Annotated in this window: 100 protein-coding genes, 1 tRNA gene, 1 pseudogene and 2 riboswitches (1 of these 104 cut by a window edge); of the genes and pseudogenes, 51 read left to right on the top strand and 51 right to left on the bottom strand. The window is 66.2% G+C overall.

Annotated features, from left to right (window positions below; genetic code table 11):
* Positions 1-184: the 3' portion of a succinyl-CoA:acetate CoA-transferase ScpC gene (gene scpC, locus AC5RTS_RS04610; RefSeq protein ID WP_493990891.1), read on the top strand. 1343 nt of this gene lie to the left of the window's left edge; 184 of the gene's 1527 nt are visible here — the last part of the coding sequence; the start codon falls outside the window, past its left edge; it ends in the stop codon at positions 182-184.
* A gap of 20 nt (positions 185-204) precedes the next feature.
* Here the strand turns inward: scpC and AC5RTS_RS04605 are convergent, their stop codons facing one another.
* From AC5RTS_RS04605 to AC5RTS_RS04595, 3 genes are read right to left on the bottom strand one after another with little or no spacing between them, the layout of a single operon-like run.
* Positions 205-588, bottom strand: a complete 384-nt coding sequence (locus AC5RTS_RS04605; RefSeq protein ID WP_493990890.1) for an RNA-binding S4 domain-containing protein — start codon at positions 586-588, stop codon at positions 205-207.
* Between the two features lie 13 nt (positions 589-601).
* Positions 602-1513, bottom strand: coding sequence for an HNH endonuclease (locus tag AC5RTS_RS04600; protein ID WP_493990889.1), 912 nt, complete (start codon positions 1511-1513; stop codon positions 602-604).
* Positions 1514-1515: 2 nt separating this feature from the next.
* Entirely contained in the window at positions 1516-1806 is a 291-nt protein-coding gene (locus tag AC5RTS_RS04595) for a DUF1540 domain-containing protein (RefSeq protein ID WP_493990888.1), read from the bottom strand.
* A 189-nt stretch (positions 1807-1995) separates the two neighbouring features.
* Between AC5RTS_RS04595 and zapE the strand changes: the two genes are divergently transcribed.
* Positions 1996-3066: a cell division protein ZapE gene (gene zapE / locus AC5RTS_RS04590; protein ID WP_493990887.1), complete on the top strand. Its 1071-nt coding sequence runs from the start codon at positions 1996-1998 to the stop codon at positions 3064-3066.
* Here the strand turns inward: zapE and AC5RTS_RS04585 are convergent.
* The 4 genes from AC5RTS_RS04585 to AC5RTS_RS04570 form a co-directional block, all read right to left on the bottom strand.
* On the bottom strand, positions 3063-4055 hold the full coding sequence (locus tag AC5RTS_RS04585) for a hypothetical protein (protein ID WP_493990886.1): 993 nt from the start codon (positions 4053-4055) through the stop codon (positions 3063-3065). The two genes, zapE and AC5RTS_RS04585, sit on opposite strands and share 4 nt — an antisense overlap.
* Positions 4052-4423: a DoxX family protein gene (locus AC5RTS_RS04580; RefSeq protein ID WP_493990885.1), complete on the bottom strand. Its 372-nt coding sequence runs from the start codon at positions 4421-4423 to the stop codon at positions 4052-4054. The genes AC5RTS_RS04585 and AC5RTS_RS04580 overlap by 4 nt, the downstream gene beginning before the upstream one ends.
* A 146-nt stretch (positions 4424-4569) precedes the next feature.
* Positions 4570-5595, bottom strand: coding sequence for a LacI family DNA-binding transcriptional regulator (locus AC5RTS_RS04575; RefSeq protein WP_493990884.1), 1026 nt, complete (start codon positions 5593-5595; stop codon positions 4570-4572).
* A 32-nt stretch (positions 5596-5627) separates the two neighbouring features.
* Positions 5628-7328 (bottom strand): glycoside hydrolase family 13 protein, encoded by a 1701-nt coding sequence (locus AC5RTS_RS04570; RefSeq protein WP_493990883.1) that lies wholly within the window; start codon positions 7326-7328, stop codon positions 5628-5630.
* 290 nt (positions 7329-7618) lie between these two features.
* Between AC5RTS_RS04570 and AC5RTS_RS04565 the strand changes: the two genes are divergently transcribed.
* The 3 genes from AC5RTS_RS04565 to AC5RTS_RS04555 all read left to right on the top strand — a co-directional run bounded on the left by AC5RTS_RS04565 (position 7619) and on the right by AC5RTS_RS04555 (position 11561).
* Positions 7619-8911: a sugar ABC transporter substrate-binding protein gene (locus AC5RTS_RS04565; RefSeq protein WP_493990882.1), complete on the top strand. Its 1293-nt coding sequence runs from the start codon at positions 7619-7621 to the stop codon at positions 8909-8911.
* 113 nt (positions 8912-9024) lie between these two features.
* Positions 9025-10641, top strand: coding sequence for an ABC transporter permease subunit (locus AC5RTS_RS04560; RefSeq protein ID WP_493990881.1), 1617 nt, complete (start codon positions 9025-9027; stop codon positions 10639-10641).
* Complete coding sequence (locus tag AC5RTS_RS04555) at positions 10638-11561, top strand: sugar ABC transporter permease (RefSeq protein WP_493990880.1); 924 nt, start codon at positions 10638-10640, stop codon at positions 11559-11561. The genes AC5RTS_RS04560 and AC5RTS_RS04555 overlap by 4 nt, the downstream gene beginning before the upstream one ends.
* Before the next feature lie 4 nt (positions 11562-11565).
* Here AC5RTS_RS04555 and AC5RTS_RS04550 read toward each other — a convergent pair whose 3' ends face one another.
* Positions 11566-12543, bottom strand: coding sequence for an aldo/keto reductase (locus tag AC5RTS_RS04550; RefSeq protein ID WP_493990967.1), 978 nt, complete (start codon positions 12541-12543; stop codon positions 11566-11568).
* 169 nt (positions 12544-12712) lie between these two features.
* On the opposite strand from AC5RTS_RS04550, the gene AC5RTS_RS04545 reads away from it, so the two are divergent.
* The 4 genes from AC5RTS_RS04545 to AC5RTS_RS04530 all read left to right on the top strand — a co-directional run bounded on the left by AC5RTS_RS04545 (position 12713) and on the right by AC5RTS_RS04530 (position 18939).
* A complete protein-coding gene (locus tag AC5RTS_RS04545) occupies positions 12713-14215 on the top strand; it encodes a CYTH and CHAD domain-containing protein (protein WP_493990879.1) in 1503 nt (500 codons plus the stop codon).
* A gap of 26 nt (positions 14216-14241) precedes the next feature.
* The gene (locus tag AC5RTS_RS04540) at positions 14242-15810 is read left to right on the top strand and encodes an MFS transporter (protein ID WP_493990878.1); all 1569 of its coding nucleotides are present in this window, start codon (positions 14242-14244) and stop codon (positions 15808-15810) included.
* A 140-nt stretch (positions 15811-15950) separates the two neighbouring features.
* Positions 15951-17024 carry a lipid II:glycine glycyltransferase FemX gene (locus tag AC5RTS_RS04535; protein ID WP_493990877.1) on the top strand — a complete coding sequence of 358 codons (1074 nt, stop codon included), beginning with the start codon at positions 15951-15953 and terminating at the stop codon, positions 17022-17024.
* Positions 17025-17091: 67 nt separating this feature from the next.
* Positions 17092-18939 (top strand): threonine/serine exporter family protein, encoded by a 1848-nt coding sequence (locus AC5RTS_RS04530; RefSeq protein ID WP_493990876.1) that lies wholly within the window; start codon positions 17092-17094, stop codon positions 18937-18939.
* Positions 18940-19026: 87 nt separating this feature from the next.
* Here the strand turns inward: AC5RTS_RS04530 and AC5RTS_RS04525 are convergent, their stop codons facing one another.
* Both AC5RTS_RS04525 and AC5RTS_RS04520 read right to left on the bottom strand, forming a co-directional pair.
* Positions 19027-19893 (bottom strand): siderophore-interacting protein, encoded by an 867-nt coding sequence (locus AC5RTS_RS04525; protein WP_493990875.1) that lies wholly within the window; start codon positions 19891-19893, stop codon positions 19027-19029.
* A 32-nt stretch (positions 19894-19925) separates the two neighbouring features.
* Positions 19926-20699 (bottom strand): uracil-DNA glycosylase, encoded by a 774-nt coding sequence (locus AC5RTS_RS04520; protein WP_493990874.1) that lies wholly within the window; start codon positions 20697-20699, stop codon positions 19926-19928.
* A 209-nt stretch (positions 20700-20908) separates the two neighbouring features.
* On the opposite strand from AC5RTS_RS04520, the gene AC5RTS_RS04515 reads away from it, so the two are divergent.
* The 4 genes from AC5RTS_RS04515 (at position 20909) to groL (ending at position 24193) form a co-directional block, all read left to right on the top strand.
* Positions 20909-21172, top strand: coding sequence for a DUF3263 domain-containing protein (locus tag AC5RTS_RS04515; protein ID WP_493990966.1), 264 nt, complete (start codon positions 20909-20911; stop codon positions 21170-21172).
* A gap of 70 nt (positions 21173-21242) precedes the next feature.
* Complete coding sequence (locus AC5RTS_RS04510) at positions 21243-21875, top strand: LytR C-terminal domain-containing protein (protein WP_493990873.1); 633 nt, start codon at positions 21243-21245, stop codon at positions 21873-21875.
* A gap of 119 nt (positions 21876-21994) precedes the next feature.
* The gene (locus AC5RTS_RS04505; protein ID WP_227905745.1) at positions 21995-22198 is read left to right on the top strand and encodes a cold-shock protein; all 204 of its coding nucleotides are present in this window, start codon (positions 21995-21997) and stop codon (positions 22196-22198) included.
* A gap of 354 nt (positions 22199-22552) precedes the next feature.
* Positions 22553-24193 (top strand): chaperonin GroEL, encoded by a 1641-nt coding sequence (gene groL / locus AC5RTS_RS04500; protein WP_493990872.1) that lies wholly within the window; start codon positions 22553-22555, stop codon positions 24191-24193.
* Between the two features lie 119 nt (positions 24194-24312).
* Here the strand turns inward: groL and AC5RTS_RS04495 are convergent, their stop codons facing one another.
* From AC5RTS_RS04495 to AC5RTS_RS04470, 6 genes are all read right to left on the bottom strand, one after another.
* Positions 24313-24603: a WXG100 family type VII secretion target gene (locus tag AC5RTS_RS04495; protein ID WP_493990871.1), complete on the bottom strand. Its 291-nt coding sequence runs from the start codon at positions 24601-24603 to the stop codon at positions 24313-24315.
* A 164-nt stretch (positions 24604-24767) separates the two neighbouring features.
* Positions 24768-26240, bottom strand: a complete 1473-nt coding sequence (locus tag AC5RTS_RS04490; RefSeq protein WP_493990870.1) for a sensor histidine kinase — start codon at positions 26238-26240, stop codon at positions 24768-24770.
* A gap of 4 nt (positions 26241-26244) precedes the next feature.
* The gene (locus AC5RTS_RS04485) at positions 26245-26958 is read right to left on the bottom strand and encodes a response regulator transcription factor (protein WP_493990869.1); all 714 of its coding nucleotides are present in this window, start codon (positions 26956-26958) and stop codon (positions 26245-26247) included.
* Positions 26959-27045: 87 nt separating this feature from the next.
* Complete coding sequence (locus AC5RTS_RS04480; RefSeq protein ID WP_493990868.1) at positions 27046-28692, bottom strand: DNA repair helicase XPB; 1647 nt, start codon at positions 28690-28692, stop codon at positions 27046-27048.
* Positions 28685-31114 carry a helicase-associated domain-containing protein gene (locus AC5RTS_RS04475; RefSeq protein ID WP_493990867.1) on the bottom strand — a complete coding sequence of 810 codons (2430 nt, stop codon included), beginning with the start codon at positions 31112-31114 and terminating at the stop codon, positions 28685-28687. Before AC5RTS_RS04475 ends, AC5RTS_RS04480 begins: the two co-directional genes overlap by 8 nt.
* 39 nt (positions 31115-31153) lie before the next feature.
* Positions 31154-31480 (bottom strand): hypothetical protein, encoded by a 327-nt coding sequence (locus AC5RTS_RS04470; RefSeq protein ID WP_493990866.1) that lies wholly within the window; start codon positions 31478-31480, stop codon positions 31154-31156.
* A 200-nt stretch (positions 31481-31680) separates the two neighbouring features.
* Between AC5RTS_RS04470 and AC5RTS_RS04465 the strand changes: the two genes are divergently transcribed.
* From AC5RTS_RS04465 to AC5RTS_RS04455, 3 genes are read left to right on the top strand one after another with little or no spacing between them, the layout of a single operon-like run.
* Entirely contained in the window at positions 31681-32064 is a 384-nt protein-coding gene (locus AC5RTS_RS04465) for a cold-shock protein (RefSeq protein ID WP_493990965.1), read from the top strand.
* A 21-nt stretch (positions 32065-32085) separates the two neighbouring features.
* A complete protein-coding gene (locus AC5RTS_RS04460) occupies positions 32086-32613 on the top strand; it encodes a DUF3027 domain-containing protein (RefSeq protein WP_493990865.1) in 528 nt (175 codons plus the stop codon).
* Positions 32614-32666: 53 nt separating this feature from the next.
* Positions 32667-33947 carry an MFS transporter gene (locus tag AC5RTS_RS04455; RefSeq protein WP_493990864.1) on the top strand — a complete coding sequence of 427 codons (1281 nt, stop codon included), beginning with the start codon at positions 32667-32669 and terminating at the stop codon, positions 33945-33947.
* A 40-nt stretch (positions 33948-33987) separates the two neighbouring features.
* Here the strand turns inward: AC5RTS_RS04455 and serC are convergent, their stop codons facing one another.
* Positions 33988-35115 (bottom strand): phosphoserine transaminase, encoded by a 1128-nt coding sequence (serC, locus tag AC5RTS_RS04450; protein ID WP_493990863.1) that lies wholly within the window; start codon positions 35113-35115, stop codon positions 33988-33990.
* A gap of 213 nt (positions 35116-35328) precedes the next feature.
* Between serC and AC5RTS_RS04445 the strand changes: the two genes are divergently transcribed.
* From AC5RTS_RS04445 to fdhD, 8 genes are all read left to right on the top strand, one after another.
* Positions 35329-36027 (top strand): metal-dependent transcriptional regulator, encoded by a 699-nt coding sequence (locus AC5RTS_RS04445; RefSeq protein WP_493990862.1) that lies wholly within the window; start codon positions 35329-35331, stop codon positions 36025-36027.
* A 91-nt stretch (positions 36028-36118) separates the two neighbouring features.
* Positions 36119-36308: riboswitch (cyclic di-AMP (ydaO/yuaA leader) on the top strand.
* 138 nt (positions 36309-36446) lie between these two features.
* Positions 36447-37082: a M23 family metallopeptidase gene (locus AC5RTS_RS04440; protein ID WP_493990861.1), complete on the top strand. Its 636-nt coding sequence runs from the start codon at positions 36447-36449 to the stop codon at positions 37080-37082.
* 125 nt (positions 37083-37207) lie between these two features.
* A riboswitch (cyclic di-AMP (ydaO/yuaA leader) is annotated at positions 37208-37365 on the top strand.
* 3 nt (positions 37366-37368) lie between these two features.
* A complete protein-coding gene (locus tag AC5RTS_RS04435; RefSeq protein WP_493990860.1) occupies positions 37369-38163 on the top strand; it encodes an NlpC/P60 family protein in 795 nt (264 codons plus the stop codon).
* A gap of 26 nt (positions 38164-38189) precedes the next feature.
* On the top strand, positions 38190-38981 hold the full coding sequence (locus AC5RTS_RS04430) for an NlpC/P60 family protein (RefSeq protein WP_493990859.1): 792 nt from the start codon (positions 38190-38192) through the stop codon (positions 38979-38981).
* Positions 38982-39228: 247 nt separating this feature from the next.
* Positions 39229-39729, top strand: coding sequence for an HNH endonuclease (locus tag AC5RTS_RS04425; RefSeq protein WP_227905782.1), 501 nt, complete (start codon positions 39229-39231; stop codon positions 39727-39729).
* Entirely contained in the window at positions 39729-40664 is a 936-nt protein-coding gene (gene mobA / locus AC5RTS_RS04420; protein WP_493990858.1) for a molybdenum cofactor guanylyltransferase, read from the top strand. The genes AC5RTS_RS04425 and mobA overlap by 1 nt, the downstream gene beginning before the upstream one ends.
* A complete protein-coding gene (locus AC5RTS_RS04415) occupies positions 40661-41956 on the top strand; it encodes a molybdopterin molybdotransferase MoeA (protein ID WP_493990857.1) in 1296 nt (431 codons plus the stop codon). Before mobA ends, AC5RTS_RS04415 begins: the two co-directional genes overlap by 4 nt.
* An 84-nt stretch (positions 41957-42040) precedes the next feature.
* Positions 42041-42886, top strand: coding sequence for a formate dehydrogenase accessory sulfurtransferase FdhD (gene fdhD, locus AC5RTS_RS04410; protein WP_493990856.1), 846 nt, complete (start codon positions 42041-42043; stop codon positions 42884-42886).
* Between the two features lie 46 nt (positions 42887-42932).
* Here the strand turns inward: fdhD and AC5RTS_RS04405 are convergent, their stop codons facing one another.
* The gene (locus AC5RTS_RS04405; RefSeq protein ID WP_493990855.1) at positions 42933-44636 is read right to left on the bottom strand and encodes a sensor histidine kinase; all 1704 of its coding nucleotides are present in this window, start codon (positions 44634-44636) and stop codon (positions 42933-42935) included.
* A 195-nt stretch (positions 44637-44831) separates the two neighbouring features.
* Here AC5RTS_RS04405 and AC5RTS_RS04400 point away from each other — a divergent pair, with 195 nt between their 5' ends.
* Positions 44832-46739, top strand: coding sequence for an ABC transporter ATP-binding protein (locus AC5RTS_RS04400; RefSeq protein ID WP_493990854.1), 1908 nt, complete (start codon positions 44832-44834; stop codon positions 46737-46739).
* A 35-nt stretch (positions 46740-46774) separates the two neighbouring features.
* Here the strand turns inward: AC5RTS_RS04400 and nagB are convergent, their stop codons facing one another.
* Genes nagB through AC5RTS_RS04370 form a run of 6 tightly spaced genes read right to left on the bottom strand, consistent with a single transcriptional unit; the run spans position 46775 to position 52099 of the window.
* Positions 46775-47536, bottom strand: coding sequence for a glucosamine-6-phosphate deaminase (gene nagB, locus AC5RTS_RS04395; protein WP_493990853.1), 762 nt, complete (start codon positions 47534-47536; stop codon positions 46775-46777).
* Between the two features lie 3 nt (positions 47537-47539).
* Positions 47540-48364: a DeoR/GlpR family DNA-binding transcription regulator gene (locus AC5RTS_RS04390; protein WP_493990852.1), complete on the bottom strand. Its 825-nt coding sequence runs from the start codon at positions 48362-48364 to the stop codon at positions 47540-47542.
* Between the two features lie 6 nt (positions 48365-48370).
* On the bottom strand, positions 48371-49231 hold the full coding sequence (locus AC5RTS_RS04385) for a class II fructose-bisphosphate aldolase (RefSeq protein ID WP_493990851.1): 861 nt from the start codon (positions 49229-49231) through the stop codon (positions 48371-48373).
* Positions 49231-50220: a 1-phosphofructokinase family hexose kinase gene (locus AC5RTS_RS04380; RefSeq protein WP_493990850.1), complete on the bottom strand. Its 990-nt coding sequence runs from the start codon at positions 50218-50220 to the stop codon at positions 49231-49233. The genes AC5RTS_RS04385 and AC5RTS_RS04380 overlap by 1 nt, the downstream gene beginning before the upstream one ends.
* Positions 50217-51161 carry an ROK family protein gene (locus tag AC5RTS_RS04375; RefSeq protein WP_493990849.1) on the bottom strand — a complete coding sequence of 315 codons (945 nt, stop codon included), beginning with the start codon at positions 51159-51161 and terminating at the stop codon, positions 50217-50219. Before AC5RTS_RS04375 ends, AC5RTS_RS04380 begins: the two co-directional genes overlap by 4 nt.
* Positions 51158-52099 (bottom strand): SIS domain-containing protein, encoded by a 942-nt coding sequence (locus AC5RTS_RS04370; protein WP_493990848.1) that lies wholly within the window; start codon positions 52097-52099, stop codon positions 51158-51160. The genes AC5RTS_RS04375 and AC5RTS_RS04370 overlap by 4 nt, the downstream gene beginning before the upstream one ends.
* A 366-nt stretch (positions 52100-52465) precedes the next feature.
* Between AC5RTS_RS04370 and AC5RTS_RS04365 the strand changes: the two genes are divergently transcribed.
* From AC5RTS_RS04365 to AC5RTS_RS04355, 3 genes are all read left to right on the top strand, one after another.
* Complete coding sequence (locus tag AC5RTS_RS04365; RefSeq protein ID WP_493990847.1) at positions 52466-53698, top strand: extracellular solute-binding protein; 1233 nt, start codon at positions 52466-52468, stop codon at positions 53696-53698.
* A 71-nt stretch (positions 53699-53769) separates the two neighbouring features.
* Positions 53770-54690 carry a carbohydrate ABC transporter permease gene (locus AC5RTS_RS04360; protein ID WP_493990846.1) on the top strand — a complete coding sequence of 307 codons (921 nt, stop codon included), beginning with the start codon at positions 53770-53772 and terminating at the stop codon, positions 54688-54690.
* A gap of 1 nt (position 54691) precedes the next feature.
* Entirely contained in the window at positions 54692-55600 is a 909-nt protein-coding gene (locus tag AC5RTS_RS04355) for a carbohydrate ABC transporter permease (protein ID WP_493990845.1), read from the top strand.
* A gap of 101 nt (positions 55601-55701) precedes the next feature.
* On the opposite strand, the gene AC5RTS_RS04350 is transcribed toward AC5RTS_RS04355, so the two are convergent.
* Together AC5RTS_RS04350 and AC5RTS_RS04345 are read right to left on the bottom strand one after the other, a co-directional pair.
* A tRNA-Arg gene (locus AC5RTS_RS04350) sits at positions 55702-55775 on the bottom strand.
* Between the two features lie 32 nt (positions 55776-55807).
* Positions 55808-56350: a MarR family winged helix-turn-helix transcriptional regulator gene (locus tag AC5RTS_RS04345; RefSeq protein WP_493990844.1), complete on the bottom strand. Its 543-nt coding sequence runs from the start codon at positions 56348-56350 to the stop codon at positions 55808-55810.
* An 82-nt stretch (positions 56351-56432) separates the two neighbouring features.
* On the opposite strand from AC5RTS_RS04345, the pseudogene AC5RTS_RS04340 reads away from it, so the two are divergent.
* Positions 56433-58394: pseudogene (locus AC5RTS_RS04340) on the top strand (MMPL family transporter); the annotation flags it as partial.
* A gap of 21 nt (positions 58395-58415) precedes the next feature.
* Here the strand turns inward: AC5RTS_RS04340 and AC5RTS_RS04335 are convergent.
* Positions 58416-59045 (bottom strand): hypothetical protein, encoded by a 630-nt coding sequence (locus tag AC5RTS_RS04335; RefSeq protein ID WP_493990843.1) that lies wholly within the window; start codon positions 59043-59045, stop codon positions 58416-58418.
* A gap of 135 nt (positions 59046-59180) precedes the next feature.
* Here AC5RTS_RS04335 and AC5RTS_RS04330 point away from each other — a divergent pair, with 135 nt between their 5' ends.
* The 5 genes from AC5RTS_RS04330 to AC5RTS_RS04310 all read left to right on the top strand — a co-directional run bounded on the left by AC5RTS_RS04330 (position 59181) and on the right by AC5RTS_RS04310 (position 66320).
* The gene (locus AC5RTS_RS04330) at positions 59181-59984 is read left to right on the top strand and encodes an inositol monophosphatase family protein (RefSeq protein WP_493990842.1); all 804 of its coding nucleotides are present in this window, start codon (positions 59181-59183) and stop codon (positions 59982-59984) included.
* A gap of 94 nt (positions 59985-60078) precedes the next feature.
* Complete coding sequence (gene pcrA, locus AC5RTS_RS04325) at positions 60079-62523, top strand: DNA helicase PcrA (protein ID WP_493990841.1); 2445 nt, start codon at positions 60079-60081, stop codon at positions 62521-62523.
* 201 nt (positions 62524-62724) lie between these two features.
* Positions 62725-63894: an ADP-forming succinate--CoA ligase subunit beta gene (sucC, locus tag AC5RTS_RS04320; RefSeq protein WP_493990840.1), complete on the top strand. Its 1170-nt coding sequence runs from the start codon at positions 62725-62727 to the stop codon at positions 63892-63894.
* Between the two features lie 36 nt (positions 63895-63930).
* Positions 63931-64833 carry a succinate--CoA ligase subunit alpha gene (sucD, locus tag AC5RTS_RS04315; protein WP_227905829.1) on the top strand — a complete coding sequence of 301 codons (903 nt, stop codon included), beginning with the start codon at positions 63931-63933 and terminating at the stop codon, positions 64831-64833.
* A gap of 77 nt (positions 64834-64910) precedes the next feature.
* The gene (locus AC5RTS_RS04310; RefSeq protein ID WP_493990839.1) at positions 64911-66320 is read left to right on the top strand and encodes a sugar porter family MFS transporter; all 1410 of its coding nucleotides are present in this window, start codon (positions 64911-64913) and stop codon (positions 66318-66320) included.
* A gap of 67 nt (positions 66321-66387) precedes the next feature.
* Here the strand turns inward: AC5RTS_RS04310 and AC5RTS_RS04305 are convergent, their stop codons facing one another.
* The 3 genes from AC5RTS_RS04305 to AC5RTS_RS04295 form a co-directional block, all read right to left on the bottom strand.
* Positions 66388-67944, bottom strand: coding sequence for an alpha/beta hydrolase (locus AC5RTS_RS04305; RefSeq protein WP_493990838.1), 1557 nt, complete (start codon positions 67942-67944; stop codon positions 66388-66390).
* A gap of 261 nt (positions 67945-68205) precedes the next feature.
* On the bottom strand, positions 68206-70143 hold the full coding sequence (locus AC5RTS_RS04300; RefSeq protein ID WP_493990837.1) for a BCCT family transporter: 1938 nt from the start codon (positions 70141-70143) through the stop codon (positions 68206-68208).
* A 319-nt stretch (positions 70144-70462) separates the two neighbouring features.
* A complete protein-coding gene (locus AC5RTS_RS04295; RefSeq protein WP_493990836.1) occupies positions 70463-71596 on the bottom strand; it encodes a VIT1/CCC1 transporter family protein in 1134 nt (377 codons plus the stop codon).
* Positions 71597-71922: 326 nt separating this feature from the next.
* On the opposite strand from AC5RTS_RS04295, the gene AC5RTS_RS04290 reads away from it, so the two are divergent.
* From AC5RTS_RS04290 to AC5RTS_RS04280, 3 genes are read left to right on the top strand one after another with little or no spacing between them, the layout of a single operon-like run.
* Positions 71923-73725, top strand: a complete 1803-nt coding sequence (locus tag AC5RTS_RS04290) for a long-chain-fatty-acid--CoA ligase (protein WP_493990835.1) — start codon at positions 71923-71925, stop codon at positions 73723-73725.
* Between the two features lie 15 nt (positions 73726-73740).
* Positions 73741-74907: an AI-2E family transporter gene (locus tag AC5RTS_RS04285; RefSeq protein WP_493990834.1), complete on the top strand. Its 1167-nt coding sequence runs from the start codon at positions 73741-73743 to the stop codon at positions 74905-74907.
* 10 nt (positions 74908-74917) lie between these two features.
* Complete coding sequence (locus AC5RTS_RS04280) at positions 74918-75493, top strand: helix-turn-helix domain-containing protein (protein ID WP_493990833.1); 576 nt, start codon at positions 74918-74920, stop codon at positions 75491-75493.
* 38 nt (positions 75494-75531) lie between these two features.
* Here the strand turns inward: AC5RTS_RS04280 and AC5RTS_RS04275 are convergent, their stop codons facing one another.
* The gene (locus AC5RTS_RS04275) at positions 75532-77226 is read right to left on the bottom strand and encodes an FAD-dependent monooxygenase (protein ID WP_493990832.1); all 1695 of its coding nucleotides are present in this window, start codon (positions 77224-77226) and stop codon (positions 75532-75534) included.
* A 119-nt stretch (positions 77227-77345) separates the two neighbouring features.
* Between AC5RTS_RS04275 and speB the strand changes: the two genes are divergently transcribed.
* The 4 genes from speB (at position 77346) to AC5RTS_RS04255 (ending at position 82265) form a co-directional block, all read left to right on the top strand.
* Positions 77346-78314 carry an agmatinase gene (gene speB / locus AC5RTS_RS04270; protein ID WP_493990831.1) on the top strand — a complete coding sequence of 323 codons (969 nt, stop codon included), beginning with the start codon at positions 77346-77348 and terminating at the stop codon, positions 78312-78314.
* Positions 78311-79963 carry a thiamine pyrophosphate-binding protein gene (locus AC5RTS_RS04265; RefSeq protein ID WP_493990830.1) on the top strand — a complete coding sequence of 551 codons (1653 nt, stop codon included), beginning with the start codon at positions 78311-78313 and terminating at the stop codon, positions 79961-79963. Before speB ends, AC5RTS_RS04265 begins: the two co-directional genes overlap by 4 nt.
* Positions 79964-80049: 86 nt before the next feature.
* The gene (locus AC5RTS_RS04260) at positions 80050-80565 is read left to right on the top strand and encodes a MarR family winged helix-turn-helix transcriptional regulator (protein WP_493990829.1); all 516 of its coding nucleotides are present in this window, start codon (positions 80050-80052) and stop codon (positions 80563-80565) included.
* Positions 80562-82265, top strand: a complete 1704-nt coding sequence (locus AC5RTS_RS04255; RefSeq protein WP_493990828.1) for an MDR family MFS transporter — start codon at positions 80562-80564, stop codon at positions 82263-82265. The genes AC5RTS_RS04260 and AC5RTS_RS04255 overlap by 4 nt, the downstream gene beginning before the upstream one ends.
* Positions 82266-82346: 81 nt before the next feature.
* Here AC5RTS_RS04255 and AC5RTS_RS04250 read toward each other — a convergent pair whose 3' ends face one another.
* The 6 genes from AC5RTS_RS04250 to AC5RTS_RS04225 form a co-directional block, all read right to left on the bottom strand.
* Positions 82347-83555 carry an FAD-dependent oxidoreductase gene (locus tag AC5RTS_RS04250; protein WP_493990827.1) on the bottom strand — a complete coding sequence of 403 codons (1209 nt, stop codon included), beginning with the start codon at positions 83553-83555 and terminating at the stop codon, positions 82347-82349.
* Between the two features lie 5 nt (positions 83556-83560).
* Positions 83561-84298: a class I SAM-dependent methyltransferase gene (locus AC5RTS_RS04245; protein ID WP_493990826.1), complete on the bottom strand. Its 738-nt coding sequence runs from the start codon at positions 84296-84298 to the stop codon at positions 83561-83563.
* Positions 84295-85494, bottom strand: a complete 1200-nt coding sequence (locus AC5RTS_RS04240) for a type III polyketide synthase (protein WP_493990825.1) — start codon at positions 85492-85494, stop codon at positions 84295-84297. Before AC5RTS_RS04240 ends, AC5RTS_RS04245 begins: the two co-directional genes overlap by 4 nt.
* Positions 85495-85559: 65 nt before the next feature.
* Positions 85560-87221 carry a RecQ family ATP-dependent DNA helicase gene (locus tag AC5RTS_RS04235; RefSeq protein WP_493990824.1) on the bottom strand — a complete coding sequence of 554 codons (1662 nt, stop codon included), beginning with the start codon at positions 87219-87221 and terminating at the stop codon, positions 85560-85562.
* 53 nt (positions 87222-87274) lie between these two features.
* Positions 87275-88057 carry a cytochrome c oxidase assembly protein gene (locus AC5RTS_RS04230; RefSeq protein ID WP_493990823.1) on the bottom strand — a complete coding sequence of 261 codons (783 nt, stop codon included), beginning with the start codon at positions 88055-88057 and terminating at the stop codon, positions 87275-87277.
* Positions 88050-88538 (bottom strand): DUF2243 domain-containing protein, encoded by a 489-nt coding sequence (locus AC5RTS_RS04225; protein WP_493990822.1) that lies wholly within the window; start codon positions 88536-88538, stop codon positions 88050-88052. The genes AC5RTS_RS04230 and AC5RTS_RS04225 overlap by 8 nt, the downstream gene beginning before the upstream one ends.
* A gap of 80 nt (positions 88539-88618) precedes the next feature.
* On the opposite strand from AC5RTS_RS04225, the gene AC5RTS_RS04220 reads away from it, so the two are divergent.
* Entirely contained in the window at positions 88619-88912 is a 294-nt protein-coding gene (locus tag AC5RTS_RS04220) for a DUF503 domain-containing protein (RefSeq protein WP_493990821.1), read from the top strand.
* Positions 88913-88965: 53 nt separating this feature from the next.
* Positions 88966-91476 carry a Tex family protein gene (locus tag AC5RTS_RS04215; RefSeq protein WP_493990820.1) on the top strand — a complete coding sequence of 837 codons (2511 nt, stop codon included), beginning with the start codon at positions 88966-88968 and terminating at the stop codon, positions 91474-91476.
* 50 nt (positions 91477-91526) lie between these two features.
* Here the strand turns inward: AC5RTS_RS04215 and AC5RTS_RS04210 are convergent, their stop codons facing one another.
* The 3 genes from AC5RTS_RS04210 to AC5RTS_RS04200 are packed head-to-tail and all read right to left on the bottom strand — an operon-like array spanning position 91527 to position 92976.
* On the bottom strand, positions 91527-91751 hold the full coding sequence (locus tag AC5RTS_RS04210) for a hypothetical protein (RefSeq protein WP_493990819.1): 225 nt from the start codon (positions 91749-91751) through the stop codon (positions 91527-91529).
* Positions 91752-91783: 32 nt separating this feature from the next.
* Positions 91784-92476 (bottom strand): HAD family hydrolase, encoded by a 693-nt coding sequence (locus tag AC5RTS_RS04205; RefSeq protein ID WP_493990818.1) that lies wholly within the window; start codon positions 92474-92476, stop codon positions 91784-91786.
* On the bottom strand, positions 92473-92976 hold the full coding sequence (locus AC5RTS_RS04200) for a very short patch repair endonuclease (RefSeq protein WP_493990817.1): 504 nt from the start codon (positions 92974-92976) through the stop codon (positions 92473-92475). The genes AC5RTS_RS04205 and AC5RTS_RS04200 overlap by 4 nt, the downstream gene beginning before the upstream one ends.
* Before the next feature lie 126 nt (positions 92977-93102).
* On the opposite strand from AC5RTS_RS04200, the gene AC5RTS_RS04195 reads away from it, so the two are divergent.
* Positions 93103-93339: a YegP family protein gene (locus AC5RTS_RS04195; RefSeq protein ID WP_493990816.1), complete on the top strand. Its 237-nt coding sequence runs from the start codon at positions 93103-93105 to the stop codon at positions 93337-93339.
* 201 nt (positions 93340-93540) lie between these two features.
* Here the strand turns inward: AC5RTS_RS04195 and AC5RTS_RS04190 are convergent, their stop codons facing one another.
* Positions 93541-93675, bottom strand: a complete 135-nt coding sequence (locus AC5RTS_RS04190) for a hypothetical protein (protein WP_493990815.1) — start codon at positions 93673-93675, stop codon at positions 93541-93543.
* A gap of 219 nt (positions 93676-93894) precedes the next feature.
* Between AC5RTS_RS04190 and AC5RTS_RS04185 the strand changes: the two genes are divergently transcribed.
* Entirely contained in the window at positions 93895-95577 is a 1683-nt protein-coding gene (locus AC5RTS_RS04185) for an FAD-binding dehydrogenase (protein WP_493990814.1), read from the top strand.
* 114 nt (positions 95578-95691) lie between these two features.
* Here AC5RTS_RS04185 and AC5RTS_RS04180 read toward each other — a convergent pair whose 3' ends face one another.
* Positions 95692-96222 (bottom strand): hypothetical protein, encoded by a 531-nt coding sequence (locus tag AC5RTS_RS04180; protein WP_493990813.1) that lies wholly within the window; start codon positions 96220-96222, stop codon positions 95692-95694.
* A gap of 283 nt (positions 96223-96505) precedes the next feature.
* On the opposite strand from AC5RTS_RS04180, the gene AC5RTS_RS04175 reads away from it, so the two are divergent.
* Positions 96506-97150, top strand: coding sequence for a CE1759 family FMN reductase (locus tag AC5RTS_RS04175; RefSeq protein WP_493990812.1), 645 nt, complete (start codon positions 96506-96508; stop codon positions 97148-97150).
* Between the two features lie 28 nt (positions 97151-97178).
* Here AC5RTS_RS04175 and mdlC read toward each other — a convergent pair whose 3' ends face one another.
* The 4 genes from mdlC to AC5RTS_RS04155 form a co-directional block, all read right to left on the bottom strand.
* Entirely contained in the window at positions 97179-98768 is a 1590-nt protein-coding gene (gene mdlC, locus AC5RTS_RS04170; protein ID WP_493990811.1) for a benzoylformate decarboxylase, read from the bottom strand.
* A gap of 36 nt (positions 98769-98804) precedes the next feature.
* Positions 98805-99257 (bottom strand): MarR family winged helix-turn-helix transcriptional regulator, encoded by a 453-nt coding sequence (locus AC5RTS_RS04165; protein ID WP_493990810.1) that lies wholly within the window; start codon positions 99255-99257, stop codon positions 98805-98807.
* 57 nt (positions 99258-99314) lie between these two features.
* Positions 99315-99575, bottom strand: a complete 261-nt coding sequence (locus AC5RTS_RS04160) for a hypothetical protein (protein WP_493990809.1) — start codon at positions 99573-99575, stop codon at positions 99315-99317.
* A gap of 203 nt (positions 99576-99778) precedes the next feature.
* Entirely contained in the window at positions 99779-103111 is a 3333-nt protein-coding gene (locus tag AC5RTS_RS04155) for a DEAD/DEAH box helicase (protein ID WP_493990808.1), read from the bottom strand.
* Positions 103112-103525: 414 nt separating this feature from the next.
* On the opposite strand from AC5RTS_RS04155, the gene AC5RTS_RS04150 reads away from it, so the two are divergent.
* The 3 genes from AC5RTS_RS04150 to AC5RTS_RS04140 all read left to right on the top strand — a co-directional run bounded on the left by AC5RTS_RS04150 (position 103526) and on the right by AC5RTS_RS04140 (position 106199).
* Positions 103526-104047, top strand: coding sequence for a gluconokinase (locus tag AC5RTS_RS04150; protein WP_493990807.1), 522 nt, complete (start codon positions 103526-103528; stop codon positions 104045-104047).
* A 50-nt stretch (positions 104048-104097) separates the two neighbouring features.
* Entirely contained in the window at positions 104098-105501 is a 1404-nt protein-coding gene (locus AC5RTS_RS04145) for a GntP family permease (protein ID WP_493990806.1), read from the top strand.
* 113 nt (positions 105502-105614) lie between these two features.
* A complete protein-coding gene (locus AC5RTS_RS04140) occupies positions 105615-106199 on the top strand; it encodes a GNAT family N-acetyltransferase (RefSeq protein WP_493990805.1) in 585 nt (194 codons plus the stop codon).
* On the opposite strand, the gene AC5RTS_RS04135 is transcribed toward AC5RTS_RS04140, so the two are convergent.
* A complete protein-coding gene (locus AC5RTS_RS04135; protein WP_493990804.1) occupies positions 106196-106981 on the bottom strand; it encodes an alpha/beta fold hydrolase in 786 nt (261 codons plus the stop codon). The genes AC5RTS_RS04140 and AC5RTS_RS04135 overlap by 4 nt on opposite strands.
* 9 nt (positions 106982-106990) lie before the next feature.
* Complete coding sequence (locus AC5RTS_RS04130) at positions 106991-107713, bottom strand: FadR/GntR family transcriptional regulator (protein WP_493990803.1); 723 nt, start codon at positions 107711-107713, stop codon at positions 106991-106993.
* 218 nt (positions 107714-107931) lie between these two features.
* Between AC5RTS_RS04130 and AC5RTS_RS04125 the strand changes: the two genes are divergently transcribed.
* Positions 107932-108783 carry an NmrA/HSCARG family protein gene (locus AC5RTS_RS04125; RefSeq protein ID WP_493990802.1) on the top strand — a complete coding sequence of 284 codons (852 nt, stop codon included), beginning with the start codon at positions 107932-107934 and terminating at the stop codon, positions 108781-108783.
* A 65-nt stretch (positions 108784-108848) separates the two neighbouring features.
* Here AC5RTS_RS04125 and ppk2 read toward each other — a convergent pair whose 3' ends face one another.
* Entirely contained in the window at positions 108849-109889 is a 1041-nt protein-coding gene (ppk2, locus tag AC5RTS_RS04120; RefSeq protein WP_493990801.1) for a polyphosphate kinase 2, read from the bottom strand.
* Between the two features lie 143 nt (positions 109890-110032).
* Between ppk2 and AC5RTS_RS04115 the strand changes: the two genes are divergently transcribed.
* Entirely contained in the window at positions 110033-111019 is a 987-nt protein-coding gene (locus tag AC5RTS_RS04115) for a GmrSD restriction endonuclease domain-containing protein (RefSeq protein WP_493990800.1), read from the top strand.
* Positions 111020-111035: 16 nt separating this feature from the next.
* Here the strand turns inward: AC5RTS_RS04115 and AC5RTS_RS04110 are convergent, their stop codons facing one another.
* Together AC5RTS_RS04110 and gluQRS are read right to left on the bottom strand one after the other, a co-directional pair.
* Positions 111036-112820, bottom strand: coding sequence for a glycoside hydrolase family 15 protein (locus AC5RTS_RS04110; protein WP_493990799.1), 1785 nt, complete (start codon positions 112818-112820; stop codon positions 111036-111038).
* A gap of 28 nt (positions 112821-112848) precedes the next feature.
* On the bottom strand, positions 112849-113757 hold the full coding sequence (gene gluQRS / locus AC5RTS_RS04105; RefSeq protein WP_493990798.1) for a tRNA glutamyl-Q(34) synthetase GluQRS: 909 nt from the start codon (positions 113755-113757) through the stop codon (positions 112849-112851).
* Between the last annotated feature and the right edge of the window lie 181 nt (positions 113758-113938).

The raw sequence follows: 113938 nt of genomic DNA, 5'->3' as shown, positions 1-113938 counted from the left end.
TGCCCGCACGATCATCGAAAAGTGTGCCCATCCGGACTTCCAGCCCCTGCTGCAGGACTACTTCGAGCGTGCCAGCCGGGAGAGCTTCGGCAAGCACACCCCGCACCTGCTCGATGAATCCCTGTCCTTCCACCACCGTTTCGTGGAAACCGGCACCAGCCTGCCGGCAACGGCAGGCCTCTAGGCGATAGGCTGCGCGGCGGGTCAGCTCCCGCCGCGCAGCCGGTCCAGTTCGCGGCGGTCCCGCTTGGTGGGACGGCCGGCACCGCGGTCCCGGACCGGAATCCCGAGTGCGGGGACGGCCGGGCGCGGCGGGGTATGGTCCACGAAACAGTGCGATGCCGCCTCGGCCCCCACCCGCTTGCTGATCAGCTGGCGGACCTCCAGGATCCGTTCAAAGCCCGGCTGGCGCACCCTGATGCTGTCACCGGGTTGCACGGCGTGCGCCGCCTTGGCAGGGCTGCCGTTCAGCCGGACATGGCCGGCACGGCAGGCCGCCGTCGCGGCGGACCGGGTTTTATAGGCGCGTATCGCCCACAACCAGGCGTCGAGCCGGACAGTTTTGGAAGTGCTTGCTGGAATGCTCATGGAGCCTCCGAGTCTAACCAAGTCCGCGCAGCTTGGCAGCGTCCTCCAGCGACTGCTGCTGCTGCGGCGTGACCACGCTTCCCTCCACCGCCCCCGCCGCGGGCGGGGCAAAGCTGCCCGCATCCTGCCCGCCGGCAAGCATCCTGCGCACCTCAGCGGGTGTGTAGGGAACGGGAACCCGGGTATGCGCCACCGCGTGGCAGGTGGGGCAGAGCGGCACCAGATCGGACACCGGGTCCAGTTCGTACCGCGCGGACAGGTCTGTTCCGGGGACCAGATGATGGATCTGCAGCACATGGTCCGTCCCCGGACCGTAGCGCTGCCGGGGCACCAGCCCGCAGGCGGCGCAGGAGCCGCCGTGAAAGGCCAGGCATACCCGGCGCGCGTCCGGGTCATGTTCATAGCGGTTTACCGGCCGCGCGGAGCGGGCCCCCGGGTCCACTGTGCCGGGCAGGGGCGCCAGCGGGTCCGCCTGGCCTCCCGGTTCCAGCGAATCCAGATGATTTGACCACGCGCGCCGCAGTGCCGGAAGGCTTGCCGCCGGAACCGTTCCTCCGGTCCGGCCAGCGGACCAGTCAACGCGGGGCACGGAGCTCCGGAGATCGCTCACCGGCAGGTGTTCCCCCAAAGGGAGCAGCAGGTCATAGCGGATCTCCCCGGCCGCGGGTTTTTCCGATGCCGTCCCTTGCGGGGCATTCACTTCATCAGGGATGAACCCATGCCCCAGCAGCCCGTCGCCAAGGCTGCCTCCGGCGGTCAGCAGCCACACCTCGGTGCCCGGAGCAGCGGGCGCCGGCAGGTTCTGCGAGGGGAGGTAACGGCTGGAATACCCTCCAGTGGCGGCCACGGCGGCGACGGCCGGCCCATAGCCTCCCGCCCAGAAGTCCGGCCTGCCGGCATCCCAGACCAGCAGGACGGAGTGCACCGCTAGCGTGGCTGGTAAGTCAGGCAGTCGGCCAGTTCCGCTCCCGGCCCCACCCGTACATCGTGCGCATCACACATCAGGTGGTTGTTGAATGCACACTCGTTCCGCTGGCACGCGCCCACCTGGGCCAGGACCTTCGGCAGGCCGCCGGTTGCGGAGGTATCGATGAAGGTCGAGCAACTCGCGTGGTCACGTGTTCCGCCCACGGTAATCGCGTAGGCGGTGCAACCGTCGTGGTTGAAGTCGCAGTTCGAAACGGTGCAGTTCTGCACATGGGCAACATGATCGGTCATGATTCCTCCAACGGGTTTTTCCGGTGTGGCGGGTTCTCGTTCCGTGCCTGGCTTTCGAACGTACCACCGCGGCAGCCGAATAATTAGAGCGAATTTGCTGCACCTATTTCCCGCCCGGGCACGGTCAGGAGTCGAAGGGGGTGCGACGTCGTTTTGTTGTCCGGCGGCAGGGTTGGGTACAACGGGAGTATGACCGCAACGCAGGCCGGGCCGGTGGCCAACCACATCCGCAGCAGAGCAGAAGCGGAGGGCCTGGTTCTGGATGCCGCCCAGCTGGCGGCACTGCCGGTGCTGGCCGCTGCCGCCGCCGCAGCCCAGTCCCCGGACCCGGCACCCGGTTCCGCTTCGGTGTATCTGTGGGGTCCGCCCGGTCGGGGTAAAACCTGGCTGCTGGATGCGCTGTATGACGGCGTTGATATTCCGGACAAACGCCGGCTGCATTTCCATGACTTCTTCCGCGAACTTCACGAGCGGGTTTTCGAAGGCTACGGAACCTCCGGCTACCGGAAGGACTCCGCGTTTGCCGCGGCACTGGAGCAGATGCTGGGGTCGGTGCGGCTGCTTTGTTTCGATGAATTCCACGTCAATGACCCGGCGGACGCCGCATTTATCACCCGGATGCTGCGCACGGTGCTGGACCGCGGGATTGTCCTGGCAGCCACCTCCAACTACGCACCCCGGGAGCTGCTGCCGGACCCGATGTTCCACCATCTGTTCGAACCGGGCATCGCCATGATCACCGAGCAACTGCAGGTCCTGGCCTTGGACGGTGAGATGGATTACCGCCAAAGGCCGCGGGAAGGGACCGGTGACGGGTTCGCCGCCGGGCACCACCTGCGCACTGGTGACACGGACCTTCTGGCGTCGGCGGGCCTGGTGCCGCCCGGGCCGGAAGAAGCGGTGACGCTCACCCCCGGCAGCCGGGCGCTCAGGGCCCTGCGCGCTGCGTCAGGCCAGCTGTGGTTCGACTTCGAGGATCTCTGCCATGCCCAGTCGGCCACCTCGGACTACCTGCAGCTCTCCCGTACCTACCCTCACTGGGTGATCTCCGGAGTTCCGTCCACCGCGGGTTCCCACCCCTACGGCTGGCAGCGGTTCGGAAACGCAGTGGACGTTCTTTACGACGCCGGCTGCCGGCTGGACGTTATCGGGCTGCCGGACTATTCCGGCGTGTTCCCCGGAACGGCGCACCCCACGGATCTGGCCAGGATCAGGAGCAGGTTCGGGATGTTGCGGCGCTTGCCGCAGGAAGCGGACTAGGCGTCCGTCTCCGCCGTCTCCAAAGCCTCACTGAGCTTCTGCCGGGCCTTTTCCGCAGCCCGCCGCGCGGCCCGGACCGTGCGCCGGGCGTTGTCCCGAACACGCTCCAGCTTGCCGGACTGCCGGTCCACGGCGGCGACATCCCGCTCCAGTGCCCGGATCCGTTCGCGTAACTCATCAATTTCGTCGGTGAGGTCATCCCGCCGGCCCGCCGTTTCTTCGACCTCCCGCTGGGCGGCGTCGAGGGCGTCCTGTGCCTTCTGCTCACCGGCCTCCGCCTCGTCGAGATCCTGCCGGGCTTTTTCCACGGCACGTTCGGCCGCAGCCGCCCGTCGGCGCCGCGCGGCGGCACTGCCCGCTCCGGAGCCTTTCCCGGTGGTGCCGCTGTCCGCCGTCCCGGCTGCCGTTCTGTGTCCCCGTCCGGGACGGAACCGGTCCCCGCGGTCCACCGAGCCTGCATCCGCCACGGCATCATGAAGGTCCACGTCTTCCCAGCCGCTGGCCTGGAGGGAACGGACCAACTGGCCGCTGGCCACGGCGTCAGAGGCAGCAGCATCCGCCATCGCCGCCCACAGCGTCTGTTCGGCTTCGGCGGCGATACCCTCGCTCACCGGGTGGTCCAGCTCGGCGGCCAGGTCCCGCGCATCCCGGATGATCGCCCGCAGCAACCGCTGGCGTTCAACACTGAGCCTGCGGAGCTGCTTCTGGTCCAGGTCCTCCTGCGCCTCGCGCAACGCCGCGCCGAGCTCAAGGACTCCGTCCAGTTCCTCCCGGCGCCGGTGGGCCAGCAGGTTTACCAGCCACGCGGCCATCGAGGGTTTGGGCAGCCGTTTGATGTGCTGGGCGAGATCCTTCCGGCCTTCCCGTCCCGCCGCAGCGGACCGGGCATTCCGGGCGGCCGTGAACTCCGAGGGCAGCAGCGCGTAGAGCTCTGCGATGACCTCGCGCAGCTCCGGAGTTCCCTGCGGATCCTTCGCAGGCGAACTCACCCCAGAACTCCGAACCGTCCCAGCGCCACCAGCAGGGACAGGACCATGAGGATAGCCGCCAGAGCGATGCGGTTCCGTTCGCCGCGGCGCACGTGGACAAAGATGGCCAGGGCCATCAGCACGGTCAGCCCGGAAGCGGCCAGAGGAGTCAGTACGGGGAGGGTCCCGGTCGCTTCGGGAACAACCAGTCCCACGGCAGCCAGAACTTCCACTATGCCGATGAGTTTTACTGTGGCCGGCGGGAAATCCTCCGGCCAGCGCAGGTTTTCGGCCAGCCGTTTATGGCGCTGGGTAATCTTCATAAAACCGACGCCGGCAAAAAGTAACGCCAGAACCAGCTGGACGAGCCATAGGACCAGAGACAGCATGGATGGGCGACTTTCTTGGTAAAAGGTCAGGGGCGGCGCAGAAAGGGCGGTGAAACCATAACAACCCAAGCATGGTCCGCACCCCGGGAACTTCGCAATAACGGGCGTGGCGCGGCCGCCGAGGCCGAATCCGCAATGAGCCGCATTCAGGCTCGCAGGGTGCCGGGAACGGCAGTGCTGGAGCGCACCATGAACTCCGTGGGATAAAACCCCGACTCCCAGACCGGATCCGTCGGTTCGTTCTGCATCAGTGCGAGGACGGCCGCCACCGCGGCGGCACCCTGCCCCGCCGGGTTCTGGCCGATGGTGGTGAGGCCGAACACCTCGCCCATGTCATGCCCGTCGATGCCGATCACCGAAAGATCCTCCGGCACCCGCAGGCCAAGTTCACGGGCTGCCTGGATGGCTCCCACCGCAATTTCATCCGCGGCGCAGAAGATCGCCGTCGGCCGCACATCCGGGCGGGCAAGGAGGGCCTTGGCCGCCCGGAATCCGCCCGCAACGGAGAACTCGGCGCTGGAGATCCAGCTTGCCTCCGGAGTCAGCCCGGCTTCCCGCATGGCGGATTCGTAACCGTTGCGCCGGGTGCCGCCCAGCTGGAAATCCCGCTCCAGCTCCTCGCCGCCGCCAATGTGTGCAATGCGGGTGTGTCCGAGGGAGATCAGGTGCCTGGTGGCCAGGGAGGAGATGCCGGCGTCGTCCACGCGGATGGTGGGGGTGCCCGGCAGCGGCCCGCCGATGGCCACGATGGGCTTGTCAACGGCCCGCAACTGCGCCAGTTCCTCCTCGGTCAACCGCAGGGCGACGGTAATCACTGCGTCCACCCGCTTGCGTCGGAGCATCTCGGTGAGCACGCTTTCCCGATGGCCGGGCCCGTCGCTGGTGTTGTACAGCGTCAGGTCATAGCCTGCCTCGATCAGCGCCGAGGCCGCTCCTTCCAGGACCTGGGCAAAGTACCAACGGCCGACGCTGGGCATCACCACACCCACATTGCGGGTCCGGCCCGAGGCGAGGGAGGAGGCGTTGTAGGAAATGACAAAACCGAGTTCCTCGGCAGCCCGGAGTACCCGGCGGCGGGTCGCCTCCGACACTGCGCCGTTGCCGCTGAGGGCGCGGGAAACGGTCGCGGAGGAGACGCCGGCATGAGCGGCTACCTCTTTGATTCCTGGCAAGGTTTCCCTCTTCTACTCGTTGCGGGCAGCGGCTAGCTTAGCCGAACCCAGGCACTGTTGTCGGGGAGCAGGAAACCGTCATGGACCGCACCGTTCCGGCTGCAGGCAATGAGTTCGCCCTGGGGCAGGGGGACTGCGTCGCCGCCCATGTTCATCAGGGCCGCGACGTCTCCATTAACGAAGGCAAGCACGCATTCGGGGTATCCGGTGAGCCAGGCGAGGGACCCGTTGCCCAGATCCAGCTTCCGCCGCAGATCAAGGGCCGTCCGGTAGAGGTTGAGGGTTGAGTCGCGGTCCTGCCGCTGGACGTCCCGCGCCAGGTGCTGCCACTGATCCGGCTGCGGGAGCCAGGAGGCGCCGGCATCGCTGAAGCCGAGTGCGGGCGCCTCCGACGTCCACGGGAGCGGAACGCGGCAGCCGTCGCGGCCCAGGCGTTCTCCGCCGGTGCGGTGGAAGGTGGGGTCCTGGCGGAATTCGTCCGGCAGCTGGGTGTGGTCCGGCAGTCCCAGTTCCTCGCCCTGGTAGAGGTAGACGCCGCCGGGCAGGCCCAGCATCAGCAGCGTGGCTGCCCGGGCACGGCTGATGCCCAGCCCATGGTCCGGCTGCGGGTCAGCGGCACCGATCCCGTCGCCGGGACGGTCCTGATGGTGGGTGATACCGAAGCGGCTGACATGGCGGACTACGTCGTGGTTGGAGAGCACCCACGTGGTGGGCGCGCCGACCTGGTCAAAGGCCCGCAGGGAGGACTCGATGACGTGGCGCAGTGCCGGGGCGTGCCAGGGGTGGTGGAGGTAGGCGAAGTTGAAGGTCTGGTGCATCTCATCGGCGCGGACCCAGTCGGTCAGGCGTTCGATCGGGTCGATGGTCGCCTCGGCGCAGAGCACCCGGTCCCCGTCGTAGGAGTCCAGGATTTTCCGCCAGGACCGGTAAATGTCGTGGATGCCGGGCTGGCCGAACATCGGGGCCTCGGAGCCGGGGAAGCCCTCGGAGGAGGACCCGTCGGCGCGTCCGCCCCAGTCCGGCAGTCCGGACTTCTTGATCAGGGCGTGGGCGACGTCCACCCGGAAGCCGCCCACGCCGCGGTCCAGCCAGAACCGCAGGATGGCTTCGAACTCGGCGTGCACGGCCGGGGAGTCCCAGTTGAAGTCCGGCTGGGAGGAGTCAAAGAGGTGCAGGTACCACTGTCCGGGGGTGCCGTCGGGTTCGGTGATGCGGGTCCAGGCCGGTCCGCCGAAGTGGGACTGCCAGTTGTTGGGCGGGTTTTCTCCGTGCTCGCCGGTGCCGTCGCGGAAGATGAACATGTCCCGTTCGGGTGAGCCGGGGCCGGCGGCGAGGGCGGCCTGGAAGAGGGCGTGGGCGTCGGAGCAGTGGTTGGGGACCAGGTCCACGATGACGCGGATGTGGTGGCGGCCGGCTTCGGCGATGAGGGCGTCGAAGTCTTCCAGGGTGCCGAAGATCGGGTCCACGGAGCAGTAGTCGGCGACGTCGTAGCCGGCGTCCTTCTGCGGGGAGCGGTAGAAGGGGGAGAGCCAGACGGCGTCGATGTCCAGTTCGGCCAGGGCGGGCAGTTCTGCGGTAATGCCCTGCAGATCGCCGATGCCGTCCCCGTTCAGGTCCCGGAAGGAGCGCGGGTAGATCTGGTAGATCACCGATGAGCGCCACCATTCACGGTCTTCGGACGACGGATGAACGAGGGAGAGGGCCGAAGAATCGTCAAGTACAGAACTGAGCATGCCCACATCCTAGGGCGTATGCGCCGCAAAAATGCAAACGCTTCCATTTCGTTTCCGCGGGTGTCGTTTTTGGCGATCAGAACCCTTGTTCGCAGGCGTGCGTCGTGCCAAGATGCTCAGCATACTGACCAGCCCTTCGCACCTGAGAGACGCATGTTGGACGGATTGTATGCACGCGCTTACACTGACCTGTGTCGTAGCTCGCATCCGTAGTGCCCGGGCAGGGTCCCGTGCTTCTCCGGCGGCGTTCATTTCCCCCTAACCGGGGTCCAAACAGAAGAGGTTCACCAATGAAGGTGCACACAACAGGTACGCCGGCCATGCGCCGTCGTACTTTTGCTCTCGGTGCCGTATCGGTCACCGCTGCTCTTGTTCTCTCGGCCTGCGGAGGCGGCGACGCTGCCGACTCCGACTCCGATGCCAAGGATCTTGCCTCAGGCGGCGCCACCACGCTGACGATGTGGGTGGATGCGGAACGCTCCCCGGCGCTGACCGACGTGACCGCCAAATTCAAGGAAGACACCGGAATCGAGGTCAAGCTGGTCACCAAGGACTTCCAGCAGGTCTCGGATGACTTCATTACCCAGGTGCCCACGGGCAAGGGACCGGACCTGATTGTCGGTCCGCATGACTGGGTTGGAAAGTTTGTCCAGAACGGCGTGATTGCTCCGATCGAACTCGGTGACAACGCGGACAAGTTCCAGGACGCCGCCGTCCAGGCCATGACCTATGAAGGCAGCACCTACGGAGTTCCGTACTCGATTGAAAACATCGGCCTGCTGCGCAACGCGGACCTGGTCCCGGAACCGGCAGAGACCATGGATGAAGTCATCGCCAACGGCAAGCAGGCCGTGGCCGAGGGCAAGGCGGAGTTCCCGTTCCTAGTGGGGCTGGACCCCAAGCAGGGCGATCCGTACCACCTCTACCCGTTCCAGACCTCGCTCGGAGCGCCCGTCTTCGGCACCGATGAGAGCGGCAGCTACGACGCGTCCAAGCTGGAACTGGGCAACCCGGGCGGCGCCGAATTCGCGGCAAAGCTGAAGCAGTGGGGTGAGAGCGGCGAAGGCATCCTCAACTCCAGCATCACGCCGGACATCGCCAAGGAAAAGTTCAGCGCCGGTGCATCCCCGTACTTCCTGACCGGGCCCTGGAATGTCCCGGATGCCGAAGAAGCAGGCATCAACCTGGTAGTGGACCCGATCCCCACCGCCGGCCCGAACCCGGCTCAGCCCTTCGTGGGCGTCAATGGCTTCTTCATCAGCGCCAAGAGCCAGAACGCCCTGGCCGCCAACGAGTTTGCGCTCAACTACCTCAGCACCGAGGCGGTGCAGGACGAAATGTTCAAGGCCGGCGGACGGCCGCCTGCCCTCACGGCGTCCTTCGAGAAGGCAGCCTCCGATCCCGTCGTGGCGGCCTTCGGTGAGATCGGCATCAACGGCGTTCCGATGCCCGCGATTCCGGAAATGGAACAGGTGTGGGCCGATTGGGGCGGCACGGAGCTTGCCCTGATCAAGGGCCAGGGCGACCCTGCCGAGTCCTGGGCCACCATGGTCTCCAACGTCCAGTCCAAGATCAGCAAGTAGGTCGGCGCGGGGCAACCTGCACTCATCCGGCGGCGGAGTGCCGCCGTCCGGCGCGCACCGGGGCGCGGCATCATGCCGCGCCCCGGTCGGCGCCCGTTCAAGGAGAACACAAGATGGTTGATCAGCTGGACAAGCCGGTAAACACTGCCGGCGCCGGTGCCGGACGTAGGCCGCGGCCCGGGCGGGCAGCACGGAGCGATTCACTCGGCGGCACCCTGGCCAAGATTATTCTGCTCGGCATCACCGATGCCTTTGCCGTGTACGTGCTGATAGCGCTGTTCCTGAATGAAAAGTGGGCGGTCCTGACCGTGGCCGCCCTGGTCACCGTCCTGATCAACTGGATTTATCTGCGGCGCGGTGGCCTGCCCGCCAAATACCTGGCTCCGGGAGTCCTCTTCCTGGCGGTGTTCCAGGTGTTCGTGGTGGCCTACAGCGGGTATGTCGCCTTCACCAATTACGGCGACGGACACAACAGCACCAAGGCCGACGCCGTGTCGGCAATCCAGATGACGGCGCAGAAACGCGTGCCGGATTCCCCTTCCTACCGGATCACCGTGGTGGAAAAGGACGGGACGCTGGCCATGCTGGCAACGGATCCGGACGGAACCGCTGAACTTGGCGGCGCGGACGAACCCCTCGAGGAAGTCACTGCGGAAAAGGACGCCTCCGGCAAGGCCGTGGCCGTTGACGGATATGACACCCTGCAGTTCTCCGAGCTGCTGCAGCGGCAGGACGAGATCCTGGCACTCACCGTCCCGTTCTCCGAGGACCTGGACGACGGCACGCTCAAGACTTCCGACGGCGCCACGGCCTACGTCTTCAAACCGTCCCTCGTGTACGACGAGGCCGCCGGAACCTTCACCGACTCCGAGAGCGGAAAGGTCTACTCCGACATCGGGGAAGGCGCCTTTGTGGCGGAGGACGGCGAGCGGCTGCCGACCGGCTGGAAGATCAACGTCGGCTTCGACAATTTCGCCCATGCCTTCAGCGACCCCGACCTCCGCGGTCCGCTGGTTGCCGTCATCATCTGGACCTTCACCTTCGCCGTCATGTCCGTGCTGCTGTGCTTCGGGCTGGGGCTGTTCCTGGCCATCACCTTCAACCACGCCACCCTGCGTGGAAAGCGGATCTACCGCACCATCATGATCCTGCCCTATGCCTTCCCGGCCTTCCTTGCCGGGCTCGTCTGGTCCGGAATGATGAACCAGGACTTCGGTTTCATCAACAACACATTCTTCGGCGGCGCCGACATTCCCTGGCTCAGCGACCCCTGGCTCGCCAAGGCGAGTGTGCTGTTGGTCAACACCTGGCTGGGCTTCCCCTACATGTTCCTGGTCTGCACCGGCGCCCTGCAGTCGCTGCCGGAGGAAGTCAACGAGGCCGCCCGCATGGACGGCGCATCGGCCTGGCGCATTTTCCGCTCCATCAAACTGCCGTTGCTGCTGGTCTCGACGGCGCCGTTGCTGATTTCGACCTTCGCCTTCAACTTCAACAACTTCAATGTGATCTTTATGCTCACCGGCGGCGGGCCGCGCTTCGAGGACACCTCCATGGACATCGGGGCAACCGACCTGCTGATCACGCTCGTCTACAAGGTCGCCTTCGGGCAGGGCACCGGGCGCGACTACGGGCTGGCCAGCGCGCTGGCCGTGCTGATCTTCATCATCGTGGCCATCATTTCCGCGGTCAGCTTCCGGCAGACCAAGGCACTGGAAGAAGTTAACTCATGACCAACCTGCAGACGCTTGGCAAGTCCACGCCCCGCCCCGCCGAACCCGCGCCGGTGAAGCGCGCATCAGCCGGTGCCTGGCTCAAGGAGAAGGGCTGGCGGCACCTGGTGGGCCTGGTCATGGGCGCCTTTGCGCTGCTGCCGCTGGTCTATGTGCTCTCCGCCGCCCTCAGCCCCACCGGAACGCTCGTCTCCACCAACGGGCTTTTCGCAACGGTCTCCTTCGATAACTTCACGGCGCTTTTCTCCGACCCGCAGAAACCCTTCGCCAAATGGTTCCTGAACACGCTCGTCATTGGACTGGTCACCAGCATCGGCACCGTCTTCCTGGGCGCCCTGGCTGCCTACTCGTTCTCCCGCATGCGTTTCCGCGGCCGGCGGATGGGCCTGCTGAGCCTTATGCTGCTGCAGATGTTCCCGCAGATGCTCGGCGTCGTCGCGATCTTCCTGCTGCTCAGCGGCATTTCCGACGTCGTTCCCTGGCTTGGACTGGGCAGCCAGATCGGCTTGATCATGGTCTATCTGGGCGGTGCGCTGGGGGTAAACACCTACCTCATGTACGGGTTCTTCAACACGGTGCCGGTGTCGCTGGATGAAGCAGCCCGGATTGACGGCGCAAGCCACATCCAGATCTTCTTCACCATCATCCTGCGCCTGGTCACGCCCATCCTGGCCATCGTCGGGCTGCTGTCCTTCATCACGGCCACCGGAGAGTTCCTGATCGCCTCCATCGTGCTCAATGACCCGGATACCCAGACCCTCGCCGTCGGACTGTATTCGTTTGTGGGCGACAACCAGTCCCGGACCTGGGGAGTGTTCTCCGCCGGCGCGGTACTGGCGGCACTGCCGGTGATGGCCCTGTTCCTGTTCCTGCAGCGCTACATCACGTCCGGACTGATTGCCGGATCGGTCAAGGGCTGACCGCTCAGAAACCGGCCACGGGCCGGGGCCGGTAGGCCTCTTCAAGGGCCGCGTATTCCTCTTCGGTGAACCGGATCTCCAGTGCCTGGATGTTCTCATCCAGGTGGGCCGCGGCGGTGGCGCCGATCAGCGGGGAGGTGACCACCGGGTTGGCCAGGACCCAGGCCAGCGCCACCTGGGCACGGGTGGCGCCGAGTCCCTCGGCCACGTTGCCGACGGCGTCTACGATGCGGTGGTCCGTCTCCTCATTGCCGCGGTAGAGCTCATGGCCCTGCTCATCCAGGTCCTGCCGGGGCGTCCTGGCGCCCCACGGCCGGGCCAGCCGGCCGCGGGCGAGCGGGGAGTAGGGCAGCGCGCCGATTCCGCGGTCCGCACACAGCGGGAACATTTCCCGTTCCTCCTCCCGGTACAGCAGGTTGTAATGGTCCTGCATAGTGACAAACGGTGCCCAGCCGTGCTGCTCCTGCAGGCTCAGTGCCGTGGCGAACTGCCAGGCATACATGGACGAGGCGCCCAGGTACCGCACCTTGCCGTCCCGGACCAGCTGGTCCAGGGTCTGCAGTGTTTCTTCCAACGGGGTGTTTCTGTCCCAGCGGTGCACCTGGTACAAATCGATGTAGTCCGTCCCCAGACGCCGCAGGCTCTGTTCCACCTGCCAGATAATGTGTTTCCGGGACAAGCCCCACCCATTGGGTCCAGGCCCCATTTCGCCGTGGACCTTGCTGGCAATCACCACCTCGTCCCGGCGGCAGTATTCAGCGATGGCGGCGCCCAGGATTTCCTCGCTGTGCCCCGCTGAGTAGACGTTGGCAGTATCGAAGAAATTGATGCCCAGCTCCACGGCATGCCGCAGCAGGGAGGTGGCTTCCTGCTCGCGCAGAGTCCAGTTATGGGCTCCGCGGCCAGGGTCCCCGAAGCCCAGGCAACCCAGCCCGATGGCAGAGACCATCGCCCCCGATCTGCCCAGTCTGGCGTACGTCATCGCACTCATCAGCCAAGCCTCCGCCCAGGTTGTCTCCGCGGTCCACTCACCGGTGATGCTACCCGCGACGCACCGGGCAGGATAGGTCCGGGGGAGCCTGGGCCAGGGTAAGGCCCGGTGACGCCCGGGGGCTCCCGAATGCTGCCGCCGCGGCCCTATACTTGCCCACATGGTCACCGAAGCAGGTACCACACCCCGGGTCTGCTACACCGTCGGCGAAGCGGTGGTTTTCCCCGCGCTGCATCAGCTGCCCGGTGTGGCACGTGTGGCCGGACCGCGCACGGCGCACAGGTCCGAAACCCGGTATGACACCCCGGACGGAGCGCTGGGCCGGCACGGAGTCAGGCTGGGTTCGGTCACCGACGATCACGGTACGTACTGGTACCGAACCGATCCGGACGAGGGCGCCGGGGCAGCCTTTGCACAGACGGTGCCCGGCACCGAAGCGGATCCCGGACAGCTGGTGCCGGCCGCACTGCTCGAGCACCTCCTGGGCATAGTCCGGGGGCATGCACTGGTGCCGGTGGAAACGGTGCTCATCCAGTCGGTGGAATATGAGCTTGCGGACGGTGCCGGACTGGCCGCGGGCACGGTGACCGATGAATCCCGTTATGCCCTGCTCCCCGGCGCGGAAGCAGGTGCCCCGACGGCCCGGATCTGGTGCGCCGAGGGGCTCTCCGGGCCCGCCCTGCACGCAGCCGGAACCTTGTTTCAAAATGCCGGCGCCGTAGTGGCGGGGCCGGACGGGGTCCCGGACGCGGAACGTGGAACGGCGGCCCGCGGGGAGCCGGAGACTCCTGCAGCCGGCGATGACCCGGTGGGAACGCTGTTGGTGCAGTACCTGCGCAGACAGTATCGGGAGCTGCTGCACCACGAGCCCCGGGTGCGCCGGAACGACGCAGACGGCGTGCACAAGATGAGGGTCGCCACTCGGCGGCTCCGCTCGGCACTCTCGAGTTACCGCTCCACGATGCAGCCGGAACCGGCACGTTCGCTGCGCGGTGAACTGCGCTGGCTGGCGGGAGTCCTCGGTGACGCCCGGGATGCCCACGTGATGCGGCACCGGCTGAAGGAGTTGATTGCCGGTGAACCCGGGGAGCTGGTGATGGGCCCGGTGAGTGCCCGGGTGGATGAAGAGCTGCTGCATGACTACCGCCAGGCTTACGGGCGCATCCTTGAGGCACTGAACTCGGAACGGTATTTCCGCCTCCTGGACGGTGTGGAGGCACTGGTGGGCGGTCCGCCCTGGACCGAAACCGCAGATCGGCCGGCCGCCCCCACGGCGGCCGCCATGATCCGGCACGACCGTAAACGGCTGCGCCGACGGGTGAAGCAGGCGCGAGGACTGGCCGGTGAGGAACACTCGGAGGCGCTGCACGAAGCACGCAAGGACGCCAAGAAGCTGCGCTACGCCGCCGAGGTCTGGGAGGCCGTGCAGCCGGTGGAGGCCAAGGTGATGGTGGACGCCGCGGAACACCTGCAGAAGATCCTCGGGGAACACCAGGACAGCGTTGTGACCCGGCAATACCTGCGCCGGATGGGGGCGTCAGCGACCGCCGCAGGGGAAAACGGCTTCACCTATGGCCGGCTGCACGCGTTGGAACAGGCGAACGCCGCGGCGGCACAGGAGCGGTTTGCCCATGCCTGGCAAGGTTTCCCGTCCAGCCCGTAGCCGGGCGGCACCACGAAGGGATCAGGATGGACTCGCCATGGGCGCCGCTGCGGCGGCGAATGTTCCTCATCCTTTGGGTGGCGCAGCTGGGCTCCAACATCGGCAGCTGGATGCAGACCGTGGGAGCGCAGTGGTACCTGGTGGAGAACAGCGACAATCCCGCCCTGGTGTCGCTGGTGCAGACAGCCAACCTGGCACCGTCCCTGTTGCTCGGCCTGATCGCCGGAGTGCTGGCGGATGCCTTCAACCGGCGCAGGCTGATCCTGGGGGCAAACCTTTTTGCCGCAGGTGCTGCAGCTACCCTCACCGTGGTGGCAGCCCTGGGACTGCTGAACCCTGATTCGCTGCTGCTCTACACCTTCCTGATCGGCTGCGGGATGGCATTGAGCGCACCGGCGTGGCAGGCGATCACGCCGGCGCTGGTGCCGCGCAAAGAGGTCCAGGCGGCCTCGGCGCTGGGCAGCGTGGCGGTGAACACCGCCCGTGCCGTTGGCCCGGCCATCGCGGGGCTGCTGGTGGCCCTCGTCGGCCCGGCATTCGTTTTCGGACTCAATGCCCTCTCCTTCATCGGCACCGCAACAGCCATCTACCTCTGGCGCGCTCCGACCCAGGACTCGGCTGAGCGGGAGCACATGCGCGAGGCGCTCGCCGCAGGCATGCGCTACATCCGGGCGGCTCCGCGGATCCGGCGGATCCTGCTGCGCAACGGGCTCTTTATGTTCCCGGCCAGCTCCCTGTTTGCCCTCCTGCCCATCGCCGTCAACGGGCATTTGGGCCTCGGCTCCACCGGCTACGGTCTGCTGCTCGGCGCGCTGGGCGCCGGGGCCATCCTGGGGGTGCTGCTTCTGCCGGCGGCACGTAGGATTTTCAGCGCCAACGCTCTGCTCGGGATCAGTTCCGTGGTTTTTGCCGCTGGTGCCTTCGCCGCCGGTTACTGGCCTCCCGCTGCGGTTGCCCTGCTCCTGGTACTCGGCGGGATCGCCTGGATCTTTACGTTCTCCACGCTCAACGCCGCCATGCAGCTGACCCTGCCCGAATGGGTGCGTGCCCGCGGCCTGTCCGTCTACCTCATGATCTCGGCCGGCTCGCAGGCCGTCGGCGCCATGTTCTGGGGATCCGGTGCCACCGGTGCCGGCTACGCACCCACCCTGGCGTTCGCCGCCGTCGTCCTGGCCCTGTCCGGTGCCAGCGTGCTGGTGCTGCCGCTGCTGCCCGGGACAGGCCGGCTGGACCGCAGCGTTGCCGCGGCACCGAACCTGGACCTGGATGTTCCGGAGGAACCGAAACCCGATGCCGGTCCGGTGACCGTCCTGATCTCCTACGATGTCCCGGCGGACCGCAGCGATGCCTTCATCTCGGCGATGCACGAGGTGCGGCTTACCCGGATGCGCACCGGAGCCACGGCTTGGGAGCTGGTGCATTCCATCACGGAGGAGGAACAGTTCCGGGAAATCTATGACGTGCCGACCTGGCGGGAATACCTGCGCCAGGAGCAGACCAGGACTACGGGGGAGGACAGGCGGCTTATCCAGGAAGCCTGGGACCTGACCGATGCGGAACCCCGGGTGCGCTGGTTCTTGCCTGCACCGGCCTGAGGCCCGGCCCGGGTTTCGGTCCGCCGGCAATGCAACGGATAGACTGGGAGCCGGTCCGAAGGCCGCTTCAGGAGCGGCCGGTGCATGCGGGGTGGGTGCACCGAAAACGATGCAGTGAACAAACCATTAGTTGAGGTATTTTGCGAGATTTTAGTGCACGCCTGGCCACTGCCGAAGAGATCGACAACTGGGACAAACACGTGCTGGCGAACCCCGGGGGCGGCAACGTCCTGCAGTCGGCCTCCTTCGCCGAGGTGAAGTCCCACCACGGCTGGAATCCCGTCTACCTCGCGGTTACCGGACCCGATTACGTGACTTACACTCTCGCCATCGAGAAGAAGGTCCGCGGCCTGGGCAGCCTGTGGTACCTGATCAAGGGGCCCGACGTCGCGGCACCGGAAGACGTGCCGCTGGTGGTCAACGCGCTCGTCCGCTTTATCAAGGAGAACCGGCTCAGGGTCTTTGCGATCAAGGTGGAGCCGGACATTGTGGACAGCGAGGAAGTGCGGGCGCTGTTCACCGGTGCAGGGTTCATTAAGACGTTCAACCTGCAGCCCAACGATTCCACGGCGCTGCTGGACACCTCACCGGATTCGGAACAGCTGCTCAAGAACCTTTCCTCCCGCGGCCGCAACGCCGTCCGCCGGGCCATCCGCGAAGGCGCCGACGTGCGCCGGGTGGACCCCACGGAGGAGAACATGCAGACCATGTACCGGCTGATGGCCCATATTGAGGACCGTTCGGCGGCACGGCTGCGCTCCTACGAGTACTACCACCGCTTCTGGTCCAACTTTGTGGCCGCCGGACAGGGACGCTTCTACTTTGCGTTCGAGGACGGAGAACCCACGGTGGGCGCCTTCGTGATCGCCTACGGCAACAAGGGAACCTATAAGGACGGCGGTTCCAAGCCGAAGCGCAGCCAGTACGGAGATTCGCACCTGGTCCAGTGGACGGCGATCAACGAGCTCAAGGACGAGTGCGGCATCACCTCCTATGACTTCTGCGGCACCCCGCCGAGCGACCGGCTCAAGGACAAGAGCCATCCGCACCACGGGCTGGGGCTGTTCAAGACCAGCTTCTCGAAGACGGTTACCGACTTTGTGGGCTGCTATGACTTTGTGGTGGACCCGCTCCGGTACCGGATCTGGAACACCATCGGCGAAAAGGTGGCCCGGCAGATTTACTGGCGCCGCCACCAGCAGCCCTTCTACTAAAACCAGCTAGTTCACGAAACACAGGAACCGGGCGGCGCCCGGGGCCACCACGCGAAAGGGTGAGTCCTTGGAGAACACATCCGGTCCGGGCCGAGGCAGGCCCGGACCGAAGCCGGATTCGGCACCCAACCCGGACCCGGTTGCGGGGCTGATTCCCGTCGTCAGCGTACCGGCAGGCCGGGGGGAGCGGGCCGGAAAACGGCAGGGCTCCGGAGCAGAATCACGGGGGCGGGGAGCAGCGGCAAAATCGCTGGGAGCGGGAGTCAAGGCGCCTGCCCCGCCGTCGGCACCGCCGGGCCGCCAGCCCACCGGGGAGATGCCCACCGCTGCACTGCGCAGCACCCGGCCCAAGCCGCCGCCCCCGACCACCTCGGTCATCCGTCCGGCCGGCGGCAAAGCGCTCAAGCCCCGGCCGGATCGCGGGCGGAAAACCGCGGATCCACGTGAAAAGCGGCCGGCACGCACCCGGAAGACGGTTCCTCCGGGCACAGTTCCGGCCGCCGCCGTCCGCACTGATCGCTCCTCGGCGGCAGCCCGGCGGATGCTGCGCCGGCTTGTGCAAGGCGAGAACCCGCCGACGCAGGCCATGTCCATTGTGGAGCGGCTGGCCGGCAGCCCGTATGCCAACCCGCTGGTCCGCTCGGGAACGGACGCGAATGCCCGCAAGACTCTGGACCTTGCCCTCAGCCTGGCTGAAACCATGTTCCGCTACGGTGCCGGTGCCCTGGAAGTGGAAACCGCCATCATCGCTGTGACGGCCGCGTTCGGGCTCGAGAGCATCGAAGTTGATATCACCAACCAGTCGGTGCTGCTCAACTATTCCCCTAAGGACCAGACACCCATCACGGTCATGCGGGTGGTGCGCTCCTGGACCAACAACTATGCCGGGTTGGGCCTGGTGCACCAGCTGGTGACGGAGATTATCGACGGCGGGCTCAGCCGTGCCGAAGCGGCGAACCGGCTCAACGAGATCACGCACCAGCCCAAGCCCTTTCCCCGCTGGGCCGTCACCGTCTCCGCCGGGATCTTCGCCGCGGCCATCGTCGGTTTTATCGGCGGCGGCCCGCTCGCCTCCCTGGTGGGCTTCGCCGGTACGGTCATGGTCAGCCTGCTTCAGCGGTTACTGGGCCGCTGGCGGGTGCCGGATTTCTTTACGACGGCGGCCAGCGGCTTTGTCGTCACGGCGATGGCGATGATTTTCTGGTCCATGGAAGTGCCGATTTCCCCGGGCATCGTGGTGGCGGGCGGGATTCTGCTGATGCTCCCCACCGGGCGTCTGGTCTCCGCGGTGCAGGATGCCATCAACGGCTTCCCCGTGACGGCATCAGGGCGTTTCCTCTCGGCGTTCCTGACCTTCGGTGCCCTTGTAGCCGGAATCGCCGTGGCACTGGTGGTCGGGGCCCTGTTCGGCATGGCCCGGTTGGATGTCACGGATGTGGTCGCTTCCCAGTACTCCTTCCCGGTGACGCTGCTGCTGCTGGCCATTGCCCTGGCCACCATCTGCATTGTGGAACAGTCCCCGCGTCGGCTGGTGCTGCCCACGGTCCTGATCGGTCTGGCCGGTTTCCTGGTGTACCAGATGGCCGAAGCCGGGGGAGTGGGGCCGCGGCTTACACCCGCCGTTTCCGCCATCTTCATCGGCATGGTGGCGCGGATCGTGGCCCTGCGGATGGGCGCCCCGCAGCTGATTGTTGCCGTCCCGGCCGTGCTGTTCCTGTTCCCTGGGCTGGCAATCTTCCGCTCCATGTACGGGCTGAGCATCGACGCCGAGGACATGTACGCCGGCGCGGTGGGGCTGTTCGACGCCCTCACCGTCATCCTCGCCATCTCCGGCGGTGTTGTATTGGGCGACAACCTGGGCCGTCCGTTCACCCGCAACCTGAACGGCAATGACAGGCGCAACCGTCGCCGGTGACTGCCGGGCGGGACGCTGCTGCGAACCGCAAAGGGCCGGGGCCGCTGTGCACTGCACGGCGGCCCCGGCCCTTTTGTGATGCGGGGACTAGAGAATCTTGCCCACGGGCGTGCGCTTCTCGGCCTGGAAGACGTCTTCGGTCCGGCCGGCAGCCCAATAACCGGAGAGGGACACCTGGGAGCGTTCCAGGCCCCGGTGGCGGAAGAGCACGTCCCGGAGGGACTTCATGGCCTCCCGCTCACCGTGGGCAAAAACCTGCACGGTGCCTTCCCTCCACTGCACCGCGGCCACAGCCTCCGTGAGAACGGTGCTCCGGCCTGCCGGAGTACCGTTCCGGTACAGCCAGGTCAGCTCGATGCCGGGCGGCGCGCTGAGCGGCTGCCGGTCAGCGGGACCCGCCACCTCGATGAGCGCCTGGCCGACGGCGTCAGCGGGCAGCGCCTCCAATACGGTGGCAGCAGCCGGGAGCGCTGATTCATCCGCGGCAAGCAGATACCAGTCGGCCCCGGGATCCGGGTTGAAAGCTCCGCCGGGACCGGAGAACGTCAGGGCCTCGCCGGGCTGTGCCGCAGCGGCCCAGGGGCCGGCCAGCCCTTCGTCTCCGTGCACCACGAAGTCGATGCTGATTTCCCGGGCTTCCATGTCCACCCGTCGGATGGTGTAGGTGCGCGAAACGGGCCAGTGCTCACGTTCGCTCCGGGCCCGGATGCTCTCAAGATCCTCCGTACCGTCAAGGGGGCGGCCGTCGGGGCCAAACCAGATCTTGCAGTAGGCATCAGCACAGCTGTTGGGCCGGAACCGGTCGAAGTTTGGCCCGCCTGCGGTGATCCTCACCATGTGTTCGCTGATCTGCTCGCGGCGGAGAACCTCAAGGGTCAACAGGGGACGCTGCGGTCGGGACGCTGCCTCCCGGGGGCGTTCCGGCTCCTGCGGGGCGGACATTGCATCGGGCATGGGTATGTTTCTCCTAGGGAAGGGCCTGCAAACTACCGTACCGCGCCCAGCCGCCAGTCCACCGGCCCGGCGCCCTGCCGGGCAAGCAGCTCATTGACCCGGCTGAACGGCCGGGAACCGAAGAATCCCCGGTTCGCCGACAGCGGGCTGGGATGGGCGGATTCAACCGTCGGGGCACCGTCGAGGAAGGGGATGATGCCTTGCGCGTCCCGGCCCCACAGCACGGCAACCAGGGGCATGCGTGCGCCGTCCGGCCCGCGGCGGGCAGCCAGCGAACGGACTGCCAGCTCGGTGATTTCCTCCCAGCCGCGGCGGCGGTGCGACCCGGCAGCACCGGACCGAACGGTAAGTACCCGGTTCAGCAGCAGAACCCCTTGGTCCGCCCAGGCGCTGAGGTCACCGGACGCGGAAGGGGCTATACCGAGGTCTGACTGCAACTCGGCAAAGATGTTTTTCAGGCTCCGGGGCAGGGGACGGACACCGGCCTCCACCGAAAAGGACAGGCCGACGGCGTGCCCGGGGGTGGGGTACGGATCCTGCCCGAGGATCAGCACCTTGGTCTCGGACATGGGCCGCTGGAAGGCACGCAGGATGTTCGCCGGTGCGGGCAGAACCTGGTGGCCCAGAGCACGTTCGGCCTCCAATCCGGCGGCAAGGTCGTGGAACCGGTCGGTCACCGGAGCCAGCGCTTCGGCCCAGTCCGGAGCCATCAGCCCGGTCAACGGGGCAGGAGCGGCGAAGGGAACCGGGGCGTCGGTCGCCGCCGGAGCCGCATAGGAGAACAGCGGGGGCTCGTTGGTTGTCACCAATCCATCTTGCCATTTGCCGTTGCGGGGACGGTGTGACGATCGGACGGGGGAAGCGCCGCGGCGGCGCCCGGGCCGTCTAAATGACAACCCTGTTATTCCCAATTAGCATGTCTAAGTAGGTAGGACAGGGATCTTTCATGGGAGCACGTGTGGCTGACGCAACGGAAACATCATCGGAAGCCGGGCGGTTTTCCCTCGATGAATCGGTGGATCCGGACAGCCCCCTCGGCGCCAGGGAACAGCAGATGCTCGCACTGGAGCGTGCATGGTGGAAATATGCCGGCGCCAAGGAACAAGCCATCCGCGACCTGTTCGGGATGTCGGCAACGGCTTATTACCAGGTGCTGAACGCGCTCATCGATACCGAGGAGGCGCTTGCCCATGACCCGATGCTGGTCAAGCGATTGCGTAGACTACGTACGACCCGCCAGACCGCACGTACCGCCCGCCGCATGGGCACCGGCGTCTAGCTCCGGTCCACCAACCACCATTTGGCGGCCCAGGATGCGGCGCCACCAGAACAAGGATTGATTCTCCACTATGAGCCAATACCCCAGGGACGAGTTCGACAAGGTCCCCGAAACCTCGGCGCGGCAGGGTGTGCACCGTGAACGCCTTATTCCGTCGCGTTCACGCGGGCTGGGCCTGCTGATCACCGTCGGCGTACTCGCACTGGTGATCGGCGTGGCCGCATACTTTGTGGTGCCTCGCCTGGGTATTGACTTGGGTGCCGGAAATCCGGAGGCATCCCCGACGGCGTCGGAACCCGCCGAGCCCGCTGCCACCCCCACCCCCACGCCCAGCGAAACGGCCGGCGAGGCAGCGGAGGCTGAGGAAACCACGGCTCCGAGCCCAACGGCTGCTCCCGAGCCCACGCCGTCGGCCGAGCCCGAGCCGGTAGTGGACCGGACGCAGCCGGTGACTGTGCTTAACGCCAGCGGCATCAGCGGACTCGGTGCTTCCGTCTCCGGCCGGATCTCGGGCGCCGGATGGCCCGTGGGGTCGGTGGGCAACTGGGCAGGAGTGCCCCAGCAGGCTTCCGGCGTCTATTACAGCTCGCCGGATCAGGCCGCCAACGCACGCGAGGTGGCCGCGCAGCTTGGCATCCCCACCGTTATGGAGACTCCCGGGTTCCCCGTGGTGACGGTGGTCCTTGGACCCGGCTTCCAGTAGCAACGCGCAGAAAAACACCAAAACGTTACCCTCCTGCCCTCATGTGAGCCGGATCACCATGGTTAGAGTATTGCCAGCCGCCGGAGGGCGGCACTGGAAATCAAGGTTGGAGAAAGATCATGGCGCAGGGGATCGTCAAGTGGTTTAACGGCGAAAAGGGGTACGGCTTCATTACCCTCGACGAGGCCGAAACGGATGTATTTGTCCACTGGTCCTCCATTCAGGCTTCGGGTTACCGGACCCTGGAAGAGGGGCAGCGGGTCGAGTTTGAAATAGGCCAGGGGCAGAAGGGCCCCCAGGCCGAAGAGGTCCGGGCCGTCTAACGGTTACGCAGGACCTCCCTCCGTACCCGAGGGGGAATAAAAGCAGCGGCGGAGCATCAGCTCCGCCGCTGCTTTTGCGTGGCGGGGAGGCGATGCGGGGGATCCCTGTGAGGTGCCCGCCAGGGCAACGTGATGGCTTGCACTCAGTGTGCGGGAGTGCTAATTATTGACTTAGCACTCTTGCCGGATGACTGCTAAAAGTCCGACGGCGTTGAGTGAACCAGCAACCCACTGGGGTGAGGTCAGGGGAGCGCGTAAAGAGATCGCGCGAGCCTGGCCGTCCGTCGCGGGCACCCCGGCAGGAATGCAACATTCTGCTCCAAGCATGACTGTTCCGGAAGGACGATAGCCGTTATGGCCAAGATCATTGCATTTGAAGAAGAGGCACGCCGCGGCCTCGAGCGCGGGCTGAACACCCTCGCCGACGCCGTCAAGGTGACCCTCGGCCCGCGTGGCCGCAACGTGGTCCTGGAAAAGAAGTGGGGTGCCCCCACGATCACCAACGATGGCGTTTCCATCGCCAAGGAGATCGAGCTGGAGGATCCCTACGAGAAGATCGGCGCCGAGCTGGTCAAGGAAGTTGCCAAGAAGACTGACGATGTTGCCGGTGACGGCACCACCACGGCAACCGTGCTGGCCCAGGCCCTGGTCAGGGAAGGCCTGCGCAACGTAGCCGCCGGTGCCGATCCGCTGAGCCTGAAGCGCGGCATCGAGAAGGCCGTTGCGGCTGTCACCGAAGAGCTGCTCGCTTCCGCCAAGGAAATCGAGACCAAGGAGCAGATTGCTGCTACCGCTTCCATCTCCGCCGGTGACCAGCAGATCGGCGACCTGATCGCCGAGGCCCTGGACAAGGTGGGCAAGGAAGGCGTCATCACGGTCGAGGAGTCCAACACCTTCGGTCTGGAGCTCGAACTCACCGAAGGCATGCGCTTCGACAAGGGTTACATCTCCGGTTACTTCGTCACCGACGCGGAGCGCCAGGAAGCGGTCCTCGAGGACCCGTACATCCTGATCGTCAACTCCAAGATCTCCAACGTCAAGGATCTGGTTGCCGTCCTCGAGAAGGTCATGCAGTCCGGCAAGCCGCTGCTGATCATCGCCGAAGACGTCGAGGGCGAAGCCCTGGCCACCCTGGTGGTCAACAAGATCCGCGGCACCTTCAAGTCTGTTGCCGTCAAGGCACCGGGCTTCGGCGACCGCCGCAAGGCACAGCTGGCCGACATCGCCATCCTCACCGGCGGCCAGGTCATCGCTGAAGAAGTAGGCCTGAAGCTGGAAAACGCCACGCTCGACCTGCTGGGCAAGGCCCGCAAGGTTGTTGTCACCAAGGACGAGACCACCATCGTTGAGGGTGCAGGCGACGCCGAAGAGATCGCCGGCCGCGTAAACCAGATCCGCGCCGAGATCGAGAACTCCGATTCCGACTACGACCGTGAGAAGCTGCAGGAACGCCTGGCCAAGCTGGCCGGCGGCGTTGCAGTCATCAAGGCCGGTGCCGCAACCGAGGTCGAGCTGAAGGAACGCAAGCACCGCATTGAGGACGCCGTCCGCAATGCCAAGGCTGCCGTCGAAGAGGGCATCGTCGCCGGTGGCGGCGTTGCACTCATCCAGGCCGGCCTGAAGGCTTTCGCCAACCTGACCCTCGAGGGCGACGAAGCAACGGGCGCCAACATCGTCCGCGTTGCCATCGACGCTCCGCTGAAGCAGATCGCCTTCAACGCCGGCATGGAGCCGGGCGTTGTCGTGGACAAGGTCCGCGGCCTGCCGGAAGGCTTCGGCCTGAACGCAGCCACCGGCGAATACGAAGACCTGCTGGCAGCCGGCGTCAATGACCCGGTAAAGGTGACCCGCTCTGCACTGCAGAACGCCGCCTCCATTGCCGGCCTGTTCCTGACCACCGAAGCCGTGGTTGCGGACAAGCCGGAGAAGGCAGCTCCCGCCATGGGCGGCGGAGCTGACGAAATGGGCGGCATGGGCGGCATGGGCGGCTTCTAAGCCCCGCTGCTCCCAGCTGACGCATAAACAGGCGCGGCACCCGTACAGGGTGCCGCGCCTGGTGCGTTAACCCGGGGCGGAGAACCGCACCCGGCAGGAGTAGTGAAGGAACAGTATCCCTAATGCATAAACAGCGAAGTATTTGCTGCTTCGGTTTCGGCGTACTGGGCCGAGGCGAAGGCCAACGCCTGGTTGATGCTGTCCAGCGATTCCTCCACCCGTGCCTGCGTCGCACGCCAGTCGGTGACCAGCGATTGGAAGTTGGCTGACGCCGACCCCCGCCAGATCTCGCTCAGCGAGGCCAGGCCGGACTGCATTCCGTTCACGTCCGCCCGGAGGCGTTCAATGGTTCCCTGCACTTCGGCGCTTTTGGCGGAGAGCGCCTCACTGTCCACAGCGAATAATGGCATGTCTTTTCCTCCTGGTAGGAACTCACTATCGGTACCGGGAAGGCTAATATCCGCCGCTGAGCCGCGAGATCAGCGCGGCCGGGGTTGTGGGTGCACCGCCCCGCCCGCAGGCCGCCTGCCGGGTTGTGGAGGCCGGGTGGACTCCACGGTGCTCCGGGCCGGGGTCAGGATTCCGGGCTGTCCTCAGGGTCCTCGTGCTCGGGGAGCTGCTCCGGCGCCCGGAACGGGAGCCGGATGGAGAGGGTGGCGCCGCCGCCTTCGGTTTCCGCCAGCCGGACGGTCCCGTCATGCTGGGCCACGAGGGCGGCCACAATAGCCAGTCCCAGGCCGGTGCCGCCGGTTTCCCGGTAGCGGGAGGAATCCGCCCGGTAGAAGCGCTCGAAGACCCGCGCGGCGTCGTCCTCGGAAATCCCGGGGCCGTGGTCGCGTACCTCCAGCACCGCGTCCATCCGGTCATGGATCACCGGGGCCACCCCCACAGCCACCTCGATCGGGGAACCTTCCGGGGTGTACCGCAGCGCATTGGTCATCAGGTTTGCCACCACCTGCCGCAGCCGGGCTTCGTCGCCTATGGTGGGCGCGCTCTGCGGTCCGTTGCCGTCCAGCCCAACCACCCTGATATCGCGGTCCGGGGCGCTGGCACGAGCGTCCATGGCGGCGTCGTTGCCCAGGATCATCAGGTCCACCGGCGCGTACTCGAGCGGACGCTGTTCATCCACCCGGGCCAGGGTGAGCAGGTCCTCCACCAGTTGGCCCATCCGTTTGGCTTCGCTTTCAATCCGGCCCATGGCGGCCGCCACCTCTTCAGGCTTCTGCAGGGCACCGTGCCGGTACAGCTCCGAGAAGCCCCGGATGGTCACCAGCGGGGTGCGCAGCTCATGGGAGGCGTCCTGAATGAAACGGCGCATTTTGCGTTCAGACTGCGTGCGGGCGGCGAAGGCCGTCTCGATGTGCGCCAGCATGGCGTTCAGCGAGCGGGACAACCGGCCAATCTCGGTGGCCGGGTTGCCGACCTCCACCCGGCGGCTCAGGTCCCCGGCGGCAATGGCCGCCGCCGTTTTCTCCACCTGGCTCAACGGCCGGAACTGGCGGGTCACCGCCCAATAGGCGATGCCGGTGGCGCCCAGGGTTCCCAGCAGCCCCACCGAAAAGACCAGGGAAGCCGCCTCATCCACCGTGGCGGCCACGGAGTCCAACGGAACCGCCACGGCCACCGAACCGGGCAGATTCGCAAAATCGTAAATCCGCACCCGCCAGCCCTTGGACAGCGGAGCGGTGCCGCGCACATCAAAGCCGCGGGTATCCATTTCCGCCACCTGCTCGGCGGTGTAATTGCCCAGCTGCGGCACATCCGTTGCGGATTCCGAGTGGGTGGCCGGGCCGTGCGTGCCGTCCTCATTCAGGTACAGGCCGTAATAGCGGAACAGGGACGCATCAGTGCTGGCTTCATTGACCACCAGATAGCGTGAGACGTTCGGTGCGTTTTCCTCAATGTCCGCATCCAGCCGGCCGACCAGGATCTGGCGCAGCACATAAATGGTGGCCAGGCCGGTAACGGTCACCGTCACCACCATCAGTACGGCCATGATGGCGACGAGCTGCGACCGCAGCGACGCGGATTTCCAGCGGCGTATCAAGGCCCTAGCGCTTCTCCGAGGAGCGCAGCAGGTACCCCACGCCGCGCTTGGTCTGGATCAGTGCCGGTGCGTCCGGGCTCTTATCGATTTTGCGTCGCAGGTAGGAAATGTAGGACTCCACAATGGAGGCGTCGCCGTTGAAGTCGTATTCCCAGACGTGGTCCAGGATCTGGGCCTTGGACAGCACCCGGTTGGGGTTGAGCATCAGGTAGCGCAGCAGCTTGAACTCGGTGGGGGAGAGGTCGATGGTGACGCCGCCGCGCCGAACCTCGTGGGCGTCGTCGTCGAGCTCCAGGTCATCCACCCGGATGACCGCGTCATCGTCCTCCAGCGGCTGGGTGCGGCGCAGCACCGCCCGGATACGGGCAACCACCTCGTCCAGGCTGAAGGGCTTGGTGACGTAATCATCGCCGCCCACGGTCAGGCCGGTGACCTTGTCTTCGGTATCGTCCCGGGCGGTCAGGAAGACCACGGGAAAGTGCTGTCCTGCGGCGCGCAGGCGCCGGGTCAGCGTGAAACCGTCCATGTCCGGAAGCATCACGTCCAGGACGGCCAGGTCCGGGTTGTGGGAATCGACGGCGGCCAGAGCTTCACGGCCGTTGGAGGCGGCGACGACGTCGAAGCCGGCGAAACGCAGCGAGGTGGAGAGCAGCTCGCGGATGTTCGGCTCGTCATCGACAACGAGTAGGCGTGCTTCGGGGGTAGACGATTTGTTCACGCCGCCATTTTCTTACATTTAGCTGGATGTTGTCTGTAGGCGGGCCGGATACTTACTGAATGTCGCCGGTGAACCCTGGAACCCCGGCTATACCGGTTTTTCGATGTCGGAGGCGTCCAGGATGGAGTAGGCGTAGCCCTGCTCGGCCAGGAACCGCTGACGCTTGGCCGCAAAATCCTGGTCCAGGGTGTCCCTGGCCACCACGGTGTAGAAGTGTGCCGCCTTGCCGTCGGCCTTGGGCCGCAGCAGCCGGCCCAGCCGCTGCGCCTCCTCCTGCCGGGACCCGAAGGAGCCGGAGACCTGGATGGCCACGGAGGCCTCGGGCAGGTCGATGGAGAAGTTGGCGACCTTGGAGACCACCAGCGTGTTCAGGCTGCCTTCGCGGAACTCGCTGAAGAGGCGCTGGCGTTCCTTCACCGGGGTGTCACCCTTAATGACCGGTGCGTCCAGCCGCTCCGCCAGTTCATCCAGCTGGTCCAGATACTGCCCGATCACCAGGGTCTGTTCACCTGTGTGCCGGCGGACCAGCTGCTCAACAACGCCGGTTTTGGTTTCCGACGTGGAACACAGCCGGTACTTGTCACCGTCTTCGGCCATGGCATAGGCCACCCGCTCGTCCCGGGGCAGGTCCACCCGGACCTCTATGCATTCGGCCGGGGCGATGTAGCCCTGCGCCTCGATGTCCTTCCACGGGGCGTCGTAGCGCTTGGGGCCAATCAGTGAAAAGACTTCGCCCTCGCGCCCGTCTTCCCGGACCAGGGTGGCTGTCAGGCCGAGCCTGCGCCGGGCCTGCAGGTCTGCGGTCATCCGGAAGATCGGCGCCGGCAGCAGATGGACCTCGTCATAGACAATCAGCCCCCAGTCATTGGCATCCAGCAGTTCCAGGTGCGGATACAGGCCGCCGCGCTTGAGCGTGAGGACCTGATAGGTGGCGATGGTGACCGGCCGGACTTCCTTCACCGCCCCGGAGTATTCGCCGATCTCGTCTTCGGTCAGCGAGGTGCGCTTGAGCAGCTCGTCCTTCCACTGCCGGGCGGAGACGGTGTTGGTGACCAGGATCAGGGTGGTGGTGGAACTGGTGGCCATGGCCGCGGCACCGACAAGGGTCTTGCCTGCACCGCACGGCAGGACAACAACGCCGGAGCCGCCGGCCCAGAAGTTCTCCGTAGCCAGTTTCTGGTACGGGCGCAGCGCCCAGCCGTCTTCGTTGAGCATGATGGGATGCGGGGTGCCGTCGACGTATCCGGCGAGGTCCTCGGCCGGCCAGCCAAGCTTCAGGAGCAGCTGCTTCAGCTGCCCCCGCATGGCGGACTGCACCACCACGGTTTCGCCGTCGATCCGCGGACCCAGCAGCGGCTGGATCTTCTTCGCGTGCATTACTTCTTCCAGCACCGGGTAGTCGCTGGTCCGCAGCACCAGGCCGTGCTGGGGGTCCTTTTCCAGCCGGAGCCGCCCGTACCGGGACATGGTTTCTTCAATGTCGATCAGCAGCGCGTGCGGCACGGGGAAGCGGGAATAGGTCAGCAGCGTGTTCAGCACCTGCTCCGCGTCGAGCCCGGCGGCGCGGGCGTTCCACAGACCCAGCGGGGTAAGCCGGTAGCTGTGGATGTGCTCGGGCGCCCGCTCGAGTTCAGCGAAAGCCGCGATGGCATGCCGGGCCTCGGTAGCCTGCGGGTGATCGACTTCCAGAAGAATCGTCTTATCGCTTTGGACAATCAACGGTCCGTCAACCATGCGCCGGGCTACCCTCCACTATTTCCACGTCCATAATCCGATGTACTGACACTGTACGTTCCACGTCATGGCGCGGATCGTAGACCCGCACCCTTCCGTCATTCACTGAGAGGGGAACGAAAATCTCCTGCCGCTGATTCCCCTGGCTGTCCACCACGCCCATCCGTACCGAGCTTTTGGTCCGGATGGCCTTGCGCAGGGTTTCCAGACTGACCAGGGACTCGGTTTCACCGCCGGCCTGCAGCGGTGGTCCCTCGCCGCGCAGGGCCGCGAGTTGCCGGTCCAGATCCTCATCCGTCAGCTCCCACTGGTTCAGGCGGGTCCGAGAGGAGGACGGCGCAGGGACGGGAACCATACGGTGGGAGCCGACCGGTTTGCGGGCCGGTCCCTCCAGCGCAGGCGGATACCCCAGCTCCCGCAGCGAGAACGAGAGTTCCTTGGCAGATACGGCGGATGCCACCACGGTGGGCGCCAGCCGGACCAGGCCCAGGGACGCGGTGCGCGGGTCGGCGAGCAGCGCGCTCAGTCCTTCCTCGTCGTCGCTGCGCAGGTAGGACCCGGCGGTCCCTACCCGGAGCCGGCCGTACCGGGCAGCTGTGTCCTCCACCAGGTAACTCAGCGGCTGCGGGACCTCGGTGGCAGAATGCTGGCGCAGGAACCGAAGGATGCCTTCGGCATCGTGTCCTTCATCCAGGGCCCGCCGGATGGATTCGGCCGAGAACCGGTAAATGGTGGCCGGCCCCTGCCCCTCGGGGGTGGAAATCAGTGCCAGTTCCCGGGCTACCTCGGGCTCCAGATACCCGGGAGCAATGGCGGTCAGGTCCGCCTGCAGCAAAAAGGAGTTCAGCGGCGCCGGCAATGCGTCGCGCAGCACCGAGGCAGCCCGCACATAATCGCCCTCGGACACGGCTGCGCCAAGGACGGTCAGCGCGCCGGAACCGAGGAGTCCCAGTTGTGCCGCTTCCCGCAGGATTCCGGGCACCAGGCGGGCGAAACGCCGCTGCAGGCGGGGCTGGTGCCAGGTGAGGGCGCTGATCAGGTCCTCGGTGTCAAAGGCGTTCACGGCGTCCCCGGAGCCTTCAACTTCGGAGAGCAGCGCCAGCATTTCCAGGGCCCGACGTCGAACTACCGGGGCATCGGGGCGGGAGACTTCGGCAGCCAACGCGTTGACTGCTCCGCCGGCAGGCAAGGGGGCACCCACCAGTGAGGGAGCCCTGTCCGCGTCCAGCCACGCCTGCGCCAGCCGCCGCCACTGCTCCTCGCGGCTGGCCTGGAGCCAGTCTCCCTCCGATGCACCCCAGCGGGAGGTTGCGGCGTCCAGGGTCAGCAGCCCGGCCAGGGCGGCCAGTTCCAGCAGCCAGGATGTTGCGGCGGCGTCGAGGCGGAGGGATTCGGACAGCCGGCGGACTTCGCGCACGCCTACGCCGCCGGAGCGCAGCGTCCCGACCGGGTTGTCCGCCGCCAGACCCACCAGTTCGGTCACCAGCCGGAGGGTTTCAGCCACGGCACCGAACGCAGCGTTGTCGCGCAGGTTGCGGGCGACCTGACGCGGCTCGGGGCGGGGAGCTTCCAATTGGAAGTCGGCCACGATGACGTGACCGCGGGACGCCTGGCCCACCGGGCGCGGCAGTTCGACATGCAGGGCGTCAAGGGGAACCAGGAGCCCGCGGGCCACCAGCCATTCCACCGGTGAGGGGGAGGGGTTCTCCAGTACTGCCCGTCCCAGGGCGGCCTTCTTGGGAATGGTGCCCACCGGTGAGTACTTGAACCGCCGGAGCAACTCGGTAGTCTGCGGGGGCGCCCCGCTCATCAGCAGTGCCCAGGCCTCGGGGTCGGAAACCAGGTGATGCAGCGCATGGGCTGCGGTGGCCGGCGTGTCGGCCTTCTCCACCGGCAGTCCTGCGTTTCGCAGTCCCTCGACTATCCCCACGAGGCGCTGCCCGAACTCGGGATGCTGGGCGGCAAGCGTGGAGTAGGGCCGGCCCAGGCCCGCCGGATAGGCACCCAGTGCCTCACCCAGAACGGACACGGGGAGGTAGAAGCGGCGTGTGGCGTCCGCCTTGGGGGCTCCCGGATGCGGTTTGGCACGGCGCAGCAAGGCGAGCGAATGCAGGTGCCCCAGAATGACGTCCAGGGATTTGATCGTGGACCCGGCAATCGCGGCCTTGAGCCAGGACGCGGTGGTACTGAGGTGGGAATCCTCGTTGGTGGTCAGATCCACGGCTTCGAGGACCTGCAGTTCCGGCGCGGTGAGTTTCTCGAGGATCCGCTGCACGCTGACCCGGGTGGACGCCCGTGCCGCCAGAGCCTGGAAATCCGGTACCGGGGGAAGCACGAGGTCGGGCCGGGCCGTGAGCAATTCCCGCAGCTGGTCGTCGCTGCGTGCGGCTAAATCATCGGCCAAGGCTCGAATCGCGGACATCAGCACCACGTTACCTGAGGAGGGAGGGAAACGGACCGATCAGCCCCGGCGCCGGCGCCTGATGGAATCGATCACCAGGCCCGCCATCAGCACGAAGGCAAGGGGCAATGCGTAAAAGGTTGCTGCGACCAGCCAGGGGTCAACGGTCCGTCCCTGCAGGGAGAGGAAAAGAACCGTTGCCAGGCAGCCGAGACCGAAGAGCGCCAGCAATCCCGCCAGTGCGGCGGCGATGCGGCGTAGCGGGGACGTGCCGTTGGAGATGCCGGACCCTTCCTGTGGCTGCGGATCGTGGAACTTCACATCGTCGGACAGCGGAGATTCCGCTGCCGCAGTGGCCCGGACAGCGTCCGGTGGCGTGGTGCTCATGGTGATTAACGCTAACAGCGGAAAACCGCCGGACAAAGGGCAGCGCTTGGAGGCTGATTCGCTTGTCGGGATATTCTAAAGGGAACAGACTTCCCCGTAGTATCTCTGGAGTACGAAGCGCCGCTTCCGTGCCGGACTGCGGGTCACACGAAAAGGCAGGCAACCTTGCCTTGCTGAAAACTAAGAACGAGGTAACCGAAGTGCCTATCGGCAAGGTCAAGTGGTTCGACACTGGTAAGGGTTTTGGTTTTCTGGCCACGGATGACGGGCAGGAAGTCTTCCTCCATGCCTCGGCCCTGCCAGCAGGAGTCAGCGAGGTCAAGCCCGGCACCCGCATGGAGTTCGGTGTAGCGGACGGTCGGCGAGGGCCGCAGGCCCTGTCCGCACGCATCCTGGAAGCACCGCCGTCGGTTGCCAAGGCCAGCCGAAAGGATGCCGAGGACATGGCCGTGATTACCGAAGACCTCATTAAGCTGCTCGACGGCATTTCGAACGGACTCCGCCGCGGGCGCTACCCGGAAAAGAAACACGCCGCCAAGGTGGCCGCAGTTCTGCGCGCCGTCGCTGATGATCTGGATATCTAAGGTTCGCGTACTGAAGTGACTATGACACCGGCAACTTCCTCTCCCGATACGTCTCCGGAACCCGGGTCCGATATGCCTGGAGCGGCCCCCGCTGCCCGACGTCGGGCACCGCGCCGTCCCGGCAAGCCCGACGCCGTCCTGGCCGCCGCAGTGGCGCAGGCACGCGCCGGGCTGCTGGAGGTGGCTGCAGAAGAAGAAGTGGGCGACTATGTCGGCGCCGTCGCGGACGCGGAGCGGCTGGTAACCCACCGGTTTGCCGCCCTGCGGCCCGGTTACCGCGGATGGCAGTGGTACTCCACGGTTGCCCGAATGCCCAGGAGCAAAAAGGTGACGGTCAGCGAAGTGGGACTGCTGCCGTCCGAGGATGCCCTGCTGGCGCCTGAATGGGTGCCGTGGTCCGACCGGCTGCGGCCTGAGGATATTGCCGCCGAGCAGGAACAGCAGGCGAAAGAGCAGGCCGAACAGGAGGCCCGCGACGCGCTGGAAGACGCCGGCCGGCAGGCCGGGCAGTCCGCTACTGACGCGATGGGTGCCGGGGAGGACGACTAACCCGTGACGGTTGCGGCAACAGGTTCATCAATCCCGCAGGGGGCGCTGAGCTGATGTTCCGTTCCCTGCGCATCTTCAACTACCGCATCTGGTTTTTCGGTGCCCTGGTCTCGAATATCGGCACGTGGATGCAGCGGACCGCACAGGACTGGCTGGTCTATGACATCCTCACTGACCAGAACGCGGCCGCGATGGGCGTGGTGATGGCGCTGCAGCTGGGACCGCAGCTGCTGCTCGCCCCCTGGTCCGGACTGATTGCGGATACCTACAACCGGCGCAAGGTCCTGCTGCTGACCCAGATCAGCATGGGCGGGCTTGGCCTGGCGCTGGGCCTGCTGGTTCTCTCCGGCCATGCCGAACTGTGGCATGTCTACGCGTTTGCCATGGCCCTGGGCATTGTTTCCGCCATTGACGGGCCGGCGCGGCAGGCTTTTGTGTCCGAAGTGGTCTCAGAACGGGACCTGCCCAACGCCGTGGCCCTGAACAGTGCCTCCTTTAACGGGGCACGGATGGTCGGTCCCGCCGTGGCGGGCCTGCTGACCGTGGCTGTTGGTCCCGGGCTGGTCTTCATCCTCAATGCGCTGACGTTCGGCGCCATGGTGGTGGCTTTGCTGAAGATGCGTGCCGGGGAGCTGCGGGCCATGCCGAAGGCAGCGGCCGGCAAGGGGCGCATCCGTGCGGGACTGGCCTACGTACGCCACCGGCCGGACCTGATGATGGTCATGCTTGCCATTTTCATTGTCGGCACCTTCGGCATGAACTTTGCCATCTATATAGCAGCGATGGCCCGCACGGAATTCGGCCGCGACGCGGGCGTCTTTGGTGTCCTGAACTCCGTGATGGCCATCGGCTCGGTGGCCGGTGCGCTGCTCTCCGCCCGGCGGGACCGGCCGCGGCTGAGGTTTGTGTTCGGCGCTGCCGGCGCCTTCGGCTTTGCCTGCATCCTCTCCGCTGCCGCACCCAACCTGATCCTGTTCGCGCTTTCCCTGATCCCGGTGGGGCTGTTCGCCCTCACCCTGATGACCAGCGCCAACGCCTATGTGCAGACCACCACCGCGCCGCAGATGCGCGGGCGGGTGATGGCGCTGTACTTCGCCATCTTTATGGGCGGAACGCCGCTGGGTGCCCCGGTGGTCGGCTGGGTCTCCAACGCCTTCGGCCCGCGCTGGAGCCTGGGGGTAGCTGCCGCCTCCGGCATTGTGGCTGCCGTGTTGGGCTTTGTCTGGGCCTGGCGGACCTACGGAATGCGGTTCCACTATGACCGCAGCCTGCCGCGCCGCCTGAGCATGACCACGGATACCCCGGAAAAGCAGCAGGACCCGGACAACGCCTAGCGTCCGGGTCCTGTGCGGGGTTGTGCTCCCGGCCGGAAGGTCAGGAATGTTCGATCACGTAGTCGATGCAGTTCAGCAGGGCGCTGACGTCATCGGGATCGATGGCAACAAAGGTGGCAATCCGCAGCTGGTTGCGGCCCAGCTTGCGGTAGGGCTCCACATCGACCACGCCGTTGGCGCGCAGGGTCTTGGCGATCGCGGACGCGTCAATGCTGTCATCGAAATCGATGGTGGCAATGACGTTTGAGCGGTCTTCGGGCCGGGCGACGAACGGCGTGGCTACCGGAGACTTCTCCGCCCACGAGTAGATACGGCCGGCCGACTCAGCAGTGCGGCCGGCGGCGAAGGCCAGCCCTCCGCTGGTGTTGAGCCACTCGATTTGGGCATTCAGGGTCACCAGAGTGGACAACGACGGCGTGTTGTAGGTCTGGTTCAGCCGCGAGTTATCGATGGCGGTCTGGAGGTTTAGGAAGTCCGGGATCCACCGGTCGCCGGCGTTGATCCGCGCGGCCCGCTCCAGGGCCGCGGGGGAGAACATGCCCAGCCACAGCCCGCCGTCGGACGCAAAGTTCTTCTGCGGCGCGAAGTAGTACACATCGGACTCGCCCAGATCCACGTCCAAGCCGCCGGCAGCGGAGGTGGCGTCAATAAGCACGAGGGAACCGGCGTCGGCGCCCTGGACCCGCTGTACCGGAGCGGCTACGCCGGTGGAGGTCTCATTCTGCGGCCAGGCGTAGACATCCACACCGGGCTCGGCCACGGGCTGCGGACGGGTGCCCGGCTCCGCTTTGATGATGCTGGAGGCGGAGAGGAACGGTGCCCTGTTGGTGGCGGCAGCGAACTTCGAACCGAACTCGCCAAACGAGAGATGCTGGGCCTTGTTCTCGACCAGGCCGAAGGCGGCAATATCCCAAAAGGCAGTGGACCCGCCGACGCCAAGGACCACTTCGTAACCCTCGGGAGCGGAGAAGAGGTTCGACAGGCCTTCACGGATGCTGCCTACAAGGTTGCGCACGGGGGCCTGGCGGTGGGAGGTGCCCAGCAGGCTGCCTCCGGCCTGCGCAAGCGCCTCGATCTGTTCCGGGCGGACCTTGGACGGTCCGGCGCCGAACCGGCCGTCGCGGGGCAGGAGTCCGGCGGGAATCTTCAGTGCGGCGGTATCGCCCATTGGTTATCGCTCCAAGCGTGTCAGGGGAAAGCGCGTATGCACTTCCATTCTGCCGCACCCTTCACTTCCGGACGATTTATGACCCAGGCCACGAGGGGATGTGGGGTAGGCCCGGCAATTCACGGGCCGTCGGGCGAATACGCTAACGTGTTGGCGTACACCCGGGGCAGCGGCATGTTGCCCTCCTTTCTTCCTTAGTAGGAGCGGCCCGTCATGACGGATCTCATTGACACCACTGAGATGTACCTCAGGACCATCCTGGAACTGGAAGAAGAAAACATTGTTGCCCTGCGGGCGCGGATTGCCGAACGGCTGCGCCATTCAGGCCCCACCGTGTCCCAGACTGTTGGCCGGATGGAGCGTGACGGCCTGGTGGTCGTGGCGGGGACCCGCAGGCTTGAGCTGACCGAACTTGGCCGGCGCCGTGCCACGGAGGTCATGCGCAAGCACCGGCTTGCCGAACGGCTGCTGGCCGATGTGATCGGACTGGACTGGGCCTACGTCCACGACGAGGCCTGCCGGTGGGAACACGTGATGAGTGAGCGGGTGGAACGGCGGCTCTACGAGTTGCTGGGGCGCCCCACCGAATCCCCCTACGGCAATCCCATTCCCGGCCTGGAAGCGATTGGCGGAGTAGCCTCGGAAGTCTTCAGGTCCGGTGTCAATGACCTGGTTTCGGTGGTGGCCGAAGCCGTTCCCGGCGCCCCGCTGAAGCTGGTCCGGCTGGCCGAGCCCATCCAGGTGGAGCCTGAGCTGCTGTCCCAGCTGGACGAGGCGGGCCTGCGCCCGGGCGCCCGGATCACGGCAGAAGAGGTGGGCGGGTATATCTCAGTCCGTGTGCCCGGTATTGAAGGGGCCCTGGAGCTGCCCGCCGAGGTGGCGGCCCACGTCTTCGTCTCACACGCCGGGTAACGGAATGGTCACTTTTGTGGCCTTTACCCTATAGTGAGTTCCTGACGTTGAAACACCATCGTTATCCGGTCCGTCCGCCGAGCCCTGCCAGCGGACCGGAGTACCAACCGTTCAGGCAGGGGCGGAGGACCCACTTTCCGGCAGCCATGCTGCCTTGGGGTGAAGCCTTCCGGAAGCCGGCAGCAGTGCACGCCCAGCCGTCCGCACGCCGTCGCACCGGAGGCCGAGTTTCTCTACTCGAATCCGACAGCTAACTTCGTAGGCGATCCAAGAGAGGGAAACACTTGTCGAAGCATGCTGCTTCGGGCCGGCGCCGTGCGTCCGCTCCAGTTACGCCTGCGCGTCAGCGCAACTCAACGTCCTCCGGTCGCCGGCGGGCTGAAACCAAGACAGTCTCCGTAGGCGGGGCGGCCCAGAAGGTGGCCATCACTGCCGCCACCTCGGGCCTGATCCTCACGGCGGCGATGCCCAGTACGGCTGCTTCCGGGGAAGCCGCGGTACAGCCCGAGCCGGTAACAGCATCCAGTAAGCCCGTACAGGCTGACCCGAATGCCAACGTCGGATTTGCCAGGGCAGGTTTGAGCAGTGCCTTTGACCCGGATGCCAAACTGGCGTCCGTCACGGTAGCGGCCGGCAGCTCGGTGGTTCCCGCCGCAGCCAAGGGCACGCTGTCCACTCCTCTGGACTCCGCCCTGATCGAGACCTCCGGGTTCGGTCACCGTGTCAGCCCCATCACCGGCGAGGCCGGCGAAATGCACAACGGCCAGGACTTCGCAGCCACCTGCGGTACCGCCGTCACCGCCGCAGCCTCAGGCACCGTCGTTTTTGCCGGGTGGCACCCTTATGGCGGCGGCAACCGTGTGGTCATTGACCACGGCAATGGCGTGGAGACCACGTACAACCACCTTTCCAACGCCGCAGTCACCGTGGGCACCGAAATCAAGCGCGGACACCTGGTGGGCGCGAGCGGAACCACCGGCGCTTCCACGGGCTGCCACCTGCACTTTGAGGTCGTTGTTAATGGCGAAGTTGTCGACCCGCGGGACTGGCTGTAACCGGACGAATATCGTTTCGTGATCGGAACGTGACATAAAGCAAATGTTGCTGTACGCTCGTCCTCGTGCCTGATTCGCCAACGATCGGGCACCTTCGAACAGATCGCCGAGCTCTGCCACTGTTTGAAGTCCGTTCGCAGAATCGCATGGCAGAGGCGGGGGAACCAATTTCGGGTTTCGAAAGAAGCCCTTGGGGTTAAGTTGCAGAAGGCCGTAGGCCTGGCAACCGGGTGACTCCCATCCGAATCCGACAGCTCACCTCGTAGGCATTGGGAGAGGCAAACCTGTGTCATCACACGCTCACGGCCGCCGTCGCGCTGCCACCGTACAGACCAACCCGATCACCGCACTTTCCAAGGCAGTCAGCTCCAACGCCGGTACCGTAGGCCGCCAGGCCGCCGTCGTAGTAGCAGCATCCGGCCTCGTGCTGGCTGCAGGGCTCCCTGCACAGGCATCCTCCGTTAGCACGGACCGCCAGGCACTCGAGGCAACCACCCTGAACTTCGTGGACGGCAGTGTCACTGCTCCCGCCAACGCCCCCTTCGCTCTGCAGCTGGCCGCTACCGCCGGTTCCATCGACGGATCCGAATACCGCGCCCAGGTCGCAGCCGAAGAAGCTGCAGTCGCAGCAGCCGAGCAGGCTGCAGCCCAGGCCGCTGAGGCAGCCCAGATCGCCGCTGCAGCACCCGCAGCCGGCCCGGCCGCCTCCGCTCCCGCTGTGATGACCGCGTCCTCCGCTCCGGCCGCCCCGGCACCGGAAACCGCTGCGCCCAGCAACGTTGGCGCGGCCCTGGTCGCCTCGGCCTACGGCCAGATCGGCGTTGCCCAGGACTGCACCGCCATGGTGGAGAACGCACTGCGCTCCGTCGGCAAGTCTGTTGGCGATCTGGCCCCGGGCCAGTTCTTCCAGTTCGGCTCCGTTGTCGGCAGCCCGCAGCCCGGCGATCTGGTGATCACCGGCGGTCACGTCGCCATCTACGTCGGCAACGGCCAGGTCATCAGCGGTGGCCTGAACGGCATGAACACCGGCCTGCACAGCCTCTCCGATCTGCCGGGCGCCAGCTTCGTCCGCGTCAGCTAAGCCCGGTTTTCGAGACCTGGAGAATCATGACCTCGACAACTGAGCGCGCCCGCCACCGGGCGCCGGTGGAACGCACCACTACGCTGAACGCACTCGCCGGTGCCGTGAGCGCCAACGCAGGAACAATGGGCCGCCAGGCCGCAGTTATTGCCGCAGCCTCGGGACTGGTACTGACAACAGGTGTTGCTGCCAACGCCTCCGGCGCGGAGACCCTGCGCGATGTCCGCACCAGCAACCTGAACCTTTCCGCGGCCCAGCCCGTCCAGGTGCCGGAGACCATCCAGGTCTCCTTCGAACGGGATGGGATCAACGGCGTGATCACCGCGCCCGAGCCCGTGCCGGCCGAGACGCCGACGCTGACCGTTCAGGCCCAGGAAGTGGTTCCCGCCACGGCCAACACCAATGCCCAGGGCGGCGCCGGCACCGGTGCCGCAACTGCAGCACCGGCGACGGCAGCTACGCCGGCCCCGGCACCGGCAGTACCTTCCGGTCTTGGCGCAACCATCGCGGCGGCAGCCTATGCCCAGCTCGGCGTCAGCCAGGATTGCACCATGCTGGCCACCAACTCGCTGGCTGCCGCAGGCATCAACTTCCACGGATGGCCGGCCGGCTACCTGTCCCTTGGACGGACGGTCAGTGCAGCCGAGGCCATGCCCGGAGACCTGATCTACTACGCCGACGGCGGCATGGGCATGGCCCACATTGCCGTTTACGTAGGTAACGGACAGGCAGTGCACGGCGGCTTCAACGGAAACAGCACAGTGGTTGCTCCGGCCGAACTCGGCTCCGGCGGCGTCTACATCCGTGTAGGCGGCTAGAAACCCCGTCTCACCCTGCGCGCCCCCGGGCTGTACGCAGGTAAGACCATGGCAAGGCTCCTCCTTCTGGGGGAGCCTTCCGGTTTTAACGCACCAAGGGGAGCGGGGCGGGTGCCGGTGTTTTGCTCGGTGAAAATGGCCAAGTTGCCAATCCCGGCATACTCTTGCATAGACAATCCGAAGTGCCGTTTGCGGAACGGTGTCTTGTACTCACCGGTTCGTGGGCGGCAGATGAAGAGGTATGTGCATGCGCACTCTCGTTCTGAATGCTGGATACGAACCGCTGGCCGTGATTACTTTCCGCCGGGCCCTGGTACTGGTCCTTAACGGAAAGGCAAGCGTGGTAGCCGAGAGCGGTGAACCCGTGGCCGGGCCGAATGAAATTTTTCCCCGGCCCTCCGTCATCCTGTTGCACCGTTATGTGAAGATTCCCTACCGGGAGGGCACTGTTGCCACCCGCAGGGGGGTGCTGCGCAGGGATAACCATGAATGCGCCTATTGCGGCAAGGCTGCGGCGACAGTGGATCACGTGGTGCCGCGTTCCCGAGGCGGAGATGACAGTTGGGAGAACCTTGTGGCCTGCTGCCTGCGCTGTAACAACACCAAGGGGGATAAGACCCTGGCCCAGCTCGGGTGGCAGCTGCGCATTTCGCCGAAGGCCCCCCGGGGAGCGCGGTGGCAGATCCGTGAACTGGAACGCCCGTCCCCGCAGTGGGATCCCTTCCTGCAGAATGACACAGCTGCCTGATGCCTGGACTCCCGGAGCATGCCGCACTCATCCTTGCCGGCGGCCGTTCCAGCCGCCTGGGCGGCGTCCCCAAGGCACTGCTCATGGCCGGGGGCCGAACACTGCTGGAGACCACCCTTGCCGCGGTACCCGACGCACGGACGGTATGCGTCGCAGGTCCGCCTGATCTCAAGCCTCTTCTGGCCCGCCGTGCACCGGCGGCGTTGCTGGTCCGGGAGGAACCTGCCTTCGGCGGCCCGGCCGCAGCAGTGGCGGCCGGTATCAAAGCCCTGCCGAATCCGCCCGAATGGACGCTGGTCCTGGCCTGCGACATGCCGGGGGTCGCTGCGGCCGTGGAAACGCTGTTACGGTCCGCAACCGGATCGGACACCCTGCTGGCGCTGGATGCGCAGGGATACACCCAGCCATTGGCCGGGCTGTACCGCACCGCGGACCTCGTCTCCGCAGTGGATGGTTCTGCGGACGGAACCCTGACAAACATGTCCATGAAGGGGCTGCTTGCTAGGGTGCAATGGAGGGGTGTACCGGTTCCCCCGATGAGTACAGCCGATGTTGACACCTGGGCGGACGCGAAATGCCTGGGTGTGAGCGCCGGGGACATGCAGCAGGAAACCCCGAGGCATGGCCCCCAGCGAAGCGAAGGAGCAGGAATGGCAAGCCAGCAGGAACAACTCGAAGCATGGAGCAGCAGATTGTTGAAAGCGCTTGAGCTCGAAGGCACGCCGGTGGATGTTGCCGCCGTCCTTGATCTCGCGGCAGCCGCGGCACATAGCGTGGTGCGTCCTGCGGCGCCGTTGACCACCTTTATTGCGGGTTACGCTGCGGGAATGGCGGCCGGCAGCGGGCAGGCAGGCGACGCGATTGCCATGCGTTCGGCGATGGCGGTGGCGGCCGGCGAATGTTCCGCCGCCGCAGAGAAGGGGGAAACGGAATGAGCGACCCCTCGGTTCCCGTCATCCTGCCCGTACAGCCCAACGCATCCTGGGCCCAGGCCCGGCACGCCGCGTACGCCGCTGCCCGTCCCCTGCCCTATGAGACGGTACCCCTGGACGAAGCCCTGGGGCGGATCCTGGCACTCCAAACCTCCGCATTACAGCCTGTGCCGCACTACGCCTCGGCAGCCATGGACGGGTGGGCCGTGGCCGGGCCACCGCCCTGGACGGTCATCACCGCCAAGGAACCGGAAGTAGAGCGCTGGCAGATTCACCGCGAGTCCGGCCGCCGGGCCCTGCAGCCCGGCGAAGCCGTCGAAATCCTCACGGGCGGCCTCATCCCCGAGGGCGCGGAATCCGTTCTGCGTTCAGAACACGGCACGGTGTCCGGCGAAGAAGAGCAGGTACTGACGCTCGGCGTGCGTGCTGACGGCGTCGAACCGCGGCAAGGCGAACACATCCGCCCGGCCGGCGAGGAAGCATCGGCCGGCGAAACCACCATCCCCGCAGGCAAGTTGCTTAATCCCGCGCACATCGCCCTGGCGGCGGTATGCGGGCATGACACCCTCCCCGTTTTACGCTCCCCCCGGGTCTCCCTGCTGCTGACCGGCGACGAAGTGATCGAAGCGGGGCTGCCCGAACCGGGCCAGGTGCGGGATACGTTCGGGCCGCAGCTGCCGCAACTGATCACCATGCTCGGCGGACGCGTGGACGTGGTGCGGCGTCTGCCGGACCGGCTCGAGGATGTGGTGGCTGCGCTCAGCAGCGAGGCCAACGACGAGCTCTCCATTGCCATGTCCTCCGGAGACGTCCTGATCACCACGGGTGCGACGGGGCGCTCCGAGGCGGACCATCTGCGCCGTGCCCTGGAGGAAGTGGACGCGGAACTGCTGATCGATGGCATCGCCATGCGCCCGGGGCATCCCACCATGCTGGCGCGGCTAAGGGATGGCAGGCTGCTGGTGGCGCTGCCGGGCAACCCGCTGGCCGCGATGATGGCAGTCTTCACACTGGTTCAGCCGCTGCTGGACGGGCTCCGCGGTGCACCGATTTCCCGGGAGCGGCATGTGCTGGCCGGAGTGGACCTGGAACCACTGCCGGGCAGGACACGGCTGGTTCCGTGCACCATGCAGGAGGACCGGGCCATGCCCTCCCCGTATTTCCGCTCCGGCATGCTCCGCGGACTGGCCGAGGCCGACGCGGTGATGGTGGTGCCGCCGGAAGGCTGCATCCGGGACCAGGCGGTTATGGCCCTTCCCCTGCCGTGGCAGGTTAACCAGGCACCGGCCGGCTAGGGACCGCCCGGGCACGCAACGCAAAGGGGTACTCGCAACGGGTGCCCGCCATAACAAAAGGGTACGACGGCGCAGGGAGGCATCATGGGACGGGTTACCCAACGAGGACGGGTTACGCGGTTCCGGCTGGACGGGCATACCGGCACACGGGAGGACGTGCTGGCGGGGGAGGAGCCGCTGGAAATCCGGTTAAACGGGACATCCTTCACCGTCACGATGCGGACCCCCGGTGACGACTTCGATCTGGTGGCCGGCTTCCTGGTCTCTGAAGGAGTGATCTGGGAGTCCGGCCAGCTGATCAGCCTGCGTTACTGCGCCGGCGTGGACGAGGAAGGGAAACAGACCTTCAACGTTGTTGACGTCCAGCTGCGTCCCGGGACGGCGCTGCCGGACACCGGTATGGAGCGGCATGTCTATACGTCCAGCTCCTGCGGAATCTGCGGCACCGCCTCCATTGAAGCCGTGCGCAAGTCCTCGCACTTTGACACCGCCGGGGACAGCGTCAGACTGCCCCTGGAGATGCTGGCCGAGCTGCCGGACCGGCTGCGGGAGGGACAGAAGGTCTTTGACCGGACCGGAGGCGTCCACGCAGCCGGCCTCTTCAGCACCGACGGTGAGCTGTTGTGCCTGCGCGAGGACGTCGGCCGGCACAACGCCGTGGACAAGGTGGTCGGGTGGGCGCTGCGGCAAGGAATGCTGCCCCTGAGCGGCACCGTGCTTCAGGTCTCCGGACGGGCGTCCTTCGAACTGGTGCAGAAGGCGCAGCTCGCCGGCATTCCCGTGCTGGCCGCGGTCAGTGCGCCGTCCGCCCTGTCCGTGGAATTGGCCAAGGATGCAGGGATGACCCTGATCGGCTTCAGTCGGGGCAGTTCCCTGAACTGTTATTCGGCACCGGAGCGCATTGTCGCTCCGGTTGCTGCCGCCCTCTGACACCGGCCCGGCCCGGGCGGACTCGGGCCCGGCCCGGCAGCCCGGGCTAGCAGGAGGCCGGCAGCAGGACGGTGGCTGTTGTCCCCTCGCCCTCAGCGGAGACGATGCCCAGCTCGCCGCCGTGCTGCAGGACGATGTCCTGCACAATGGCCAGTCCGAGGCCGGTGCCCGGGATGGCGGCGGTGGTGGCATTGGATGCGCGGAAGAACCGGCGGAAAAGATTGGGCAGGTCCGCTTCAGGGATCCCGATGCCCGTGTCGCAGACCTGCACCCGGATGCTGTTGCCGGCGCCCTCGTGCCGGAGCTGCTGGGCGCGGATCTGCACCGAGCCGCCGGTGGGGGTGAATTTCACGGCGTTGGAACACAGGTTGGTGAAAACCTGCTCCAGCTGGGCGCGGTCGCCGTCCACCAGCAGCGGCTCCGCACAGGGTTCGAAGCTCAGGTCCAGGCTGTTGGCACGGGCTGCAGGCGCCAGCGAGGCTGCCACTGAGCGCAGCAGCTCATCCAGATCAACCTCTTCGACTTCGAGGCTGTTCTCATCTGCGTCGTGCCGGGAGATGGTGAGCAGATCCGTGATCAGCTGATTGAGCCGGACGGCGTTGCGGCCGACAATCTTGAGCATTTGGGCGACGTCTTCGGGAAGATCTGCCCCGGAGTCTTCCAGGATCAGGTCCAGGTAGCCCGTGATGGAAGTCAGCGGGGTCCGCAGCTCATGGTTCACCGTGGCCACGAAATCCGTTTTGGCCCGGTCCAGTTCCCGTTGGCGCTTGAGTACCATCCGCTGTGCCGTAATCAGGTTCCCCTGCACCAGGCCGTGCGCCAGGTTGCCGCTGGCGTGCTGGATGAGGGAGATTTCCGTACTGGTCCAGTCCCGGGAGCTGCCTTCACCTGCCAGCCAGAGCAGGCCGAAGGACTTATCTCCGTGGCCCAGCGGCGTGACCAGGGAGGTCCGCAGGCCAGCCGCGGCGGAAGCCGGGCTCAGCTGCACCGGCTCGTCACCCGCCGGTGCCCGGTGATCTTCTACGGCCAGCGCGTGGCCGCGTTCCCACAGCCGGTCCGCCAGTTCCCCCGCCGTGTGGCCTGCCAGCGGCGGGATGGCGCCGACGGTTCCGTCCCTGCTCCAGGACAGGTTGAGCTCGGGGACGCGTTCGTCGGGAAAGGTCACCAGCAGCACGTGGTCCGCTTCGAAGGTGGTGCCCAGTCCGTGGACCATCACCTCCGCCATCTGCTGCGGGTCATTCGTGGAGCGTATGGAAGCAGAGATGCGGCGGGTATCCGCGCGCAGCCGGGCGGTGGCCATCCGGCGTCCGCGTCGGGCCTGGGCGGTGGTGAGGATGAGGTTTACCCGGCGGGCAAGATCCTGCGCGTCCACGGGGCTGGCGACAAAGTCGGCAATGCCCAGCTCCACCATCAGCTCCACGTCCAGCCCGGCGTCACCGGCCACAAGGATTACGGGCAGCTTGGTCATGGACCGCTCGTGCCGGATGCGCTTGAGCATATCCATCCCGGCGATCTGGCGGACGGTGGAATCCACCACGGCCAGGGCCGGCGGTGCCGTCCTCGCAGCATTGATGGCTTCATCCAGGTTGCGCACCGCAACGACATCCAGTCCCGCAGCTGCAAGAACTCCCGCTACGACGGAAAAAACGCCGGGTTCCTCGACGGCCACCAGCGCCGTCGGGCGCCGGGCGGTGCCGTCCAGTGAGGAGTCGTCCTTGGGGACGGCCACGGGTTTGAGCGCCGGAGACATAGCGGCCTTTCGTCGGTGCCCGGGGCAGGAAGCAGGGGCAGCGATTGGAAGTGTATCAGCGGAGGAGGTCAAAACAGTGACTTGTTTCACGGCAGCGGCGAGGATGTCGCGGGCCGGGTTCAGCCCCTGGCGATAGGCCGGGCCGCGGGCGTGCGGAGGCTTAAGCTGGAACGTGCAGATAACGGAGGAAAACACATGAGCATGGAAGGCGCCGCGTGGAGTTCGCTCCACAAGATTTCCCGCGGCAGCGGCACGGATAACAAGATTTCCAAGGACACTCTGGGCCGGATTGTCCGGTTCGCGGCCCCTTACCGGTTCCGGCTCCTGGGCTTTGTACTGCTTTCCGTGGCCGGTGCGTTTCTGGCAGTGGCCACCCCGGTCCTGGCCGGTGAGGTGGTCAACTCGATTGTTGCCGGGACGGCCCCCGGCGTGGTGATTCGGCTGGCCCTGCTGATAGCCGCCGTTGCGGTGGCTGATGCCGGCGTGTCACTGGCCACCCGCTGGTTCTCCTCGCGCATCGGGGAAAGCGTCATCCTGGACCTGCGGACGGCGGTCTTCGACCATGTTCAGCGGATGCCGGTCGCATTCTTTACCCGGACCCGCACCGGTGCCCTGGTGAGCCGGCTGAACAATGACGTCATAGGCGCCCAGCAGGCGTTCAGCGGAACTTTGTCCGGCGTCGTGAGCAACGTCGTCGCCCTCATCCTCACCCTGATTGTGATGCTCGGGACTTCCTGGCAGGTAACTGTCCTGGCCATGCTGCTGCTGCCGGTCTTCCTGCTGCCGGCCCGGCGGATGGGCGGACGGCTGGCAGCCCTGCGCCGCGAGGCCGCGAACCACAATGCCTCGATGGGCACCCAGATGACCGAACGGTTCTCGGCACCCGGTGCGACCCTGATCAAGCTTTTCGGCCGGCCTGACGCGGAATCCCGCGAGTTCGCCGTGCGGGCCGCCCGGGTGCGGGACATCGGCGTGAAGATGGCCATGATGCAGGCCATCTTCGTCACCGCGCTGACCCTGGTCTCCGCCCTGGCCCTGGCCCTGGTCTACGGTCTGGGCGGCTATCTGGCGCTGACCGGCAGCCTGAACACCGGTGACGTGGTCACCCTGGCCCTGCTGCTCACCCGGCTCTACGCACCGCTGACGTCCCTGGCCAATGCCCGGGTGGAAATCATGAGCGCTGTGGTCAGCTTCGAGCGGGTGTTCGAGATCCTGGATCTGCGTCCGCTGATCGCTGAGAAGGAGCAGCCGGCACCGGTGCCGGACGGCCCGCTGGCCGTGGAGTTCGACGACGTCCGCTTCGCCTATCCGACGGCGGAGAAAGTCTCGCTGGCATCGCTGGAGGACGTCGCCGTACTGGATACGCGCGGCGGTGAGGAAGTGCTGCACGGGATCTCCTTCCGGGTGGAACCGGGTCAGACTGTTGCCCTCGTCGGCACCTCGGGCGCCGGTAAGTCCACCATCGCCCAGCTGCTGTCCCGGCTGTACGACGTCGATTCCGGCGCGGTGCGCTTCTCCGGCACCGACGTGCGGGACCTGAGTTTTGCCGGCATCCGCGGGGCCCTGGGCATGGTCACCCAGGACGGACACCTGTTCCACGAAACCATCCGCGCCAACCTGCTGCTGGCCAACCCGGAGGCGGGCGAGGAGCAGGTCTGGGACGCGCTGCGCCGCGCCCGGCTGGAGGACATGGTCCGTTCCCTGCCGGACGGGCTGGAGACCATGGTGGGGGAGCGCGGTTACCGGCTGTCCGGCGGTGAACGCCAGCGCATGACCATTGCGCGGCTGCTGCTGGCCCAGCCGCGGATCGTCATCCTGGACGAGGCGACCGCCGCCCTGGATTCCACGTCCGAGGCGGCAGTCCAGGCGGCCCTGGGCGAGGCGCTGCAGGGGCGCACCGCCGTCGTTATTGCCCACCGGCTTTCCACCATCCGCAACGCGGACAGGATTTTGGTGATTGAAGACGGCCGGATTGCCGAGCAGGGCACCCATACCGAGCTGCTGGCGCGCGGAGGACGCTACGCGGAGCTGTACAACACCCAGTTTGCCGCCGAACCGGCTCCGGATGCGCAGCTCGAGGAGGATCCCGCCGGGAGGCCGTAAGCGCGGCCCGTCGGCGGCCCGGGCCGGGGCATCTTCTACCGGGGCATCTGGTGCTGGACGTCCCGGTAGTAATCCTTCAGGGCCAGGTCTGCGGCTGCCTCCCGGTCCAGGACGAACGTGGCGTGCGGGTGCATCTGCAGCACCGAAGCCGGGCACATGCTTGCCAGCGGCCCCTCGACCGCCCGTGCCACCGCCTGCGCCTTGGCCTCGCCGTGGGCCACCAGCAGCACCGTCCGCGCCTCCATGATGGTGCCCAGCCCCTGGGTGAGGCACAGGGAGGGCACTTGGGAGGCATCGGCAAAGAACCGTGCGTTGTCCTTGCGGGTGGCGGACATCAGGGTCTTCACCCGGGTCCGCGACGCCAGGGATGACGTCGGTTCGTTGAAGCCGATGTGCCCGTTCCGTCCAATGCCCAGAATCTGCAGGTCGATCCCGCCCGCCGACGTGATGGCAGCTTCATAGTTCAAGCAGGCAGCAGCAAGGTCCGCAGCGCCGCCGTTAGGGACATGCACCCTGCCGGGATCCAGGCCCAGCCTGTCGGTGACTTCCCGGCGGATCGCCGCGGCATAGCTCTCCGGATGCTCCGGCGGCAGGCCTACGTACTCGTCCAGGGCGAAGGCGGCCAGTGCGGACAGCTGGGGGCTGCGGTGGCGTTCCAGTTCCTTGTAAATAGCCAGGGGAGAGGAGCCGGTGGCCACGCCCAGCGTCTTAATGGTGCCGTGGCTGACACCCCGAAGGATGACCCGGGCGGCGTACTCGCCGACCTCCGCGGGGCTGTCGAGAACCACGATGCGCATGAGCTACCTTCCGGCGCGTTCCTGGGCCCTGCCGGCCTTTTTGACCGGGGCTACGATCACCCTGGTGCCGCGGCTTTCAAACTCGGCCTTGTCACTGTCGCTGATCCCGCTGTCCGTAATCAGGTTGCTGAACACATAACCGTTCAGCGTGGCGAAGCTGCGGGTGCCGATCTTGGAGGAGTCCGCCACGATGTATGTTTCCGAGGCTCGGCGTGAGATCAGCGAGTTGACCGCTGCTTCGCCTTCGTCGCTGACGGTAGGTCCCACCTCGGCGTCCAGCCCGTTGACGCCCACAAAAGCGAAGTCCAGTGCCACCCGCTGCAGGATGACGTCAGTGTAGGGGCCCACCAGTTCGTATGAGCGGGGGTTCACGGTGCCGCCGGTGACCATCACGCGGATATTGGGGCGGACCACCAGTTGTACGGCAATGTTGATGGCGTTGGTGACCACGGTCAGGGTGGGTTTGCTCGAGGGTTCCATCAGGTCCCGGCGCATCCCCAGGGCGTGGGCGATGGCGGTACTGGTGGTGCCGCCGCACAGACCGATGACGGCGCCCAACGGGACCAGCGCACTGGCGGCCTGGGCGATGGCCTGCTTCTCGGCCATATGGTCATCCCGGGTATATCTGGTGGGCAGGTCGTAGGCAACAGCCTCCATCGTGGCCCCGCCGCGGGTACGGGTCAGCAGCCGCTGTGCGGCCAGGGCATCAAGGTCCCGGCGGGCGGTGGCCGGCGAGACTTTCAGCTCAGCCATGATCTCCTCCACCTGCACACGCCCGCGCGCCGCCAGGAGATCAAGGATGGCGTTGAGGCGCTCGGTCTTTTCCATGGTTTTTCAGCCTTTTTCCACAACGGTTGTCCCGGTCAGGGCGAACAGGGACAACAGGCGCCCGGCCTCGGGGGCCAGCGCCCGGCGGCCCGCGGAGAGGTACTTGCGCGAGTCGACAAGATCCGGATGGTCTCCAAGCATCTGGCGCACGGCACGGGTGAAGAAACCGTTCAGATGCGTGGAAACATTAATCTTAGTCATTCCAGCGCTGATGGCGGCGACGAGCATGCTGTCCGGCACCCCGGAGGAGCCGTGCAGCACCAGCGGAACGTCCAGGGCGTTTTTCAGCTCGCGGATCAGGTCCAGGTCCAGCTGCGCGCTCCGGTTGGTCATGGCATGCGAGGACCCCACCGCCACGGCCAGGGCATCGACGCCGGTGGACAGGACAAAGTCCGCTGCCTCGAAGGGATCAGTCCGCACCCCCGGGGCGTGTGCTCCGTCCTTGCCGCCCACTTCGCCCAGCTCCGCCTCCACAAAGACGTCCAGCGGCTCGGCATGTTTGACCACACGGGCGGTGGCGGCAACATTTTCGCTGTAGGGCAGGGCGGCGCCGTCGAACATCACCGACCCGAAGCCAAGCTCCAATGCCTGATGGACCAGGGCTTCGTCTTCGGCGTGGTCCAGATGCAGGGCCACCGGGACAGCGGCAACTTCAGCGACCGCCAGGCAGGCTGCCGCCAGCGGCTTCAGGGAGCCGTGGTAACTGGCGCAGTTCTGTGAAATCTGCAGGATCACGGGGAGTCCGGCGGATTCCGCACCGGTGACAATGGCCTCTGCGGTCTCGAGGTGCAGGACGTTGAAGCTGCCGATTCCGGTGCCGGCCGCCACGGCGTTTTCCATGAGGATCCGGGTGGGGGTGAGACCCATTAGTTTTTCTCCAATGCAGTGTTTAGATGGCTGTTCGCGACGCCGGTGCGGTGCCTGGTAACGGTGATCTGCCGCAGCAGGCCGGTGTGCTCGGCGGAGATTTCACCGGCTGCCGGCATCAGCACAGCTGCGGCGGACCAAGCGGCCGCCGTGCGCAGCATCTGCTCCAGGTCCCGGTTCCCGGATGCCAGATGGACGGCGAGGGCTGCCACGGCGGCGTCGCCGGCGCCGGTTGGGTTCCCCGGCAGGCTGCGGCCCAGCCGCGCGTGCAGGTAGGACTCGGGCTCTGCCGCCGAGAAGGCCAGCAGACCGGCCTCACCGCAGCTAAGGAAAACGGTCTGTGCGCCGGCTTTGAGGAGTTGGCGCACGCCCCGGTGCGGATCATCCTCGCCGGTGGCCTCGCGCAGCTCATGATGGTTGGGTTTCAGGGCAAAGACCCCGGCCTCGGCAGCGCGGATCAAATCCGGCCCCGAGGTGTCGATGATGCAGGGGATGCCGTGTGGGGCGGCTGCCCGCACGAGGTCGGGATAGAACCCGGCGGGAGCCTGGGGCGGCAGGCTGCCTGAGCCCACCAGTACGCCGGCACCGGGGAGCAGCTGCCCAATCTGGACGTTCAGGTCCTGCCATTCGCCGCCGTCGAGCGGGTACCCGGTTTCATTGAAGATGCTGGTGATCCCGGCACTCTCATCAACAAACGCCATGCTCCGCCGGGTAGGCGCCACCACGGGCACGAGACGGTGCGGAATGCCGTTGCGTTCCAGATCGTCGCGGTAACGGGCTCCGGTAAAGCCTCCGCTGGTGGCAACGGCAAGCGTGGGGGCTCCCACTTGATGGGCCACCCGGGCCACGTTCATTCCCTTGCCCCCGGCGCGGACGGCCGGCGGCGGCACCCGGTGGCTGGAGCCCGGAACAAGCGCCGGCACGGCATAGGTTTCATCCAGCGCCGGATTGGCAGTGACGGTCAGTACCGCACGGACGTCCGGGGTCACAGCGGTTGTCCGGTCAGGCCGCGCGCGTGCAGGGCCGCACCCATGAGCCCGGCATCCTGGCCGAGGATGGAAACGCGGATCCCGGGCCGGCGGTGGAAGGAGAGGCGGCTGTCGACGGCGCGGCGCAGCGGCCCGGTCAGGTCATTGCCGGCTTGGGACAGGCCGCCGCCGAGTATGACGGCCTCGGTGCCCAGGACCGCGGCCAGATGGCAGATGCCATCGGCCAGCGCCTCCACCGCGTCGGCCCAGACTCCCGCCGCGTCGGCGTCGCCGTTGTGCGCGGCGTGCAGTACCTCTTTGGCGCCGGCTGCCGCCCGGCCGGTGCGTTCCGTATAGCGGCGGACTATGGCCCCGGCGGAGCCCACCGTTTCGAGGCAGCCGTGGGCGCCGCACGCGCACAGGGTGCCCGAGGGAACCGCGGCGTGGCCGATTTCCCCGGCATAGCCGCCGCCCCGGACCCGGCGTCCGTCGCAGAAAACCGCGCCGGCAATGCCGGTACCGATGATCAGCACCACCGCGTCGCGCAGTCCCTGGCCTGCGCCGAGGCGCATTTCGGCCTCACCGGCCAGCCCGACGTCGTGCCCGAAGGCCACGGGAAGCCCGGTTTCCTCCCCGAGCCGCTGGGCGAAGGGATAGTCCCGCCACCCCAGGTTCGCCGAGAAAAGGCCGGTGCCGGTGCCTTCATCCACCAGGCCGGGGACCACGAGGCCCAACGCCTGCACGGAGACCTGCGGATAGTCCCGGATGTACCGCTGGGCCAGGGCGGCAACCTCCTTCACCACCGCGTCGCCGGGGCGGGCCGGATCGCGAGGTGTAGGCATCCGCAGCAGGGAGTGGAAGTTTCCGCTCCCGTCCTGAAGGGCTGCCTTCATATCGGTTCCACCCACGTCGAAGGCGAGGACGGACTCGCCGGCGGGGGAGGAGGCTGCCGGTGTGCTCATGTGCCGGGCTGGCCTTCCAAGATGACGGAACGGGTGAGGCTGCGCGGGCGGTCGGGATCGAGCCCGCGGCCCATGGCGCGTTCCAGGGTGAGCTTGTGGATGCGTACCAGCTCGGCAAGCGGGTGGCGGGAAGAATGCTCGAACCGCGCACCTGCCTGTTCGACGTCGGAGCGCAGGCCCTCGGGTTCCTCTCCCAGCAGCCAGGTCACCCGGCCGGGCGCGGCAATCGCGATCGGGCCGTGCCGGTATTCCATTGCGGGATAGGACTCGGTCCAGCCCTGTACCGCCTCACGCATTTTCAACGCAGCTTCATGGGCCAGGCCAACGGTCCACTCCCGGCCAAGGAAGCTGAACTGCTCGGCGTCCAGCAGTTCCTCCGGGACGGGTTCAGCCAGCACGGCGCGCGCATCCTCGACCGCCGGCGCCAGATCCGTACCGAGCGAGGTCAGAAGATAGGCCAGCGCCGCGGTGGCGAACCGGGTCTGGACCACCGAGGACTCATCGGCATAGGGCAGGGCAACCACGGATCCGGCCAGTGTGGCGGCCGGCGAATCCAGGTCCCCGAGCAGCACGGTGGTGGGGACGGTGTTGTCCAATTCGGCGAGGAGGCTCAACACCTCGGTGGTGGTGCCGGAGCGGGTGATCGCTACGACGGCGTCATATCCGCGGCGGGTCACCGCCGACGCCTCGGAGGCGGCGAACGCGTCGGTTTCGCCGAGGCCGGCCTCTTCCCGAGCCGCCGCATAGGACTGGGCCATGAACCAGGACGTGCCACAGCCCACAACGGCTACGCGTTTGCCCGCGGCCGGCAGGAGCCTCTCCGCTCGCGCCTGCCCGATCGCGCGCTCCCAGACGTCCGGCTGCGAGAACAGCTCCTCGCGCATCCACTGGCCGGGAGCGGAAGCGGAAGGTGCTGCGTCGGTGAAGGATGTTGGCATGGAGGTGCTCCTCTGGGCAGCGGGCCGGCTTTTCCGGCCCAACAATGTTGCTCAATGATGAACATTGATTGCATAACTTGTCTAGTGATCAGTAACAATCAAGCCCAACCCGCACGATTCTGTACTCGTTTTTGCCGGAATAACGGCGTTTTTCCAGGAAACTGCGGCAAACCCGCTGAAAAAAGGTCTTGACGGCGGCGCATCGTCAGGCAATTATTCTCTCAACTGACTGATGAACTCTGATTACAGCCAAGCGACAGTTATCAGATTCCGTCATCGCCCACTGGCATCCGGCGGCTTTGTGCCGCCGGCGGCCACAGGCACCGTTTCGCGGTCCCCGGCCGTGACTATTTGAAAGAGGATTCAATGAAGAGCAATGTTCGCATCGGCCTGGTGGCCCTGGCTGTCACCGGCGCCCTCGCGGTTTCCTCCTGTGGGTTCGGGGGCGGCGGCAGCAGTGAAGGCGACGCCAGCTCCATCGACCTGCTGGTTCCCAGCTACTCGGACGGAACCAAGGCCCTCTGGGAGGGCGTCATCGAGGACTTCCAAGCCGAGAACGAGGGAATCACGGTAAACCTGCAGGTCGAATCGTGGGAGAACCTCGAGTCCGTCCTGCAGACCAAGATCCAGGCCGGCGAGGCTCCGGATATTTACAACGGCGGTGCCTTCTCGGCCTTCGCGGACGAGGGACTGCTGTATCCCGCAGAAGACATTGCGTCCGAGGAGACCATCAGCGATTTCCAGGAATCCTTCGCCGAGAATGAAGCCCTCGACGGCACGCAGTACGGCCTGCCCCTGATTGCCTCGGTCCGTGCGCTGTTCTACAACCAGGACCTTTTTGACGCCGCGGGTGTCACGGCGCCTCCCACCACCTGGGATGAGTTGCATGCGGCCGCAAAGAAAATCTCGGATACCGGTACCCCCGGCTACGGCATGCCCCTGGGCTCTGAAGAGGCGCAGGGCGAAAGCCTGATCTGGTTCGCCGGTAACGGCGGGGGCTTCGGCGACGAAACCGAAATCACCGTCAACTCACCGGAGAACCTCGAAGCTGCCGAGTTCATGAAGAAAATGATCTCCGACGGCGTGACGCAGCCGGATCCGGGAGCAACCCAGCGCACTCCCATGATCAATGTCTTCGCCCAGGGACAGATCGGCATGGTCTACGCCCTGCCGCAGACGGTGGGACAGATTGAGGAAGAAAACCCGGACCTCAACTACGGAGTGACCACCGTTCCCACCCGAAGCGGCGAGCCCGCAACGCTCGGCGTCGCGGACCGGCTGATGGCGTTCAAGAACGATGAGGACAAGCAGGAAGCCATCACGGCCTTCATGGACTTCTTCTACTCCGAGGACAACTACGTGGACTGGGTGCAGACCGAAGGGTTCCTGCCCACCACGAAGAGCGGTTCCGAAGCCATGGCCAGCAACGAGGACCTGGCACCGTTCCTGGACATGCTGCCCAGCGCAAAGTTCTACCCCACCACCAACCCTGCCTGGAACAGCACGGATGGTGCCTTCAAGTCCCTGATGGGCCAGCTTGAAGACCAGGATGCAAAGACGGTCCTGGACCAGATCCAGTCCAAGGCTGACGCAGCCTGACTCCGGCCCGAAGGGGCCGCCGCGCAGGTTCGAAGCGGCGGCCCCTTCCTGTTCCAGAACGGTTTCACATTATGAGCAGCACACTTCGGCATCCGGGAGTGCGGGCCGGCAGGCCACGGGGCAGCGAAAGTATCTGGGCCGCCCTGCCCTGGATCGGACCGGTCCTCATCCTGGTCTTCGGCATCGTCATTTTTCCCGCCGGCTACATGATCTACAGCTCCACCAGGCGTATCAGCCAGGCGGGAACGAACGTGGAGGGCGTGGGCCTGGCGAACTTCCAGACCGTGTTCACCGATCCCAACCTGCCGCGGATCCTGCTCAATACGGTGGTTTGGGTCGCCGTGGTGGTGACCCTGACGGTCATCATCTCCCTGGCACTGGCCAACTTCCTGAACAAGCCGTTCCCGGGCAGGACCCTGGTCCGGATGGCGGTGGTGGTTCCCTGGGCTGCCAGCGTGGTCATGACCACCACGGTGTTCTACTACGGACTGGACCGGGACTACGGCATCATCAACAAGTTCATGGTCGACATCGGGCTGATGGATGCGGCCTACGGGTTCACCAAAAACACGACCACCGCCCTGGCTGCGGCCATTATCGTCGGCGTCTTCGTCTCCCTCCCGTTTACCACCTACACCCTGCTTGCCGGAATGCAGGCGGTTCCCGGGGACGCACTGGAGGCAGCCAAGATGGACGGTGCCGGACCGGTCCGCACCTACTTCAGCGTGGTGCTGCCCCAGCTGCGCGGTGCACTCGCCGTGGCCGTACTGATCAACATCATCAACGTCTTCAATAACCTGCCCATCCTGAGAATCATGACCGGGTCCATTCCCGGCTACAGCGCCGACACCCTAATGACCTACATCTTCAAGGTGCTGCAGTTTGACCGGCGCCTGGATGTGGCGAGCGCGCTCAGCGTGGTCAACTTCGCCGTCGTCCTGGTGATCGTGGCGGTCTACGTGAAGATCGTCAAACCTATGAAGGAGGTCTGAAATGGCCGTCACCGCCCCCGCAGTTCCCCCGGTTGCCGCGCCCGTTCAGCCCCGCCGGAAGCGGTACGGAACTGACAACGTCAGCGGCCGCCGCATGTGGGGACGGACCGTCATCGGCGCCGTCATCGCCCTGGCCTTCCTGACCCCGTACCTGATCATGCTGGTCGGTTCCCTGAAGACCCGGTCGGAAATCCTCTCGGTTCCGCCCGAGTACCTTCCGCAGGACGGCCTGCAGTTCGGGAACTACCAGTCCATGTGGGATACCCCGGAAACACCGCTCACCTACAACCTGTTCTCCACCATCATCATTGCGGTATTTGCTACCTTGCTGGTGCTGCTGGTGGCCACCCCCGCCGCGTACTACACCGCGCGGTTCCGCTTTCCCGGGAGGATGGTTTTCCTCTTCCTGGTGATCGTGACACAGATGCTTCAGCCGGCCGTTCTGACCGCTGGGCTGTTCCGTCAGATGCTCTGGCTTGACCTTAATGACACCTGGGTTGCGATGATCCTGATCAACGCGGCCTTCAACCTCTCCTTCGCCCTCTGGATCATGCACAGCTTCTTCGCTGCCATACCGAAGGAAATCGACGAGGCAGCGCAGATCGACGGCGCGGGGCGACTGAAGGTACTCTTCCGGATCAACCTGCCCCTGGTCTGGCCGGGCATCGTTACCGCGGTGATTTTCACCTTCGTTTCATCCTGGAATGAATTCGCCGCCAGCCTGGTGATTATGTCCACCGCGGAAAACCAGCCGCTCTCCGTTGCGCTGACCAAATTCATCGGCCAGTACGCCACCAGCTGGCAGTATGTCTTCGGCGTATCCATCGTCGCGATTGTGCCGGTGATTATTCTCTTCGCCGTGATCGAGAAGCGCCTCATCGGCGGGCTGACCGCCGGAGCCGTCAAATAGACCGGAGATCCGTCCGCGCCTAAAAACGGACTCCTTGAGGAAACCCGCCCCCGATCTCCGCCCCTGCTGGAGATCGGGGGTCCGTTTCTTAAAAGAAAAAGTGCCCCCGGCCGGAATCGAACCGACGACCTGCCCTTTAGGAGAGGGCCGCTCTATCCTACTGAGCTACGGAGGCAAACCGCCGGGTACCGGCGGAGCGGTACCAGCTTACCCGTTTCTTTCCGAAGGTGTTTGCAGCGGATCCGGTGTGCCGCCGGGGGCGCCGTGGGAGGCGGATCGTCCGGTGTCGGGGCGCAGGTCGCTCACGTACCGCTGATAGCTCTCCCGGATGCCCTGCATAAAACCCAGGACAGTGCGCAGCTCCTCCTCCGAATACCGTGACATCACTTCGTCGGTGAGGGCGCCGAGCGGTCCGAAGTAGGCTCCGGCCAACTGCATGGCCAACGGTTCGAAGTGCAGGGTCACCTTTCGGCGGTCGGCATGGGTCCGGTTGCGGTGGATGTGCCCGATCCGTTCCAACCTGTCGATCACCGCGGTGGTCGCCCCGGAGGAGGTGCCCAGCCGGGCACTGAGCTGGCCCGCGGTCAGCGCCTCATGCCGGATTTCGGCCTCCATAATCAGCACCAGTGCGCGCATGTCCGTGGAATTCAAACCATGGGCATGCGCAAAGGCATCCGCGACTCGCTGCCCGTCCAGGCTCATGCCGCGGAGCACGTCGACGATATCCCGCCGTAGCTCCTGATCTTCCACAGCCCAATAGTAACTTGGAATTGAAGTATCTCCATATCTGAGATACTTTCGGACAGAGATACTTACGTCACGGGAGAAGCACATGTACGCAGGGATAGTGAAGAACGCCAAAACGGCGTGGGTCACTCTACTGATCGGGGTGGCCGTCATTATCGGCCTGTTCGCCCTGCCGGCAGAGGAAAACGACACCACCGGAGTGGGTGGCCTGGATGATAAGTACCAGTCCACCCAGGTGGAGGAGCTGCTCCAGGAGTTCCCCGACGCGCAGGAATCCTCCGCCATTGTGGTGGTCTCCCGCGAGGACGGCGAACCCCTGACCGACGCGGATACGGCCGCGATCGCCCAGATCAACGCAGCCGCAGCCGACGCCGGCGCCTCCGGCCCGCCCCCGCAGGTTCCGCCGGTGGTTTCGGAGAACAAACTCGTCGCCATCGTCCCGCTGACCCTTCAGGCAGCGGCCGACGACGGCAATGCGGTCTCGGACGAGGTCGAGGCGCTGCGCACCGCCGTCGCCGATGCCGCTCCGGAGGGCGTGAAGGCCGAACTCACCGGCGGCGCAGCGTTCAGCGCCGATCTGGCCGGTGTGTTCTCCGGCGCCAACTTCGTGCTGCTCACCGTTACGGCCGGCGTCGTCGCCGTGCTGCTGATCGTCACCTACCGTTCCCCGTGGCTCTGGATTGTGCCGCTGGCGATTGTCGGCGCCATTGAACAGCTGGCCGCAAAGGTGGTGGATCTGCTGGCCCCGGCCACGGGAATCACCGTGGACCCATCGGCGGTGGGCATCACCAGCGTCCTGGTTTTCGGAGCGGCCACCAACTATGCGCTGCTGCTGATTGCCCGCTACCGTGAGGAGCTGCGCGCCCATGACTCGGTCTACGAGGCCATGGGCAAGGCCCTGACCCGCACCCGCGAGGCGATCATCGCCAGCGGCGGCACCGTGATCCTGGCGCTGCTGACCCTGCTGTTCACCGATACGGCCAGCTACCGCGGCCTGGGCTTCTCCGCCGCCATTGGCATTGTGCTGGCTATTTTCAGTGCACTGTTCCTGCTGCCGGTGGCGCTGGTGCTGCTGGGGCGCAAACTGTTCTGGCCCTTCGTGCCGAAGGTGGGGGACCCGGCCAAGGAAGGGAAGTTCTGGGGCAAGCTCGGCGAGGCCACTGCCCGCCGCCCGAAGACTATTGCCGGCACCGCCGTCGTGGTCCTGCTGGCGCTGGGCAGTGCCGTGTTCACCCTGCAGATCGGTCTAAGCGAGAACGAGCAGTTCCGTGAAAAGCCGGAAGCCGTAACCGCTGCGGAAACCCTTGCCGAGGGCTTCCCGGCAGGCTCCTCCTCACCCGTGACCGTGCTGGTGGAAACCGACGCCACCGACGCGGCCGTTGCGGAGCTCCAGGGCATTGAAGGCGTCACCACGGCCACGCCGGGCAGTGAGCATGACGGACTGACCCGCATTGAACTGATCACCGGCTATGAGGCCGGGACGGATGAAGCGAACACCTTTATTACCGATCTGCGGGACGACCTCGCGGGCGAGGACTACGAAGCACTCGTGGGCGGCGAAGCTGCGCAGCGGGTTGACCAGCTGGCGGCAAACCAGCACGACACCCTGCTGGTGGGCAGCTCGGTGATCATCCTGGTGCTGCTGGTACTGGCTGTCCTACTCCGCTCGCTCGTGGCCCCGTTCCTGCTGGTGGCCTCGGTGCTGCTGACCTTCGTGGCCAGTACCGGTCTGAGCTGGCTGCTGTTTGAAAACGTGCTGGACTTCCCGGCCATGGACGTGCAGACGCTGCTCTACTCGTTCCTGTTCCTGGTGGCACTGGGTGTGGATTACAACATCTTCCTGACCACCCGGGCCCGGGAGAACGCCGTGACCATGGGCACCAAGAAGGGCATGCTCGCGGCACTGCGTTCCACCGGCGGCGTGATCACCAGTGCCGGCGTGCTGCTGGCGGCGGTCTTCGCCGTGCTCGGTGTGCTTCCGCTGGTGACCCTGACCCAGGTGGGCATCATCGTGGCCATCGGTGTCCTGTTCGACACCCTGTTGGTGCGGACCGTCGTGGTCCCGGCGCTAACCTTTGTCCTTGGCGACAAGTTCTGGTGGCCCTCCAACCCGGCGGGTAAAAACGGAAACCACGGCCGCCGCAAGGCTGAGACCGAGCAGGACCCATCGGGCGACGGTCAGGGTGCCCGCAAGAGCGGCATCGCCGCTGGATAGTTCTGCGGCACCGAGGGCATTGTCAATGGCGATGTTCTCCCACAGATCGGCGACCACAAAGAGGATCGGGGCGCTGAAGAGCACCCAGCGCAGCGAACGGCGCTGGGTGTTCAGCCCGATGATCAGCAGCCAGGTCATGCCGAAGACCAGCGGAAACAGCACCCCGGCGGTTTTGTGCACGTAGCTGAGCTGGCCCAGGGCATCTGCATCCATGGCGGCCCGCAGCGCCGCCAGATGATCTTCCCCGTAGCCAAAGACCATGGAGTCCGGCATGGCCAGCCCGTCCGAAAGGTCGGTCAGCTGGCCCAGCACCAGCAGGTGCAGGTACCAGAACAGGAACAGGGTGGTCACCACCCCGGCAATGACTATCAGCCCCGGACTGCTTTTGGGCTGCGGCGGCTGACCTGCTCCCGGTGTGCCCGGGCGGGCCGGGGCTGCGTTGGGTCCGTGTTTGGCGGCGCGCTGCGCGGCGGTTTTTCCCATAGATACAGTATGGCCGCACCGGCACGGCCGCTGCGGCCAACCGGTGCGGCGGTGTCGCTCCGCTGCGGAGCAGGCACCATGGGTGGCCCAACAACGTCCCTGTCGCGCGCACAGGACCGCCGCTACGCTGGGGCTATGGACCCCGTAGCAACCCCTGAAGATTTTGCCCTGGCCGCTGACCTGGTGCGCGAAGCCGGGCAGCTGGCCCTTCGGATGCGTTCGGAAGGGCTGACCGCCAGCGCCAAGACGTCCGTGTCCGACGTCGTTACCGCAGCGGACCGTGAAGCGGAGGCTCTGGTGGTTGCCCGGCTGCGCGAGCTGCGGCCCGAGGACGGGATTGTGGGGGAGGAGGGGGCCAGCCGCAGCGGCACCTCCGGCCGCTCCTGGGTTATTGACCCGGTGGACGGCACCTACAACTTCTTCGCAGGGTCAACCTACTGGTGTTCGGCCCTCGCCCTGCGCGCCGACCCGGGCCCGCACGGTGTCCACGGTGATCCGGACGTGCTGCTCGGCGCTGTCTACCAGCCGCAGGAAGAGCAGCTCTGGCTGGGCGGCAAGGGATATCCGGCCACCCGGAACGGTGAACCGATTACTCCGCCCGAAGATGAGCCGCTGAACCGCCTCTCGGCCGGAACCTACATCCACCCCACCTGGCTGCTGCGACCGGAAGTCGCCGGTCCCTGGACGGCCGCGGCCTCCCGGGCAGCCACCATCCGGATGATGGGCTCCGGCTCCTGCGACCTGGTCCGTGTGGCTACCGGCCAGTCCGGTGCCTGGTTCCAGCACAGCTGCCCCGAGTGGGACTGGCTGCCGGGCAAAGCCATTGTCCTGGCTGCCGGCGGCAGCACCGCCGTCGCCGAGGTGAACGGATTCCGCTGGCATATTGCAGGTACCGCGGCCGCTGTCCGTGAGATCCACGGCGCGCTGGCCTCCGCCTGACCCGCGCCCCGCCCTTCTCCCATGGCGCCTGCCGCAGGGGCGCAAACCGCCCCTCACCGGAATGTCGGCCGCAGCGCCTAGACTTAAAGCCATCATGGACTACCTCTTTGATCCACTCTTTCCCGCACCCCGCACCAGCGAACCGGCAGCTGCCGCGAAGGCGCCGCACGCCGAAAACGACCGGCGGGGCTCCTCCTACGCGGATGAAAGCCGTGCCGCGGACCTGCTGCAGGGCCTGAATCCCCAGCAGGAGGAAGCGGTTAAGCACAGCGGTTCGCCGCTGCTGATCGTGGCCGGCGCCGGCTCCGGCAAAACCCGGGTGCTCAGCCACCGGATTGCCTACCTGCTGGCCACCGGCCGGTCCAACCCCGGCCAGATCCTCGCCATCACCTTCACCAACAAGGCCGCCGCCGAAATGCGCGAGCGGATCGAGAACCTGGTGGGCGGCGTCGCCAAGACCATGTGGATCTCCACGTTCCACTCCTCCTGCGTGCGGATCCTGCGCCGGGAAGCCAAAACGGTGGGGATGAACTCGAACTTCTCCATCTACGACTCCGCTGATTCGCTGCGGCTGATCACCCTGGTGGCCAAGGGCCTGGACCTTGACCCCAAGCGGTTCACGCCGAAGTCGATCATGCATAAAATCTCGGCGCTGAAAAACGAACTGATCGATGAGGAGTCCTACGCGGAATCGGCCAACCACGCCGATCCGTTCGAGTCCGCCGTGGCAGAGGTCTACAAGGGCTACGCGCAGCGGATGCGCCAGGCCAATGCCATGGACTTTGATGACCTGATTGCCCAGACGGTCTTTATGTTCCGGGCGTTCCCGGGAGTGGCCGAATACTACCGGCGCCGCTTCCGGCACATCCTGGTGGACGAGTACCAGGACACCAACCATGCCCAGTACGCCCTGGTGCGCGAACTGGTGGGCACCGACGACGACGAGATTCCGCCGGCCGAACTGACCGTGGTGGGCGATTCAGACCAGTCCATCTACGCCTTCCGCGGTGCCGATGTGCGCAACATCAACGACTTCGAGAAGGATTACCCGAACGCGCGAACCATCCTGCTGGAGCAGAACTACCGTTCCACGCAGACCATCCTGAACGCGGCCAACGCCGTGATCCAGCGCAACCCGAACCGGCCGGAGAAACGCCTCTGGACCGCTGAGGGCGACGGCGAGAAAATCATCGGCTACGTGGGCGAGAACGAACACGAGGAAGCCCGCTTCATCGCCGAGGAGATCGACCGCCTGCAGGACGAGGAAAACCTGCGCCCCGGCGACGTCGCCGTCTTCTACCGGACCAACGCCCAGTCCCGGTCCCTGGAAGACGTCCTGGTCCGGGTCGGCCTGCCCTACAAGGTGGTTGGCGGCACCCGGTTCTACGAGCGCAAGGAAATCAAGGACGCGTTGGCCTACCTGCGCGTGCTGGTGAACTCCGACGACGTCGTGAACCTGCGCCGCATCCTGAACGAACCCAAGCGCGGGATCGGAGACCGCGCGGAATACTCCGTGGCGGCGCTGGCCGAACGGGAGCGGATCTCCTTTATGGCAGCCCTGCGCCGGGCCGATGAGGCACCGGGACTGGCCACCCGCTCGCTGAACGCGATCAACGGCTTCGTGAAGCTGATTGACGACCTGGCCGAGGTAGCGTCCGGTTCCGGAGCATCCGCCGCGTTGGAGGCTGTGCTGGAGCAGACCGGCTACCTGGCCCAGCTGCGCTCCAGCAATGATCCGCAGGACGAATCACGGGTGGAGAACCTGGCTGAACTGGTGGCGGTGGTCCGCGAATATGAAAGGGACAACCCCGAGGGGTCCTTGGGGGAGTTCCTGGAACAGGTCTCCCTTGTCGCGGACGCCGACTCCATTCCCGACGCCCCGGAGGGCTCGGCCGAAGAGGTTGCTGCCGCCGTCGAGGAGTCCCGCCGGCAGGGCGTGGTCACGCTGATGACCCTGCACACGGCCAAGGGCCTGGAGTTCCCGGTGGTGTTCCTGACCGGCATGGAGCAGGGACTCTTCCCGCACCAGCGCTCCGCCACCGACCCGGCCGAGCTCGCCGAGGAACGGCGCCTGGCCTACGTGGGCCTGACCCGCGCCCGGCAGCGGCTCTACCTGACCCGCTCCGAGGTGCGCAGCATGTGGGGTCAGAGCCAGTACAACCCCGCCAGCCAGTTTGTCGGCGAAGTTCCGGCCGAACTGATCGAGTGGAAGCGCGAAGGGATGGACCGGCCCACCTGGGGCGGGGGAGGCAGCATCACCTCCAGCCGCTACGGCGGATCCTCCTGGGGCGCCGGTGCCCCGATGGGAACCGGCGGCAGCACCGCCAACGCCCCGGTGGCCAAGGCCATGGGGCGTGTGCAGCCGCAGAAGGAAGTCATTTCCGTGGCTGCCGGTGACAAGGTCAACCACACCTCCTTCGGCCACGGCACGGTGCTCGCCGTGGAAGGCGCAGGGGACAAGACGGTGGCCAAGGTGAAGTTCGATATCGGGGAGAAACGCCTGCTGCTGCGCTATGCGCCCCTGACGAAGGAGTCCTGAAAAGAGACGCCTGTCATAGCGCAGGCCCCCTCATTTCTACAAACGATAGAAGTGTGTGCTTCATCACTAAAGGGGTAGTCTGTGATCGGCGCCAAGCGCCGAGGGACTAAAGTTCCCAATGGAGCAGACCGGCTGGATGCATCTGCTCTGCGATCGCCAGATCGAATGTAAACCTACTTCGACGTAGAAGGACACTAACCCGTGGACCTGTTTGAATATCAGGCGCGCGATCTGTTTGAGGCGCACGGTGTACCCGTGCTCGCCGGAATCGTGGCGCACACTCCTGAAGAAGCCAAAGCTGCTGCTGAGAAAATCGGCGGCGTCGTTGTCGTCAAGGCACAGGTCAAGGTTGGTGGCCGAGGCAAGGCCGGCGGCGTAAAGGTCGCCAAGACCGCAGATGAAGCTTTCGAGCACGCATCCAACATCCTCGGCATGGACATCAAGGGCCACACCGTCAACAAGGTGATGATTGCCCAGGGTGCCGATATCGCCGAAGAATTCTACTTCTCGGTCCTCCTGGACCGGGCAAACCGCAACTACCTGGCCATGTGCTCGGTTGAAGGCGGCATGGAGATCGAGCAGCTGGCAGTGGAGCGTCCCGACGCCCTGGCCCGCGTTGCTGTTGATCCGGCCGTCGGCATCGACGCCGCCAAGGCAGCAGAGATTGTCGACGCCGCCGGGTTCGCGCCCGAGCTGCGCGAGGGCGTCATCAACGCCATCATCAAGCTGTGGGACGTCTTCACCAAGGAAGACGCCACCCTGGTGGAGGTCAACCCGCTGGTCCGCACCGGCGCCGGCGACATCGTTGCCCTCGACGGCAAGGTCTCCCTCGACGAAAACGCAGCCTTCCGCCAGCCCGGCCACGCCGAGCTGGAGGACAAGGACGCCGCTGACCCGCTCGAGGCCAAGGCCAAGGAAAACGACCTCAACTACGTCAAGCTGGACGGCGAAGTAGGCATCATCGGCAACGGCGCCGGCCTGGTCATGTCCACCCTCGACGTGGTGGCGTACGCCGGCGAAAAGCACGGCAACGTCAAGCCCGCGAACTTCCTGGACATCGGCGGCGGAGCCTCGGCATCCGTTATGGCTGCAGGCCTGGATGTCATCCTGAATGACTCCCAGGTCAAGTCCGTGTTCGTCAACGTCTTCGGCGGCATCACCGCGTGTGACGCCGTTGCCAACGGCATCGTCAAGGCCCTGGAGATCCTCGGCGACGAAGCCAACAAGCCGCTCGTTGTCCGCCTCGACGGCAACAACGTCGAGGAAGGCCGCCGCATCCTCGCCGAGGCCAACCACCCGCTGGTCACCCTGGCCACCACCATGGACGAAGGCGCCGACAAGGCCGCCGAGCTCGCTCACGCCGCTCGCTAACCGAGCCTGTCGAAACCTAGAAGAGAGAATCCACCTATGTCTATCTACTTGAACAAGGACTCCAAGGTCATCGTTCAGGGCATCACCGGCGGCGAAGGCACCAAGCACACCGCCCTGATGCTCAAGGCCGGCACCCAGGTTGTCGGCGGCGTGAACGCCCGCAAGGCAGGCACCACCGTCACCCACGGCGACGTTGAACTGCCCGTCTTCGGCACCGTTGCCGAGGCCATCGACAAGACCGACGCCGATGTCTCCATCGTCTTCGTGCCGCCGGCCTTCACCAAGGACGCCGTCATGGAAGCCATCGACGCCGGAATCGGCCTCGTAGTGGTTATCACCGAAGGTGTTCCGGTCCAGGACTCCGCCGAATTCTGGGCCCACGCCCAGTCCAAGGTGGACGCGGACGGCAACCAGGTCACCCGCATCATCGGCCCGAACTGCCCCGGCATCATCACCCCCGGTGAAGCACTGGTCGGCATCACGCCCGCCAACATCACCGGCAAGGGTCCCATCGGCCTGGTTTCCAAGTCCGGCACCCTGACCTACCAGATGATGTACGAACTGCGTGACCTGGGCTTCTCCACCGCCATCGGCATCGGCGGCGACCCGGTCATCGGCACCACCCACATCGACGCCCTGGCTGCGTTCGAAGCGGATCCCGAAACCAAGGCGATCGTGATGATCGGCGAAATCGGCGGCGACGCCGAAGAGCGTGCCGCGGAATTCATCAAGGCCAACGTCACGAAGCCGGTTGTCGGCTACGTGGCCGGCTTCACCGCTCCGGAAGGCAAGACCATGGGCCACGCAGGCGCCATTGTCTCCGGTTCCGCCGGAACCGCCCAGGCCAAGAAGGAAGCCCTCGAGGCTGCCGGCGTGAAGGTCGGCAAGACGCCGTCCGAAACCGCCACCCTGCTGCGCGAAGTCTACGCAGCGCTCTAGTTCCACTAGGCACACCCCCGTCCAGCGGATTCTTCCGCAGGACGGGGGTTTTGTGCGTCTCCTGAAAGAAAGTCGACATGCCCAGCTCAGTTTCCAGCGGTTCCGCCAAAGCCGCGAAAGCGTCACCGCATAAACGCGCGCTCCGCCGCGCCTCGTGGATCGTCACCCTCGGCGGATTCCTCTTCGGCTACGACACCGGCGTCATCAACGGTGCACTGCCGTACATGCAGGATGATCTGGGTCTGACCCCCTTCACGGAGGGGCTCATCACCTCCAGCCTGCTCTTCGGGGCAGCGTTCGGCGGTGCCATCTCCGGCAAACTGACGGACCGGTTCGGGCGCCGGAAGGTCCTGACGGGACTCGCCGTCGTGTTCCTGCTGGGCACCCTGGGAACATCGCTGGCCCCGACCATCGCAGTGATGGTGTTCTCCCGCGTGGTCCTTGGACTGGCCGTGGGCGGAGCATCGGCGCTGGTGCCTTTGTTCCTGGCTGAACTGGCCCCTGCCGAGCGCCGCGGACAGATGGTGACCCGCGACCAGCTGATGATTGTCACCGGCCAGCTGGTTGCCTTCATCGCCAACGCCGTGATCGGCAACATCTGGGGCGAGGACCAGGGCATCTGGCGCTGGATGCTCGTGGTGGCCACCCTCCCGGCCATCGCCCTCTGGATCGGCATCGCCTTTGTCCCCGAAAGCCCGCGCTGGCTTGCGTCCAAGGGCCGGTTCGCGGAAACGCTGGCCGCCCTGAAACAGATCCGCAGCGCAGACGCCGCCCAGCGCGAGTTCGCCGAAGTCCGGGACCTGGCGGAGAAGGATTCGGCGCAGGCTGGCAGCCTGCGCGATTTCGCGGAGCCGTGGCTGCTGCGCGTACTGCTCATCGGCATGGGACTGTCCATCGTCCAGCAGATCACCGGTGTCAACGCCATCATGTATTACGGCACACAGATCCTCGCAGATGCAGGATTCGGTACGGAAGCGGCCCTCACCGCGATCATCGCCAACGGTGTGGTCTCCGTGGCGGCGGCCTGTGTCGGTATCTGGCTCTTGGGCCGGGTCCGGCGCCGCCGCATGCTGATGACGGGCCTGATCGGCACCGGATCCTCCCTGCTGCTGATCGGCATCGTGTCCATCACCGTTGCCGAGGGAAGCCTCCGCGGGTACCTGATCCTGGCCCTGACCGTGACGTTCCTGGCTTTCCAACAGGGCGCCGTATCACCGGTAACGTGGCTGATGCTCTCCGAGATCTTCCCGCTGAAGGTCCGCGGACTCGGCATCGGTCTCTCTGTTTTCGTGCAGTGGATGACCAACTTTGCCGTCGGATTCTCCTTCCCGATGCTGATGGCCGCCATCGGCATTTCCAACACCTTCTTTATCTTTGTGGTGCTGGGGGTCCTGGCTCTGCTGTTCGTCCGCCGGTACGTCCCTGAGACCCGCGGACAGAGCCTGGAGCAGGTCGAAGAACAGCTGCGGGCCGCCGGCACCAAGTAGGCCGCGCCGACGCACAATGGAAGGGACCCGGCGCGCCGCCGGGTCCCTTCCGTTCTTTCACGGTCCGTTAGGGAACGGCAGGGTATGCCGCGACCGTAGGCACCGTCACTGAAGCATTGAAGCTGGTCAGGGCGGTGGCCTTCGGCAGCGCGTAGACGGACGTGGCCGGGGTTACCTGCAGCACCAACCTGCTGGCGGACGTCACCGTGTAGGACACCTCTTCCAAGGGCACGGTCACAGTGTGTTCCCTGCCATCCAGAACCAGCGGCACCGGCGTCACCTGGTTGCCCAGCACCAGGGACGCGCGGGCCTTGTCGATGATCTGCGCGTACACGTGGGTGCTGCCCTGCGGCGCGTACCCGCGGTACGTGAGGGTGAGCTGCGGGGCACCGAAGACCGAGGTGGTGACCGCCGGTGACGCGATCGGTACGTTGACCGCTACCGGTGCTACCGCCGCCGCAACCACTGCCCCGCTGACCGCGGCGGGGGAGAGGAGCATGGATCCCTTTCCGGTGCCCGCCAGGGAGCCGGTGGCTTCCGGGTAGCCCGGAGCCGCGCGGGTGACACCGTGCTGGTCAATGAATTCAAAGGCCGCGCCGGTGTCCACCGGCTGGTCCCGCAGGTATTTGCCGAACCAGTTCAGCACCGCCGGGGTGATCCGGTCCGGGCCGGCCGTGGAGTTGCACAGGCCGTGCCCGCCGCAGAACTGCAGCATCGTGGTGGGGGTGCCGGTGCTGCTGATCAGCTCATAGTTACGGGTGGCCTCATTGAGGGTGAACAGGGTATCCGCGGTGCCCTGGATAATCAGGGTGGGCGCAGTGATGGACGTGAACATCGTGTCCGGGGTCAGCGACTCGAAGTAGGCAATGGATTCGGCGCTGAGTTGGTTGGGATAGGTCAGCCCTTCCTTGCACGCCTTGCGGACCGGAGCCGCCAGGGCGCCCTGGTTGCCCACCAGGGACCCCAGCTGGCCCAGTGCCGTGCCTTCGGCGCAGAGCAGGGCACCCCAGCCGCTCTTGAACGAGCCCGCCTTATAAAGGCTGGTGGTCAGGTCATTCCAGGCAATGGTGGGGGTGATCGCGTCCACCCGCTGGTCCTGGGAAGCGAGGACAAACTGGATACCGCCGCCGTAGGAGGCCCCGGCCATGCCCAGCACGGGATCCCCGGGGGCATCCAGGCTCGCTTCCGGCTGTGCAGCGATGTAATCGATAATGGCCGAGCCGTCCCGCCCTTCGTAGGCGGGGTTGTTCACATAGGCCTCGCCGCCGCTGAGGCCGAACCCGCGCGGGTCCCAGGTGACCACGTTGTAGCCGGCCTCCCGCAGCGGGGCGATGCCGATGGAACCGATGAGGGTGCTGGTGGATGTGACGGGCAGTCGTCCGCCGGGGAGCCCGAACCCGGGCCCCACCATCACGGTGGGAGCCTGCTGCCCGGCGGCGAGCCCGCTGGCCGGGAAGAAATTGGTATGGATAGGCGTGCCGTCAAAGCTGGTGACGACGACGTCGGTGCGCGCGGCAGGTGCCGCGGCGGCAGGGGCAGCAGGTGCGGCCGTGGCGGGTACAGCGGCCAGTGTGGGTCCCAGCAATGCTGCGGCAACCGCCAAAACGCCCAGATGTTTCCTCATAATGACCTCATTGTCTGTGGGGAAAAGAGTGGTTACCAGCTGGTAACTTTCCGCAGACTATGGAGAGGAAAGGCACAGGCGCAAGCATTCCTCAACGAATTGGATTCATAGTGGAGGTATTTTCGGCGTTGTCTATTGTGCTGCGACAGCCTGTGGTTTACGGCGGCTGGAGGAATGAACCGTCCGGATATGCGGAATGCCCCCGCACACAGGGTGCGGAGGCATTCCGGGATGATGCGGGCTGGTGCGGCTCGGTACCTGCTACTTGCCGCTGCGGGCACCGCCGTCAGGTGCGTCGCCGTCCTCGTCACGCCGGGACGCAGCCGTTGCCGGCGCACCCGCATCCTGGCCGTCGTCGTGCTCCGTGGTGTGCAGGTCGAAGGAGGAACCGTGTTCCTCCACACCGGCCTGGATGGCACGGCCCACAACGGATACCGCGAGCTTACGCCGCAGCGAAAGCGGATCCCTGGCCAGGTCCTTGACCAGTGCGACGGTTAGCAGCAGCATCACCACGGCGAAGGGCAACGCCGCCACAATGGTGATCCGTTGGAGGCCGTCCAACGCCTCGGCAGGTTCATCGCCGCCGGCCAGCAGCATTACCGCAGCAACGGCGCCGGTGAGGATGCCCCAGAAGACCACCACGCCGCGGGGCGGGTTTTCCGCACCGTTGGAGCTGAGCGAGGCCATCACAATGGACGCTGAATCCGCTCCCGTGACAAAGAAGATCGCGATCAGGATCATTGCCAGCACGCCGACGGCGCCGGCCAGCAGGTTAGGCATCGGCAGGGCGGCGAAGAGATCGAAGAGGGACCCGTCGAAGGAAATGGTCGGCTCGCCGTCCACCATGGTGACCAGGCCGTCAGTCCCGTTGGCCGCTGCTTCCTGCTGGGTGCCGATGGCGGCGCCGCCGAAGATGGAGAACCAGACAACGCTGACGGCGAAGGGCACCAGCAGCACGCCGGTGACAAACTGCCGGATGGTGCGGCCCCGGCTGATGCGGGCAATGAACATGCCCACGAACGGCGTCCAGGACAGCCACCAGGCCCAGTAGAAGATGGTCCAGCTGGAGAGCCATGCGCGCATGGACTCATCGCCGGTGACCTCGGTCCGCGATGCCATCTGTGCCATGTTGGCGGCGTAGTCGCCGATGGCGGCCGGAACCACGTTGAGGATGAACAGGGTGGGGCCCACCACGAAGATGATGGCGGCAAGGACTATCGCCAGCACCATGTTGATGTTGGAAAGCCACTGGATGCCGCGGGAAATGCCGGAGACAGCCGAGGCCACAAAGCAGCCGGTGAGGATGGCGACGATGGCCACCAGGATGGGCGTGCCCACCGTCCCCAGGAAACCGCCGGACTGCAGGCCGCTGCCGATCTGCAGGGCGCCCAGGCCCAGGGAAGCCGCGGTGCCGAAGAGCGTCGCGAAGATCGCAAAGATGTTCAGGACCTTGCCCAGCGGGCCGTCTACCCGCTTCGCGCCGAAGAGCGAGGTGAAGGCCGAGGAAATCAGCTGCTTGCGGCCCAGCCGGTAGGTGCCGTACGCCATGGCAATACCCACCACGGCGTACATGGCCCACGGATGCAGTCCCCAGTGGAACAGCGAGGTTCCCATGGCGGTCTGCAGGGCCTCCGGGGTCTGGGGATCCACCGTGCCGGGCGGCGGGGAAATGTAGTAGAACAGGGGCTCGGCCACACCGTAGAACATCAGGCCGATGCCCATGCCGGCGGAGAACATCATGGCGATCCAGGAGACTGTCTTGTACTGCGGCTCCTCACCGTCCTGGCCCAGCGGAATGCGGCCAAAGCGGCCAACAGCCAGCCAGATGACGTACACCACGAGGAACGAGGCCAGCAGCACAAAGAACCAGCCGGCGTTGGTAATCACCCAGTCAAGCGCTGTCTGGGAGACCGAGGACAGGCTCTCCGTGCCGAAGAAGCCCCACGCAATGAACGCAAGAGCCAGGACGCCGGTGACGGCAAAGAGCAGCTTGTCCAGCTTCGCCGGAACCTCACGGCTGAGGGCCTTCTCCTGCTCCCGCTGGCCTTCGATCATCAGCTGAACGAGTTCGTGCTCCTGCTCCACCACCGGGAGCGAGGACGTAGTGGTTTCCTCGATGGTGATGGCGAGTCTTGCGGAATCGGCGGGATCGCCGTCGTGCACCCCGGAGTCGCGCGGCGGACCTTCTGTGGTAGCCATAGGCCTTTCCTTATGTCAGCGCAAAGGGCCCGAATCCATGTGACGGACTCGGGCAGGCAGACGGGCAACCCACTCCCGGCGGCGGGGCAAAACCATGCCCGCACGCCCCCGGGATCTATAAAAGCAACGCGCCCCGACTCTGCGTCCCTTTACATAATTCGCGAGTGTGTTCCTTTCAACGTTGCGGCCGGCACTCGCCCAAGTCAAATCGCAAGGTGTCCCGCGGGCCTGGATCACAGGCCGGATTCCCGGTGAGAAACGGCAGATTGACTGCCTCTGCGGAACGTCATTCTCGCGCGTCCCGCCGGGCCCGGAACGGTCAGAGTGCGGTGGTGCCGAAGAGCATGCCCAGCAGATAGGTGGCCGCGGCAGCGCCGAAACCGATGGCCAGCTGGCGCAGGGCACGCTTCAGCGGTGAAGCGCCGGAGAGCAGGCCCACGACGGCGCCGGTCATCAGCAGTGCCAGGCCCACCAACACGCAGGAGAGGACGACGGCGGTCAGCCCGGTCAGGCCGAACAGGTACGGCAGTACCGGGATCACCGCGCCGGAGGCGAAGAAGCAGAAGCTGGATGCGGCTGCGCCGAGCCCCGTACCCACAGACTCGTGGTCATCCCGGGACCCGCCCGCCTCGTCAGCCTCGGGATTCAGCGAGAAGCTCGGGTCGCAGTCGCAGCTGTAAAGCCCCATCCGCTCGGCCGCCCGGTGCTCGGCTGCCTCCTTGGACATGCCCCGGGCCCGGTAGACCAGCACCAGCTCATTGGCGTCAATGTCCAGCGACTTGGCCGCGGAAAGGGTGATCTGCGTGGGCCGGGAGGCATCCAGGAGTTCGCGCTGGGAGCGGACGGAGACGTATTCCCCGGCGCCCATGGACAAGGCGCCGGAGAGCAGGCCCGCGAGGCCGCTGATCAGGATGAAGGTGCTGGAAACTCCGGTGGCCCCAATGCCCATAATGAGGGCGAGATTGCTCACCAAACCGTCGTTGGCGCCGAACACAGCCGCGCGGAAGTTGCCGGAAAGCCGTGTCCGGCCGCGGGTTGCCAAACCGCGGACCACTTCTTCATGGATCTGTTCATCAGCAGCCATGGCGCTGGTGGCATTCGGATCCTCGGCGTACGGGGACCGGCCCTCGGCCCGCTGGGCCAGGGCGAGCACAAACACCGAACCGAACCGGCGGGCCAGCAGGCCAAGCATGCGGTTGCGGAGGGAGGGGCGCAGGGGGCGCCCGGCGTCGTCGCCCAGCAGTGCACGCCAGTGCTCTTCGTGGCGTCCTTCCGCCTCGGCCAGGGCAAGCAGGATGTCCCGCTCTTCCCCCTCGCGCCGTTCCGCCAGGTACCGATAGGTTGCGGCTTCGGCCTGCTCGTCCGCCAGGTACTGTCGCCAGCGCCTGCGATCGGCCGCCGTGGGCGAGTGCGGGGTTTCGCCTGAGCTGTCCGGCGAGGGGGAGGGGTTCACGGTGCTCCTGACAGGGACCGGAAACGTGTGGGGATCCGGCCAGTTTAGATACGACTCTTCTGACCGAAGGTCTCGCTCGCCCGCGGCTGGTGCCGGCGGGTGGACTGCCGGGACGCCGCAGCGTCCAGTGTGTCGACAGGCCGCGGACTGACAGGCCGCGTCTGCTCAGACATCGTCTAAGCCGCGGACCAGGCCGGAGCTACTCCCCTTCGACGCACCAGTGTAGTCGATCCTGCTGCAGAAAACCGCTGCCGCGCGGGAAGGCACGGTTTGGCCTCAGACGCAATAGCTTAAGGCGAAGCCGGGCAGGCGCTAAAGTCAATTACGTGAGCAATAACTTTCCTGTTTCGCATCCGGACCGTCCGTGGACCCGTCAATACGGCGACGGGGTCCTGAAGAGTTTCAGCCTTCCCGAGGGCTCCCTGGTGGACATGGTGGAGACATCAGTGCGCAAGTTCGGTGCCAAAACGGCTCTCCAGTTCTTCGGTGCCACCACCAGCTACGCCGAGCTGGGCGAACAGATCCGCCGTGCCGCGGCGGGGCTGCAGAAGCTGGGTGTGGGCAAGGGGGACCGAGTGGCGCTGGTGCTGCCCAACTGCCCGCAGCATGTGGTGGCGTTCTACGCCGTCCTGCGGCTGGGCGCCGTAGTGGTGGAGCACAACCCGCTCTACACCGACCGGGAACTGCGGCACCAGTTCGAGGATCACGGTGCCACCGTAGCCATTGTCTGGGACAAGACCGTACAGCGGGTCCAGGACCTGCCCGCGGACATTCCGGTGCACACCATCATCTCGGTCAACCTGATCGAGGCCATGCCGCTGTCCAACCGGCTGGCACTGAAGCTGCCTGTTGCCAAAGCGCGAACCTCCCGTGCGGCCCTGACCACAGACAAGCGGCCGCGCAGCGGCACCAGGGAAGTGCTGGCATGGAAGGCGCTGCTGGATAACCGTCCGCTGCGCCGCCGGCACCCGCGCCCGGAGTCCGCGGATCTGGCCGCCATCCAGTACACCAGCGGCACCACGGCCGATCCGAAGGGCGCCATGCTCTCGCACGCGAACCTGATGGCGAACGCCGCGCAGGGCCGGGCCTGGGTGCAGGGACTGCGCCCCGGCAAGGAAACCTTCTACGCCGTGCTGCCAATGTTCCACGCTTACGGCCTGACGCTGACACTGACCTTCGCCATGAGCATGGGTGCACGCCTGGTGCTTTTCCCGAAGTTCGATGTGGACCTCACGCTGCAGGCCATGAAGAAGACTCCCGCCACCTTCCTGCCCGCGGTGCCGCCGATCTATGACCGGCTGGCGGCTGCCGCAAAGGAACGGGGTGTCTCGCTGAAGGGCATCCGGTTCGCGATCTCCGGAGCCATGAACCTGCCGCCCAAAACGGTGGAAATCTGGGAAGCCGCCACCGGCGGGCACCTGATTGAAGGCTACGGGCTGACCGAAACGTCACCGGTGGCACTGGGCAACCCGTTTGGCCCCACCCGCAAGCCCGGTACCGTGGGTGTGCCGTTCCCGGAGACCGACATCCGTATTGTGGATCCGGAAAACCCCACCGCTGAGGTGCAGCACGGCACCCCCGGCGAACTGCTGATCAAGGGCCCGCAGGTCTTTGGCGGCTACTGGAACAAGCCCCGTGAGTCTGAGGCGGCGCTGCTCGAGGGCGGCTGGTTCCGCACAGGCGATATCGTTTCCGCGGACGACGACGGATTTGTCACCATCCGGGACCGGATTAAGGAACTGATCATCACCGGCGGTTTCAATGTGTCCCCGTCCGAGGTGGAGGACGCACTGAAACGGCACGAGTCCGTGGACGACGCCGCCGTGGTGGGCATGGCCCGTACCGAAGGCGGTGAGGACGTGGTGGCTGCCGTGGTGCTCAAACCGGGCTCCGGATTCAACGCGGAGGGGCTGCGTGCCTATGTGCGCAACGAGCTGGCCGCCTACAAGGTCCCACGGCGCATCGTGGAAATCCAGGAACTGCCACGTTCGTTGATCGGCAAGGTTCTGCGCCGGCATGTCCGCGACAACCTGCAGAACGGCAACCACGGATCACCCGCTGCACCAGACCAGGGCACAGCCCCCGCCACCCATGACGCCGGTGCTGCCGGTGCCCCGAAAAAGCCCTGAGCAGAGAGAGCGGACATGAGCGCATCAAGCACGCAGCGGAAGGATCGGCCGTCCGACGCCGAGCACGCCAGGCCTGGCCGGTATTGGAGCGGCCCCCTGGGCCATGCGGCGCAGCGTTCAGCCCAGATCCTCCTGATCCTGGTGCTGGTGGCCGTGTCCGTTTACGGACTCCGGCAGATCACGCTGGTGGTGATTCCCGTCCTGCTCGCCCTGATCCTGGGCGCAGCGATTGCTCCGTTCGTCAACTGGCTGCGCCGCAAGGGATGGCCCGGCGCACTGGCGACGGGGTTGTCCTTCCTGCTCCTGCTGGCAATCTTCAGCGGATTGGTAACCGGAATCGTGTTCGCCATCCGCAGCGAGTGGTCCTCACTGGTTGGCCAGGCGGTCCAGGGCTTCGACAAGCTCTATGACTTCATCGAGAACGGTCCGCTGCCGATCGATGACAACATGCTCCGGGATGCCCGGGATACTGCCATCGATTTCGCCACCAGCAGCACGGTTGGCAACGGGGCAATAGCCGGCCTCTCCGCGGCCACGTCATTTATCACCGGGTTCCTGCTGATGGCAGTGGTGCTCTTCTACTTCCTCAAGGACGGAGACCGGATCTGGGCGTTCTTCCTGCGGTGGTTCCCTGAAGAGCGCCGCGATAAGGCCCGCATTTCGGGCTTCCGGGTGATGGAGGTCCTGGGCGGCTACATCCGCGGCACTGCCATCGTGGCACTGGTGGATGCCGTCTGTATCGGTGCGGCCCTGTTCATCCTGCAGGTTCCGCTGGCCCTGCCCCTGACAGTGATCGTGTTTGTCGGTGCCTTCATCCCGCTGGTAGGTGCAACGGCGGCCGGAGTGTTCGCTGCCCTGATTGCCCTCGTAGCCAACGGTCCGATTGTGGCGCTGGTGGTGGTGGTGGTGATCATCGCCGTGAACCAGATCGAAGGAAACTTCCTGCAGCCGGTAGTGATGGGCAAGTCGCTGAGCATCCATGCCTTGGTTATCCTGCTTGCCCTGGCCGCCGGAACCATCCTGGCCGGGATTATCGGAGCCATCCTGGCGGTGCCGATTGCCGCCGTGGGCTGGGCCGTCATCAAGGTCTGGACCGGGGAAGACAAGGGCGAGGACATTGAGGAGCTCGCCGAGGTTCCGGATCCGGAGAAACAACCCGAGATGGAATCGGCGGAAAGCTGAAGGGCTACCCGTGAAGGCCCTGCCCGTAGAACCGACTAACGCACCCGTGGCGATCGGCGTGCGCATCCGAACCGCCCGGCAGGCTCGGCACATGACCATTGAGCAGGTGGCCGATGCCACCGGGCTGACCAAGGGCTTCCTCAGCCGGATGGAGCGGGACCTGACGTCACCGTCGGTCGCGTCCCTGGTGACGTTGTGCCAGGTGCTCTCCATCTCCATCGGAGACCTGTTTTCGGCGCCCCAGACTAACCTGACCCGGTGGGAGGATGCCCCGCGGATCAGCCTGGGCGGCGACGGGATTGTGGAGCGCCTGGTCACCGCGCGCACCGAGCGCCGGGTCCAAGTGGTCCGCTCCGTTATTGAACCCGGTGGTGCCGGCGAAGCGGACCTGTACTCCGTGGACTGCGAGGTCGAAGTCCTGCACGTGGTGCAGGGCCGTTTCGAGCTGATTCTCGGCAGCGAGCGGCTGGATCTGGGTGCCGGTGACACCGTCACCTTCCCCGGGCGCGAGCCGCATTCCTGGCGCAACCCCGGGAGCCGGGAAGCCATCGTGCTGTGGACCCTGGTCGGGCCCGGCAGCGCGTAACGGCTGGCCCGGTGTCAGGCCGGTGGGCAGTCCGTGGTCTACAGCTGGGCGGGCTGGGCCGGTTCCGTGGCCGGCTCCGTAAGCTGCGTCAGGTAGCTGACCGCTCCGGTCACGTCCCGGCCCGCTGAGCGGTAGCCCACGTAGCCGTCGGGCCGGATGATCAGCAGCTCCGGGCGGCGGGAGCTCAGGCCCAGACGGTGGAACGCGAGGCCGCTGACATCCTGGATGATGCCCGGCCCGCCGGCGATCAGGCTGCTGCCTGCCATCAGCTGCTTCACGTTCAACACCCCCGCCAGACGGGGCATTGCTGCCTGGATCTGATGGGCCGCGTCCTGCGGCCATCCCGGGCCGCAGAGCAACACCGTGAAGCCCGGCGCCACTGCAAGATCCTGCAGCCGGCGCTCCCGGCCCTGATGGATCACATCGGCATCCGGCAGGCGGTCACCGGGGCGCGGACCGGAGGTCAGGAAACCCGGCAGTCGGGAGCTGCCGGACTGCACCATGTCGGAGCCGCGGTAATTGACGTTCAGCTGCGACATGGTCCGGAAGAGGTGCGAACGCAGACCGTCCCAGCCCATGACCTTCGGGGCCAGGGCAGGCAGGAGTTTGGTGCGGGGCAGCTTCGCCAGACCGCTGCGGCTGGTGGCGAGCTTGAAGATCCGGTCCGTGGCGGAGACGATGTCCCGGCCCACCGGGCGCCGCTCGGCGTCATAGCTGTCGATGAGTTCGTCGCTGGCCAACTCCCGGGCACCGAGCGCGAGTTTCCAGCCGAGGTTCAGCGCGTCCTGGATGCCGGTGTTCATGCCCTGCGCCGCCACGGGGGAGTGCACGTGCGCAGCATCGCCGGCCAGGAACACTGATCCCCGCTGGAAGTACTCCGCCACCTGGTGGGACAGCCGGAAGGTGCTGATCCACTGCGGATCGCGTACCTGCAGTTCTCCGCGGGTGAAGGTGTCGGCCAGCTTCTGGAGTGTCTCGAGGGTGGTCTGGGTGTTGTCCCCGCGCGGTTTGATGCCGATCATCCGCCAGGTGGCCGGGCCGCCGAGCGGGAAGAGGAAAAGGAAGCCGTCATCGGTGGGGTAGGAGTGCACGGTGTCCGGCTCAGCGCCGTCAATCTCGACATCCGCCAGGACAAAAGTGTCCGGGTATGCTGAGCCGCGCCAGTCCATGCCGGCCTTTGCGCGGACCGAGCTGTTGGCGCCGTCGGCCCCCACCACGTAGCGGGCACGGATGCGTTCGATGCCGCGGTCCATGCGCTGGATTTTGGCTTCCATGCCGGCAAACGGGTCTTCCGGGTCCAGCCGGTCCAGGTCCTGGAGCTCGGCGCCGCGCTCAATCCGCACCCGGCGGGAGAGCAGGTACTGCGTGAGGATGCGTTCAGTCTCTGTCTGGGAGAGGAACAGCAGCTGCCGGTAGGAAGAGTCTTCCAAACCGGAGTCAAAGAGGTCCACATTCAGGGTTTCCTCCGGCAGGTGCAGCTGCAGCTGGCGTGCCGGACGGCCCGCGGCCGCCAGCTCCTCACCGACGCCGAAGGGGCGCAGCGCCTCGAGTGTGCGCGGCTGAATGGCGATGGCACGGGACTCGGTGCCCGGAGTCTGCCGCCGGTCGATAATGCGGAAACTGGTGCCGAAGGCGCTGAGCTGGGCGGCCAGAGCCAGGCCGGTCGGGCCGGCCCCGACAATCAGGACGTCGACGTCGAAGGAAGGGTCTGCGCTGTTATCGTGGGCCGCCATGCTCTCAGCCTAGTCTTGACCCCGAGCACAGTTCCACTTTAGCCTTTCGGTAAACTTTTGATTACTCACAGATAACATGCGTGCGGGCAATGACGCCCGCGCCGGATCCGGAGAGACCCATGGATGACCTTCCCCGCGTCAGCGCCAACGGCAACACCGGTCCGGTGGATGCCGCACTGGTGCCGCGCTACGCCGGCGCAGCCACGTTCGCCCGGCTGCCGCGGCTGGACCAGGTGGAGCGGACCGATGTGGCCGTGGTCGGGGTGCCCTTTGACAGCGGTGTCTCCTACCGGCCCGGCGCACGTTTTGGCGGCAACCACGTCCGGGAAGCGAGCCGGCTGCTGCGTCCATATAACCCGGCGCTGGACGCGTCACCCTTCGGGAACCTGCAGGTGGCGGACGCCGGCGACATGGCGGTGAACCCGTTCAGCATCCATGAGGCCATTGAGGCCGTGCAGCAGAACGCCCTGGACCTGACCGGCGGCGGTGCGAGGCTGCTGACCCTCGGCGGGGATCACACCATTGCCCTGCCGCTGCTCCGTGCCGCCGCCGAACGCGCCGGCACTCCGGTTGCCCTGTTGCACTTCGACGCGCACCTGGACACCTGGGACACCTACTTCGGCGCGGAATATACGCACGGCACCCCCTTCCGCCGGGCAGTGGAGGAAGGGCTCCTGGATACGGACGCGCTGTCGCATGTGGGTACCCGCGGTCCGTTGTACGGCAAGAAGGACCTTGACGAGGACCGCCGCTTCGGCTTCGGCATCGTGACCTCCTCCGACGTCTTCCGCCAGGGGGTGGATGAGGTGGTGGCGAAACTGCGGGACAGGATCGGCGGCCGGCCGCTCTATATCTCCGTGGACATCGACGTCCTGGACCCGGCCCACGCCCCGGGGACCGGCACTCCCGAAGCGGGCGGACTGACCAGCCGGGAACTGCTGGAGATCCTGCGCGGACTGCGCGGACTGAACCTCGTGGGGGCCGACGTCGTCGAAGTGGCTCCCGCCTACGACCATGCCGACATCACCGCGGTGGCCGCCTCGCATGTCGCCTATGACCTGATCACCCTGATGGGACTGCCCGCATGAGCGCCGCAGCCGATACCGGACTTGCCCGCAACGGCGGCGACCTGGTGGTGGAAACACTTGAAGCACTGGGCGCCACCAAGGTCTTCGGAATTCCCGGCCAGCACGCCCTGGGCCTCTTTGACGCCCTCTCCCGCTCGCGGCTGGAGTTCATTTCCTCCCGGGTGGAAAACAACTCCGCGTTTGCCGCCGACGGCTTTTCCCGGGCCACAGGGCAGGTGGGAGTGGTTTTCCTGTCCACCGGCCCCGGGGCGCTGACGGCACTGGCCGGCCTGCAGGAAGCCTATGCCACCGGTGTGCCCCTCATTGTTGTGGCCAGCCAGCTTCCGATCGAAGGGCTCGGTGCCCGGCGCCGGGGCATGCTGCATCAGCTTGATGACCAGAAGGCCTCCGCTGCCAATGTCACCAAGAGCCAGCGGCTGATCCTGCATGCCTCGGGCATTCCGTCGGCCATCCAGGATGCCTGGACCGAGGCCATCTCCTCACCGATGGGGCCGGTGTGGATCGAGGTGCCGCAGAACGTCCTGCTGAACCCCGTGCTGGTGCCGTCGGTGGAAGACGCCCTGGCCGAACCATTCGACAACCCGCCGCGCAGCGAACTGGTGAAGGAAGCCGTGCAGTGGCTCTCCGGCGCCCGGCGTCCGGCCATTATCGCCGGCGGGGGAGTGCGCCGCAGCGGGGCCGGGGAGTCCCTGCTCTCCATCGCCGAAAAGCTTCAGGCACCGGTGATCTGCACGCCCGGGGGCAACGGCGCCTTCCCCTGGGAGCATCCGCTGTCTTTGCAGTCGTGGATGGAGGACCGGCATATGACCGACCTGCTGGAGGATGCCGACGTGCTGCTGGTCATCGGGTCCTCGCTGGGGGAAGTGACCTCAAATTACTTCACCATGGCCCCGCGCGGACGGATTATCCAGATCGACGCGGAGCCCCGGGTGCTGGAGTCCAACGCGCCGGCTCTCGGTATTCGCGCCGATGCGCGTCAGGCGCTGGAGGCGCTGGACGCGGCACTGCCCGCGACGGTTGAACCTCCGGACTGGCACGGACACACGGCGCAGGAAACGGCGGCCGCGGCCCTGGCCCGGGTGCAGGCGCGGCTGGATGCACAGGACCTCGCCCTGGAGCGCCGGTTCATGGCTGATATCCGGGCCGCCGTTCCGGATGAAATGCAGACCTACTGGGACATGACGATTTCCGCCTACTGGGCCTGGAGCTGCTGGGACGCACGGTCCGGGCAGTTCCACTCCGCCCAGGGGGCCGGCGGACTCGGGTACGGCTTCCCCGGCGCCATCGGCGGCGCGCTCGGCCTGGGGGAGCGGGTACTGGCGGTTTCCGGGGACGGCTCGGCAATGTACTCCATCGCTGAACTGGCCACGGCTCGGCAGCATGATGCCGCCGTTACCTGGCTCATTGTCGACGACGGCGGGTACGGGATCCTGCGCGAATATATGGAGGACGCCTTTGGCAAGGCCACGGCAACGGAACTGGCGCGGCCGGACTTCGTGAAGCTCGCGGAATCCTTTGGTGTCCCGGCCCGCCGCTGTTCACCGGGCGCTGTCCGCGAAGCGCTCGAGGAGTCCTTCGCGGCGGCGGGGCCGAACGTTGTGGTCGTGGAGGCCCGGATCGGTCTCTTTGCCCCGACCCACCTCGCCTAGCGCCCCGGAGGGTTTAGTTAGTTGACCTAGCCAAATTCCCGCGTATAGTTGCCTAGGTCAACTATCGATCCGTCCGGAGGAATCCCATGTCCGTGCAGCAGGCAACGGCGGAAGACCTGACCCGGAAAATCTTCGCCCTTCAGCGTGCCCTGCGCTGCGTCACCCAGCTCAGCGCAGACAGCGGCGGGCCCGGGTTGGCCCTGCAGGGTGTCATGCGCATGATCGGCGAGGACGGTGAACTGAGGGCCACCGAACTCGCCGCGAAACTGGGCATCGGGCCGGCCGGGCTCAGCCGCCACGTCGCCGAGCTGGAAGAGCTCGGCTACGTCCGGCGCCGCCCCCACCCCCAGGACCGCCGTGCCTATCTCATCAGCCTCTCCGAACTGGGAGAGACAGTCCTGGCGCAGGCACTGGCACGCCGGGCAGCCGTTCTGCAGCAAACCCTCTCCGACTGGTCCGAGGATCAGGCCCAAGCGGCATCAGATTCCATCGGGGCACTCTCCGAGACCCTCTTCTCTTCCTTCCGCACCGGCAGCACGGCCCGGCCAGCAGCCGACCCGTCCGATCCGATGCCTACTCCGCAGGAGCAAACAGCTAAGTGACCGAAACCAAAACAGCCAAAAAGGCCAGGACAAAACACGTACCCGGTGAAATGAGCCACCGGCAGATCCTGCAGGCCCTGACCGGCCTGCTCGCCGCACTCTTCACCGCAATGCTGAGCACCACCATCGTGGCCAACGCACTGCCCACCATCATGGGCGACCTGCACGGAACCCAGACGGACTTCGCCTGGGTGGTCACAGCAGCCCTGCTCGCCAACGCAGTGAGCACCCCGATCTGGGGCAAGCTCGCTGACCTGTTCAGCAAAAAGCTGCTGGTGCAGCTGAGCATTGTGATTTTCGTGGCCGGCTCGGTGCTGGCCGGGTTCTCACACAACATGGAGCTGCTGCTGACGGCCCGTGTGATCCAGGGCCTCGGCATGGGTGGACTCACCGCCCTGGCACAGGCGATCATCGGGTCCATCATCCCGCCGCGTGAACGCGGCCGGTACTCCGGCTACATGGGTGCCGTGATGGCGGTGGCCACCGCGGGCGGCCCGCTGTTGGGTGGCTTCATCGTGGACAGCCCGCTGGGCTGGCGCTGGACCTTCTTCCTCTGCGTACCCCTCGCCGTCGTCGCCCTGATCCTGCTGCAGATCACGCTGCGCCTGGAACACGTGCGCCGCCAGGCCCGGATCGACTGGCTGGGCTCCATCCTGCTCACCGCCGGGATCTCGCTGCTGCTGATTTGGGTCTCCTTCGCCGGCAAGGCCGGCTACTACGACTGGTGGTCCTGGGAGACAGCCGCAATGGTGGGCGGTTCCGTGGTCCTGCTGGCCCTGCTGGTATTCGTAGAGTCCAAGGTTTCCGAACCCATCATTCCGCTGAAGATCATCACCCAGCGCACCACCGCCCTGGCCATCGTCGCCTCGGTAGCTGTCGGCATCGCCATGTTCGGTTCCACCACCTTCCTGGGCCAGTACTTCCAGCTGGCCCGCGGCTTCACCCCCACAGAAGCCGGTCTGCTGATGCTGCCCATGATTGCCGGCAACCTGCTCGGCTCCGTGGGATCCGGCCTGCTGATCACCCGCTTCGGCAAGTGGAAGCGCTACCTGATCATCGGCACCATCCTGGTGATCATCGGCACCGCGCTCGCCGGCATCATCGACCACGAAACCGAGATGGTCCTGGTCAGCCTGTTCATCTTCATCCTCGGTGTCGGTATGGGCCTGCTGATGCAGAACCTGGTCCTGGCGGTCCAGAACACGGTGAAGGTGACCGACGTCGGCTCCGCCAGCGCTTCCGTCGCCTTCTTCCGCACCGTCGGCGGCGCCATCGGCGTCTCCGTCCTGGGCGCCGTGCTGTCCAATTCGGTCAGCAGGCGCGTGACGCAGGAACTGACCGGTGCGGGAATCCCGACCGAGGGCGGCGGAACCACTGCCACCCTGGACATCGCCGAACTGCCGGCGCAGGTGCAGACGTTCTTCCGGATTGCCTACGCCGAAGGAACCGCTGATCTCTTCCGCATTGCGGCAGCGGTTGCCGTGATTGCCCTGATAGCGGTGCTGTTTATCAAGGAACAGGCGCTGCGCCGGACCCTGGACATTAAGCCCACCTCCGCCAACCCGGTGGAGCCCGGCCTGACCGGGGGCAGCGACATGCTGCAGACCGGGGCCATGGCCGCAGTCCCGGCTGCCGGTACCTCGGAAACCGATGCGTCGCCGGCGGACGCCGGCGACGCAGGCACGGCACCTAAGAAATAGCACCGTACCGAAGAAGTAGCACGGTCCCGAAGAAATAGCACCGGCTCGACAGAGCAACGCAAAGAGGTGCGCCGGCGCCGGCTACTGCATGGTGAAACGGCGTGCCACTGCCCTGGCCAGCGCCGGGCTGCGGAACAACCTTTCCAGCCCGGCGTTGCGCAGGGCCATCACGCCGGCAGGCAACGGGCGGCCCAGCACCATGTTCACCCGGGCCTGGGCCGATGCCACCACCGCATCCCGGCGCCGGTCCCGTTCAAAGCCGCGCAGCCGTGCACCTACCGGTTCGCCCTGCAGGGCAGCGGCGATCAGCGGTGCCACGGCCGCGGCATCCAGCCAGCCCAGGTTCATGCCCTGCCCGCCAATAGGACTGATCACATGGGCCGCATCCCCGATCAGCACCGTCCGGCCCTGGACCAGCCGTTCCGCCCGGCCAATCCGCACTCCGAAGGCGCTGAGCATCGAGTTCCGGCCGGCGTCCACCCGCTGGCCGGTGCGGTGCTGCACCATGGCCGCCAGGTCGGCGGCGGAGGCATCCGCGGCCAGCGCGTCCGTGTGGACCACCCAGCGGCGCAGTCCTCCCGGCAGGGGGAAAGACTCAACAATTCCCTCCGGTTCCAGATACAGAACCCCCAGCGGACCGTCGGACGTCTCATCCGGAAAATCGCCCATCAGATAGGTATCCGGAAGCAGGCGGGAGGACCACGGTGTCCCCAGCGCCTCCCGCACGGATGAACGGGCGCCGTCGGCCGCGACCAGCAGCGATGCTGTGGAGGTGAATGCTGCTCCGGCGGCCGTCCCGCGGATCCGGACGGAGGGTCCGTCCTGCTGGAAGGATTCAACCCGTGCGCCGCGGACCAGTGCCTGCGGGTCGAGGGCCTGCAGCCTCTCCTGCAATAGTTCTTCGGTCCGCAGCTGCGGCAGGGTCAGGACATACGGGTAGCGGGCGGAGGCGGCGGAGAACCCCAGCCGGGCCACGGTCCGTCCCGCACTTCGGGCCTCGCCGTGGCTGATCTGCACGCCTTCGCGGGTCATGGCGCCGGCGATCCCGGCCAGGGCCAGGGATTCGAGCGCCGGGGGATGCACGCCGATGGCACGCGAATGCGCACTGCGCACCTGCCGCTGTTCCAGCACCTGGACCGAAATCCCGGCCTGCAGCAGCAGGATGGCCAGATATACCCCCACCGGTCCGCCGCCGGCAATCACGACGTCGGCGGCTGGCCGCGGCACGCGGGACAGGGACGATTCGGGCGGGGACACTGGGAAAGCGGCGTTGACCGGGGCCGTCGGCACGCGGATCACCACCCTTCCCGTGCCTGGCCGGGAACCGCGCCGGGCGGCGGACAGAACAACAGATTCTGCCAGGGCCGGTGCTGGCGTGCCTGCCATCCCGGAGGGGTCACCGTGAGCAGTTCCTCGCGGGTAAAGCTGCGGCGGATTGACGTCAATCCGTCGGCGCGGATGAATGACCCAGGGAAAAAGGGCAGGGTCCCCACCGAAAAGAGGGCATAGGCCCACGGGCTGCGTTCAATGTCGCTGTGCAGACTCAGCTGCCGGGCCAACCGCCGTGAATCCGCGAGCAGGGCCTGCAGCTGTTCCGGCGTGAGGTGGTGCAGCATGTGGTTGGAAATCACCACGTCGAAAACCCGTCCCTCGGCCACGAGTTCAGAGCTGAACGCGCGCCGGAACGTGAGTCCCTTGACCGCCGGCCGGGAGGAGGCGAAGGCGTGCGCCCGCGGGTCCGGATCAATTCCGGTAATCTCCAGGGCGAATCCGTCCTGCCGGGCCCAGCGGGCCAGGCTGCGGGCGACGTCGCCGCCGCCGGAGCCGATATCCAACAGGCTCCCGCCACCTGTCTCGCGGAAGAGGGGACGAAGATAACGGACATAGTTGCGCCGCCACCCCGAAACCACCGCGTTGATCAGCCAGAACTGGGCATAGGTGCGTTCGAGGCGGCGCGGGTCGGCATCCGGGCGGTCCATTTCCTCCACCGCGTCCACCGCCCGCTCCGCCAGGAACGGGAAGCCTGGCGTCATACGGCTGCGGGAACGCCCAGCGGCGCGGCGCGGTCCGCCTGACCGGCGCCGTCGGGCTGCACAGGGCCGCCGACGCGGGTGAACAAGCCCGTCTCCACGGTCAGACCCGGTCCGAAGGCCATGGAGCAGATCCGTTCGTTGCCGCCGTTGAACGGCAGTTCCAGGATCCGCTTGAGCACAAAGAGCACGGTGGCACTGCTCATATTGCCCACCGTGCGCAGGGTCTCGCGGGCCGGCAGCAGCTGTTCCTCGCTGAGTTCAAGCTTCGTCTCGACCTTGTCCAGGATGCTGCGGCCGCCGGGGTGGATGGCCCAGTGCTCTATCTCGCGGTAGGCGCGGCCGTCCACTGACTGGTCGTGCGCCAGCAGGGGTTCGAGGGCACCGACAATGTGATCGTCGATAATGTGCGGAACGTAAGTCCCCAGCACCATTTCAAAACCTTCGTCGCCGATGTTCCACGCCATGGATTCCTCGCCCACGGGAGTGAGGACGGTTTCGAAGTGGTCCAGCTGGATGGCCGGCCCGGTGACGGGCAGGTCCTCGCGGGCGGTGATGATGGCCGCGGCCGCGCCGTCCGCGAAAAGCGAGGACCCCATGATGGCGTCCGGATCATTGGAGGTGCGGACGTGCAGTGAGCAAAGCTCGGCGCTGACCACCAGCACCACGGCCTGCGGATCGGCCTCGCAGAAGGACTTCGCGGCCCGCATCGCTGGGAAGGCCGCATAGCAGCCCATAAAGCCCAGATGGTAGCGCTGCACTGAGGGATTCAGTCCCAGGGCGCGGACCACCTTGTAGTCCGGCCCCGGGTTGAAGAACCCGGTGCAGGAGACGGTGATGACGTGGGTGACGTCTGCCGCGGAAATCCCGGCGCAGGCGTCCAGTGCCTTCTCTGCTGCTTCGATGAAAAGCTTGGTGGCCTCAACAGCGAAGATGTCGTTGCGGGTCTTGGTGCTTGGCTTCAGCAGCAACCCGCTGCGGGCATCGTAGAACTTGGGATTCTCCGAGGTGTCATTCAGTGACAGCTCGGCCAGGGCAGTTCGCCGAGTATCGATGGCAGCGGAGTTGAAACAGGTGCGGACCAGCCGTTCGCCCAGCCGGGTCAGGCCCGGTTGCGCTGCAAACGTGTCGCGGACTTCATCCTGCACCAGGACAGTGGGAGGAATTGCAGTTTCCAAGGACCTGAGGGTAACCGTCATAGTCCATTCTTAGGGGATGGTGATCTCCCGCACAATGCCCGGTACACCCTGACGGTTGCCTGAAGCTACTGGTTGAGCGGCTCCAGGAGGCCTTTTTCCAGGACCAGGTCCACCGACAGTGTTTTGTATCCCGTGGACTCGAAGAGCACGGTTACCGTGTCATTCTCGTAGCTCATCACGACGCCGGGCCCCCACTCGGCGTGCCTTACGGCGGACTGCAGGGGGAATGGATCCTCCATTGCCCCGGTGCGGGGCGCCGCATCATCCACGGCCTCGCCCTCCGCGGCAGCCCTGTCGCAGTTGTCGCAGTTCCCGCACGGTTCGGGGAGTTCCTCACCGAAGTAGCCAAGCAGGAACTGGCGGCGGCAACCGGACGTCTCGGCATACTGACGGGCCATATCCACCCGGGACTGGTCGATGTTCTCACGGCGTTCGGCGTAGTCCATGGCTGCGTCCACTGCGTCGTTGGGCGCCATTTTCCGCGCTTTGTAGCCGCGCTTGGACAGGCTTACGGCACCGGCTTCCTGCAGCAGGTTCAGTAATCCGGAAAGCCTCCTGCCACTGACGCCCAGCTTCTCGGCAAGCTGTGCCTGTTTGATGGGGCCGCGTTGGGCGCGTAGTGCCGCCAGCAGCTGGCGCAGGGCGCTCTCATCCGGCCGTTTGCTGGCAAAGAAACGCCGCAGCCCCAGATCCTCGGGGCGGTAGTGCAGCACGGCAGCGGAGGGCAGGCCGTCCCGCCCGCCGCGGCCGATCTCCTGGTAATAGCTGTCAATGGAATCCGGAATGCCGGCATGCACCACGTAACGCACATTGGGTTTGTCGATCCCCATGCCGAAAGCGGTAGTGGCCACCACCACGTCCAGCTGGTCATCGAGGAACTGCTGATGGACCTCCTTGCGTTCCCCTGCGGGCCGGCCCGAGTGATAGGGCGCCGTCCGCAGACCGGCCATTGCCAGGTCCGCGGCGTATTGCTCCGTCTCCTTGCGGGTGGCCACGTAGACCAGTCCCGGGTGGGTGAGCTCCGCGACGCTTTGCATGACCGCCCGGCGCTTGTCCTCGGCTTCAACATGCATGTGGACGGCCAGGTGCAGGTTGGGCCGGTCGAACCCCTGGGCAATCAGGAACGGGTCCTTGAGCTGCAGTACCTCGGCTATCTCGGCCCGCACCGGGGGAGCGGCGGTGGCCGTCAGCGCCACTACGGGCCTGCCCAGTGCCTGCGACAGTCCACCCAGCTGAAGATAATCCGGCCGGAAGTCATGGCCCCAGGTCGAAACGCAGTGCGCCTCGTCAATCACCAGGATGGAAACATCCAGGCCTTTGAGGCGGTCGGAGACCTCCTGGCGGGCCAGCTGTTCCGGGGCGAGGAACAGGAACTTGGCCCTGGTCTCCTCATTCCGGTCCTCGGCCGCGGCCCAGGCTGCGTCAATGCTGCTTTGCGGCTGGCTGGAATTGAGAACGTAGGCGCGGGTGGCGCCGGCGGCCGCGTTGATCCCGTCAGCCTGGTCGCGCTGGAGTGCAATCAGCGGCGAAATAACGACGGCGATGCCGGGCAAAGCGAACGCCGGCACCTGATACACCGCGGACTTGCCGTGACCGGTAGGCATCACGCACAGGACATCCCGGCCCTGCGCCACGGCGGCCATGGCCTCCAGCTGCCCTTCGCGAGGGGTGTCCCAGCCGAAGATCTCCGACGCCGTTCTGACCAGGGTCTCCCGCGTGATATTCATTCATGATCCTTCAGGCGTACCGGGCCGGCTCCTGCCGGCATGAGCTAATCAGCTTACTGATGATGGGTCCCCGATGCGACTCGGCCGCGCGGCCGGGACCATTGGTACCACTGCCGGCAGAGCAGCACAATCAGCACCAGTTCGACGGCGGCTCCGCCGTAGTACATGACCAGGGCGCCCTGTTCCGCAGCTGCTGGTTCGATGCCAGGCGGCGGGTCGGCGTAGATGCCCTTGGCCAGGATGTTGTGGGCGGCAATGGAGAGGATCAGGACCACGGCACGCAGCCGGTAACCGGCCCGGTGCGGGGACGGGTCCCGGCCGATGATCGCGGCGGTGAACAGGTACCCGGCGGCCAGCAGATGGAAGGTGACCAGCCAGTGCACCGGCATGGAGTCCTGCATGGCATCCAGTAACCCGGTGCGGAACATGAGGATCATGCCGCCGGTATTGAGGATGGCGGCGGTGACGGGATTGCCGATGAAGCGCACAAACCCGCTTCGCAGCAGGCGGGAGAGCCGGCGCGCGGGGAAAACATCCAGGGTCCGCAGGGCCAGGGTGAAAGGCCGCGAAAGCACCAGGAGCAGCGGCGAGACCATGCCGGCCAACAGGTGGGACAGGCTCAGCACGGCGAAATCGGTGTGCGAAAGTTCGGCCAGGGGATTCAGGACGGTCACCAGCACCGCGGCTACCCCTAGGGTGAAGAACGCAGTGCGGTGCCAGGGCCAGCTGCCCGACCGCGGTGAGAGCGCCCCGGCCCAGTACGCCACCAGTGCCACAACGGCGGGAATGAAAAAGAGCGACTCCGCCGGGAAACCGCCGTCGCCGTGGCTATGCATCGGTCCTGGTGTCCGCGGTCCGGGGAACGGCGGCGCGTGTGCGCCGCGTTAGCAGGGCCCCGGCCAGCACCATCAGCACGGCCACCGTGTTCCAGACCGTGTCATACACCAGCAGGTCCACGTCATAGCGGATCTGGTGCAACCCCATCAGCTTGTGCTGCACCGTTCCATCATACAGCTGGAAGGCGCCGGCGCCCAGCAGGACTCCGCCGCCCCAGCGTTGTGGGATGACCTCGTGCCAGCGGCGCAGATCCGCGAACAGGAACAACCCTGCCACCACGGCGAACCATCCGAAGGCGTGGAACAGGCCGTCCGAAAACAGGCCGGCTGCGGTAGTGGACCGGTCATAAAAGTGGTGCCACTGCAGCAGCTGGTGGAAGACCACTTCATCCACGAAAGCAGCCACCCCAATGCCGAAAAGGGCTCCGGAGAGGAGGTTACGCCGCCGGGGGGACCGTGATGAAGGAAGCGGAGAAGCCATGCTTCGAACATAACACCGGGCCCCGCACGCCCGCAGGCCCGGGGCGTGACAGGATCCGGCCCGGCGGCAAGGATGGAAGGATGTGGATCGGGGCGCTGGAATTGGACCTGCTGTTGGGCGACGTGCACTCGCTGAAGGGAAAACGCTCACTCGTCCGGCCCCTCCTCGCCGAGCTGCGGCGGAAGTTCGATGTTTCCGTGGCCGAGGTCGGGTCACTGGACCTGCACCGCAGGGCCGCAGTGGGCGTGGGCCTGGTGGCCGCCGACCGGACGCATGTGGTGGAGGTGCTCGACGCCGCTGAACGGTTGGTCGCTGCCCGGCCGGAAGTTCAGCTGCTGAGCGCACGGCGCCGGCTATTCACAGCGGAGGACTAGCGGCCCGCCGCCTGACCTCGCCACGGCGGAAGCGATGGGGAACAATTGGGCGGGTGAGTCTTAGCGCAGCACCCGCCCCCGCCCCGTCCGTTCCCTCCGCCCCCACCGGCGACTCCGAGGTCATTGCCCAGCTGGCTGCCGAATTGGGGGTGGCGCCCTGGCAGATCCGTGCAGCGGTTGATCTGCTCGACGGCGGAGCCACCGTTCCCTTTATCGCCCGGTACCGCAAGGAAGCCACCGGCACCCTGGATGACGCCCAGCTGCGCGAGCTCGATGAGCGGCTGAGGTACCTGCGTGAACTCCAGGACCGGCGCCGGGTCATCCTGGCAGCGGTGGAAGCCCAGGGGAAACTGACCCCCGAATTGCGTGCCGCCGTTGCCGCTGCCGACACCAAGTCCCGGCTCGAAGACATTTACCTGCCGTACCGCAGCAAGCGGCGCACCAAGGCCCAGACCGCCCGCGAAGCCGGCTTGGAGCCGCTGGCCGATGCGCTGCTGGCCGATCCCCGGCGGTCCCCTGAGGCGGAGGCCGCCGCCTACCTGCGCGACGGAGTCCCCGACGTCGCCGAGGCGCTCGCCGGTGCCCGCGCCATCCTGATTGAGCGTGTTTCCCAGGATGCAGATCTGCTGACCGAGCAGCGGGAGAAGCTCTGGCGGCAGGGCCGGATGCGCTCGCAGGTCCGTCCCGGCAAGGAAGCCGAAGGGCGCAAGTTCACCGACTACTACGATTTTTCCCAGTCCCCGTCCGGGATGCCCTCACACCGGGTCCTGGCGCTGTTCCGGGGTGAGAAGGAAGGGATCCTGGAGCTGTCCCTCAGCGAGGGAGACCCGGCCGATGCCGAGGCTCTCGCCAACGCCAGGTCCCGCTATGAGCGGTCCGTGGCAGCCCGACTGGGCGTAGCGGACCGGGGACGTCCGGCGGATGCCTGGCTGCTGCAAACCGTGCAGCTGGCCTGGCGCCGGATCCTGGCCAAACTCTCCGTGGACCTGCGGGTCCGCCTGTTCACCGACGCGGAAACCGAGGCCGTGCGGGTGTTCGCTGCCAACCTGCGCGATGTCCTGCTGGCGGCACCGGCGGGCAACCGGGCCACGCTGGGCTTGGACCCCGGACTGCGCACCGGCGTCAAAGTGGCCGTGGTGGACGGCACCGGTCAGGTGGTGGCCACGGACACCGTGTACCCGCACGCACCGATGCGGCGGTGGGACGAGGCCCTGGCAACGCTTGCCGGGCTGGTCCGGAAGCACGGCGTCGAGCTCATTGCCATCGGCAACGGCACCGCGTCCCGTGAGACGGACAAACTGGCCGCCGAACTCATCCGCATGCTGCCGGCAGACACCTCCGTGCGGAAGCTCGTGGTTTCCGAGGCGGGTGCGTCGGTTTACTCGGCCTCGGCGCTGGCCTCCGCTGAGCTGCCGGGCATGGATGTGTCGCTGCGCGGAGCAGTGTCCATAGCCCGCAGGCTCCAGGACCCGCTGGCCGAACTGGTGAAGATTGATCCGAAATCCATTGGCGTGGGGCAATATCAGCACGACGTCACCCCGGCCAAACTCGAGCGGTCCCTCGACGCGGTGATTGAGGACTGCGTCAATGCCGTGGGGGTGGATGTGAATACGGCCTCGCCTGCGCTCCTGACCCGGGTGGCCGGCGTCGGTCCGCTGCTGAGCGAGAACATTGTGGCCTACCGCAACGCCAACGGACCGTTCACGCGGCGTCGGGACCTGGTGAAGGTTCCGCGGCTGGGTGCCAAGGCCTTTGAACAGTGCGCTGGCTTCCTGCGGGTTACCGGCGGGACCGAACCGCTGGACGGGACCAGTGTGCACCCGGAGTCCTACCCCACGGCACGCAAGGTCCTTGCCGCGGCCGGGGCCACCATGAGCGCGGCAGGGGCACCCCTGGACGGCGTGGATCCGGCCGCGTTCGTGGACGGGTCCGTGGGCCTGCCCACCGTGCTGGATATCATTTCCGAACTGCGCAAGCCCGGGCGCGATCCCCGCCCGGCGTTTGAGACCGCCACCTTCTCGGAGGGGATTGAAAAGATCTCGGACCTGCGTCCGGGCATGATCATGGATGGCGTGGTCACCAACGTAGCCGCCTTTGGTGCCTTCGTGGACGTGGGAGTGCACCAGGACGGCCTGGTACACATTTCCGCCATGTCCACCAACTTCATCTCCGATCCCCGTGAGGTGGTGAAATCCGGGCAGGTGGTCAAGGTCAAGGTGCTCGAAGCGGATCCGGAGCGCAAACGCATTTCGCTGACGCTGAGGCTCGACGACGCCGAGGGCTCCGCGGGCGGCCGCCCCCGGCGCCTGCCGGTGCCGGAAGCAGCGGCAGGCAGCACCGGAGCCAAGCGATCCGTCCGGCCGGTCCGCGGTGACACGGGGAAGCCAGCCAAAGCGGGCGCCGGGAAACCGTCCCGGGCCGAAGTTGGCAAGCCCGCCAAAACGGGAGCGTCGCCGTCGTCTGCGTCCACGCCCGCTGCGAAGGCAGCCAGGGGCACCCCACGGAACACGGCACCCACCGGCGCCATGGCTGACGCCCTGCGGGCCGCCGGGCTCCTGAAGTAAGCCGCCGGACTCATGAAGTAAGGCGGCGTCCCGCCCCCGTCGCGGAAACGCTAGCCGGGGTTGCCGGGGCGGTCCGCTTCTTCTGCCTCGTCTGCCTGGTCCGGTGAGGCCGGCACACTTCCGGCCGCATGGGTGCCTTGATCCTCGCGGATGTTCCCGGCCGAGTGCGGTGCGCTTCCCGGCGTGCGGGGCTCTCCGGTGGGCCCGGGAGCAGGAGCGCTCGGACCCAGCGGGTCCTCGGCGTCATTGTCTGGTCCGGTGGGTTCAGTAGTCACGGTGTCCTCTCGGTAGAGCTTCTTCAGGGGGATCAGTCGCGGCTGATCAGCGTGCCCAGAAGGCTGCTGTCCAATGCCGCAAGCAGTGCGCGGGGATCCTCGTAGACCTCCTCGGCACCGGCCTCGCGCAATTCGGCTTCGCTGGTGCCGCCGCAGGTCAGGCCGATGGTGGGGATGGAGAGCTTGCCGGCCGCCTTGACGTCCCAGACGGAATCGCCCACAAACACAGTGTCCGCTGCGTCCAGTCCGCCGGATTCCAGTGCCGCCTCCAAAATGTCCGGGGAAGGTTTGCTGGCGTCGGCATCGCCGGAGCTTGTGGCTCCGCTGATGGCCGAATCGGCGTCGATCACGGTGCGCAGGAACTTCAACTCAGCCTCGGAAGCGGAGGATGCCAGCACCACGGTCAGGTCCTTGCCGGCGCACGCCTTGAGCAGGTCCCCGGCACCGTCGAAGGACCGCAGTGACGGCCACCAGGTGGAGAAGATGGCGCCGTGGGTGCTGTCGAGCTTTTCGTCCTCATCCTTGTTGCGGTCCTCACCGAGGAGGTGTTCCACGAGTTTGTCCCCGCCCATCCCGATGCTGCGGTGAATGGCAGACATGGGAACGTCATGCTCCATCCGCCGGAAGGCCTGCCACCAACAGACAGCGTGCAGATAGTTGGAATCCACAAGCGTGCCATCCACATCGAAAAGGACTCCGCGTTGACCTTTGCCGGAACTGCTCATACTGTGCCGCCTTCGTTGTCCGTACTGCCAGGGTTTGTCCTTGAGTCTAGTGCCGTGCGTGGGAACCCCGCCCGTCCCGGCAAACCGAGAAAGGCGCGCAGCTGCCCTTCCACTGCGCTCAGCTCCTTCAGTTCACATTCCCACACCACCAAGACCTCCCAGCCCGCTTGTTCAAGGCTGGCCTTGGCAGCGGCGTCCCGTTCCACCGTGCGGTTTCGTTTCGCGGACCAGAACGCGCTGTTGGATTGCGGGGCATGCTGCCCGGCCCGGCAGGAGTGCATATGCCAGAAACACCCGTTGATAAACAGGACCTTCCGGCGGCCGGCGAACACCAGGTCCGGCTTCCCCGGCAAGCGGGCGGGGCCGTAGCTGCCGTGCAACCGGAACCGGTATCCGGCGGCGTGCAGGAGGCGGCGGACCAAGAGCTCCGGCTTGGTGTCCTTGCCCCGGATGCGGGACATGTTCCGGCTGCGCTGCTCGGGAGTGAGGGTGTCGGCCATGGTCCCAGTCTAGGAACAGGTCACGATTCGGTTTCGCGCTACCCGGATTGGCTGAGGGGGGATTCGCAAAGCCATAAGGTCGCTTACTATTGAAGTCACTGATAAACCCTTACAAGGAGGTAAGTGATGTCGGGCTACTTTAAGCTGGTGGACGCCCACGAGGGAAGTTACCGGATCAAGCTCATTGCCGGCGACGGGACGCTGATGGCGGTGTCCACCACTTTTGACACCAAGCAGGACGCCGCGGCGGGAATTGCACAGCTGCGCGAAATCGCCGGCACCGGCCCCGTCATCGATCACAGCAGTGACGCCGACGTAATGGATGCAGCCAAAAGCTCCGCGCCGCGTGCAGCTGCCACCTAGGCCGGAGTCCCAGCAACACAGCGCTTCAGCTATACCGCACCTCAGCAAGACCGCACATCCGTAACACCGCACCTCCGTTTCACGGAACAGGCCCCTTCCCGCCGCTTCACTGGCGGGATGGGGCCTGTTCCGCATTCCGGGACGTGTCGCGACGTGACAGGTGCAGGCGTCGTGACAGGTGCCCGGCGGGGCACCCGGTGCCTAGGTCTGGTCCTCGCCGCCCTCGGCAGGTTCCTGGGCGTGAGCCTGTTCCTCGCTCTTCTCGTCCTTGCCGTTGCCCTCCGCCGGCTGCTGCGGATGCGTCCGGTTCTTGTCCTCGTTGCCCTGCTCGCTCATGGGCTTCTCCACTTCGCTCACGGCCGGCACCGGCGGTCGCCGGTTCTCCTTGGAGCGGCCTTCGTTCCAGTCTAGGGACTTGGCCCTGTCTGGGAACCCCGGACGGTACAACAGGTGCCCGCCTGCAGAGTGCGACTGAGATGCGCACGGGCAGGGCACGAAAGACACTCCCTTCCCCGCTGCTGGTCTGCGCCACACACTGCCGGTAGCGTGAGCCGGATGCAGCCCAAAGACGCAGACGTCATTGTTGTAGGAGCAGGCCTCGCCGGCCTGGTAGCCACCGCCGAGTTGGTGGCCGCCGGCCGAACCGTGATCCTGGTGGAACAGGAAGGGCAACAGAGCCTCGGCGGCCAGGCATGGTGGTCTTTCGGCGGGTTGTTCCTGGTGGATTCACCGGAACAGCGCCGGTTCCGCGTCAAGGATTCCGTGGAGCTGGCCTGGCAGGACTGGCTGGGCACCGCGGGCTTTGACCGGGAAGAGGACTACTGGCCACGCCGCTGGGCGGAGGCATATGTGCATTTCGCCGCCGGGGAGAAACGTGCCTGGCTACAGCAGATGGGGCACCGGTTCTTTCCGGTGGTGGGCTGGGCGGAGCGCGGCGGATACGGCGCCAACGGTCCGGGCAACTCCGTGCCGCGCTTCCACATCACCTGGGGTACCGGACCCGGTATCACCGCACCCTTTGAGGCCAAGGTGCGCGAGGGCGTCGACCAGGGCCTTGTCCGGCTGGCCTTCCGGCACCGGTTGGATGAATTGGTCCTCACCGATGGGACAGTGACCGGAGTGCGCGGCAGCGTCCTGGAGCCAACGACGGCGCCGCGCGGCACGGCGTCCTCGCGGACCGTTGCCGGAGAGTTCGAGTTCGGTGCTTCAGCGGTGATCCTGACGACCGGCGGCATCGGCGGTGACCATGATGCGGTGCGCGCGGCCTGGCCGCCGCGGATGGGAGCCGCACCGAAAAACATGCTCAGCGGGGTGCCGGAGCATGTGGACGGCCGCGGGATCGGCATCGCCCAGGCTGCCGGCGGCCGGGTGATCAATCCGGACCGGATGTGGCATTACGTGGAGGGCATCCGGAACTGGGACCCGGTATGGAAGAACCACGGGATCCGGATCCTGCCCGGCCCCTCCTCGCTCTGGCTGGACGCTGCGGGCAACCGGCTCCCGGTTCCGCTGTTCCCGGGCTTCGATACCCTCGGCACCCTGGAGCACCTGCGGCGCAGCGGTCAGGACTACAGCTGGTTCATTCTCAACAAGGCGATCATCCGCAAGGAGTTCGCCCTCTCGGGGTCCGAGCAAAACCCCGACCTCACCGGCAAATCCGTGCGCGATGTGTTTCGGCGCGCCACGGCCGGGGTGCCCGGACCGGTGCAGGCCTTCCTGGATCACGGCGAGGACTTCATTACGGCCGATTCAGTGGAGGAACTCGTCGCCGGGATGAATCGGCTGGCCAAGGTTTCCTCAGTGCAGGGGCAGGCCCCGGAGCTGTCCGTTGATGCGGTGCGCAGTGAGCTGGAGGCCCGCGACCGGGAGATTCTCAATCCGTTCAGCAAGGATTCACAGGTCACGGCCATCCGCGGGGCACGGGCATATTTGGGGGACCGGCTGATCCGCACGGCGCCACCGCACCGGATCCTGGACCCCAAGGCAGGTCCGCTGATTGCCGTTCGTCTTTCCGTATTGACCCGCAAAACCCTTGGCGGTCTGGAAACCGATCTGCAGTCACGGGTTCTGGGCGACGACGGCTCGCCGGTGCCGGGGCTCTTCGCGGCGGGGGAGGCTGCCGGATTCGGCGGCGGCGGCATGCACGGCTACCGGTCCCTGGAAGGGACGTTCCTGGGCGGATGCCTGTTCAGCGGCCGTGCTGCCGGCCGTGCCGCGGCCGGACGGGACGCACAATAAACCAGGCGCAGCATAAACAGGACCCAGCATAAACAGCGGGCACCCGGTTAAAGCCGTCCGGCCGGGACAGCATCTTGGAGATGCCGTCCCGGCCGGGTGCGAGGATACGGGGAATTAGCCCGCGTAGCCCATCTTCTTGGCCTGCCGGTGTGCCTTCATCTGGTTGTAGTACGCGCTGGCCGGGGCCATGTACAGCATGACCACGCCGGCGATGAGCGCCAGGATGGAGAGCAGGCTGAGGATGCCGGCCGGTGAACCGTTGACCGTCAGCAGGCTGGTGAGGGACAGGCCGGCGAAAACGGTCATGACAATCCGCGCCCAGTTGTGGCCCTTGCGGGCGAACACGGCGAACAGGACGTTGATGGCCAGGCTGACCACGCCGACGACGAGTGCAGTGACCAGTCCAATGGTGACGGCCGTGTCTACGTCCGATCCGGTGAGCCCGCTGGTGCGTGCCAGTTCGGCGCGGCCCGCATCGGAGGTCAGGGTAGCCACGGACAGGACCAGGCCGATGAGGCTCGCAATGGCTGAGGCGATCAGCAGCCAGAAACCGCGTTCCACTGCTGCGGGCCGCTGCGGCTCGCTGGGCATGGAGGCGGATTCTCCGCCGCTGTACGCGCCGTAGTTGTAATTAGGCGTGCTCATAATGATTTTCCCCTTTTGTTTTCACACGAATAATGAATGGCTATCAGTGAAGACCTAAAAGCTGTCCTGCTCAGCCTAGCCAAGTCATGACCCCGCTGCGTCCCCATAGCGGCGGATATTTCCGGCATTTTTATCCACTCCCAAAACCGGGCTCCGCCGAAGGGACGAGGTAGCCGGCAGCCTGCCCGGCACTGGCCGTGGTACGGGTACGTGAGGGGCGGGAATAAAGGGTGTGCCTGCGGCCGTTCCCCAGTGTATGCAAACGCATGAAAAGGAGAATGGGATGACTGATCGCAGGCTAGTGGTGGTTTCGGGCGGACTGGGCGTTCCGTCGTCCTCACGCATGCTTGCCGATGCGTTGGCAGCGGCGGCAGAAGCGGAAATCGAAGCGAACGGGCTGAGTGCATCCGTGCGCACCTTCGAACTCCGGGAATATGCCGTGGACATTGCCAACACCATGGTCACCGGTTATGCGCCCCCGCGGCTGGAAGCAGCCATCAATGAACTGGTTGCCGCCGATGCGCTGATTGCCGTTTCGCCGGTCTTCACCGCTTCCATGAGCGGTCTGTTCAAATCCTTTTTCGATGTGATCGACAATTCCTCCCTGGACGGAAAGCCCGTGCTGATCGGTGCCACGGGCGGAAGCGCCCGCCATTCCATGGTGCTGGACTACTCCATGCGCCCGATGTTCAGCTACCTGCGTGCGCGGACGGCCCCCACCGCTGTTTACGCTGCGCCCGGCGACTGGGGCGAGGGCGAAACCGGCACCGGTTCCCTGGATCAGCGGGTCCGCCGTGCGGCCGGGGAGCTGGTTGCCTTAATGGGGGATGCCCCCGCTCCGCAGCGTCAGGCAGCCGCGGCACCGCGGAAGCTCTCCGAAACGTCTCTCCCGTTCAAGGAACTGCTGGCACAGACTCAGCGCAAGTAGCCGCGGCACCGGCAGCCGAGCACGGGCGTCAGGGATCGGTCACTTCGGTGGGCACTTCAATCAACGCCGGCACGCCGCCGGCGAGTGCCTTGCGCAACGCCCGCCGGAGTTCGTCACCGCTGCGGGCTGCCTCGGCGCGGACTCCGTAGCCGGCCGCCAGGGAAATGAAATCTATGTCCGGGACATCCAGCCCGGGAGTTTCGCCGGCGTCGAGGATCTTTGCGAACCAGCGCAGCGCGCCGTAGGTGCCGTTCTTCAGGATCAGGAAGATCACCGGGATGCCGTACCGTGCGGCGGTCCAGAGGGCGGTGATGCCGTAGTTTGCGGACCCGTCTCCGATGACGGCTATCACCTGCCGGCCGGGGACGGCCAGCTGCACGCCCACCGCCGCCGGCAGTCCGAAGCCCAGGCCCCCGGAGGCCGGGAAGTAGTAGCTGCCCTGCTGCGAGAGGTCCATATGGCGCCAGAAGGAACCGGTGGTGGAGGTGGACTCCTTGACGTAGACGGCGTCACCCGGCGCTGTTGTCCGCAGAATGTCAAAGACCTCGTCCGGGTGCAGCAGGCCCGGTGTGGCGGCGCGCCGGGGGAGGGGAGGGATGAGCGGGGGAAGCGGCGGCCGGCCGCTCTGGGGAACCTTCCCGGCCAGCCGGGGCAGAACCTCTCCTATGGAGGCGACGACGGCGTTTCCCGCGGGTGCGCGGGCGGCCTCGCCCGGATCGGACGTCAGGTGCAGCAGCCGTGCGCCGTCGGGTAGATAGCTGCCTGGCTGGTGCTGGTGGTAACGAAAGACGGGGGCTCCGATTACGGCAATGAGGTCATGGCCGGAGAGGGCTTCGGAGACTCCGGCGATGGACGCCGGCAGCACACCCCGGAAATTCGGGTGCCGGGTGGGGAAGGGGCAGCGGGACGCGGACGGGGCTACCCAGACCGGGGCAGACAGCTTTTCAGCCAGCTGTACTGCCGCGGAATTGGCGGAGCATGCGTCCACCTCGGGGCCCAGCACCAGGACGGGGCTGCCGGCCGTCATGAACTCCGCCACCAGGGCGTCCAGCTGGCCGGCGGAAAGCCCCTGACCCTCCTGGACCTGGCGTCCGTACAGCAATCCGGTATCCGGCGGGGCCTCGGCATCCCAGTCGTCGTAGGGCACGGACACGTAGGCCGGTCCCCGGGGTGGCAGTTGCGAGAGATGAATGGCCTGGCTGATCATCCGGGGAACGTCTTCGGCACTCAACGGCTCAGCACTGAATTTCACCAGCGGGCGGGGCAGGGACGGGGCATCCACATTGGCCAGCATTGCCTCCAGGCCCACTGTGGAACGCACCTGCTGGCCGGCGGTAATGACCAGCGGAGTATGTGAATAAACGGCATTCGTCAGCCCGCCCATCGCGTTCCCCGTACCCGCCGCCGCGTGCAGGTTCACAAACGCGGCTTCACCGGAGGCCTGGGCATAGCCGTCCGCCATGGAAATGACGGCGCCTTCATGCAGGCCCAGGATGTAGCGGAAATCAACGGGGAAACCGCGCAGGAAAGGAAGTTCGTTAGAGCCGGGGTTACCGAAGACGGTGGTGATGCCCTGGCGGCGAAGGATCTCGAACGTGGTTTCGCGTACCGTGCCCATGCCCCGTCCTTCGGCCGTTTTTTAGGTATTCACTTTTTAGGTATCCACGGCGGGTCCGGAGGCGACGTCGCCGTCCCAGCCGAGGTTGCGGGCCATCCGCTGCAGCACGGTCAGCAGGGCGGCATATTCCTCTTCGGTGATGTCGTCCGTCATCATGCCGCGGATGCGGTCCACTGCCCCGCGGAGGTTTTCCAGGCTGCGCCGGCCCAGATCGGTGAGCTCATACTGCTCCGCGTCCAGGGCTACCCACCCTGATTCCCGCAGTTCTTCAATGAGTTCTTCGGAGGTGCCCGTCTCCACCGCGGGGAAAAAGGGCCGTAGCCCGTCCGCCAGCTGTTTCTGAGAGGCTGGCCCTTCCACCAGGAGGTTCATCATCTGCCATTGCCGGCGGGTGACGCCGTGCTCCTCAAAACTGGCACCGAACTGGTCGTCAACCAGTTGGTCTACGAGTTTGAGCCAGAATCCAATGGGCCGCTCCTGAGTCGCCATCACTCCACTGTACAAATCAAACACCCAGCCGGGAACCCTCGGTGTTGGGGCATTCCCCTAGTCCAGCCGTGCCCGCGTACCGCACCGGGGACAGGGGGCGGAGCGGGCCAGTTCCATGCAGACAACGCAGACCGGAAGCTGCCCGGTGTCGTCGAGCAGCGGACGGTTGGGCATGTGTTTGCCGCAATACGGCACCGGCCGGCGGGCGCGGCGCAAGGCCTGCCGCTTACAGGGGGTGCAGAAGACGTGCACCAGATCGTCTTCATCCCTCGGCGGTGCTTCCACCGGTCGGATCAACGTTGATTCCCGGACGCTCATTGCCCTTCCTTGCTACGTGGCGCAGGTGCCCGGGCGCAGGGCCGCCAACGGGCATAGTTCCACGGTAGCTTTTTCTACAGGACGTAGAATTTCGACGGGGCCCGGAAACCGCGATCCCACGGCCTTCCCGGGAAGGCGGCGTGCCCTAATTCACGGCGGTTTTTGCCGCGGTCAGGGTTGGAGTGTCGCCCGGACGGATGCATCTACTGCAGCAACGCCCGGATGTCCTCGGCGGTCAGGGCGGAACTGAAGACGGCGTCGTCGTCCATCACGGAACTGAAGAGCTTCGCTTTCTGTTCCTTCAGCGCCATGACCTTCTCCTCGATGGTGTCCCGGGCGACCATGCGGTAAACCATCACGTTGTTCTTCTGTCCGATCCGGTGCGTGCGGTCCACCGCCTGGGATTCCGCTGCCGGGTTCCACCAGGGGTCCAGCAGGAAGACGTAGTCCGCCTCGGTCAGGTTCAGGCCGAAGCCGCCGGCTTTCAGGCTGATCAGGAACACAGGCACCACGCCGTCCTTGAAGGAGGCAATCACCTCCGCACGGTTCCGGGTGGAACCATCCAAGTAGGCGTACTTGATGCCCTGCTCATCCAACCGGTCCGCTGCCTTTTTCAGGAAGGAGGTGAACTGGCTGAAGATCAGTGCCCGGTGGCCCTCAGCGGTAATGTCCGCCAGCTGTTCGAAGAGGACATCGAGTTTGGCCGAGGGCACGCCCTCGTGTTCCTCCTCCACCAGCGAAGCATCCAGACTGAGCATGCGCAGCAGCGTCAGGGACCGGAACACGATCATCCGGTTGCGGTCCATGTCCTGGATCAGGCCCATCAGCTTCTGGCGCTCGCGCTGCAGGTGCGTTTCATAGATTTTGCGGTGCTTGGGGTGCAGCTCCACTTCCAGGACCTGTTCCTGTTTCTCCGGCAGGTCCTTGGCCACGGCTTCCTTGGTGCGGCGCATCAACAGCGGCCGGATGCGCCGGCGCAGCCGGGCCAGCAGGTCCGGGCTGTCGCCGCGCTCGATGGGCCGCTGGTATTCATCGGCAAACTTGCGGGCCGAGGGGAACAACCCGGGCGCCACGATGGCGAAAAGACCCCACAGCTCCATCAGGTTGTTTTCCATCGGGGTGCCGGTGATGGCCAGCTTGAAGGGGGCCGGAAGGTCCCGTGCGCACTGGTGCACGCGGGTCACCCGGTTCTTCACAAACTGAGCCTCATCCAGGATCAGCCCGTCCCACTCCAGCTTGCGGTAGGACGCGAAGTCCAGCCGGAACACGGCGTAGGAGGTGATGACGACGTCGGCCCCGGCCACCACCTCGGCTAGCGGCACCTTGGACTTGGCAGTGGTGTCTCCAATCGTCACCACCTTGAGGTCCGGGGTGAAGCGCGCGGCTTCGGATCCCCAGTTCGGCACCACGGATGTAGGCGCCACCACCAGGAAGGGTCGGGGGGCCGGGGCGTCGGGGGACTGCGCGGCGTTGCGGATCTGGCCGGCCTGCTTTTCACGGGCATGGGCCAGCAGCGCCAGCGTCTGCAGTGTTTTACCCAGGCCCATGTCATCGGCCAGGATTCCGCCCAGCCCGTGGTCCCAGAGGAAGGCCAGCCAGTTGTACCCCTCGTGCTGGTACGGGCGCAGGTTGGCCTGGAGCCCGGCCGGCAGCGGCACCGGTTCCACGGATTCCAGCTCCAGCAGAGCCGAAACCGATTCCCGCCAGGCAGCTGCTTCCTCGGTTTCCTCTGCCAGTTCTTCCAGCTCGGACCACAGCCCGGCCTGGTAGCGGCTGATGCTGAGTTCCCCGGTGTCCCATTCCTGCAGACCCTGCGCCTCATTGATCAGGGCATGCAGATGCTCAAACTCCGGGCGGTCCAGGGCCAGGTAGGTGCGGTCCACCAGCAGCAGTTTGGTTTTGCCCTGCGCGATGGCCTTGAAGATGTCTGCAAACGGAACCAGGCGGCCCTCTACGGTGACCATCACGGCGAGATCGAACCAGTCGCGGCGTTCGGTTTCCACCGTGGTGATCTTCAGTTTGGGTGCCTCCAGCAGCTCCCGGTAATCGGGCCGGTCACCCTGCACTTCCACGCGCAGGCCGTCGGTCCGTTCCAGCTCCCGGAGGGTGTGCTCGGTGAACTCCGCGGCGTCAATGCCGCGCAGGGTCCGGTTTCGCGGCACGGCAGAGAGCGCCTTTCCGGCCGCGGCGAGCAGCGAACCCTCGGCGGGGATATCGCGGTAGGCGGTGTCGGCGTCGTCGACCGCGCCGGGGGACCTGCCTGTTAACGGCAGCCGGGTCACGGTGCTGCCGTGGCGGTATTCCCACTCCCAGGCCAGCGCCAGCTCATCCTCAGCGCCGAAGGCAGCGGTGAGGACCAGGACGGGCGGGGAGATTTCCGGGAACTCGACGGATTCGTCGCTGCTGGTTACCGGCAGCACCTGGCGCAGCCGGGGATAGAACTTTTCGAGGAACACCTCTGCATCGGCCCTGGGTACCATCACCGGAGCGCCCTGGAGCAGCAGGCCCTTGTCCTGTTCCGTGAGGGTTTTGGCAGTGGGGGCCAGGGTGATGGTGTTCTGCGGGGAACGGAGGTAGATGCCGTGGCTGCCAATAATGCCGGCGTCCTCCACCGGAACCACGGTGCCGTCGATCTCCAGGGTGGGCAGCAGCTGCAGGGGTGCCGGGGTGTCCACGCCGGCGGCGCGGACGTCCAGTGAGAGGGTGGCGAGTTTACCCACGCGGACCTGTGCGTCTTTTTTGCTGCCGACAAACGGGATGCCCAGGCGGGTGGCTTCCTCCAGCAGCTGCCAGAGCAGCGGATTGGCGAAATCGTCCAGGTACAGCCAGGAATCGTTCTGCCCAAAGTAGCTCACGCCGTTGGAGCGGTGCAGTGCCGGGAACTGGGAGAACCAGCGGTGCTGGTCCGGATCCAGCCGCAGCCCGTACGTCTGGTAGCTGATGTTGCTCCAGGCCAGATTGTTCTTCACCCAGTTGCCCTTGGCATTGCGGACCACCGGGCGGACCCCCAAACGGAAGGGCGTGGCCCGGTGCAGGCTGCGCGGGGCCGGGCCGCCCCACCGGGTGGACGCTGCCACGATGTTGCGCAGTTCAAACTGCAGGGCAAGCGGGGTGGTTTCGACCGCCTTGGTGCCGTCCGCTACGTCAGCATCAATCAGGGTCTGCAGCGACTGCTGCCAGGCCGGCACCGTGGGCCGGGATGCCGGGGCGGAAAGCTCCTGCCGGGCGCGCAGGTGTTCGGCATTGCTCTGCAGGGCGGCCGCTGCCACATGCTTGCAGTCAAAGCCCAGCGGGCAGCTGCAGTGGTTGTCCAGCAACCGGTAATCGCCTTGCCGTTTGGCGCCCAGCTGGAGCAGGGTCCGGTAGGGCGCCGCCGCGCTGCCGCGGACCTGTGCGCGCAGGACTTCGCCGGCCGGGTCCCATTCCAGGGACTCCACGGCACCGCCCCGCGAGTAGGTCTGGCCCCGTTGGAACGCGGAGCCGCCCACCACGCGGATGACGTCCGTGACGTCGACGAGCGGAGGGGTTTCAGGCATGGTTTTATCGTCTCACGCAGCACCGACCGTTTACGCGGCGCGATCCGGGGGCGGATTTGGAGGCCACTGGGGGACCATGCCTAGGATGGTGGGTAACGCGGATCACAATGGCGTGATCTGCGTGTTAATTCTTCTCCCGGGCTCAGGTGTTCCCGGAACCCACGGCGGTCCCCGGAGGGCTGCACCGGCGCCGGTTGCGCGCCATCGCTCCGCCGACGACCGCCGTCGCTCCCGCGACGACCGCCGCCACTCCCAGCACGATGATTGTCTCCACGCCTCACGGTTACGGCTGCGGCCTGGGCGGTGCCGTCGTCGGCCGCCCACGCGTGCTATCTTTTGTGAGGATAAATCTGATTTATTGTCGCTTCGGTCACACAAGTCAGATGTAATGATGCGTCTGAGGAGTTTATTGTCATGTCGTCGGCAACCCCCGATGTTCCCCCGCTGATCGTGATGGGCGTGCAGGGGAGCGGCAAATCCACCTCGGGACGCGCAATTGCGGAATGTCTGTCCCTGCCGTTCATTGACGGGGATGACCTGCACCCGCTCAGCAACAAGGCAAAGATGGCTTCCGGGCACCCGCTGACGGATGCCGATCGTGAACCGTGGCTGGCGGCCATCGGTGCCGCCCTGGCTGAAGGACTCAGCCGCGGGCAATCCACCGTCATTGCCTGCTCGGCCCTGAAGCGCCGGTACCGGGACCTCATTCGTTCCTTCGCTCCGGAGACCCGTTTTGTGCATCTCGCCGGAAACCGCGGCCTGATTGCCGAACGGCTCTCCCACCGCAATCACGAATACATGCCGCCGACGCTGCTGGATTCCCAGTTCGAAACACTCGAACCGCTGGCAGCTGACGAGGCAGGCATCCCGGTGGACATCAATCTCACCCCCGAAGAAATTGCCGCCGTCGTGGCAAACGCGCTCTCCAGCCGCTGACTTTTTCCTCCCCCCCCCATAACAAACCGCTCCATCTCGATAGGACAACGATGACCGATCTAGAACTCAACTGGACGTTGAGTACTCCCGGCCTCCTCCTCATCGCCGTGGCCGCCATTGCGCTGCTGCTGGTGATGATCATGAAGTTCCGTATCCACGCCTTCCTGTCATTGATCACGGTCAGCCTGCTGACCGCTGTCGCCACCGGAATCCCCGCCTCCGGAATTGTGCCCACGCTGACGTCCGGGTTCGGCTCCACGCTGGGCAGCGTTGCCCTGCTGGTGGGCCTGGGCGCCATGCTCGGCCGGATGCTCGAGGTCTCCGGCGGTGCCGAGGTCCTCACCAACGCGCTGATCAACAAATTCGGCCAGAAGCGGGCCTCACTGGCCTTGTCCATCGCGTCCCTGATGTTCGGCTTCCCGATCTTCTTCGACGCCGGCCTGGTGGTCATGCTGCCGATCATCTTCACCGTGGCCCGCCGAATGGGCGGCTCCCTGCTGACGTACGGTTTCCCGGCCGCCGCCGCGTTCTCCGTGATGCACGTGTTTGTGCCGCCGCACCCGGGTCCCGTGGCCGCCACCGGCCTGCTCGGCGCCGACGTCGGATTGGTCCTGATCTTCGGCCTGCTCGTGGCGATTCCCACCTGGTACCTGGCCGGCTACCTCTTCGGCACCTTCCTCGGAAAGAAGTTCGTCCTTCCGGTCCCGTCCATCCTGGACGCACCCACCGGCTCCGCGGAATCCGAATTCCGGTCTGCCCCGAAGCTGGGCACCATCGTGACCCTGCTGATGCTTCCCTTCTTCCTGATCTTCCTCAACACCGGCCTCAACATGCTGGCCACCGCCGAAGTGGTGTCCCTGGATGATGGCTGGGTGCAGGTCCTGCGGACCCTTGGTGAAACCCCCGTGGCCCTGCTGATCACCGTGTTCCTTGCCATGTGGCTGCTCGGCCGCCGCCAGGGCAAAAAGGGAACCCTGATTGAAACCGTTGTGGACAGCGCCCTGGGCCCGGTCTGCTCCATCATCCTGATCACCGGTGCCGGCGGAATGTTCGGCGGGGTGCTGCGTGCCTCCGGAATCGGCAACGCCATTGCCGAGTCGCTGGACGCCATCGGACTTCCGGTGATTGTCGCCGGCTTCCTGATTGCCGCCATTGTGCGGCTGGCGCAGGGCTCGGCCACCGTGGCGCTGACCACCGCCGCTGCGCTGGTCCAGCCCGTAGTGATGGACAGCCCGGACTTCAACGCCGTGCAGGTAGTGGCCATTGTGCTCGCCCTGGCGGGTGGATCGGTCTTCGCCGGACACGTCAATGACTCCGGCTTCTGGCTCATCAGCCGCTTCTTCCAGATGGACACCAAGACCACGCTGAAGACGTGGACCGTGGGTCAGGCGCTGATCGGCGTCGTCGGCTTTGCCTTCGCCCTGGTGATCTACCTGGTGGCCTCCGGGTTCTAACCCGGGACAGGTAAAGGGCGGGCAGGCCGGAAGGCCTGCCCGCCCTTTTTGCTAGACGGCGTACCAGCGCTGGACCAGCGGCGAACCCCGGCAAGCCGGGATAGTATCGCCGCGTGAATAACGACAGCGATCTGCAGGACTGGTCCGCCGCACTGCTCACGGGGGAACGGGTCCGTTTCCGTGAACTGCGCGAGCCGGACCTGCCGCACCTGGCCGCGTGGTGGAATGACCCGGCCCAGGCCATCCTCCAGCAAAACCGGGTGGCGGCGCGGCCGGAGGAGTCCGTTGCAGCCATGTTCCGCACTTGGAGCAACAACGACTCATCTGCGGGGTTCGGCTACAGCATCGTGAACCCTGCCGAGCGGCTAGTGGGAGACATCAGTGTCTGGGGCCTCTCGGTGCCCGAGCGGATTGCCACCGTGGCGATCGTCATCGGTCCCGAATTCCAAGACCAGGGAGCGGGCCGCGAAGCGCTCCGGATGGGGCTGCGGATTGTGTTCGAGGAAATGGGTGCGCATAAGGCGGAACTGCAGACCTGGTCCTATAACCAGCGGGCGCTGCACCTGTACACGTCTTTGGGATTTGCGGAAGAAGGCCGCCGCCGGGCTGCCGTGTTCCACCGCGGAGCGTTCCACGATCAGGTGCTGCTGGGCATGCTGGAGGACGAATACCGGGCCTTGGGCGCCGGGCAGGACTAGCGGGTAAAAGCGGGCGACGGCGCAGTGAGGCTAGCCAGCCAGTCGTTCACCAGCGCCGAGACCACGGCGGGACGCTCCATGTACAGGTGGTGGCCCGCGGCGTCGAGCACGGCAAACGTCCCGCGCACGTAGTGGTCCCGCAGCTCCAGACCGTCCTCATACCCGGTGATGTGGTCCTGCCGGCCGAAGATATGCAGCGACGGCGCCTCGAACGGTTCCGGATATGCCGCCTCCGGTTCCCGCTGCAACGCATAGGCCGCGGCGATCCGTTCCGTCACCTGACGGTCCGTTCCGCGCAGGCCCGGAAGGACGAACTCGTTGAACGCGGCAAGGGTGCCCGGACTCTGGATCACGGCTACCTCGCGGAAATCGTCGTCGAGTGCCTGCTCCGGAACATCTGCCTGGATGACGGCGCGTGCGGGGAGGATCCGCTGGCTGTGGCTCGCCGTGAAGACGGCGCCGAGGGTAGCCAGCCCGAGCACCTGGCTGCGCATCGTGTGGGCCACATGGCGGGCGATCATGCCGCCGAATGAATGGCCGATGATCGCGAACGGCTCGTCTCCCAGCCGCTGCCGAAGTTCATTGACGACGCCGTCGGCCACGTCCTGGGCGCCGGCAACGGATCCGGGAACCGCTCGTTCGGTCCACGGCAGGTCGAGGTAGATCCGCCGCCACGAGCTGTCGGCCAGCGAGGCGTCAAGGGGCAGCATGCTGCGGTAATCCAGCTCGAACCCGTGCACCAGTACCAGCGGCCTGCCCTGTCCAACCTCATGCGCAATCACCGCATCATCCTAGGGCAGCGGTGCAAAAATCCGCGGTTCATCGGCCCAGACGCTGCCGACTTCCTCCATGGTGCGGCGCATAATCTTGTCCATGGCGGCACGGGCAGCCTCGGAATCACCGCCGGAAATCGCGTCGGCCACGTCCATGTGCAGCTGGAGCGCTTCCTCATGCGGGCGCTCGGGCATCAGCCCGTAGTCCGTCCGGCCGCGCAGCACCTCGGCGATCATCGACTGCATCCGGGCAAACATCTCATTGCCTGAGGCAGCCAGCACCAACGCGTGATAGTGGATGTCCAGGTCCAGGAACTGCTGCAGATCCCCGGCTCGTCCCACGGAACGCATTTTGGCCGCCACAGCCATCAGCTCGGCGCCGAGATCGGACGGGGCATGCCGGGCGGCGAGCTCGGCGGCAGCGGGCTCGACGGCGGAGCGCAGCTCGGTCAGCGAACGCAGCTGGGCGCCCTTGCCCGCTGCGGCCAGCCGCCAACGGATCACGGAGGGGTCAAAGACATTCCAGCTGGTTTCGGGCAGCACCCGGATGCCGACGCGCTTGACGCTTTCCACCAGACCCAGGGACTGCAGCACCCGCACCGCTTCACGGGCTACGGAACGGGACACCTGCAGTTCAGTTTCAAGGTGCTCGGAGTGCATGGTGTCACCGGGCGCGAGGTCGCCGGAAATAATCCGGTTGCCCACGGATTCAATAACGAGGTTATGGAGTCTTGACGTCATGCGACAGCCGGAATTCGAATCACCCAATCATTCTATGCATTCAGTTCTTTACGGGACTTGGGACGTTCCGTGCGGAGCCGGAATATCGAATTAGGCACGCCCCGTGTTCTGTTTTTGATGGTTTTATTCCCGCTCCGCCGGACGCGTAAAACGGTTGTGCATTCCGTTACGCGGTCATAGCGTGACCGCACGACCCAGCTCGAGAAGGAGCCATTCCCATGTCCGCTAACCACACAGAGCTTTACGGCGTTTTCGCCGCCACAGGAAAACAGGGGTCAGCTACGGCTGAGGCATTGCTGGAGCAGGGTGCCCGGGTGCGTGCCCTGGTGCGGCGGACGGACTCCCAGCAGGCCAGGGACCTGGAAGCGCGCGGCGCCGAGGTGGTCCTGGCGGACCTGGACCGGCCGGAGACGCTCCGCCCGGCCATGGAGGGCCTTGACGCGGTATGGTTCATGACCACCATGAACACCCCCGCCGGTCCGGCCGGGGAACCACCCATGGCCAAGGCGCTTGGTGACGCGGCCGTCGAAGCCGGCGTCGGGCGCCTGGTCTTCAGTTCCGTGGACGGTGCCGAACGGAACAGCGGAGTGCCGCACTTCGACAGTAAGTACGCCGCCGAGCAGTACCTGCGGGAGCTGCCGGTTGGGCTTACCGTGGTCCGTCCGGTCTTTTTTATGGAGAACCTGCCGTACATGTCCGCGGAGGAGGACGGCGAAACGGTGCTGCGGATGCCCCTGCCGGACGGGATTCCGCTGCAGATGGTGGCCGTGCGCGACGTCGGCCGGGTGGCGGCCGCGGCGCTGCTGGACCCGGCATCGGTACCCGGTGGCGCAGTAGGCATCGCCGGAGACGAGCTGACCGGCAGCGAGATAGCCTCTGTGCTGGGCGCCGCCTCCGGACACTCCGGACGCTATGAGGCGCTGCCCCTGCAGTCGCTGGAAGGCCAGGCTGACTCGCAGGCGATGTTCCGCTGGTTTGGCGAGCTGCCGGCGTACCAGGGGGACTTCGAGGCAACAAACTCCCTGGCCGGCGGTGCCCTGGACCTGGAAGGCTGGTTGGCTGCCGGCTGAGGGACGGCGGCAGCACCCCTTCGGACGGGTCGGAGCTTACGAGACAAGGGGCCCAGGGCACAGAGCTAGGAGCTCGAGGCGCCGACGTTGCCCTGCGGCCTCACCACGGGGAAACTGCCGTGCGGCTGCTCATCCTCTTCGAAGTGGTTGGCCGCCCGTCCCACTATCAGCGGGTCCGGTTCGTGGGCAATGGAGGTGTCCTTGTTCGGATAGTCCACGGTGCTGAGCACATAGCGCATGGCTTCGAGCCGGGCACGTTTTTTGTCATTCGACTTCACCACCGTCCACGGGGCATCACCGGTATCCGTGTAGAAGAACATGGCTTCCTTGGCCTCGGTGTAGGCATCCCACTTGTCCAGGCTGGCCAGATCCGTGGGGGAGAGCTTCCACTGTTTCACGGGGTCGGTCTCGCGGGCGGCAAACCGGGCCAGCTGCTCGCCGCGCCCCACGGAGAACCACAGCTTGTGCAGCAGCGTGCCGGAGTTGACCAGCATGCGTTCCAACTCGGGAACCTCACGCATGAACTCGAGGTACTGTGCCGGCGTGCAGTACCCCATCACCCGTTCCACGCCGGACCGGTTGTACCAGGACCGGTCCATCATCACGATCTCCCCGCCGCTGGGCAGGGTGCGGATATAGCGCTGGAAGTACCACTGCGTCTGTTCCTCGGCAGTGGGTTTCTCCAGTGCCACGATCCGGGCGCCGCGGGGATTCAGATGCTCATTGAAGCGCTTGATGGCCCCGCCCTTCCCGGCGGCGTCGCGCCCCTCGAAGATCAGGAGCATTTTCTGGCCGGTTTCCTTCACCCATAGCTGCATCTTCAGCAATTCAATCTGCAGGAGCCGTTTCTGCCGCTCGTAGCTGCGCCGGCTGAGCTTGGTGTCATAGGGGTAGTTCTGCCGCCAGGCGTCATCGTCAGCCTTGACTTTGACCTTCCTGCCTTTGCGGTGCAGTTCCTGGATCTCTTCGAGTTCCTCGACATAGTCCTCGGAAACGGAAACCCGCCCAGCGTCCTTCCGGCCGTTTTGACCCCCGGTTCCGCCACCGGGCAGCTCATCAGGGAGGGCTTCCTTGGATGTTTCCTTGGTGCTCTTATTCGTTGCCATGGCCTCTCCTGCGCTGGTTCGTTATCCGAACTTACGCGGCACAAGCATCTGATTGGAAGAGGTTGCCCGGTCTCCACCACTGGCGGGCGGGGCGCGGCGCGCCTGACCGGAAGTGCCGGACGAGCGGCCGATAATTGAGGGCGATGACTTCACTACGCACCAAAGTTCTGTCCCTTCTTGCCCTGCCCGCGGTCCTGCTCGGCGCCGCCGCCTGCACCCCTGTTGCTGAGAGCGTTCCCGGCGCCGCGCCGTCGTCCGCAGCCGCAACCCCCGCCGTCACGGACGCGCCCGCAGATTCCGCCGCGGTCCCCGCCGAAACGCCGGCACCGCCGGCCGCGGCCGGGACGGCGCTGGAGCAGCTGGCCGGCATTCCGATCAAGGGGCGTGCACCGAAGACGGGCTATGACCGTGAGCAGTTCGGCCCGGCGTGGGCGGACACGGACCGCAACGGCTGCGACACCCGTAATGACATCCTCGCCCGCGACCTGGTGGATGTGGTCTACAAGGACGGCACCAAGGAATGCGTGGTGGCCTCGGGCACCTTCCTGGACCCGTACACCGGGGCAACCATCAGTTTTGTCCGCGGCAACACCACGAGCACCGCGGTGCAGATTGACCATGTGGTGGCGCTGTCCGATGCCTGGCAGAAGGGGGCGCAGCAGCTCAGCGCCGAGGAGCGGCGGCAGTTCGCCAACGACCCGCTGAACCTGATGGCGGCGGACGGTCCGGCCAACGGCGCCAAGTCCGACGGCGACGCCGCAACCTGGCTGCCGGCGAACAAGGCCTTCCGGTGCGAATACGTGGCCCGGCAGACTGCGGTCAAGGCGGAATACCGGCTGTGGATGACCCAGGCCGAGCATGACGCCATCGCCACCGTGCTCGCCGGCTGCCCGGACCAGCCGGTGCCCGAGCGCGCCGGAACCGCGTCCGCGTCGGTCGCTGCCGGGGCCGGGGCAGGCGCCGAAGCAGTGGTCGAGCCCGGGGCTGCTCCCTTTGCCGGTGACGCAGCGCCCGTGTATGCCAACTGCTCGGCGGTCAAGGCCGCCGGAGCCGCCCCCATCCGCACGGGCGATCCCGGCTGGGATCCCAAGTTTGACCGCGACGGCGACGGCGTCGGCTGCGAGTCCTAGCCGCGCCTGCCCGGCGTTAGTCCCGGTCCTCGCCCAGCGTCAGGGCCGCCGTGATCAGTGCCAGATGGGACAGCCCCTGCGGGAAATTGCCCAGGAACGCGGAGTCCTCTTCGGCGATCATCTCGGTGTACAGGCCGACGTCGTTGGCCAGCGGCACCAACTCATCCATCAGCGCGGCGGCTTCCTCCCGGCGGCCCACGCAGTCCAGGGCGGCGGCCATCCAGAAGGCACACGCGACGAACGTCCCTTCCTCCTTCTCGGCGCCGCTGAACCGGTAGAGCAGGGGGCCGCGGCCCAGCTCGCTGCGCAGCGCGTCGAGGGTGGAGGACATCCGCTCGCCGCGGTCGAATCCGCTGATGGCATGCAGCAGGATGGAGGCATCCAACTGGTCGGTGCCCGGATACCAGACGTAGCTGCCGCGTTCCTCGGACCAGCAGTTGGTCTCCACCCAGTCCCGGATCCGGTCCATCTCGGCCCGCCAGCGTTCCGGGGTGCCCGGGATCTGGCCCAGGTCCGCCAGATGCGAGGCGCAGCTCAGAGCGTGCCAGCAGCCCAGCTTCGAGGTGGTGTAGTGCCGCTCCTCATCCAGTTCCCACATGCCGGAATCCCGGCGCTGCCAGACATCGCAGGCAAGGTCCGCCAGGTCCGCCAGATACCGGCCGGTGCCGGTGTCCAGCACATGGCCGGCGTCCACGTACATCTGGACGATGTTGAACAGGTCCCCGAAGACGCCCATCTGCAGCTGTGCGGCGGCGTCGTTGCCGTTAACCACCGGCCCGATGCCCCGCCAGCCCGGCAGGTCCAGGACCTCGGCATCCTCGGCGCGGCTGCCGTTGAGCCGGGTAAACACTTTCAGGTCCTTGCCCTGCTCCCGCACGCTCTTGAGCATCCCGGACACAGCCGCATGCACTTCCTCGCGCAGGCCGAAGCGGATCATGGCGTGCAGGGTATAGGCCGTGTCCCGCACCCAGGCATACCGGTAGTCCCAGTTCTTGCCGCCGTTCACGTTCTCCGGCAGGGACGTGGTGGCCGCTGCGGCTATGGCCCCGGTGGGGCTGTGCAGCAGCAGCTTCAGCGCCAGTGCACTGCGCTCCACGGCGTCGCCCCAGCGCCCCTCGTACTGGAACTCCCGGGACCAGTTCTGCCAGTTGGCAATGGTGCGGTCCACGCCGTCGTCGATGGTCTGGGGGTCCGGCAGCGGCAGCGGCTCGTCGTGGGTGGAGATGACGGCCAGCAGATGGCGTGTTCCGGCCCGGGCGGTGAACGTGCCGCTGATGGCACGGTCAGATGCCTCTTGCTCGCCGATTTCCCGGCCACGGACGGCGATGGTGGTGCCCTGGACCTGCAGGACAGGACCGTGCACTGAGTGCTGCACCCACGGGGAGGCGGTATTGAAGCTGCTGCCCGGGGCAACGGCCCAGCGCATGTCCACCTCGCCGTCGAGCCCCTCGACCCGACGTGCCAGTTCACCCCAGGGCAGCCGTCCGGCCACACCGGTGTTCAGCGAGTCGGTGACCCGCACACTGCCGGTATCCGTGGTGAACGTGGTGGCCAGGACATTGGTGCCCTCCACATAGGCACGTTCCACCCTGAAGTCCGCTGCCGGCCGCAGCTCAATCTGCCCGCCGTTCTCTGCATCCAGCAGGCGGGCGAAGGCCGGGGTGGAGTCCAGGTCCGGAGTGGGATACCAGTCGATCGAGCCGTCCAGGGCAACCAGCGCCACGGTCCGCCCATCGCCGATGGCACCGTAGGAGCGCAGGTCCGTGTACCCGTCCACGCGGTCCGGCTGGGGCAGTGTCATGTGCAGCTCCTTGTTGTACGTGCGGTGATCAGGCGGTTTTGCGTGCCTGAAAAATCCAGGGGTCCCGAGGTATCCGTGCCGGGTCGAACTGCGCCAGGGCGGCGTCGAGTGTGCCGGGCAGTCCCAGTGATGCCAGCATGAGTTCCCGGGCGGCACCGGCGTCAATGCCGGCGGCGGCGAGATCGGGGAGGGTGACGGCGCCGTCGCGCTTGGCCAGCCGCTGCCCGGCGGTGTTCAGGGCCAGCGGCACATGCGCATACCGCACCGGCGGCGCCCCGAGCAGGGAACCGAGGTAGGCCTGCCGAGGTGCGGAGCTGAGCAGGTCATCCCCTCGCACCACCTGGTCGATGCCCTGCAGGGCGTCATCGAGCACGACCGCGAGATTGTAGGAAGGCACGCCGTCATTGCGCAGCAGCACCAAATCATCCACGGCCGAGGTGTACTCGCCGTGCAGCTCATCCGTCACGGTGAACTCGGGAACCTGGGCGCGCAGGCGCAGCGCGGCGGGCCGCTCCCGCCGTCGTACCGCGCGCTGTTCCTCGGTGAGGTTCCGGCAGGTGCCGGGGTAGGCACCGGGCGGGGCATGCGGGGCCGACGCGGCTTCAGCCACTTCGCGCCGGGTGCAGAAGCACTCGTACACCAGGCCGGCTCCGCGCAGCCGGTCGATCGCCTCGAGGTAGAGGTCTCCGCGTTCGGACTGCCGGACAATCCCGCCGTCCCAGTCCAGTCCGACGGCGGCGAGGTCACGCAGCTGCGCCGCCTCAGCACCGGAGCGGACGCGGTCCAGATCCTCCATCCGCAGCAGGAACCGGCGGCCGGTGCTGCGGGCGAACAGCCAGGCCAGCAGGGCGGTGCGCAGGTTGCCTACATGCAGTTCTCCGGTGGGGCTGGGAGCGAAGCGGCCGGCGGGGGAATCGGCAGCGGAGGAAGTAGGCACCCCTTCAGTCTATAAACCTGCCGCTGCGGGAGGGGCACTCGGTTGCCGCGCGGGGCCGGGCTGGCGGCAGGGCTGCCCGCGGGATCAGCACATCGAGTCTGCAATATTTACGGTTTTGGGTCCGGAAAACGGTAAATATTGCAGACTCGATTACCGGATCGGTAATTTTTGCAGACTCGAT

This window comes from Arthrobacter sp. MDT1-49-2, assembly GCF_059090185.1.
This window is presented reverse-complemented; position numbering and strand designations above follow the sequence as displayed.

What these genes read in the sequence shown, in the direction of transcription:
- AC5RTS_RS04605 (WP_493990890.1), bottom strand. Translation starts at nt 588, where the DNA reads ATGAGCATTCCAGCAAGCACTTCCAAAACTGTCCGGCTCGACGCCTGG.
- AC5RTS_RS04230 (WP_493990823.1), bottom strand. Translation starts at nt 88,057, where the DNA reads ATGCATAGCCACGGCGACGGCGGTTTCCCGGCGGAGTCGCTCTTTTTC.
- AC5RTS_RS04505 (WP_227905745.1), top strand. Translation starts at nt 21,995, where the DNA reads ATGGCGCAGGGGATCGTCAAGTGGTTTAACGGCGAAAAGGGGTACGGC.
- AC5RTS_RS04415 (WP_493990857.1), top strand. Translation starts at nt 40,661, where the DNA reads ATGAGCGACCCCTCGGTTCCCGTCATCCTGCCCGTACAGCCCAACGCA.
- pcrA (WP_493990841.1), top strand. Translation starts at nt 60,079, where the DNA reads ATGGACTACCTCTTTGATCCACTCTTTCCCGCACCCCGCACCAGCGAA.
- AC5RTS_RS04560 (WP_493990881.1), top strand. Translation starts at nt 9,025, where the DNA reads ATGGTTGATCAGCTGGACAAGCCGGTAAACACTGCCGGCGCCGGTGCC.
- AC5RTS_RS04460 (WP_493990865.1), top strand. Translation starts at nt 32,086, where the DNA reads ATGACACCGGCAACTTCCTCTCCCGATACGTCTCCGGAACCCGGGTCC.
- AC5RTS_RS04240 (WP_493990825.1), bottom strand. Translation starts at nt 85,494, where the DNA reads ATGACGGTTACCCTCAGGTCCTTGGAAACTGCAATTCCTCCCACTGTC.
- AC5RTS_RS04335 (WP_493990843.1), bottom strand. Translation starts at nt 59,045, where the DNA reads ATGGGAAAAACCGCCGCGCAGCGCGCCGCCAAACACGGACCCAACGCA.
- AC5RTS_RS04275 (WP_493990832.1), bottom strand. Translation starts at nt 77,226, where the DNA reads ATGGCGGCCCACGATAACAGCGCAGACCCTTCCTTCGACGTCGACGTC.
- AC5RTS_RS04365 (WP_493990847.1), top strand. Translation starts at nt 52,466, where the DNA reads ATGAAGAGCAATGTTCGCATCGGCCTGGTGGCCCTGGCTGTCACCGGC.
- AC5RTS_RS04370 (WP_493990848.1), bottom strand. Translation starts at nt 52,099, where the DNA reads ATGCCAACATCCTTCACCGACGCAGCACCTTCCGCTTCCGCTCCCGGC.
- mdlC (WP_493990811.1), bottom strand. Translation starts at nt 98,768, where the DNA reads ATGGGCACGGTACGCGAAACCACGTTCGAGATCCTTCGCCGCCAGGGC.
- AC5RTS_RS04110 (WP_493990799.1), bottom strand. Translation starts at nt 112,820, where the DNA reads ATGACACTGCCCCAGCCGGACCGCGTGGACGGGTACACGGACCTGCGC.
- AC5RTS_RS04540 (WP_493990878.1), top strand. Translation starts at nt 14,242, where the DNA reads ATGGACTCGCCATGGGCGCCGCTGCGGCGGCGAATGTTCCTCATCCTT.
- AC5RTS_RS04360 (WP_493990846.1), top strand. Translation starts at nt 53,770, where the DNA reads ATGAGCAGCACACTTCGGCATCCGGGAGTGCGGGCCGGCAGGCCACGG.
- AC5RTS_RS04155 (WP_493990808.1), bottom strand. Translation starts at nt 103,111, where the DNA reads ATGCCTGAAACCCCTCCGCTCGTCGACGTCACGGACGTCATCCGCGTG.
- AC5RTS_RS04260 (WP_493990829.1), top strand. Translation starts at nt 80,050, where the DNA reads ATGTCCGTGCAGCAGGCAACGGCGGAAGACCTGACCCGGAAAATCTTC.
- AC5RTS_RS04445 (WP_493990862.1), top strand. Translation starts at nt 35,329, where the DNA reads ATGACGGATCTCATTGACACCACTGAGATGTACCTCAGGACCATCCTG.
- AC5RTS_RS04225 (WP_493990822.1), bottom strand. Translation starts at nt 88,538, where the DNA reads ATGGCTTCTCCGCTTCCTTCATCACGGTCCCCCCGGCGGCGTAACCTC.
- AC5RTS_RS04200 (WP_493990817.1), bottom strand. Translation starts at nt 92,976, where the DNA reads ATGGCCGACACCCTCACTCCCGAGCAGCGCAGCCGGAACATGTCCCGC.
- AC5RTS_RS04165 (WP_493990810.1), bottom strand. Translation starts at nt 99,257, where the DNA reads ATGGCGACTCAGGAGCGGCCCATTGGATTCTGGCTCAAACTCGTAGAC.
- zapE (WP_493990887.1), top strand. Translation starts at nt 1,996, where the DNA reads ATGACCGCAACGCAGGCCGGGCCGGTGGCCAACCACATCCGCAGCAGA.
- AC5RTS_RS04115 (WP_493990800.1), top strand. Translation starts at nt 110,033, where the DNA reads ATGACTTCACTACGCACCAAAGTTCTGTCCCTTCTTGCCCTGCCCGCG.
- AC5RTS_RS04430 (WP_493990859.1), top strand. Translation starts at nt 38,190, where the DNA reads ATGACCTCGACAACTGAGCGCGCCCGCCACCGGGCGCCGGTGGAACGC.
- AC5RTS_RS04390 (WP_493990852.1), bottom strand. Translation starts at nt 48,364, where the DNA reads ATGGAAAAGACCGAGCGCCTCAACGCCATCCTTGATCTCCTGGCGGCG.
- AC5RTS_RS04475 (WP_493990867.1), bottom strand. Translation starts at nt 31,114, where the DNA reads ATGTCCGCGATTCGAGCCTTGGCCGATGATTTAGCCGCACGCAGCGAC.
- groL (WP_493990872.1), top strand. Translation starts at nt 22,553, where the DNA reads ATGGCCAAGATCATTGCATTTGAAGAAGAGGCACGCCGCGGCCTCGAG.
- AC5RTS_RS04455 (WP_493990864.1), top strand. Translation starts at nt 32,667, where the DNA reads ATGTTCCGTTCCCTGCGCATCTTCAACTACCGCATCTGGTTTTTCGGT.
- AC5RTS_RS04580 (WP_493990885.1), bottom strand. Translation starts at nt 4,423, where the DNA reads ATGCTGTCTCTGGTCCTATGGCTCGTCCAGCTGGTTCTGGCGTTACTT.
- AC5RTS_RS04125 (WP_493990802.1), top strand. Translation starts at nt 107,932, where the DNA reads ATGTCCGCTAACCACACAGAGCTTTACGGCGTTTTCGCCGCCACAGGA.
- AC5RTS_RS04175 (WP_493990812.1), top strand. Translation starts at nt 96,506, where the DNA reads ATGACTGATCGCAGGCTAGTGGTGGTTTCGGGCGGACTGGGCGTTCCG.
- AC5RTS_RS04245 (WP_493990826.1), bottom strand. Translation starts at nt 84,298, where the DNA reads ATGACGCCAGGCTTCCCGTTCCTGGCGGAGCGGGCGGTGGACGCGGTG.
- AC5RTS_RS04400 (WP_493990854.1), top strand. Translation starts at nt 44,832, where the DNA reads ATGAGCATGGAAGGCGCCGCGTGGAGTTCGCTCCACAAGATTTCCCGC.
- nagB (WP_493990853.1), bottom strand. Translation starts at nt 47,536, where the DNA reads ATGCGCATCGTGGTTCTCGACAGCCCCGCGGAGGTCGGCGAGTACGCC.
- AC5RTS_RS04595 (WP_493990888.1), bottom strand. Translation starts at nt 1,806, where the DNA reads ATGACCGATCATGTTGCCCATGTGCAGAACTGCACCGTTTCGAACTGC.
- speB (WP_493990831.1), top strand. Translation starts at nt 77,346, where the DNA reads ATGGATGACCTTCCCCGCGTCAGCGCCAACGGCAACACCGGTCCGGTG.
- sucD (WP_227905829.1), top strand. Translation starts at nt 63,931, where the DNA reads ATGTCTATCTACTTGAACAAGGACTCCAAGGTCATCGTTCAGGGCATC.
- AC5RTS_RS04550 (WP_493990967.1), bottom strand. Translation starts at nt 12,543, where the DNA reads ATGACGTACGCCAGACTGGGCAGATCGGGGGCGATGGTCTCTGCCATC.
- AC5RTS_RS04480 (WP_493990868.1), bottom strand. Translation starts at nt 28,692, where the DNA reads ATGGTTGACGGACCGTTGATTGTCCAAAGCGATAAGACGATTCTTCTG.
- AC5RTS_RS04205 (WP_493990818.1), bottom strand. Translation starts at nt 92,476, where the DNA reads ATGAGCAGTTCCGGCAAAGGTCAACGCGGAGTCCTTTTCGATGTGGAT.
- AC5RTS_RS04235 (WP_493990824.1), bottom strand. Translation starts at nt 87,221, where the DNA reads ATGAATATCACGCGGGAGACCCTGGTCAGAACGGCGTCGGAGATCTTC.
- AC5RTS_RS04180 (WP_493990813.1), bottom strand. Translation starts at nt 96,222, where the DNA reads ATGAGCACGCCTAATTACAACTACGGCGCGTACAGCGGCGGAGAATCC.
- AC5RTS_RS04565 (WP_493990882.1), top strand. Translation starts at nt 7,619, where the DNA reads ATGAAGGTGCACACAACAGGTACGCCGGCCATGCGCCGTCGTACTTTT.
- AC5RTS_RS04510 (WP_493990873.1), top strand. Translation starts at nt 21,243, where the DNA reads ATGAGCCAATACCCCAGGGACGAGTTCGACAAGGTCCCCGAAACCTCG.
- AC5RTS_RS04330 (WP_493990842.1), top strand. Translation starts at nt 59,181, where the DNA reads ATGGACCCCGTAGCAACCCCTGAAGATTTTGCCCTGGCCGCTGACCTG.
- AC5RTS_RS04305 (WP_493990838.1), bottom strand. Translation starts at nt 67,944, where the DNA reads ATGAGGAAACATCTGGGCGTTTTGGCGGTTGCCGCAGCATTGCTGGGA.
- AC5RTS_RS04285 (WP_493990834.1), top strand. Translation starts at nt 73,741, where the DNA reads ATGAGCGCATCAAGCACGCAGCGGAAGGATCGGCCGTCCGACGCCGAG.
- AC5RTS_RS04195 (WP_493990816.1), top strand. Translation starts at nt 93,103, where the DNA reads ATGTCGGGCTACTTTAAGCTGGTGGACGCCCACGAGGGAAGTTACCGG.
- AC5RTS_RS04190 (WP_493990815.1), bottom strand. Translation starts at nt 93,675, where the DNA reads ATGAGCGAGCAGGGCAACGAGGACAAGAACCGGACGCATCCGCAGCAG.
- AC5RTS_RS04470 (WP_493990866.1), bottom strand. Translation starts at nt 31,480, where the DNA reads ATGAGCACCACGCCACCGGACGCTGTCCGGGCCACTGCGGCAGCGGAA.
- AC5RTS_RS04495 (WP_493990871.1), bottom strand. Translation starts at nt 24,603, where the DNA reads ATGCCATTATTCGCTGTGGACAGTGAGGCGCTCTCCGCCAAAAGCGCC.
- AC5RTS_RS04150 (WP_493990807.1), top strand. Translation starts at nt 103,526, where the DNA reads ATGTCGTCGGCAACCCCCGATGTTCCCCCGCTGATCGTGATGGGCGTG.
- AC5RTS_RS04160 (WP_493990809.1), bottom strand. Translation starts at nt 99,575, where the DNA reads ATGAGCGTCCGGGAATCAACGTTGATCCGACCGGTGGAAGCACCGCCG.
- AC5RTS_RS04525 (WP_493990875.1), bottom strand. Translation starts at nt 19,893, where the DNA reads ATGCCCGATGCAATGTCCGCCCCGCAGGAGCCGGAACGCCCCCGGGAG.
- ppk2 (WP_493990801.1), bottom strand. Translation starts at nt 109,889, where the DNA reads ATGGCAACGAATAAGAGCACCAAGGAAACATCCAAGGAAGCCCTCCCT.
- AC5RTS_RS04310 (WP_493990839.1), top strand. Translation starts at nt 64,911, where the DNA reads ATGCCCAGCTCAGTTTCCAGCGGTTCCGCCAAAGCCGCGAAAGCGTCA.
- AC5RTS_RS04265 (WP_493990830.1), top strand. Translation starts at nt 78,311, where the DNA reads ATGAGCGCCGCAGCCGATACCGGACTTGCCCGCAACGGCGGCGACCTG.
- AC5RTS_RS04545 (WP_493990879.1), top strand. Translation starts at nt 12,713, where the DNA reads ATGGTCACCGAAGCAGGTACCACACCCCGGGTCTGCTACACCGTCGGC.
- AC5RTS_RS04300 (WP_493990837.1), bottom strand. Translation starts at nt 70,143, where the DNA reads ATGGCTACCACAGAAGGTCCGCCGCGCGACTCCGGGGTGCACGACGGC.
- AC5RTS_RS04425 (WP_227905782.1), top strand. Translation starts at nt 39,229, where the DNA reads ATGCGCACTCTCGTTCTGAATGCTGGATACGAACCGCTGGCCGTGATT.
- AC5RTS_RS04185 (WP_493990814.1), top strand. Translation starts at nt 93,895, where the DNA reads ATGCAGCCCAAAGACGCAGACGTCATTGTTGTAGGAGCAGGCCTCGCC.
- AC5RTS_RS04570 (WP_493990883.1), bottom strand. Translation starts at nt 7,328, where the DNA reads ATGCTCAGTTCTGTACTTGACGATTCTTCGGCCCTCTCCCTCGTTCAT.
- fdhD (WP_493990856.1), top strand. Translation starts at nt 42,041, where the DNA reads ATGGGACGGGTTACCCAACGAGGACGGGTTACGCGGTTCCGGCTGGAC.
- AC5RTS_RS04555 (WP_493990880.1), top strand. Translation starts at nt 10,638, where the DNA reads ATGACCAACCTGCAGACGCTTGGCAAGTCCACGCCCCGCCCCGCCGAA.
- mobA (WP_493990858.1), top strand. Translation starts at nt 39,729, where the DNA reads ATGCCTGGACTCCCGGAGCATGCCGCACTCATCCTTGCCGGCGGCCGT.
- AC5RTS_RS04130 (WP_493990803.1), bottom strand. Translation starts at nt 107,713, where the DNA reads ATGACGTCAAGACTCCATAACCTCGTTATTGAATCCGTGGGCAACCGG.
- AC5RTS_RS04145 (WP_493990806.1), top strand. Translation starts at nt 104,098, where the DNA reads ATGACCGATCTAGAACTCAACTGGACGTTGAGTACTCCCGGCCTCCTC.
- serC (WP_493990863.1), bottom strand. Translation starts at nt 35,115, where the DNA reads ATGGGCGATACCGCCGCACTGAAGATTCCCGCCGGACTCCTGCCCCGC.
- AC5RTS_RS04385 (WP_493990851.1), bottom strand. Translation starts at nt 49,231, where the DNA reads ATGGGTCTCACCCCCACCCGGATCCTCATGGAAAACGCCGTGGCGGCC.
- AC5RTS_RS04375 (WP_493990849.1), bottom strand. Translation starts at nt 51,161, where the DNA reads ATGAGCACACCGGCAGCCTCCTCCCCCGCCGGCGAGTCCGTCCTCGCC.
- AC5RTS_RS04355 (WP_493990845.1), top strand. Translation starts at nt 54,692, where the DNA reads ATGGCCGTCACCGCCCCCGCAGTTCCCCCGGTTGCCGCGCCCGTTCAG.
- AC5RTS_RS04220 (WP_493990821.1), top strand. Translation starts at nt 88,619, where the DNA reads ATGTGGATCGGGGCGCTGGAATTGGACCTGCTGTTGGGCGACGTGCAC.
- AC5RTS_RS04405 (WP_493990855.1), bottom strand. Translation starts at nt 44,636, where the DNA reads ATGTCTCCGGCGCTCAAACCCGTGGCCGTCCCCAAGGACGACTCCTCA.